General features: G+C 67.3%; 110 protein-coding genes and 1 pseudogene (1 of these 111 only partly in view). 33 read left to right on the forward strand and 78 right to left on the reverse strand.

Annotated features, from left to right (window positions below; translation table 11 throughout):
- The 9 genes from I7X18_RS22515 to I7X18_RS22550 all read right to left on the reverse strand — a co-directional run.
- Positions 1-586: the start of a permease gene (locus I7X18_RS22515; RefSeq protein WP_193046197.1), read on the reverse strand. The gene continues 983 nt to the left of window position 1, outside the view; the window shows 586 of its 1569 coding nt (coding positions 1-586); it begins with the start codon at positions 584-586; its stop codon lies off the left edge, out of view.
- Positions 587-720: 134 nt separating this feature from the next.
- Positions 721-1158, reverse strand: coding sequence for a RidA family protein (locus I7X18_RS29700; protein ID WP_232375305.1), 438 nt, complete (start codon positions 1156-1158; stop codon positions 721-723).
- A complete protein-coding gene (locus tag I7X18_RS29705; RefSeq protein WP_226863527.1) occupies positions 1148-2692 on the reverse strand; it encodes a gamma-glutamyltransferase family protein in 1545 nt (514 codons plus the stop codon). Before I7X18_RS29705 ends, I7X18_RS29700 begins: the two co-directional genes overlap by 11 nt.
- Before the next feature lie 41 nt (positions 2693-2733).
- Positions 2734-3090, reverse strand: coding sequence for a Rieske (2Fe-2S) protein (locus tag I7X18_RS22525; RefSeq protein ID WP_193046199.1), 357 nt, complete (start codon positions 3088-3090; stop codon positions 2734-2736).
- Between the two features lie 27 nt (positions 3091-3117).
- Entirely contained in the window at positions 3118-4557 is a 1440-nt protein-coding gene (locus I7X18_RS22530; RefSeq protein WP_193046200.1) for an aldehyde dehydrogenase family protein, read from the reverse strand.
- Entirely contained in the window at positions 4557-5786 is a 1230-nt protein-coding gene (locus tag I7X18_RS22535) for an NAD(P)/FAD-dependent oxidoreductase (protein WP_193046201.1), read from the reverse strand. Before I7X18_RS22535 ends, I7X18_RS22530 begins: the two co-directional genes overlap by 1 nt.
- Positions 5783-6136 carry a Rieske (2Fe-2S) protein gene (locus I7X18_RS22540; RefSeq protein ID WP_193046202.1) on the reverse strand — a complete coding sequence of 118 codons (354 nt, stop codon included), beginning with the start codon at positions 6134-6136 and terminating at the stop codon, positions 5783-5785. The genes I7X18_RS22535 and I7X18_RS22540 overlap by 4 nt, the downstream gene beginning before the upstream one ends.
- Before the next feature lie 64 nt (positions 6137-6200).
- On the reverse strand, positions 6201-6920 hold the full coding sequence (locus tag I7X18_RS22545; protein ID WP_193046203.1) for an iron-containing redox enzyme family protein: 720 nt from the start codon (positions 6918-6920) through the stop codon (positions 6201-6203).
- 234 nt (positions 6921-7154) lie between these two features.
- Positions 7155-7604 (reverse strand): GlcG/HbpS family heme-binding protein, encoded by a 450-nt coding sequence (locus I7X18_RS22550; protein ID WP_193046204.1) that lies wholly within the window; start codon positions 7602-7604, stop codon positions 7155-7157.
- A 215-nt stretch (positions 7605-7819) separates the two neighbouring features.
- On the opposite strand from I7X18_RS22550, the gene I7X18_RS22555 reads away from it, so the two are divergent.
- A complete protein-coding gene (locus I7X18_RS22555) occupies positions 7820-9505 on the forward strand; it encodes a PucR family transcriptional regulator (RefSeq protein ID WP_193046205.1) in 1686 nt (561 codons plus the stop codon).
- A 2-nt stretch (positions 9506-9507) separates the two neighbouring features.
- Here the strand turns inward: I7X18_RS22555 and I7X18_RS22560 are convergent, their stop codons facing one another.
- Positions 9508-10908: an MFS transporter gene (locus tag I7X18_RS22560; RefSeq protein ID WP_193046206.1), complete on the reverse strand. Its 1401-nt coding sequence runs from the start codon at positions 10906-10908 to the stop codon at positions 9508-9510.
- Between the two features lie 298 nt (positions 10909-11206).
- Between I7X18_RS22560 and I7X18_RS22565 the strand changes: the two genes are divergently transcribed.
- On the forward strand, positions 11207-12799 hold the full coding sequence (locus tag I7X18_RS22565) for a hypothetical protein (RefSeq protein WP_193046207.1): 1593 nt from the start codon (positions 11207-11209) through the stop codon (positions 12797-12799).
- 6 nt (positions 12800-12805) lie between these two features.
- A complete protein-coding gene (locus tag I7X18_RS22570; RefSeq protein ID WP_193046208.1) occupies positions 12806-13552 on the forward strand; it encodes a YoaK family protein in 747 nt (248 codons plus the stop codon).
- Here the strand turns inward: I7X18_RS22570 and I7X18_RS22575 are convergent.
- From I7X18_RS22575 to I7X18_RS22660, 18 genes are all read right to left on the reverse strand, one after another.
- Positions 13502-14377: a formylglycine-generating enzyme family protein gene (locus I7X18_RS22575; protein ID WP_193046209.1), complete on the reverse strand. Its 876-nt coding sequence runs from the start codon at positions 14375-14377 to the stop codon at positions 13502-13504. The genes I7X18_RS22570 and I7X18_RS22575 overlap by 51 nt on opposite strands.
- A 17-nt stretch (positions 14378-14394) precedes the next feature.
- Entirely contained in the window at positions 14395-16746 is a 2352-nt protein-coding gene (locus I7X18_RS22580; protein WP_193046210.1) for an arylsulfatase, read from the reverse strand.
- Positions 16747-16773: 27 nt separating this feature from the next.
- The gene (locus tag I7X18_RS22585) at positions 16774-18447 is read right to left on the reverse strand and encodes an ArnT family glycosyltransferase (protein WP_193046211.1); all 1674 of its coding nucleotides are present in this window, start codon (positions 18445-18447) and stop codon (positions 16774-16776) included.
- Positions 18444-19919, reverse strand: coding sequence for a glycosyltransferase (locus tag I7X18_RS22590; RefSeq protein ID WP_193046212.1), 1476 nt, complete (start codon positions 19917-19919; stop codon positions 18444-18446). The genes I7X18_RS22585 and I7X18_RS22590 overlap by 4 nt, the downstream gene beginning before the upstream one ends.
- Positions 19916-21439, reverse strand: a complete 1524-nt coding sequence (locus I7X18_RS22595; protein ID WP_193046213.1) for a hypothetical protein — start codon at positions 21437-21439, stop codon at positions 19916-19918. Before I7X18_RS22595 ends, I7X18_RS22590 begins: the two co-directional genes overlap by 4 nt.
- Before the next feature lies 1 nt (position 21440).
- Positions 21441-23345 (reverse strand): hypothetical protein, encoded by a 1905-nt coding sequence (locus I7X18_RS22600; protein ID WP_404822817.1) that lies wholly within the window; start codon positions 23343-23345, stop codon positions 21441-21443.
- A 135-nt stretch (positions 23346-23480) separates the two neighbouring features.
- On the reverse strand, positions 23481-23798 hold the full coding sequence (gene rpsQ, locus I7X18_RS22605) for a 30S ribosomal protein S17 (protein WP_193046215.1): 318 nt from the start codon (positions 23796-23798) through the stop codon (positions 23481-23483).
- Positions 23798-24031, reverse strand: coding sequence for a 50S ribosomal protein L29 (gene rpmC, locus I7X18_RS22610; RefSeq protein ID WP_193046216.1), 234 nt, complete (start codon positions 24029-24031; stop codon positions 23798-23800). Before rpmC ends, rpsQ begins: the two co-directional genes overlap by 1 nt.
- The gene (gene rplP, locus I7X18_RS22615; RefSeq protein WP_193046217.1) at positions 24031-24447 is read right to left on the reverse strand and encodes a 50S ribosomal protein L16; all 417 of its coding nucleotides are present in this window, start codon (positions 24445-24447) and stop codon (positions 24031-24033) included. Before rplP ends, rpmC begins: the two co-directional genes overlap by 1 nt.
- Before the next feature lie 2 nt (positions 24448-24449).
- Complete coding sequence (rpsC, locus tag I7X18_RS22620; RefSeq protein WP_193046218.1) at positions 24450-25313, reverse strand: 30S ribosomal protein S3; 864 nt, start codon at positions 25311-25313, stop codon at positions 24450-24452.
- Positions 25313-25807: a 50S ribosomal protein L22 gene (gene rplV, locus I7X18_RS22625; protein WP_193046219.1), complete on the reverse strand. Its 495-nt coding sequence runs from the start codon at positions 25805-25807 to the stop codon at positions 25313-25315. The genes rpsC and rplV overlap by 1 nt, the downstream gene beginning before the upstream one ends.
- Positions 25804-26085 carry a 30S ribosomal protein S19 gene (gene rpsS, locus I7X18_RS22630; protein ID WP_003892827.1) on the reverse strand — a complete coding sequence of 94 codons (282 nt, stop codon included), beginning with the start codon at positions 26083-26085 and terminating at the stop codon, positions 25804-25806. The genes rplV and rpsS overlap by 4 nt, the downstream gene beginning before the upstream one ends.
- A 21-nt stretch (positions 26086-26106) precedes the next feature.
- A complete protein-coding gene (gene rplB, locus I7X18_RS22635) occupies positions 26107-26943 on the reverse strand; it encodes a 50S ribosomal protein L2 (RefSeq protein ID WP_193046220.1) in 837 nt (278 codons plus the stop codon).
- 32 nt (positions 26944-26975) lie between these two features.
- Positions 26976-27278, reverse strand: a complete 303-nt coding sequence (rplW, locus tag I7X18_RS22640) for a 50S ribosomal protein L23 (protein WP_193046221.1) — start codon at positions 27276-27278, stop codon at positions 26976-26978.
- Positions 27278-27940 (reverse strand): 50S ribosomal protein L4, encoded by a 663-nt coding sequence (gene rplD, locus I7X18_RS22645; RefSeq protein WP_193046222.1) that lies wholly within the window; start codon positions 27938-27940, stop codon positions 27278-27280. Before rplD ends, rplW begins: the two co-directional genes overlap by 1 nt.
- The gene (gene rplC, locus I7X18_RS22650) at positions 27940-28593 is read right to left on the reverse strand and encodes a 50S ribosomal protein L3 (RefSeq protein ID WP_193046223.1); all 654 of its coding nucleotides are present in this window, start codon (positions 28591-28593) and stop codon (positions 27940-27942) included. Before rplC ends, rplD begins: the two co-directional genes overlap by 1 nt.
- Before the next feature lie 12 nt (positions 28594-28605).
- Positions 28606-28911 (reverse strand): 30S ribosomal protein S10, encoded by a 306-nt coding sequence (gene rpsJ, locus I7X18_RS22655; protein WP_003883485.1) that lies wholly within the window; start codon positions 28909-28911, stop codon positions 28606-28608.
- 338 nt (positions 28912-29249) lie between these two features.
- Entirely contained in the window at positions 29250-30824 is a 1575-nt protein-coding gene (locus I7X18_RS22660; protein ID WP_232375306.1) for a carboxylesterase/lipase family protein, read from the reverse strand.
- A gap of 114 nt (positions 30825-30938) precedes the next feature.
- Between I7X18_RS22660 and I7X18_RS22665 the strand changes: the two genes are divergently transcribed.
- Positions 30939-32189: a cytochrome P450 gene (locus I7X18_RS22665; protein ID WP_193046224.1), complete on the forward strand. Its 1251-nt coding sequence runs from the start codon at positions 30939-30941 to the stop codon at positions 32187-32189.
- Here the strand turns inward: I7X18_RS22665 and I7X18_RS22670 are convergent.
- Entirely contained in the window at positions 32155-32811 is a 657-nt protein-coding gene (locus I7X18_RS22670; RefSeq protein WP_193046225.1) for a TetR/AcrR family transcriptional regulator, read from the reverse strand. The genes I7X18_RS22665 and I7X18_RS22670 overlap by 35 nt on opposite strands.
- Positions 32812-32901: 90 nt before the next feature.
- On the opposite strand from I7X18_RS22670, the gene I7X18_RS22675 reads away from it, so the two are divergent.
- Together I7X18_RS22675 and I7X18_RS22680 are read left to right on the forward strand one after the other, a co-directional pair.
- Positions 32902-34509, forward strand: coding sequence for an MFS transporter (locus I7X18_RS22675; protein ID WP_193046226.1), 1608 nt, complete (start codon positions 32902-32904; stop codon positions 34507-34509).
- A gap of 37 nt (positions 34510-34546) precedes the next feature.
- On the forward strand, positions 34547-35209 hold the full coding sequence (locus tag I7X18_RS22680; RefSeq protein WP_193046227.1) for an aspartate/glutamate racemase family protein: 663 nt from the start codon (positions 34547-34549) through the stop codon (positions 35207-35209).
- Here the strand turns inward: I7X18_RS22680 and mftG are convergent.
- From mftG to mftA, 7 genes are all read right to left on the reverse strand, one after another.
- Positions 35196-36626 carry a mycofactocin dehydrogenase MftG gene (gene mftG / locus I7X18_RS22685; RefSeq protein ID WP_193046228.1) on the reverse strand — a complete coding sequence of 477 codons (1431 nt, stop codon included), beginning with the start codon at positions 36624-36626 and terminating at the stop codon, positions 35196-35198. The genes I7X18_RS22680 and mftG overlap by 14 nt on opposite strands.
- Positions 36627-36640: 14 nt before the next feature.
- Entirely contained in the window at positions 36641-38053 is a 1413-nt protein-coding gene (mftF, locus tag I7X18_RS22690; RefSeq protein ID WP_193046229.1) for a mycofactocin biosynthesis glycosyltransferase MftF, read from the reverse strand.
- Positions 38050-38781, reverse strand: a complete 732-nt coding sequence (gene mftE / locus I7X18_RS22695) for a mycofactocin biosynthesis peptidyl-dipeptidase MftE (RefSeq protein ID WP_193046230.1) — start codon at positions 38779-38781, stop codon at positions 38050-38052. The genes mftF and mftE overlap by 4 nt, the downstream gene beginning before the upstream one ends.
- Before the next feature lie 123 nt (positions 38782-38904).
- Positions 38905-40098 carry a pre-mycofactocin synthase MftD gene (mftD, locus tag I7X18_RS22700; RefSeq protein WP_193046231.1) on the reverse strand — a complete coding sequence of 398 codons (1194 nt, stop codon included), beginning with the start codon at positions 40096-40098 and terminating at the stop codon, positions 38905-38907.
- Between the two features lie 2 nt (positions 40099-40100).
- Positions 40101-41294 (reverse strand): mycofactocin radical SAM maturase, encoded by a 1194-nt coding sequence (gene mftC / locus I7X18_RS22705; protein ID WP_193046232.1) that lies wholly within the window; start codon positions 41292-41294, stop codon positions 40101-40103.
- A complete protein-coding gene (gene mftB, locus I7X18_RS22710) occupies positions 41291-41584 on the reverse strand; it encodes a mycofactocin biosynthesis chaperone MftB (RefSeq protein WP_193046233.1) in 294 nt (97 codons plus the stop codon). The genes mftC and mftB overlap by 4 nt, the downstream gene beginning before the upstream one ends.
- Before the next feature lie 2 nt (positions 41585-41586).
- Complete coding sequence (gene mftA, locus I7X18_RS22715) at positions 41587-41682, reverse strand: mycofactocin precursor MftA (RefSeq protein ID WP_193046234.1); 96 nt, start codon at positions 41680-41682, stop codon at positions 41587-41589.
- A 92-nt stretch (positions 41683-41774) separates the two neighbouring features.
- On the opposite strand from mftA, the gene mftR reads away from it, so the two are divergent.
- From mftR to I7X18_RS22730, 3 genes are all read left to right on the forward strand, one after another.
- Positions 41775-42374, forward strand: coding sequence for a mycofactocin system transcriptional regulator MftR (mftR, locus tag I7X18_RS22720; RefSeq protein WP_193046235.1), 600 nt, complete (start codon positions 41775-41777; stop codon positions 42372-42374).
- Positions 42375-42474: 100 nt separating this feature from the next.
- Entirely contained in the window at positions 42475-42993 is a 519-nt protein-coding gene (locus I7X18_RS22725) for an RNA polymerase sigma factor (protein WP_193046236.1), read from the forward strand.
- On the forward strand, positions 42990-44243 hold the full coding sequence (locus tag I7X18_RS22730; protein ID WP_193046237.1) for a VOC family protein: 1254 nt from the start codon (positions 42990-42992) through the stop codon (positions 44241-44243). Before I7X18_RS22725 ends, I7X18_RS22730 begins: the two co-directional genes overlap by 4 nt.
- A gap of 52 nt (positions 44244-44295) precedes the next feature.
- Here I7X18_RS22730 and I7X18_RS22735 read toward each other — a convergent pair whose 3' ends face one another.
- Both I7X18_RS22735 and I7X18_RS22740 read right to left on the reverse strand, forming a co-directional pair.
- Positions 44296-45471, reverse strand: a complete 1176-nt coding sequence (locus I7X18_RS22735) for an NAD(P)/FAD-dependent oxidoreductase (RefSeq protein WP_193046238.1) — start codon at positions 45469-45471, stop codon at positions 44296-44298.
- Between the two features lie 58 nt (positions 45472-45529).
- Positions 45530-45976, reverse strand: a complete 447-nt coding sequence (locus I7X18_RS22740; protein ID WP_193046239.1) for an Rv2324 family transcriptional regulator — start codon at positions 45974-45976, stop codon at positions 45530-45532.
- Positions 45977-46088: 112 nt separating this feature from the next.
- Between I7X18_RS22740 and ddaH the strand changes: the two genes are divergently transcribed.
- Together ddaH and rocD are read left to right on the forward strand one after the other, a co-directional pair.
- Positions 46089-46907, forward strand: a complete 819-nt coding sequence (gene ddaH, locus I7X18_RS22745; protein WP_193046240.1) for a dimethylargininase — start codon at positions 46089-46091, stop codon at positions 46905-46907.
- Positions 46904-48160 carry an ornithine--oxo-acid transaminase gene (gene rocD / locus I7X18_RS22750; protein WP_193046241.1) on the forward strand — a complete coding sequence of 419 codons (1257 nt, stop codon included), beginning with the start codon at positions 46904-46906 and terminating at the stop codon, positions 48158-48160. The genes ddaH and rocD overlap by 4 nt, the downstream gene beginning before the upstream one ends.
- Before the next feature lies 1 nt (position 48161).
- Here the strand turns inward: rocD and I7X18_RS22755 are convergent, their stop codons facing one another.
- Positions 48162-49016: a mycofactocin-coupled SDR family oxidoreductase gene (locus tag I7X18_RS22755; RefSeq protein ID WP_193046242.1), complete on the reverse strand. Its 855-nt coding sequence runs from the start codon at positions 49014-49016 to the stop codon at positions 48162-48164.
- Positions 49017-49140: 124 nt separating this feature from the next.
- Between I7X18_RS22755 and I7X18_RS22760 the strand changes: the two genes are divergently transcribed.
- Positions 49141-49974: a universal stress protein gene (locus I7X18_RS22760; RefSeq protein WP_193046243.1), complete on the forward strand. Its 834-nt coding sequence runs from the start codon at positions 49141-49143 to the stop codon at positions 49972-49974.
- Between the two features lie 63 nt (positions 49975-50037).
- On the opposite strand, the gene I7X18_RS22765 is transcribed toward I7X18_RS22760, so the two are convergent.
- From I7X18_RS22765 to I7X18_RS22800, 8 genes are all read right to left on the reverse strand, one after another.
- A complete protein-coding gene (locus tag I7X18_RS22765) occupies positions 50038-50907 on the reverse strand; it encodes a cutinase family protein (RefSeq protein ID WP_404822808.1) in 870 nt (289 codons plus the stop codon).
- A 114-nt stretch (positions 50908-51021) separates the two neighbouring features.
- Complete coding sequence (gene tuf / locus I7X18_RS22770; RefSeq protein ID WP_193046244.1) at positions 51022-52212, reverse strand: elongation factor Tu; 1191 nt, start codon at positions 52210-52212, stop codon at positions 51022-51024.
- A gap of 84 nt (positions 52213-52296) precedes the next feature.
- On the reverse strand, positions 52297-54402 hold the full coding sequence (gene fusA / locus I7X18_RS22775) for an elongation factor G (RefSeq protein ID WP_193046245.1): 2106 nt from the start codon (positions 54400-54402) through the stop codon (positions 52297-52299).
- A 106-nt stretch (positions 54403-54508) separates the two neighbouring features.
- Entirely contained in the window at positions 54509-54979 is a 471-nt protein-coding gene (gene rpsG / locus I7X18_RS22780; RefSeq protein WP_011558402.1) for a 30S ribosomal protein S7, read from the reverse strand.
- Positions 54979-55353 (reverse strand): 30S ribosomal protein S12, encoded by a 375-nt coding sequence (gene rpsL, locus I7X18_RS22785; protein ID WP_193046246.1) that lies wholly within the window; start codon positions 55351-55353, stop codon positions 54979-54981. The genes rpsG and rpsL overlap by 1 nt, the downstream gene beginning before the upstream one ends.
- 310 nt (positions 55354-55663) lie before the next feature.
- On the reverse strand, positions 55664-56302 hold the full coding sequence (locus I7X18_RS22790) for a TetR/AcrR family transcriptional regulator (RefSeq protein WP_193046247.1): 639 nt from the start codon (positions 56300-56302) through the stop codon (positions 55664-55666).
- 64 nt (positions 56303-56366) lie between these two features.
- The gene (locus I7X18_RS22795; RefSeq protein ID WP_193046248.1) at positions 56367-56888 is read right to left on the reverse strand and encodes a DUF3558 domain-containing protein; all 522 of its coding nucleotides are present in this window, start codon (positions 56886-56888) and stop codon (positions 56367-56369) included.
- Positions 56888-57433, reverse strand: coding sequence for a DUF3558 domain-containing protein (locus tag I7X18_RS22800; protein ID WP_193046249.1), 546 nt, complete (start codon positions 57431-57433; stop codon positions 56888-56890). Before I7X18_RS22800 ends, I7X18_RS22795 begins: the two co-directional genes overlap by 1 nt.
- Positions 57434-57577: 144 nt before the next feature.
- Here I7X18_RS22800 and I7X18_RS22805 point away from each other — a divergent pair, with 144 nt between their 5' ends.
- Positions 57578-57955 (forward strand): DUF3060 domain-containing protein, encoded by a 378-nt coding sequence (locus I7X18_RS22805; protein ID WP_193046250.1) that lies wholly within the window; start codon positions 57578-57580, stop codon positions 57953-57955.
- A 29-nt stretch (positions 57956-57984) separates the two neighbouring features.
- Complete coding sequence (locus tag I7X18_RS22810; RefSeq protein WP_193046457.1) at positions 57985-58398, forward strand: DUF3060 domain-containing protein; 414 nt, start codon at positions 57985-57987, stop codon at positions 58396-58398.
- A 21-nt stretch (positions 58399-58419) separates the two neighbouring features.
- Here I7X18_RS22810 and I7X18_RS22815 read toward each other — a convergent pair whose 3' ends face one another.
- From I7X18_RS22815 to I7X18_RS22835, 5 genes are all read right to left on the reverse strand, one after another.
- Positions 58420-59577: an iron-containing alcohol dehydrogenase gene (locus I7X18_RS22815; RefSeq protein ID WP_193046251.1), complete on the reverse strand. Its 1158-nt coding sequence runs from the start codon at positions 59575-59577 to the stop codon at positions 58420-58422.
- A gap of 73 nt (positions 59578-59650) precedes the next feature.
- On the reverse strand, positions 59651-60424 hold the full coding sequence (locus I7X18_RS22820) for a crotonase/enoyl-CoA hydratase family protein (protein WP_193046252.1): 774 nt from the start codon (positions 60422-60424) through the stop codon (positions 59651-59653).
- Positions 60421-61137, reverse strand: coding sequence for a PaaX family transcriptional regulator C-terminal domain-containing protein (locus I7X18_RS22825; protein ID WP_193046253.1), 717 nt, complete (start codon positions 61135-61137; stop codon positions 60421-60423). The genes I7X18_RS22820 and I7X18_RS22825 overlap by 4 nt, the downstream gene beginning before the upstream one ends.
- A gap of 2 nt (positions 61138-61139) precedes the next feature.
- Positions 61140-62078 carry a crotonase/enoyl-CoA hydratase family protein gene (locus I7X18_RS22830; RefSeq protein ID WP_193046254.1) on the reverse strand — a complete coding sequence of 313 codons (939 nt, stop codon included), beginning with the start codon at positions 62076-62078 and terminating at the stop codon, positions 61140-61142.
- Positions 62079-62172: 94 nt separating this feature from the next.
- On the reverse strand, positions 62173-63801 hold the full coding sequence (locus tag I7X18_RS22835; protein ID WP_193046255.1) for an acyl-CoA dehydrogenase family protein: 1629 nt from the start codon (positions 63799-63801) through the stop codon (positions 62173-62175).
- 90 nt (positions 63802-63891) lie between these two features.
- Here I7X18_RS22835 and I7X18_RS29710 point away from each other — a divergent pair.
- Positions 63892-64158: pseudogene (locus I7X18_RS29710) on the forward strand (cupin domain-containing protein); the annotation flags it as partial.
- Here I7X18_RS29710 and I7X18_RS22840 read toward each other — a convergent pair.
- From I7X18_RS22840 to glnT, 10 genes are all read right to left on the reverse strand, one after another.
- Positions 64096-65280, reverse strand: a complete 1185-nt coding sequence (locus tag I7X18_RS22840; RefSeq protein WP_193046256.1) for a phosphatase PAP2 family protein — start codon at positions 65278-65280, stop codon at positions 64096-64098. The pseudogene I7X18_RS29710 and the gene I7X18_RS22840 overlap by 63 nt on opposite strands.
- A gap of 94 nt (positions 65281-65374) precedes the next feature.
- A complete protein-coding gene (locus tag I7X18_RS22845) occupies positions 65375-66124 on the reverse strand; it encodes a deoxyribonuclease IV (protein ID WP_193046257.1) in 750 nt (249 codons plus the stop codon).
- A gap of 211 nt (positions 66125-66335) precedes the next feature.
- Positions 66336-67121, reverse strand: a complete 786-nt coding sequence (locus I7X18_RS22850) for an enoyl-CoA hydratase-related protein (RefSeq protein WP_193046258.1) — start codon at positions 67119-67121, stop codon at positions 66336-66338.
- 40 nt (positions 67122-67161) lie between these two features.
- Positions 67162-68196 carry an acyl-CoA dehydrogenase family protein gene (locus I7X18_RS22855; protein ID WP_193046259.1) on the reverse strand — a complete coding sequence of 345 codons (1035 nt, stop codon included), beginning with the start codon at positions 68194-68196 and terminating at the stop codon, positions 67162-67164.
- A complete protein-coding gene (locus tag I7X18_RS22860; protein WP_193046260.1) occupies positions 68193-69326 on the reverse strand; it encodes an acyl-CoA dehydrogenase family protein in 1134 nt (377 codons plus the stop codon). The genes I7X18_RS22855 and I7X18_RS22860 overlap by 4 nt, the downstream gene beginning before the upstream one ends.
- Positions 69327-69690: 364 nt before the next feature.
- Positions 69691-72024 carry an FdhF/YdeP family oxidoreductase gene (locus I7X18_RS22865; RefSeq protein WP_193046261.1) on the reverse strand — a complete coding sequence of 778 codons (2334 nt, stop codon included), beginning with the start codon at positions 72022-72024 and terminating at the stop codon, positions 69691-69693.
- A gap of 134 nt (positions 72025-72158) precedes the next feature.
- Positions 72159-72788 carry an MBL fold metallo-hydrolase gene (locus I7X18_RS22870; protein WP_193046262.1) on the reverse strand — a complete coding sequence of 210 codons (630 nt, stop codon included), beginning with the start codon at positions 72786-72788 and terminating at the stop codon, positions 72159-72161.
- Positions 72785-73867 carry an S-(hydroxymethyl)mycothiol dehydrogenase gene (locus tag I7X18_RS22875; RefSeq protein WP_193046263.1) on the reverse strand — a complete coding sequence of 361 codons (1083 nt, stop codon included), beginning with the start codon at positions 73865-73867 and terminating at the stop codon, positions 72785-72787. Before I7X18_RS22875 ends, I7X18_RS22870 begins: the two co-directional genes overlap by 4 nt.
- Positions 73868-73922: 55 nt before the next feature.
- Complete coding sequence (locus tag I7X18_RS22880) at positions 73923-75119, reverse strand: NAD(P)/FAD-dependent oxidoreductase (RefSeq protein ID WP_193046264.1); 1197 nt, start codon at positions 75117-75119, stop codon at positions 73923-73925.
- Positions 75120-75131: 12 nt separating this feature from the next.
- Positions 75132-76478, reverse strand: a complete 1347-nt coding sequence (gene glnT / locus I7X18_RS22885) for a type III glutamate--ammonia ligase (protein ID WP_193046265.1) — start codon at positions 76476-76478, stop codon at positions 75132-75134.
- A gap of 263 nt (positions 76479-76741) precedes the next feature.
- On the opposite strand from glnT, the gene I7X18_RS22890 reads away from it, so the two are divergent.
- A complete protein-coding gene (locus tag I7X18_RS22890) occupies positions 76742-77623 on the forward strand; it encodes a crotonase/enoyl-CoA hydratase family protein (protein ID WP_193046266.1) in 882 nt (293 codons plus the stop codon).
- A 146-nt stretch (positions 77624-77769) separates the two neighbouring features.
- On the opposite strand, the gene I7X18_RS22895 is transcribed toward I7X18_RS22890, so the two are convergent.
- The 8 genes from I7X18_RS22895 to I7X18_RS22930 form a co-directional block, all read right to left on the reverse strand.
- Entirely contained in the window at positions 77770-81717 is a 3948-nt protein-coding gene (locus tag I7X18_RS22895; RefSeq protein ID WP_193046267.1) for a DNA-directed RNA polymerase subunit beta', read from the reverse strand.
- Positions 81718-81780: 63 nt separating this feature from the next.
- Entirely contained in the window at positions 81781-85293 is a 3513-nt protein-coding gene (gene rpoB / locus I7X18_RS22900) for a DNA-directed RNA polymerase subunit beta (protein ID WP_193046268.1), read from the reverse strand.
- A gap of 718 nt (positions 85294-86011) precedes the next feature.
- A complete protein-coding gene (locus tag I7X18_RS22905; protein WP_193046269.1) occupies positions 86012-87097 on the reverse strand; it encodes an ABC transporter ATP-binding protein in 1086 nt (361 codons plus the stop codon).
- Positions 87098-87335: 238 nt separating this feature from the next.
- Positions 87336-87719 carry a 50S ribosomal protein L7/L12 gene (rplL, locus tag I7X18_RS22910; protein WP_193046270.1) on the reverse strand — a complete coding sequence of 128 codons (384 nt, stop codon included), beginning with the start codon at positions 87717-87719 and terminating at the stop codon, positions 87336-87338.
- A 59-nt stretch (positions 87720-87778) separates the two neighbouring features.
- Complete coding sequence (gene rplJ, locus I7X18_RS22915; protein ID WP_193046271.1) at positions 87779-88306, reverse strand: 50S ribosomal protein L10; 528 nt, start codon at positions 88304-88306, stop codon at positions 87779-87781.
- A 280-nt stretch (positions 88307-88586) separates the two neighbouring features.
- Positions 88587-88727 carry a hypothetical protein gene (locus I7X18_RS22920; RefSeq protein WP_193046272.1) on the reverse strand — a complete coding sequence of 47 codons (141 nt, stop codon included), beginning with the start codon at positions 88725-88727 and terminating at the stop codon, positions 88587-88589.
- Between the two features lie 22 nt (positions 88728-88749).
- Complete coding sequence (locus tag I7X18_RS22925) at positions 88750-89661, reverse strand: ROK family protein (protein WP_193046273.1); 912 nt, start codon at positions 89659-89661, stop codon at positions 88750-88752.
- Positions 89662-89673: 12 nt separating this feature from the next.
- A complete protein-coding gene (locus I7X18_RS22930) occupies positions 89674-90441 on the reverse strand; it encodes an endonuclease/exonuclease/phosphatase family protein (protein WP_193046274.1) in 768 nt (255 codons plus the stop codon).
- Positions 90442-90505: 64 nt separating this feature from the next.
- Here I7X18_RS22930 and I7X18_RS22935 point away from each other — a divergent pair, with 64 nt between their 5' ends.
- On the forward strand, positions 90506-91057 hold the full coding sequence (locus I7X18_RS22935) for a nucleotidyltransferase family protein (RefSeq protein ID WP_193046275.1): 552 nt from the start codon (positions 90506-90508) through the stop codon (positions 91055-91057).
- Here the strand turns inward: I7X18_RS22935 and I7X18_RS22940 are convergent.
- Together I7X18_RS22940 and I7X18_RS22945 are read right to left on the reverse strand one after the other, a co-directional pair.
- A complete protein-coding gene (locus I7X18_RS22940) occupies positions 91047-92000 on the reverse strand; it encodes a helix-turn-helix transcriptional regulator (protein ID WP_193046276.1) in 954 nt (317 codons plus the stop codon). The two genes, I7X18_RS22935 and I7X18_RS22940, sit on opposite strands and share 11 nt — an antisense overlap.
- Positions 92001-92018: 18 nt before the next feature.
- Complete coding sequence (locus tag I7X18_RS22945; RefSeq protein WP_193046277.1) at positions 92019-92510, reverse strand: DUF2243 domain-containing protein; 492 nt, start codon at positions 92508-92510, stop codon at positions 92019-92021.
- Between the two features lie 263 nt (positions 92511-92773).
- Here I7X18_RS22945 and I7X18_RS22950 point away from each other — a divergent pair, with 263 nt between their 5' ends.
- The 3 genes from I7X18_RS22950 to I7X18_RS22960 all read left to right on the forward strand — a co-directional run bounded on the left by I7X18_RS22950 (position 92774) and on the right by I7X18_RS22960 (position 94868).
- Positions 92774-93415: a cutinase family protein gene (locus I7X18_RS22950; protein WP_193046458.1), complete on the forward strand. Its 642-nt coding sequence runs from the start codon at positions 92774-92776 to the stop codon at positions 93413-93415.
- Between the two features lie 314 nt (positions 93416-93729).
- The gene (locus tag I7X18_RS22955; RefSeq protein ID WP_193046278.1) at positions 93730-94266 is read left to right on the forward strand and encodes a DinB family protein; all 537 of its coding nucleotides are present in this window, start codon (positions 93730-93732) and stop codon (positions 94264-94266) included.
- On the forward strand, positions 94266-94868 hold the full coding sequence (locus I7X18_RS22960) for a mycothiol transferase (RefSeq protein ID WP_193046279.1): 603 nt from the start codon (positions 94266-94268) through the stop codon (positions 94866-94868). The genes I7X18_RS22955 and I7X18_RS22960 overlap by 1 nt, the downstream gene beginning before the upstream one ends.
- A gap of 59 nt (positions 94869-94927) precedes the next feature.
- Here the strand turns inward: I7X18_RS22960 and I7X18_RS22965 are convergent, their stop codons facing one another.
- Positions 94928-95527 (reverse strand): TetR/AcrR family transcriptional regulator, encoded by a 600-nt coding sequence (locus I7X18_RS22965; RefSeq protein WP_193046280.1) that lies wholly within the window; start codon positions 95525-95527, stop codon positions 94928-94930.
- Positions 95528-95617: 90 nt separating this feature from the next.
- Here I7X18_RS22965 and I7X18_RS22970 point away from each other — a divergent pair, with 90 nt between their 5' ends.
- From I7X18_RS22970 to I7X18_RS22980, 3 genes are all read left to right on the forward strand, one after another.
- Entirely contained in the window at positions 95618-96610 is a 993-nt protein-coding gene (locus tag I7X18_RS22970) for an oxygenase MpaB family protein (protein ID WP_193046281.1), read from the forward strand.
- A gap of 68 nt (positions 96611-96678) precedes the next feature.
- Positions 96679-97161, forward strand: a complete 483-nt coding sequence (locus tag I7X18_RS22975; RefSeq protein ID WP_193046282.1) for a histidine kinase — start codon at positions 96679-96681, stop codon at positions 97159-97161.
- Between the two features lie 23 nt (positions 97162-97184).
- On the forward strand, positions 97185-97988 hold the full coding sequence (locus I7X18_RS22980; RefSeq protein ID WP_193046283.1) for a DUF4097 family beta strand repeat-containing protein: 804 nt from the start codon (positions 97185-97187) through the stop codon (positions 97986-97988).
- A 6-nt stretch (positions 97989-97994) separates the two neighbouring features.
- Here the strand turns inward: I7X18_RS22980 and I7X18_RS22985 are convergent, their stop codons facing one another.
- On the reverse strand, positions 97995-98219 hold the full coding sequence (locus I7X18_RS22985; protein WP_226863530.1) for a hypothetical protein: 225 nt from the start codon (positions 98217-98219) through the stop codon (positions 97995-97997).
- A 247-nt stretch (positions 98220-98466) separates the two neighbouring features.
- Between I7X18_RS22985 and I7X18_RS22990 the strand changes: the two genes are divergently transcribed.
- From I7X18_RS22990 to I7X18_RS23010, 5 genes are all read left to right on the forward strand, one after another.
- The gene (locus I7X18_RS22990; RefSeq protein ID WP_193046284.1) at positions 98467-99597 is read left to right on the forward strand and encodes an acyltransferase family protein; all 1131 of its coding nucleotides are present in this window, start codon (positions 98467-98469) and stop codon (positions 99595-99597) included.
- A gap of 52 nt (positions 99598-99649) precedes the next feature.
- Positions 99650-101008, forward strand: coding sequence for an ABC1 kinase family protein (locus tag I7X18_RS22995; RefSeq protein WP_193046285.1), 1359 nt, complete (start codon positions 99650-99652; stop codon positions 101006-101008).
- Between the two features lies 1 nt (position 101009).
- Positions 101010-101915, forward strand: coding sequence for an alpha/beta fold hydrolase (locus I7X18_RS23000; protein ID WP_193046286.1), 906 nt, complete (start codon positions 101010-101012; stop codon positions 101913-101915).
- 131 nt (positions 101916-102046) lie between these two features.
- The gene (locus I7X18_RS23005) at positions 102047-102916 is read left to right on the forward strand and encodes a cyclopropane mycolic acid synthase family methyltransferase (RefSeq protein ID WP_193046287.1); all 870 of its coding nucleotides are present in this window, start codon (positions 102047-102049) and stop codon (positions 102914-102916) included.
- 171 nt (positions 102917-103087) lie between these two features.
- Positions 103088-103987 (forward strand): cyclopropane mycolic acid synthase family methyltransferase, encoded by a 900-nt coding sequence (locus I7X18_RS23010; protein ID WP_193046288.1) that lies wholly within the window; start codon positions 103088-103090, stop codon positions 103985-103987.
- A gap of 63 nt (positions 103988-104050) precedes the next feature.
- Here the strand turns inward: I7X18_RS23010 and I7X18_RS23015 are convergent, their stop codons facing one another.
- Both I7X18_RS23015 and I7X18_RS23020 read right to left on the reverse strand, forming a co-directional pair.
- Positions 104051-104365 carry a PASTA domain-containing protein gene (locus I7X18_RS23015; RefSeq protein ID WP_193046289.1) on the reverse strand — a complete coding sequence of 105 codons (315 nt, stop codon included), beginning with the start codon at positions 104363-104365 and terminating at the stop codon, positions 104051-104053.
- Positions 104366-104470: 105 nt separating this feature from the next.
- Positions 104471-106069 carry a PE-PPE domain-containing protein gene (locus tag I7X18_RS23020; RefSeq protein ID WP_193046290.1) on the reverse strand — a complete coding sequence of 533 codons (1599 nt, stop codon included), beginning with the start codon at positions 106067-106069 and terminating at the stop codon, positions 104471-104473.
- A gap of 407 nt (positions 106070-106476) precedes the next feature.
- On the opposite strand from I7X18_RS23020, the gene I7X18_RS23025 reads away from it, so the two are divergent.
- From I7X18_RS23025 to I7X18_RS23045, 5 genes are all read left to right on the forward strand, one after another.
- Positions 106477-107790 carry a DUF1800 domain-containing protein gene (locus I7X18_RS23025; RefSeq protein ID WP_193046291.1) on the forward strand — a complete coding sequence of 438 codons (1314 nt, stop codon included), beginning with the start codon at positions 106477-106479 and terminating at the stop codon, positions 107788-107790.
- A 7-nt stretch (positions 107791-107797) separates the two neighbouring features.
- Positions 107798-109021 (forward strand): DUF1501 domain-containing protein, encoded by a 1224-nt coding sequence (locus I7X18_RS23030; protein ID WP_193046292.1) that lies wholly within the window; start codon positions 107798-107800, stop codon positions 109019-109021.
- 239 nt (positions 109022-109260) lie between these two features.
- Positions 109261-110631, forward strand: a complete 1371-nt coding sequence (locus I7X18_RS23035) for an O-antigen ligase family protein (protein ID WP_193046293.1) — start codon at positions 109261-109263, stop codon at positions 110629-110631.
- A gap of 113 nt (positions 110632-110744) precedes the next feature.
- Entirely contained in the window at positions 110745-111896 is a 1152-nt protein-coding gene (locus I7X18_RS23040) for a polysaccharide pyruvyl transferase family protein (protein WP_193046294.1), read from the forward strand.
- The gene (locus tag I7X18_RS23045) at positions 111893-112930 is read left to right on the forward strand and encodes a nitroreductase family protein (RefSeq protein WP_193046295.1); all 1038 of its coding nucleotides are present in this window, start codon (positions 111893-111895) and stop codon (positions 112928-112930) included. The genes I7X18_RS23040 and I7X18_RS23045 overlap by 4 nt, the downstream gene beginning before the upstream one ends.
- Positions 112931-112972: 42 nt before the next feature.
- Here I7X18_RS23045 and I7X18_RS23050 read toward each other — a convergent pair whose 3' ends face one another.
- Entirely contained in the window at positions 112973-114406 is a 1434-nt protein-coding gene (locus I7X18_RS23050) for a tyrosine-protein kinase domain-containing protein (protein ID WP_193046296.1), read from the reverse strand.
- 124 nt (positions 114407-114530) lie between these two features.
- Positions 114531-114794, reverse strand: coding sequence for a hypothetical protein (locus I7X18_RS23055; protein WP_193046297.1), 264 nt, complete (start codon positions 114792-114794; stop codon positions 114531-114533).
- Between the last annotated feature and the right edge of the window lie 110 nt (positions 114795-114904).

Consider the following 114904-nt stretch of genomic DNA (forward strand, 5'->3'; position numbering starts at 1 on the left):
CCCCCACCACCCAGCTCAAGATCAGAGCGCGGTTGGCGATGAGATCCGCAGGCACACCCGCCCCGCTCGCGGACAGACCCGGCGCCACGCCGATCACGTAGTCGGAGGCGAGCGCCATGCCCTGCCCCGCGATCGCGACCGCCATCGCGGCGGCCAGCGGTGACAGCCCGGCCCGCATCGCCGCAGGCAACAGGAACGGAGCGATCAGGGCGAGCGCAGGCGTCGGCCACAGCACCATCGACAACACATAGGTCACACCGAACAGCACGAAGTACGACACCACACTGTTGGTCATGAGCCGCGCAATCGGCGCGACCATCAACTGTTCGGCGCCAACGGTTTTCATCACCCCCACCATCGCCATCACGGCGGCCATGACGAGAAAGATGTTGAGGAATTCGGTGGTCGCGACCGCGGTCGCGCTGAACACGCTGCCGATTGCGTCGGCGATGTCACCGGTGTAGACGACGGTGGTGGCGAACGTCGCGATGATCGCGGGCACCACCACGCTCTTGCGCGCAACCATGAAGCCGATCAGTGAGACCACGCCCGCCAGATACACCCAGTGCGCCGCGGCGAGTTGCATGCTGCCTCCAAATGCGTAGGGGGATCCGTCCGTCTGGCACATCCGCGATGCCTGTTGTCCACATCACATCGGAGACGCTATGGAGTGCTGCGCACAAAGGCAAAGGACATAACGTCCCTGTCTGCGTGATCTTGTTAGGCACCGTGCACGGGGTCGGTGACGGCCGCGATCAGTGCCACCTCCACCGGTGCCCCGGACGGCAGAGTCGCCACCCCGATTGCGGCTCGCGCAGGTAGCGCCGACGGAGCGAGCGTGCGTGCTATCGCCGCGGATGCGCCGTCGGCGACAGCGGACAGGTCTGTGAAACCTGTTGCTGCGACGATGTATACGGTCATCTGCAGGCACCGCAATCCAGCACCGGACGGCACCACCGACCACGCGGCCGCAATCGCGTTGGCTGCGGCGAGGGCGGCCGCGGACCTCCCCTGCTCCAATGACAACTGCCCGCCCACGGCGCCGGTGAGAACCAGCCGACCGTCGCGACGCGGCGTCATCCCCGCGGTGTAGACCACGCCCGCGTGCAGCACTGCCGGAACGTAGTCGCCCTGCGGTGCGGGCGCCTCAGTCGACACCGATCGCCACCCCCTCCTGACGGGGATCGGCCGCCCCGGACAGCACACCGTCGTCGTCGCGCGAAATGACTTGTGCGCTGCCCTCGGCACCGAATTCGGGCTGCTCGACGACGGGGTGACCGAGTCCGCGAAGCGCCGCACGCACCTCGGCGGGTACGCCGGCCTCCATGCGCAGCTCGTCGGGCCTGCCGATGGCGTTCGCGTCCGAGCCGGGAAAGACCGTGAACCGCGGGGCGGATACGGCCTGAGCCGGGTCGAGCCCGTGGTCGACCAGATGCGAGATGAGCTGCATGTTCCACTGCACCTGCCCGTCGCCGCCCGGGGTGTTGCCGACGTGGCGGAGCCGACCCTGCTCGTCGGTGACGATCCAGGCATTGAGGGTGTGCAACGGTTTGCGGCGGGGCGCCACCTCGTTGGGATGCCCAGGGATCAGGTAGGCGCCGCGGCCGAGCCGGTTGTTGAGCACGACGCCGGTGCCAGGCACGGTCAGACTCGCCCCGAAGGTCAGGGCCAGCGAATGGATGAACCCGACGGCACGGCCCTCGTGGTCGACGGCGACGGTGGAGGTGGTGTCCCCGGCGCTGACCGGTGCCGCCGCTCGCGCCGGCGTACCGGCACGCTGAGCGGCGATGCGTTCCGGAGCGAGCAGCGCGAGAGCTGCGCCGTTGTCCGCGCCGCACAGCGCAAGGCGGTCCTCGAACGCGAGGCGCGCCGCATGGGCCAGCCGGTCGATCGCCTCGGCGGACATCCACTCCGTCGAGCGGAGAACGCCGTCGCACAGCGCCGCCTGTTGCAGCACCATCCATCCCGGCGTGGGCAGCGGCGTCTGGTGAATCGTGGCGCCCGCATAGTGGCCGGTGATCGACGGTTCCGGCGCCACCGCGGCTCCGGCCGCCCATTCGTCCCCGGAGAACGGCGCGCCTCCCGCCCGCAGCGTCTCTACCGCACGTTCGGCGAACTCTCCGGTGTAGAACGACGCCGGATCGGCGGCCACCGCCCGGATGGTGCGCGCCAGTTCGGGCTGTCTCACCAGCGTGCCGACCCGCGCCGGCGCCGCACCGCGGGTGTACACCGCGGCCAAACCGGCGTCAGATCGAATGGGAGCCAACGCTTCCCGTACGTCACGGGCGGTCTTCGCCGAACACAGCAGGCCTCGCTCGGCGGTGCGCGCGGCCGGCTCCCACAGCTCCGTCAGCGGTCGCGTCGCCCCGCCCGCGTGCAGAGCGGACAGCGCCGCAGGCGCGCCGGGGACGGTCACCGCGAGCGCGCCGTCCAGCGGGATCGCGGTGAGACCGCGGTCGCGGTAGAACTCGGACACCCCGCCGTCGGGTCCGAAACCCGATCCGCCGACGGTCCACACGCGGCCGTCGGGTTCGTAGACGATCGCGAACGCGTCGCCGCCGATGCCGCACTGTCCGGGCAGCGTCAACCAGGTGGCCGCCGCCATCGCCAGAGTGGCGTCGATCGCGTTGCCGCCTGCGGCGAGGACCTGGGCCCCGGCGAAGCTCGCGGCGGGATGACTGGAGCTGACCATGGCGCCCGCCGACAACGCGGGCGGCCGCGGCGGGGCGGACACTATGCGCCCCGGCGCGACCGGCGCCGTGGCCCCTCGGGAACGTCCTCGGCGCTCACGCCGACGAAGATCTCGCCGTCGCGCTCCTGCACCGGGTAGGTCTTGATGGGTTCGGTGGCAGGCGGGCAGATCGGCTCACCGGTCTCGAGGTCGAATGCGCTGCCGTGGCAGGAACATCCGATGCCGTCGTCGACGAGCTTGCCCGACGAGAGCAGGCAGTCCAGGTGGGTGCAGTAGTTCGACGTCGCGTAGGCCTTCCCGTTCAGGCGGGCGACCGCGAACTCGTGGTCGTCGGCGAAGAACCGCCGCACGATCCCCTCCGGCACCTGGCCGGAGCGGGCGACTCGTTTGAATTCCATTGCTGCTCCGTACGTCCGGCCGCGTCGTCAGAGCGCGGGGTTGAGGTAGACGGTCTTCTCGGCGGTGTAGAACTCCATCAGCGAAGCGCCGGCCTGTTCCTTGAAGGTCGCGGTGCTCGACGCCTTGTAACCGCCGAAGGGCGCATTCATCGCCATCCCGGTGGTGGGCTGGTTGATCTTGACCAGGCCGCTGCGCGAGCGGTGCGCGAACGTGGTGGCGGCGGCGAGGTCGGTGGTGACGATCGCGGCGGCGAGCCCGTACTCGGTGCCGTTGGCCAGCTCTATCGCGTCGTCGAGCGAGGTGGCCCGCTGGAACCCGATCAACGGCCCGAACACCTCCTCGCGCACGATGCGCATGCCCGGGTGCGTGTCGGTGAACACCGCAGGGCGGACGAAGAACCCGTCGCCCTCGACGCGGGTGCCGCCGCACCGCAGCGTGGCCCCCTCGTCGAGGCCGATCCGCACGTATTCGAGGAACTTGTCCAGTTGGCCGGCACTGGCCAGCGCACCCATGTCGACACCCGCTTCGGCGCCGGGACCGACCCGCAGCGCCTCGGCCCGGGTCACCACCCGGTCCAGCAACTCGTCGTGGACGGCGTCGAGCGCGATCACCCGGCTGGTGCCGGTGCACGCCTGGCCGCTGAGCCCGAACGCGCCCTTGACGATCAGCGCCGCGGCCCGGTCGAGGTCGGCGTCACCGGCGACGATCACCGGATTCTTGCCGCCCATCTCCAGCTGTACCCGCCGCTCCGGGCCGACCTGAGCGTGAATGCGCCGGCCGACCTCGGTGGAGCCGGTGAACGTGACGGCGGCGACCCGCGGGTCCGCGGTCACCGCCGCGCCCGCGATTCCGTCACCCTGGACGAGCGCGATCGCGTTCGGGGGCAATCCCCCGTCCAACAGCGCCTCGACCATCCGCTGCCCCATCAGCGGGGTCAGCTCCGACGGTTTGAACAGCACGGGATTGCCCGCCGCCAAGGCGGGCCCGATCTTGCGCGACGGGATGTTGAGCGGGAAATTCCAGGGGGTGATGGCGCCGACGATGCCGATCGGCTCACGCAGTGTGAAGACGAGGTTCGGTCCGGCGGAGGCGAGCGTCTCCCCCGCGATGCGGGTGGCGGCGCCCGCGTAGAACCGCAGGTTCATGGGCGTACGGCTCACCTCGGTGGCGGCCTCCGCGGCGGTCTTACCCTCCTCGCGCACGAGTTCGCCGATCAGCTCGGCCGATCGTGATTCGAGCTGTGCGGCAGCCGATTCCAGGATGGCCGCGCGCCGCTCCGGGGACACCGCGGCCCACTCCGGCGCGGCCTTGTCGAGTGCGTCGACGGCCGCGCGGACATCGGCGGGCCCGGATGCCGGGAAGGTGCCGATCAGATCGCCCGGATCCGCGGGGTTGCGGCGTTCGAATGTGGCGCCCGACGCCGCGGGCACCCAGACGCCGTCGATGAAGTTGGCTCCTTCGGCCATCAGTGCACCACCTCTTCAGTATCGGTGACGAGATCCCACAGGTCGGTGTCCTCGTCGGTGAGGATGTCCGGGTCGACGACGCGGCCCAGCAGTTCGCGGGTCACCATGACGTCCTCGCCGCGCTCGGCGGTGAACGCACCGCAGATCGCGTCGCCGTCGAGGTAGAACGCGGTGAAGTCCAGCGCATCGAGATCGCCGCGGATCACCAGGTGTCGCGATGCCGCGCCGAGGAATTGGAAGTTCCGCGCGTACTGGTCCGACCAGCACCAGTTCGCCTCGTCGAATACGGCGTCGCGGCCCAGCATGGCGTTCGCGACGGCGATGCCCTGCTTGTTGGCGTTGTCGAAGTGCTCGACGCGCACGTGCCGGCCGGCGCGCGGCGAGTAGCGGCGCGCGGCGTCGCCGGCGGCGTACACGTTGTCGACGCTTGTGCGCCCCTGGGCGTCGACGACGATGCCGCCGTCGACCGCCAGTCCGGAGGCGGCCGCGACGCCGTCGTTGGGCAGCAGGCCGATACCGACGACCGCGAGGTCACCCTCGACCACCGTTCCGCACGCCAGCTCCACGACCACGCCGGTGGCGGTGGTGCGCACGGCAGTCACCGCTGCGCCGGTGTGGATGCGGACGCCGTTCTCTCGGTGCAGGCGGGTGAACAGCTCACCAAGGCGCGCGCCGATCACCTGGGTGAGCGGCTGGGCCGCGGCTTCCACCACGGTTACCTCCACGCCCAGTGTGCGGGCGGTGGCGGCGATCTCGAGGCCGATGAAGCCGGCGCCGATCAGCGTCAGCCGCCGCCCCGGCCGCAGCGACTCCTGCAACCTCCGGGCGTCGTCGAGGCTGCGCAGGTAGTGCACCAGGTCGGGGCGCGGGCCCTCCGTCGCCATCCGGCGGGGCCGGCCGCCCGTGGCGAGCAGCACCGCATCCGCTGCGAATGTGCCCCCGTCAGCGAATTGCACAGTGCGCGTGGACGTGTCGATCTTCGCGACGTCGACGCCGGACTTGATGTCCACGTCGTTGCGGGTCAGCCAGTCAGCCGGGAGCAGTTGCAGCGAGTCGGCGGTGTCGACACCGGCGAGGAATTCCTTGGACAGCGGCGGACGCTGGTAGGGGGCGTACGGTTCGTCGCCGATCAGCACGATGCGCCCGTCGAATCCACGCCGGCGCAGCGTCCGGGCCGCCACGGCGGCGGTCTGCCCGGCGCCGACGGTCACGAACGTCCGGCGGGTCATGCCTTGGCCTCCGTGGCAGCAGGCACCGCCGACGAGGGCCCGTCGGCGGTGGTGACGTAGACGGTGTCGTCCTCCACGCGCACGGGATAGGTCGGCTGGCACATGTCCTGCGATTCCTCGTATCCGGTGTCCAGGTCGAATTGCCACTGGTGACCGGGGCAGATCACCTTGCCGTGCAACAGCGTGCCCTTGATGAGCGAACGCTGTTGGTGCACACATTCATCGGCCATCGCGTACACGCGCTCACCGGCCGAGAACAAGGCGATGGCCACCCCACCCGCCTCGACCCGCAGCTTGCGCCGCCGGGCCAGGTCCTTGGTCTTGGCCACCGCGGTCCACTCCGCGGTCATGACAAATCCTTTCGGTGCGCCGTCCGTACCGCGGGCGCACGGCCCGCGGTACGGCGCACGAGGTCTAGACGGAGGCGGTTGCCAGGTCCGGCGCGACGTAGAAGTCGTACAGGCCCTTGGTGTAGGAGAAGCGCATCTCGGCGCCCCACCGCACCAGCTGCAGGCAACGCTGCTGCAGCTGTGGCGTGTCCGCATGGTCGAGGACGATCTGATATCCGCGCTCGCCGTGAACCACGTCCGAGGTGATGTGCAGGTCGAAGAACTCGATCTCGTCCTCGGTGAACCCGTACACCTCGCGAAGCGGCACGATCTGCTTGGTGTAGATGCTGGGCACCTGCGACTCAAGGCCCACCACCAGCGCCGCCGTGGCGACCACGAAGTGTTCCCGCTGCGAGACGGCGTAGCACCAGGCCTGCAGCCCCCGGGTGATCGGGTTCATGTTGTCCGGGTTCTCGATGCGCTCCTTGGTGGTGCCGCACGCCTCGCCGAACTTGATGAGCAGATCGGTATGACGGATGTCGGCGAGCTCCTCCTCGTACATGTTCTGCAGGGTGAAGTCCTTGGCGCCCGTGAACTCGTCGGGGGTGTTCGAGTAGATGTTCGCCAGGTAATCGGCGAACGGGCCGACGTAGTGGTAGTGGTTCTCGGCCCACCGCGCGAAATGCTGCTTCTGCAGTTTGCCTTCGGCCCACGCCTTGGAGAACGACGCGTTCTTGGCCTCACGACCCTTGATGGCGTTCTCGAGTTCGGCGCGGAATTCGTCGCGCCCGAGCAGCTCGGTCATCGCTGTTGGTCCTTCCTGGGATGTCTTTGCCGGATGTGTGCACGCGTCGAAGGACGAAACCGGCTCGTACACTTGACTTTCCGCGACGAGTTCCGCAACACTGCGGGGATCTGCGGAGCGGTGTGCCCACCAGAGTCGGTGGGCACCAACCAAGTTAGCTACAACGCGGTGCGCAGGCCATGGACACAATCACCGGCGATCGGCGAGGCGTCCGGGCAACCTGCACACCACCGGTCATCGCGCGACCGACGCGGTGAGCGCCTCGAACTCGGCGAGAATCGCCGCGCCGACGGCCTTGTCCTGTTCACCGTTGCCGCCGCTGATGCCTATGCCGCCGACGATCTGGCCGTCGAAGACCAGCGGGAAACCGCCGACGAAGATAGCGAACTTGCCGGGCAGCATGTGACTGATCCCGAACGCCTCATTACCGGGCAGCGCCGGCCCGCCGGGCGGTTCGTTGAACAGGTGTGTGGCCCGTTCGTGTCCGGCCGCGGTGAACGCCTTGGCGATCGCGATGTCCACGCCGGTCAGTCGTGCACCGGGAAGTCGGTGCAGCGCAATGACATTCCCACCGTCATCGCAGATGCACAGCGTCTGCTTCACGCCGATCTCCTCGGCTTTGGCCCGGCCGGCCGCGAGCAGCGGCAGCGCGTCGTCCAGGTTGATCCGGTGTATCCGGTGCATATCGCCTCCACTTGTGTGCGTGTCCAACGGCTCGGGGGCTGTAACGGCAACCTCCGCGGGCCGTTGCCGGTATGTCTATCAACGCCGACGACACCGAGGAACGGTCACATTGACTCGATTCGCCGCGCGGGCGGGTCAAGTTGCACATAGTGTGGTGCCACCGAGTGCGGTAGAGAACGTTCATCGGAATTTCATTGAGTCCCAGGTTGTGCGAAATGACACCAACATCCAGCGAGGCCGATCGGTTGACGGTGCGCGGGCTGCTCGACGAGACACTGCTCGCCGGCGCCGAGGTGATCGCCGGCGCCGATCGGCTCGACGCGGCGCTCAACTGGGTGCTGCCGCTCGGTGAGGTGCTCTCCCGGCCCGACCCGTTGGCCGGGGTGGCGGTCTACCTGCGCCCCGAAGCGCTGATCGGCGCGGCAGCGGCCCTGTCGGTGCTCAGCGCGCGCGGCGCCGCCGCGCTCCTCATCGACGGTGCGGTCCCGCCCGATTTCGTCCTGGACGTGCTGCCCCGGGGGCTGGCCGTCGTCGAGCTCGGCATCCCCGTGGGTTTCGCGGCCCTCAACCGGTTGCTCGCCGAACGGACGCTGAGCCAGGAAGTGCACGTCATGCGGTATTCGACGCACGTGCACGCGTCCCTGGCCGGCCTGTTCCACCGCGGCGCGGGCCTGCAGATCCTCATCCGCGAGGTGAGCAACCTGGCGAGCAATCCGGCGCTCGCGCTCGACGCCCGCGGCAACGTCGTCGCCCAGCACGGCCTCGTGCCCGAGACGCTGGGGCCGCTGGCCGAAGCGGTGTGCCACGTCATCTCCGCCGACGTTCCCGCCGCCCAGCGGCGGACCGGGCACGACACCCGGGTGCAGCCGGTGACCGGACCGCAGCACAGCGCCTGGACCTGCGTCGCCAGCCCCATCCGGCTCGGCAAGACGTTCGAGGGCTGGGTCGTCGTGCTCATCGCCCACACCGGGGCCCACACCGGCCCGAACGCGCACGCCGTGGCCCGCTACGCGGTCGTCACCGAGCAGGCCACCGCCATCGTCGGCTCGGAGATGTTGCGCCAGCGCAGCGTCGACGAAGCCGAGGAACGCGCCCGCGGCGACTTCGTCCAGGCACTGGTGCACGGTAGTTTCGCCAGCGAACACGATATGCGTGCGCGCGCTGAGCATCACGACATCGAACTCGACTCCCGCTTCGGTGTTTTCGTCGCGCCGGGGCTGGTGCGGCCCGGTGCGGCGGACCACCCTGCCGCGAGCATGGTGCGGTTGGCGCGGTACGCGGCCAGCGTCGCCCCACACCCGTCGGTCCGGGCGTACGTCACCGTGATCGGCGACGTGCTCGTGGTGGTGCGCACGCTGCGCGCCGGACAAGGCGACGACATGGCCACCGAGATGGCCGACTACGCCAGGGCGATGTCACTGGAACTCGAACAGCGCCGCGGCGCGACCACGGTGGTGGCCTACGGCCGTCCGGCCCGCGGCGCGGCCGAGGTGCGCGAGAGCTACCGGGAGGCGCGCGTCGCTCTGGGCATCGCCCGCCGGCTGCGGCGCACCGGCGCGGTGTCGTACCGGGAGCTGCGCAGCTTCACCGTCCTCGCCGAGGTCGCCGACACCGACAACGGGCACCGTCTGGTGCGGGAAGTGCTGGGCCCGTTGGGTTCCGGTCCTGATCTGCGGGACACGTTGATCGCCTATCTCGCCGAGGGCGGCAATGTCAACGCGACCGCGCGCACGCTCAACGTGCACCGCAACACCATGCTGGCCAAGCTGGAGCGGATCTCGCGCATGCTCGGCATGGACATCAAGGTGCCGGAGAATCAGTTCACCGCCTGGCTGGCGGTACGCCTTGACCTGCTCGACGAGGTGCACGCCGCCCTCGACCGGGAGGCCAGTTTCCGCTGATGTCAGTGCGGGGCCGGAGCCTGCGGGTCGGGTCCCACGAACGACCCTGCGAGACCGAGGGCGAGTACCACCGTCGAGGCCGCGAACACGGCGGGGTAACCGGCGACCTCGAGGCCAACAGCCACCCAGGCGGCACCCATCGCCGACCCTCCGAACCGCAGCAGGTTGTACACGCCGAGGCCGGTGCCGCCCGCACCCGCAGGCGACCGGGTGGCGCCCGTCGCCGCCGGTGTCTGCACAAGCGCGATACCGATGCCGGTGACCGCCAGGCTCACGGCCAGGACGGCCGTCGCCGGGGACTCGCGGGCGACCAGCGCGGTCAACACGCCCTGGGCGACGAGCAGCACGATCAGGCCGGTGCGCAGCACCCGGCGGGGCCGCAGCCGATCCATCCACCGGCCGACGAGCGGGCCGAGCACCACCATGGCGGCCGGTACCGCGAACACCACCAACCCGGCCGCCGACGACGAGAAACCGTGCCCGGTCAGGTACAGCGGAACGGCAAGCAAGGTCGCGCCCAGGCAGAACATCTGGGCGAATCCGGCCAGGCTGCTGCGGGCGAACCGCGATTCGACGAGCAACCCGACGACCACGAACGGGTGGGCGACGCGTGCGCAGTGCCAGGCGAACCAGACCAGCGCCGTCAGACCGGTGGCGAAGCCGGCGAGCACCGCCCACAGCGGGACGCCGGGCTGCGGGATCACGGCCAGCGCGAGCACCAGTAGACCCGAGCCGACCGTGAGGGCGAACGCGCCCGCGACGTCGAACGGCATCCGCTGCCCAGGGTAGGCGGGGATGTGACGCATCGTGGCGGCGAAGCCGGCCAGCGCCACCGGGATCAGCGGAACGAAGACCCAGCGCCAGCCCCACATGTCGGCGACCACACCGCCCATGGTCGGCCCAATCGCCTGTCCGAGCCCGTTCACCGATGCCCACGCGCCCACCGCCCGGCCCCTCCGCCGTTCGGTGAACATCCAGCTGATCAAACCCATCACCGCGGGCGCGAACGCCGCCGCGGCCACCCCGCCGAGCGACCGCCACGCGATCAACAGCGGAAGCGAGGGCGCCGTGGCGGCGCCGACCGCGCACACCGCGGTGCCCAGCAGCGCTGCGCAGTAGATCCGCCGGCGCCCGAAACGGTCACCGATCCAACCGGCCAGCGGCATCGTGGCGGTGAACGTCAACAGGAATCCGACCACCACGAACACGCCGCTGCTCAGCGGAGCGTCGAAGTCGTCGAGAATCGCGGCGAGCGGCACGTTGACCACGTTGTTGCTCACGGTGCCGACCAGGGTCCCGGCCAGCAGTGCGGCCAGCGCGAGCGGGGTGCCGACGCCGTCGCCGTCCTCGTCGCCGGGCGGCGCCGTCGACGTGCGATTCAAATTGCTTGCAGGCGTGGCCATCACACCCACTGTCCCATGGCCGCCGCGCCTGGTGCAGCGTCCCGCCGGGTCATCGTGCACAGCGCCGGCCCCGGCGGTTGAGCGGTGTGCACACCGTGCGCCGCCCCCGCCTGGGTCGCCGCCCCGTCCGCGGTTACCGCGCGGAAACACCGGGACACGCGCCCGTCATCCGCCGAGCACATTGCACAGGAGAACGCGGTCGCGGCTGTGCACAGTTGGCGTTGACCGGGGCGACGAGCACGCGGACGATTCGAGGACCGACTGCACAGCCCCCAGGCAGTTTACGAAGGGTCCCCTCATGGACGTTCATCTCAGCGCGGCGCACTGGATATACCTCGCCGGAATCGTCGTCATCCTGATCACGATGGCGTTGCGCAAGAACATCGTGGTCCCCGCGGTCACCGCGACCCTGCTGACCGCGTGGGCGTTCTCTGGCAGCATCATCACCGGGCTGTCGTCGATCTTCAACGCCAGCCTGGTCGCCGCCAAGGAACTGTTCAACATCTTCCTCATCATCGCTCTGGTGACCGCGATGCTGGGGGCGCTGCGACAGATGGGCGCCGACCGGATGATGGTCGCGCCGTTCCGCAAGGTGATGCGCACGGGCACAAGCAGTTTCATCATGCTGGCCGTCGTCACCTATGTGATCTCGCTGTTCTTCTGGCCCACTCCGGCCGTTCCACTGGTGGGCGCGGTGCTCATCCCCGTCGCCATCCGGGCCGGGCTCAGCCCACTCTCGGTGGGCATGGTCATTGCAATCGCCGGACAGGGTATGGCGCTGTCGTCGGATTACATCATCAAGGTCGCCCCCGGCATCTCCGCGAAGGCCGCCGGCGTAGACCCGGACGCCGTCGCCGACAAGGCGCTCGTGCTGTCGCTCATCGTCGGCCTCACGGCGCTGACCATCACCTTCGTCACCCAGCGCCGCACCTGGCGCAAACCCTCGCCCGAGCTACTGATCGAATGGGAGAACGAGGCCGACCGGCTCGGCGCCGAGGACCGCGAGGACGCGCCGAAGCCCACACCGGCGCCCGGTCCCGAGTCTGCCGACCGCCCGGGCGACGGTGGAATCCGCGTCGCCGCCGCGGTCGGCGGTTCCCCGCTGGCCGATTCGCCGGCCGCCCTTGCCGTGGCCACCGTCGTCGCCTCCGAGGGCGCAAGTGACACCACTGCGCCCCCAAGGATGCTGTCCGCCAAAGCGTTCGCGATGCTGGTTCCGCTCGTCTACCTCGTCTTCATCGTCTACCTCCTGCTGGGCAAGTTCACCACCGCCGTCCCCCCACTCAAGGGCGGGGACGCCGCGGCGATCGTCGGCGGCCTGGCCGCACTGCTCCTGTTCGCCGCCTCGGCCACCAACGACAAGCGCAACTTCCTCGAGACGTCGTCGCGGCACGTGGTCGACGGCCTGGTGTTCGCCTTCAAGGCGATGGGCATCGTGTTGCCGATCGCGGGCTTCTTCTTCATCGGCAACGGCGATTTCTCCGCACAGATCCTCGGCCTCGGTGAAGACGCCAAAGGGCCGGCGTTCCTCTTCGACCTCATCACTGCCGCACAGTCACACCTGTCGCCCAACCCCTTCGTCACGTCGTTCGCCGTGTTGTTCGTCGGCCTCATCGCCGGACTGGAGGGCTCGGGCTTCAGTGGTCTGCCGCTGACCGGATCACTCTCCGGCGCACTGGGTCCCGCCGTCGGGATGGATCCGACAACGCTCGCCGCGATCGGCCAGATGGGTAACATCTGGTCCGGTGGCGGCACCCTGGTGGCGTGGTCGTCGCTGATCGCGGTGGCCGGCTTTGCCCGTGTCCCGGTGCTCACGTTGGCGCGCAAGTGCTTCCTGCCGGTGATGACCGGCCTGGTGCTGTGCACGCTGTTCGCGATCTTCGTCTTCTGACGCCGGATGTCGACACGCTCTGAGCCGAGGTTGCTGCTGGCCGCCACGATGGCGTTGACGTTCGTGACCGGGGTGGTGGACGCGGTCGGTTACCTCGGGCTGGACCGGGTGTTCACCGGCAACATGACCGGCAACATCGTGATCCTGGGCATGGGCGTCGCCGGGGCCGACGAACTGCCCGTACTGGGGCCGGCCGTCGCGCTCGCCGCGTTCACCGCGGGCGCGTTCGGCGCTGGTCTGGCGCTGCGGGTCTCGACGGCCGCCGGCAGACAGGATCGGATCACCCTGCTGCTGCTGCTGTCGGGAGCCGCCGTACTGATCGGCCTCACGGCCGCCGCAGCGGCAGCCGGTGACCACCCCGGCGCGCTGATCCAGGTGGTGATGGCTGCCGCCACCGCCGCCGTCATGGGCCAGCAGGCGATGGTGGCCCGGGCGCTCGCAGTGAAGGACATGACCACCGTGGTCGTCACGTCCACGCTGGCCAGCCTGGCCGGCGAGACATGGGCGGCAGCGGCCACCGGCCGGCTGGTCAACCGGCGGGCCGGGGCGATCCTGGTGATCTTCGCGGGCGCGGTGGCCGGCGCACTGCTGTTGAGGGTGCACCTCGCCGTGCCGTTCGCGCTTGCCGCGGTGCTCACGGTCGCCGTCGTGGCGGGAATTCGGCGGGCGCAGTCGCGCCAGGCGGAACCCACCACGCCGAAATCACCGGGCGACGCAGCGGAAGCCGATGTGGGTCGTCGCGCTGTCCTGTGACTGCGGCGACCGCGCGGCGGCCCGGTACCGGTGACAGTACTCGGGGGCGCACAGGTGGGAGCCGCCCTTGAGGGCCTGATTGACGGACGGGTCCGGGTCGGTGGGCCCGCAGCACGATTCGACGGCGCCGTCGGGCCGATGGTGCGCCGAGAACCGCGTGGTCGTCCACTCCCAGACGTTGCCGATCATGTCGACGAGTCCGAAGTCGTTGGGGGGGAACGCTCCTACCGGCGAGGTGCCGATCCAGCCGAGCGCCCCATCGTTGCGGTACGGGAATCGGCCCTGCCAGGTGTTGGCCATCAGGCGGCCGCCGGGACGCGGGTCGTCACCCCAGGGATAGGTGGTCGCTTCGCCGGCGCGGGCGGCGTACTCCCATTGCGCCTCGGTGGGCAGCGCCCGTCCGGCCCACGATGCGTAGGCCGCGGCGTCCGGATAGGCGACCTGGACCACCGGGTGGTCGGGTCGGTCCTGCCAGCTCGAGTCCGGGCCCAGCGGGTGGCGCCAGCACGCACCCGCCGACCATGCCCACCACTGCCGCCAGTCGCGCAGGTCGACGGGGCCGGTGGTCGGCCGGAACACCAGCGCTCCCGGCTCGAGATCGGTGGGCGGAACCCCCGGATACATCGCGGGGTCGAGTGCCTGTTCGGCGATCGTCACGTAACCGGAGGCGTCGACGAACTGCGCGAACTGCGTGTTGGTGACGGGGTGGCGTTCGATCGCGAACGGGGCCACGGTCACGGTGTGCACCGGGACCTCTTCGGGATAGAACTGCGTGGAGCCCATCCGGAAGGAGCCGCCGGGTAGCTCGACCAGCTCGGTGGACATGGTTCGAGCGTAGGCCGTCAGTCCCTCGCGAAGGCGCGGGCGAAGTCGCGTTCCAGATCGAGGTAGGGCTTGCCGGAGACGTCGCAGGAGATCTGGGCGATGGCGCCTCCGGTGAAGCCGAACGGTGACCGGTAGTCCCGGGACACCGGTGATCCGTTGTTGCGGCCGACGCTGAGCGTGGCGCCGGCCAGCCCGAATGTTCCGGGGTGGGTCATCATGCCCGAGTACGACGCGACCTCGTCGCCGTCGATGTAGAGCACCGCGTCCCCGACGGGCGTGTGGCTGCCCTCGACCGTGCCGGTCCGGGTGTAGGCGATGCCGAACGTGTGCTGTCCGAGGGCGATCGGCGCCGACGACGACAGCTTCTGTTCCGCCTCGCCGAGGAAGTTGTAGACGTAGTGCAGCAGGCCGTCCTGCACGAACATCACGTGACCGCCGTGTGCGCCACCGTGTTTGAACACCACCCCTTCGGCGCCTTCGGCCTCGACGGTCACCTCGGCCAGCACGACGAACGATCGCCCTTGGAGTTCCACCACGGCACCCATCCCGACATCCGCGGTGCCCGGGTAGTAGACGTAGGCGTCGCGGGCGCGGGCCAGGCTGGGCCGGAACCGCGAGATCGTGTCGAAGATGTTGAGATCGCCCAGCGGCAGCCCGTTGTACTTCGCGGCCTCGCTGAACCACAGCGCCTTGAGTTCCTCGAGCTTCCCGGGGTGTTCGCCGGCCAGGTCGTGCACCTGCGCGCGGTCGGCTTCGATGTGGAACAACTCCCACCGGTCGTCGTCGAAATGGGACCAGCCGGCCGGCGACGCCGCGTGCACGGTGTTGGCGAACCATCCTCTGTGCCAGATCCCGCGGGTGCCCAGCATCGAGTAGAACTGGGTGTCCTTGCCGGTGGGCGCGGTCGGATTGTCCAGTGTCACCTTGAAACTCACACCGTCGTGCGGTTTCTGCGGCACCCCGCGGACGGTGACGGGTGCGGTGATGCCGAGCAGGTCGTAGACCGTGGGGGTGATGTCGCAGACGTTGACGTAGTTGTCGCGGACCTCGCCGTGCGCACCGATTCCGTTGGGCCACGAGATGATCGCGGTGTCGGCGATACCGCCCTCATGCGAGGCGTAACGCTTGAAGAGTTTGTAGGGCGCGTTGAACGCCATCGCCCAACCGGTCGGATAGTGGTTGTAGGTGTGTGGGCCACCGAGATCGTCGATGGCCTTGAGCCCCTCTTCGGCGGTGTCGATGTATCCGTTGAAGAACTTCACCTCGTTCACCGAACCGTCGGGCCCGCCCTCGCCGCTGGCCCCGTTGTCGGAGATCACCACGATGACGGTGTTGTCGAGCTGACCCGTCTCCTCGAGATGATCGAGGATCCGGCCGATCTGCGCGTCGGTGTAGGACAGGAAGCCGGCGAAGACCTCCGCCATCCGACTGAAGAGACGTTTCTCGTTGCCCGACAACGAGTCCCACGGCCGGACGGTGTCCTGGGCGGGCCACGGCTCGCCGTTGGGTCCCGTCACGTCGGCGTAGGGGTTCATCGGCGAGAGCTCGGTGTCCGGCGGCACGATGCCGAGGCGCTTCTGATTCTCCAGCACGATGTCGCGGTACTGCTCGTAACCCATGTCGAAGCGGCCGGCATAGCGGTCGGCCCACTCCGTGAACACATGGTGCGGTGCGTGCCCGGCGCCGGGGCAGACGTAGGAGAACCACGGCTTGTCCGGTGCGATCACCTTGGAGTCGCGGATGAACTCGATCGTCTTGTCGGCCAGGTCCTTCGACAGGTGGTAGCCGTCCTCGGGGGTTCCCGGCGGGGCGACGGGGTGGTTGTCGTAGACGAGTTCGGGATACCACTGGTCGGTCTCGCCGCCCATGAATCCGTAGAACCGTTCGAACCCGCGCGACAGCGGCCAGTGCCGTTTGGTGGCAGCCAGATTCGACTCTTCGAGCGGGGTCAGATGCCACTTGCCGACGCAGTACGTGTTGTACCCGTTCTCCGCCAGCACCTCGGAGATCAGCGCGGTGTCGAACGGGATGCGGCCGTTGCAGTTCGGGAAACCGTCGGTGAACTCCTCGATGGTGGCCATCCCGACGGTCGTCGCGTTGCGTCCGGTGAGCAGCGAGGCGCGGGTCGGTGAGCACAGCGCCGTGGTGTGGAACTGCGACAGCCGCACACCGCGTTCGGCGATGCGGCTCATCGCCGGCATCTCCACCAGCCCGCCGAAGCAGTCCCACGTCGCGATGCCGGTGTCGTCCCAGACGAGGTAGAGAACGTTGGGGGCGCCCTCGGGTGCGGTCGGTGCGGCGTAGGGACCCCAGTCCGGCTCCGAATCGCGGATGTCCAACTCGATCCTGCCGTTGAATTCCGTCGCCATCGCCGGAGACTACACCGGTCACAGCGGTCATTTCTGCGGTAGCGGCTCGTTCACCCGGTAGAGCCGATAGGTCGGCTGGTTCTCCCCCTGGTTCGGTATCTCGAGTTCGAGGGTCGCGACGTCCGAGCCGGTTTCGTACAGGGTGGGATAGCGCAGGTTGAGCGCGTCGGCCACCCCACGCCCGGTATTGGGCACGGCGAGCAGATAGCGCACGCCCCGGCCCGACGGGTCGTTGAGGAGCCGCACAAAATCTGCATCCGAGGGCACCACAAAGGTTTTCGGTCTGTCGGATGCCACGATGACGGCGAACCCGTACATCGTGTCGGCGATGATGGAGCTTTCCGGCAGCTGTAAGCGGTCGAGGTATCTCGCGAGTTGGCGCTCGGTGGAGAAGGTGGCGGCGACGCGACGCTGGTCGGCCTTGGCCGGGCTCACGCTGTCCGGGTCGGGGTCCAGAACCGCCGCCAATGCGAACTCCTGCGGCGCGTACATCGGCAGGCTCATCCCCCAACCCGCCACCGGCACGCTGACGGCGAATGCCGCCGCGGCAAGGTAGCCACCGCGCAGCGACCGTGTCGTCGGCGTCTGCGCGGATTTCGGGGCGTAGCGGCCGCGCCGCTTGGGTACGGCGAACCCGCCGTCGGGTACGGCCACCAGTGCCATACAGGCGGCGAAGGGGATCGCCACGATGTAGAACCGCAGGAACGGGAACGTCTCACCCGTGGCGTAGGTCAGCGCCTGGAACGCCAGCGTCGCACCGAAGATCACGATCGGCGCCAGCAGCATTCCCCAGTTCGGCCGGCGCCAGCGCATGAACCCGGCCCACACCACCAGCGGTATCAGGGTGGGCGCCAGCAGTGTCATGGACGCCACCGAGAAGACCAGTCCGGCACCGAAGTCCGACGTCCCGCCGCCGGACTGCCTGAGGATCGCGGTGTTGCCGTACTGCGAGGTGAACTGGGTGAAGGCTTCACCGGTGATCAGCCAACTCGCAACCGCCCAGCCGACCAACGCCGCCAGTCCGGGTCCACTGACCAACAGGACGTCGAGCAGCGCCCGCCGGAACCGGGGTGGGATGCGAGCCCGCCGATAGGTGGTCACACCGACCAGTAACGCGGCCGCCGCAACACACGCCACCGCGTCATAGCGGGTGAGGTAGGCCAGGCCCATCGCGATCCCGCCGGCGGCGATCAGGTGGTGCACGTCGTCGTCGACCATCCACATCATCAGCCGGCGCACCGCCCAGGTGACGAAGAAGACGAAGGGCGCCTCACTCATTCCGTTCGAACCGTAGAAGACGATCATCGGGTTCAGGGCGAAGATGGCGGTGATGACGAGGACGTAGCGGCGCGACAGGCCGCGGTCGCTCCCCGTGGAGAGGATCTGCACCACCGCACCGGCCATGAACGCCGCCGACATGAGGCTTCCGGAGAAGGCGCGTTCGGCGAAGTCCGGCCACACGGGCGACAGCGCGATCATGGGAATCTGCGCCATCGCGGTCAACGGGGTGAAGATGAAACCGATCGCGGCCAGATGTGGGTCGCGGCTGAACAGAACGCTCTGCGCCGCGGAGGCGCGGGACAGCGCGTCACCGAGGATGAAGCCGTGCCGCACCTGAAGCCAGTAACCGACCGCCGCGTACACCGCGAAGGCCAGGACGAAGACGATGACCTTCAGCCGGCGATCGGAGACGGTTCTCATCGACCGGCGGGAGTCTCGGCGGGTGCGTCGACGACCAGGCCGTGAACCGTCTTCTCCCAGTACGACGGACTCCGGATCAGCTGGTAGAGGCCCTTGGCAGCGGCGACGCTCATCATCACCCAGAACGCCGGCACGGTGAGCGCGGGCACCAGCAGATCCGATCGGTCGTCCTCACGCAGCGCCACCAGGTTCATGTAGATCGTCGCGAGGTTCCCCAGCACCAGGCACAGCAGCGCCGGGAAGTAGACGTACGCCGGGAACATCGCGCTGACGGCCGCGGGATGGCCGAGGAACCAGAGCAGGGTGATCAGCCAGAAGAAGAGGTTGAGTACCGCGATGACCGGTGTGCCGCCCAGGATCAGGTTGAACCGGATGAACGCGCGCACGCCGAGCATGCGCATCAGTGCGCGGGGCCGGCGCATCTCCACCAGCCACGTCTGCAGATAGCCCTTGTACCAACGGGATCGCTGGCGAATCCAGTTGATCGAGTCGCTGTTGGCCTCTTCCAGAGTCGTGGACTCGACGACCGCGGTCTCATATCCGTTCGCCGCGATCCGCAGGCCGAGGTCGGCGTCCTCGGTGACGTTGTGCGGATCCCACGCACCGATCGTGTCCAGGACGCGGGTCAGCAGATGGTTGGACGTGCCGCCCAGGGGAATCGGTGTGCCCGTTCGCATCATGCCGGGCAGCAGGAAGCCGAACCACAGGCCGTACTCCGCGGTGAACCATCCCGTCAGCAGGTTCTGGTGCCCGTTGTAGAACGCGAGCCTGGCCTGGACGCACACGATGTCGTCGGGTGAGCTCCGGAACACCGAGACGACCCGCCGCAACTGCAGCGGGTCGGGCCGGTCCTCGGCGTCGTAGATGGTGACGATGTCACCGGTCGCGAAATGCAGACCGTAGTTGCACGCCTTGGGTTTCGTCCGCGGTTGCGCCGGAGGTATCAGCACCATCTCGATGAAATCCGCATCGGCGTACTGCCGTGCCGCGTCGATCGTCGCCTGGTCGTCGGCCTCGAGCAACAGCAGCACCTGAAGCTTGGACCGTGGGTATTCCATGGCGCCCATCGCCGCGATCAGATCCCCGACGACTTCCGGTTCGTGGTAGGCCGGGACCAGGATCGTGTAGGGCGGGAGTTCGGCGTCGGGGATCGCACGAGCCTCCTCGTCGGGGACGACGATGGCACTCGCGGCCAGGCCCTGCCGGAAGATCATCACGCGGTCGACCAGGGTGAAGACGTACGCCGCCGTACACAGTGCGACCGCCGCGACGATGGTCGTCGTCGGCCACAGCACTCCGCAGACCACCGACGTGAGCAGGACGCCCCACAGCGCCGGCCGTTGCCAACCCATCAGCGGCAGAGCGGCCGACCGCGACGGGTCCTGTCTGAGCAGCCCGTTGACGGCCTGGTCCAGGACCTGCGCCTCGTCGGCCGGAGCCAGGCGTTCGAGGCGGCTGCGCCCAGAGATCATCGGGGTACCCGTGTTTCGCGCCGCTCGACGGCCTGCAGCTGTGCCTCGACCAGGTCGCGACCGAACGTGGTCAGCAGGTCCGCATCCTCGTAGGAGGAGGTCTCGTCGACGGCTACCGAGTTGCCGCGGAAGAGCACGGCGAGCAGTTTGTAGAGGGTCTTCCAGATGGCGCCGTTGGGCGGCGGGAAGTGCGCGTCGGGTTCATGGTTGTCGACGGAGCTGACGAGTATCCGTTGCGCGAAATCCGCGTCCCGCCACTCGAACTCCAGCACATTCCAGGTCAGCAGCAGGTGGTCGTCGACCGCGGTGAGGAGTTCACCCGCCACGCCGTGTCCCAGGTCCACCGATCTGCGCGCACTGAGCCGCTCGGAGACATCGAAGAGCAGCCCGGGCGGATACACCTCCAGCGACAACGGCCAATCCGTGCTGACACAATCGACCACGACGGTGCGGGGCCGGCTGAACTTGTCCCAGTTGGGATTTCCGACGTCGGCGACCATCTTCTGCCGTACCAGCGTCGCGTTCCGCCCGTACAGGCGTTTGACGAAGTCGTACTCGGTGGTCTCGGTGACGTGCCAACCGTGCGGAGCCACCAAGGGTGCGCCGAACGCCAAACCGTCGAACTGCGGCAGGGCCGGGAGCCGGGAGCCGGGCGGCAGCGGCAGCACGGCCAGCACCAGCCCTACCGCGAGCACAACCGCACATCCCCACCAAACATCCTTGGCTGCAAGCGGTTCGGAGTGTTGAACCGGACCCCGGGACGGCCCACGTCGGGAGATCAGGACCATCAGCAGGCTCACCGCGGCGATCGAGGTCAATGAGGGGTTGAGCTGGTACACCAGCAGCGGCGCGTCGGGAAAGAACACCCACAGCACCACGAGGTACGCCACACCGAAACCCCATGCGCCGATCGCCGCCAGCATCGCGATGGTTCGGTCGAATCCGAATGCGATTGCGGCGGCGGCCCCGACGATCAACAGGGCGGTGATACCGGCGGCCACCTTTCCGCCGCCCAGCACGATCACCGTGAGGTGGTACGGCAGCGGCAGCGCCAGCAGCATCATCGCCCACACCCATCGGAACCGGGTGACCGCACGCAGACCGAAAAGCATGACGCCGGCACTGATCACGAACAGCAGCATCGCCGCCAGGTCGAGTCTCAGGAGCGAGAAGAAATCGGTGTACCGCGGCAGCAGGACGCCCTGCACCATCAGGGCCAGCGACAGACCCATCACCCCGACGATCACGTCGGTCTGCCTGTCGTGGATGGACCGCTCGCGGCGGCTGCGGTGCGCCACTCCCTGCGCCGCCATGATGCCGGCGAGTGGAATCACCCAGGTGTAGCCGTTGACTCCGGCACCGAACGTGCTGCCGATCAACACCTCGAGCGGTCCATGGAAAGCCAGGACGGTCACCGCAGCGATGAAGGCCCAGCGCAGTAGCCGTCCCAGCACCGGACGCCCGGCCAGCCACCGCTTCGGTGGCGTTTCTTCGGCGGGTGTTTGAACCGGTGCGACCACCTCAGCCGCCCTTCGCCCCGCGCGCGCGTCGAACGAGCAGCGATGCCGCACCGACGCCGGCGACCACGACGACGGCCGCCCCGACCCACAGGAGCCAGGTCGGTTCCCCGCCGGTATCCGACGGGGCCTGATCCACCGGGGCCGTCGGCACCACCGCCGGTGCACGGCCCGGCGCGGAGATCACGGCGTTGCCGTCCAGCCGCGACCAGCGCTGGGGATCGTCGTCCAGCCACCGAAGCAACTGGTCGAGTTGGCGCGGGGCACCGTTGGAGGTGGCGATCAACAGGGTGCGGTCATCATCGAACACAGTCTGCAAGGAGGCGAAGCCGACGGCCGGTTCGATGCGCAGGGTGACCGGCTCACCGGCGGCGTTGACGGCCTCGACGGTGAGCTCCTCGTCGGCGGAACTCACCGGCAGAGCGATATCGTCGCGGTCCCAGCCGTCGGCGGCTATCAGAACCGCGGCGTTACCGCCGTCGATCGCCTGCTGCAGGTCGACCACAGCGGTGTCGATCGGCAGTGCGCTGAGTCGTTGCAGCCCCGCCATGATGGACACCGCGCGTGCCGTGTCGGCGAATCGCTCTGCGCCCAGGCCGATTTCGACCCGCGGCATCATCGCCTGCGGCAATGACTGGAAGCCTGCGGGGACGGGTGGGTTGGCCGGACTGCTCTGCACCACGCTTTCCCCGTCGATGGTCAGGGTGATCGGCTGGAATTCGCCGCAGCGGCCGGTGTTGCCGGTGATGTCCACCGCGACCTCGAGGCTGGTGAATCGTTGCAGCAGACGGTCGGGGATGTCGACCCATCGATCGATGCGCCCATCGGCGTCGCTGGCCCACCGGTCGATCGTCTCGCCGCCCGTTCTGACCACGATCTGCGCCCCGATGTTCTCCGGCACCGGAGTGTAGGAGCCCATGAGGTGAACGCGGATACCACGCGCGGACCGCCCCAGTCGGGTTTGGTCGATGCCGACGATCACCTGCGGTGACAGCGACTCCGCGGTGGCACCGGGCTCGCCGAGCTCCCTCAGCGTCGTGGTGTCGCCCGGCAGTTGGGGACTGCCTCTCAACGCTCCCACCACGGCTTCGGAGCTCACTGCCACCCGCAGCAGGTCACTGGCGAGCAACCGGGTCTGGTTGATCAGTTCGGCGGCCGGACCGGAGATCGTCAGGACCGGCACTCCGGGGCCGCCCTGCAGGGACAGACCGCTGTCGGGGCCCTCCCGGATCACCACCTGGCGCTCGAGCGGCGCCGACTCGATGGCGGGCATGGATTCGTCATCGGCCAGCGCGGTGACGGCTATGCCGGTGTTCTGCGCCCGGTAGCGGGCCGCCACCGCCGTACCCACCCGCACCGCCGCATCGGATTCGGCCTGCGACGGGTTACGCGGGATGGCGATGGTCAACGTCCGCAGCACCGGTGGCAGGAAATCGGCCACGGCGGACGGCACCGACTCCGTGCCGGTGAAGCTGATCGATCCGTCGACGAGCTGCAGCGGATTCGTCGGGTCCAGGCAGTATCCCTCGAGAGGCAGCAGATAACTGTGGATCGTCACCGTCACGGCGTTGTCGTCGACATCGGCACCCGCCAGCGGAATCTGGACCGGTCCGCGCGGCACCAGGGGCAACTCCAGCTGGGCGATCGTGCGCTGGTCCTGAACGACGGTGATAGCCGCTGAACGCAGGAAGACCGGAAGCTCGAACGTCGCATTCAGGGTGGCCGGCGTGAGCCCGGGGGGCACCGGGAACGTCAGCGTCGTGGTGCCGGTCTGGCCGTAGAACTGGAGGGGGCCGCCGGAGCCGAGTTCAGCGAGGGTCAGGGTGGGCGCGCCGACCAGCGCGCCGTCGCCGGGAACCCCCTTCGCGACCGGCGGCACTCCCCAGAAAAGCAGCGCCAGCACGCTCATGACCGCGGCTAGCCGGCCCCCCGTTGTCTGCACAATTCAATGTTAGATGCATCACAATTTCGATCGGAGCCCGGAAACACCACTGCCCACCGCACGAGGCGGTGGGCAGTCGTGACGCCGAAGAGTGTGGCGGTGTTACTTGGCCTTTTCGAGGACCTCGACCAGCCGCCACCGCTTGGTGGCCGACAGCGGTCGGGTCTCCATCAGCGAGACGCGGTCGCCGACGCCGGCGTCGCCGTTCTCGTCATGGGCCTTGACCTTCGTGGTGGTCCGGATGATCTTGCCGTAGAGCGGGTGGCTCTTGCGGGATTCCAGCTCGACCACGATGGTCTTCTGCATCTTGTCGCTCACCACGTAGCCGATGGCGGTCTTGCGACGGCCGCGCGGCTTCTCGGTGCGCGGGGTGTGCTTCGGGCCAGCCGAAGTGCTCTTGTCAGTTGTGTTCTCTGCCATCACGATTCCTCACCGGCGGGTCCGGAGGCCAGACCCAGTTCACGTTCGCGCAGCACGGTGTACACGCGCGCAATCTCCTGTCGCACCGTGCGGAGCCGACGGTTGTTGGACAGCTGACCGGTGGCCATCTGGAAGCGCAGGTTGAACAGCTCTTCCTTCGACTCACGCACCCGCTCGATCAACTCGTCGTCGGTCAGCTCGCGCAGTTCACCAGGCGATACTCCCACTGCCATCAGAAGTTCTCCTCTCTGGTCACGATGCGCGCCTTGATCGGCAACTTGTGGATTGCGCGGGTCAGTGCGTCCCGCGCGATCTTCTCGTCGGGGTAGCTCAGCTCGAACAGCACACGGCCGGGCTTGACGTTGGCCACCCACCACTCCGGCGAACCCTTACCCGAACCCATGCGGGTCTCGGCGGGCTTCTTGGTCAGCGGACGGTCCGGGAAGATGTTGATCCACACCTTGCCGCCACGCTTGATGTGCCGGTTGATGGCGATACGAGCGGACTCGATCTGCCGGTTGGTGATGTAGGCGTGCTCGAGCGCCTGGATGCCGTAGTCACCGAAGCTCACCGACGTGCCACCGCTGGCAATGCCGCGCTGTCTGGGGTGATGCTGCTTGCGGTGCTTGACCTTACGAGGGATCAGCATGCTTAGCTCCCTGAATTCTCTGTGGTGGACTCGGCCGCCACGGCGTCGGCCGCTGCCGGCGCCTCCGCGTTGGCCGCGACACTGCCCGCAGGCGCGGTGCCGCTGGCGGCACGCCCGGCGTCAGTGCTGGTCGCCGTGGTACCCGACGCACCGCTGCGGCGCGGGCGGGTGCCCGACGGACGCTCACGGCGCGGGCGGTCGGCACCCGCGGGCGCGGCGGCGGTCAGCTCACGCTTGCCGCCGACGATGTCGCCCTTGTAGATCCAGACCTTCACGCCGATCCGGCCGAAGGTGGTCTTGGCCTCGTAGAGGCCGTAGTCGATGTCGGCGCGCAGCGTGTGCAGCGGCACCCGGCCTTCGCGGTAGAACTCCGAGCGGCTCATCTCGGCGCCACCGAGGCGGCCGGAGCATTGCACGCGGATGCCCTTGACGTTCGGCTGACGCATCGCCGACTGGATCGCCTTGCGCATCGCGCGACGGAACGCCACACGGTTGGACAGCTGCTCGGCAACACCCTGGGCGACGAGCTGAGCCACCGACTCCGGGCTCTTCACCTCGAGGATGTTGAGCTGGACCTGCTTCTTGGTCAGCTTCTCCAGGTCGGCGCGGATCCGGTCGGCCTCAGTGCCACGACGGCCGATCACGATGCCCGGACGTGCGGTGTGGATGTCGACGCGGACCCGGTCGCGGGTGCGTTCGATCTCCACGTCGGCGATACCGGCGCGCTCGAGACCGGTGGCCAGGAGCCTCCGGATCGCCACGTCTTCCTTGACGTAGTCCTTGTACTGCTTGTCTGCGTACCACCGGGACTTCCAGTCGGTCGTGATACCGAGGCGGAAGCCGTGGGGGTTGATCTTCTGGCCCACTACTGCGAGCCTCCCTTCGCCTCTTCCGAAGCTTCAGTGGTCGTGGCGGCTGCGGCGGTCTTGGCCTTGCTGCCCTGGGCGCGACGCGCGCGTGCACCGCCGGCAGGCTCGGCCGCACCACCGCGGCGACGCTCACGGGGGGGACGGCTCTCCACGATCACGGTGATGTGGCTGGTGCGCTTGCGGATCCGGAACGCACGCCCCTGGGCACGCGGACGGATGCGCTTGGCGGTCGGGCCCTCATCGGCGTGGATGGTCGCGACCACCAGCGTCGCCGGGTCGAGGCCATCGTTGTTCTGCGCGTTGGCCGCAGCACTGGCGATCACCTTGGCGACCGGCTCACTGGCCTGCTGAGGCGCCCACCGCAGGATGTCGAGGGCTTCCTCGACGCTCTTGCCGCGGACCAGATCGATGACGCGGCGGGCCTTGCTCGCCGAGATGCCGACGTAGCGGGCGACTGCCGTCGCTGACGGATATTCGATGGTCGTACTCATCGCCTCTTGCTCTTCCGGTCATCCTTGATGTGACCCTTGAAGGTGCGGGTGGGGGCGAACTCGCCCAGCTTGTGCCCGACCATCGCCTCGGTGACGAACACCGGCACGTGCTTGCGGCCGTCGTGAACCGCAAAGGTGTGCCCGATGAAGTCGGGGATGATGGTCGACCGACGCGACCAGGTCTTGATGACCTGCTTGGTGTTCTTCTCGTTCTGGACGTCCACCTTTTTGAGGAGATGGTCGTCGACGAACGGGCCTTTCTTCAGGCTGCGTGGCATCGCTAAAGTTCCTTCCCCGGCCTAGCGCTTGTTCTTGCCGGTGCGCCGGCGTCGGACGATGAGCTTGTCGCTCGGCTTGTTCTTGCGGGTACGACCCTCGGGCTTACCCCACGGGCTGACCGGGTGACGGCCACCGGAGGTCTTACCCTCACCACCGCCGTGCGGGTGGTCGACCGGGTTCATCACGACACCACGGACGGTCGGGCGCTTGCCCTTCCACCGCATACGGCCGGCCTTACCCCAGTTGATGTTCGCCTGCTCGGCGTTGCCGACCTCGCCGACGGTGGCGCGGCAGCGCACGTCGACGCGGCGGATCTCACCCGACGGCATACGCAGCGTCGCGTAGGCGCCTTCCTTGCCCAGCAGCTGGACGCTGACACCCGCCGAGCGGGCGAGCTTCGCGCCACCACCGGGCCGCAGCTCCACAGCGTGGATGACGGTGCCGGACGGGATGTTGCGCAGCGGCAGGTTGTTGCCCGGCTTGATGTCGGCGTTGGCGCCCGACTCCACGACCGCGCCCTGCTTGAGTCCCTGCGGCGCGATGATGTAGCGCTTCTCGCCGTCCAGGTAATGCAGCAGTGCGATGTTCGCGGTGCGGTTCGGGTCGTACTCGATGTGTGCGACCTTGGCGTCGACGCCGTCCTTGTCGTGGCGACGGAAGTCGATCACGCGGTAGGCGCGCTTGTGGCCACCGCCCTTGTGCCGGGTGGTGATCCGACCGTGTGCGTTACGTCCGCCCTTACCGTGCAGCGGGCGGACCAGCGATTTCTCCGGGGTCGAGCGAGTGATCTCGGCGAAATCGGAGACGCTGGCACCGCGGCGACCCGGGGTCGTCGGCTTGTACTTGCGAATTGCCATTTCTATTAAGTCTCTCTAGCTTCTCGCCCGGCTCAGGCCGGTGCTCCGAACAGATCGATCGGCTTACTGCCGGCGGCCAGGGTGACGATGGCGCGCTTGGTGCTCTTGCGCTGGCCGTACCCGGAGCGGGTGCGCTTGCGCTTGCCCTGCCGGTTGGCCGTGTTCACCGAATCGACCTTGACCTTGAAGATCTTCTCGACAGCGATCTTGATCTGGGTCTTGTTCGAGTCCGGGTGCACGACGAACGTGTAGACGTTGTCCTCGATCAGCCCGTAGGACTTCTCGGAGATGACCGGCGCCAGGATGATGTCGCGGGGATCCGTCACGGTTGCCATCAGGCCGTTACCTCCTGCTTGCTGTTCGCCGAGATGTAAGCGTTCAGCGCCTCGACGCTGAACACCACGTCGTCGGCCTTGAGCACGTCGTAGGTGTTGAGCTGATCCGGCGAGATGATGTGCACGCCGGGCAGGTTGCGCACGCTGCGGACGCTGGTGTCATCGGTGCGGCCGATGACGATCAGGACCTTGTTGTTCCCAGCCGTGCGCTCGGACAGAAGCGACGACAGGAACGCCTTGGCGCCCTTGGTCGACGGGGTCTGCCCCTCCACCAGTTCGGTGACCGCGTGAATGCGGCCGTTGCGCGCCCGGTCCGAGAGCGCCCCGCGCAGGGCGGCGGCGATCATCTTCTTCGGGGTGCGCTGGCTGTAGTCGCGCGGCTGCGGGCCGTGCACCACGCCACCGCCGGTGAACTGCGGCGCACGGGTCGAACCCTGACGCGCGCGGCCGGTGCCCTTCTGGCGGTACGGCTTCTTGCCGCCGCCGGAGACCTCACCGCGGGTCTTGGTCGAGTGCGTGCCCTGACGCTTGGCGGCCAACTGTGCGGTGACCACCTGGTGCATCAGCGCGATGTTGGCCTCGACGTCGAACAGCTCGGCGGGCAGCTCGACGGAACCGTCGGTGGTGCCTGCCGGCGTCTTGACCTCAATTGTGGTTGCCATTACTTCTCGCCTCGCTTGATTGCGCTGCGGACCATCACGAGTCCACCGTTGCGGCCGGGGATGGCGCCCTTGATCAACAGCACGCCGTTGGCGGCGTCGACCTTGTGCACCACGAGGTTCTGCGTCGTCACGCGGTCGCTGCCCATCCGGCCCGACATGCGGGTGCCCTTGAACACCCGGCCGGGGGTGGCGCAGCCACCGATGGAACCGGGACGGCGGTGCACTGCCTGCGCACCGTGGCTGGCGCCCTGACCCTTGAAGCCGTGGCGCTTCATGGTGCCGGCGAAGCCCTTGCCCTTGCTGGTCCCGGTGACGTCGACGAAGGCGCCCTCGGCGAAGACCTCAGCCGTGAGTTCCTGGCCGACCTCGTAGTCCGCGGTGGCCGACTCGTCCTCGAGCCGGAGCTCGGCGAGGTGGCGACGCGGGTTGATGCCTGCGGCGGCGAACTGACCGGTCACCGGCTTGGTGACCTTGCGGGGGCTGATCTCGCCATAGGCGATCTGCACCGCGCTGTAGCCGTCGCGCTCGGGGGTACGGATCCGGGTCACCACGTTGGGGCCGGCTTTGACGACCGTCACCGGCACGACCCTGTTGTTCTCGTCGAACACCTGCGTCATGCCCAGCTTGGTGCCCAGAATGCCTTTACGTGCCATTTCTAGGGTCTCCTACTGGATATTCACGTCGACGCTGGCCGGAAGGTCGATGCGCATGAGCGCGTCAACGGTCTTCGGCGTCGGGTCGAGGATGTCGATCAACCGCTTGTGAGTACGCATCTCGAAGTGCTCCCGCGAGTCCTTGTACTTGTGCGGTGAGCGGATGACGCAGTACACGTTCTTCTCGGTCGGCAGCGGCACGGGGCCCACCACGCTGGCACCGGTACGGGTGACCGTCTCCACGATCTTGCGCGCCGAGGCGTCGATCGCCTCGTGGTCGTAGGCCTTGAGCCTGATGCGGATCTTTTGTCCCGCCACGCTGTTCCTACCTCACTCCTGCTTATGGCCCGCGCTGGGCGAACCCAGCGCGGTTGGCTGTTGCCGCCGCTGTTTACCTGTCTGTGGTCCACCGGCCCCCGCGGTCGGGTGTGTCGCCCTACGCGCACTCGATTGCGGCGGAAATCCGACACACTCGAGAGGTGGGACCGATGCGCCCGTATGGGCGCCGGTCGGATGCCTTCGCGGGGCGGTCCGAACAGGCACCGACCCGGCTCAAGGCAACCCGAACAGTATGCCTGACGATCGTGCCCTATCCAAATCCCTGGACAACCCCCGCCGATCGGCGTGACGGGCCCTCGCGGTCCAGGTCACGACCCTCAGTTTCGCAGACCCGACCAGAACGCGCAGCCGTGCTCCTCGGCGAAGCCCGTCGTGACCCGGCTGCCGTCGGGTTGCAGCGACAGATAGGAGCCGTCGCCGAACTCCGGCCAGTCCGGGGCGTCCGAGGCCGACGGGACACCTGAGGTGACGAAGGCACTCCAGTAGTCGATCATCTGGTCGGACAGCGTCTGCTGCTCCGGCGACAGTGGCGGCGCCCCGCCGACGTCGAACAGGTAGCGCAGCTCGAGTGAGTGGCTGGCGCCGACCGGGAACGGCAGGGTCCGCAGCGGTTCGGGGGCCGGCGCCTGGCGGTCGTTGAACTCGTAGGCGTAGACCGGCGACCGGCCGGCGAGGTCCGCGGCGATCCGGTCGGCGATGCAGGCGAACTCGCCGTCGGTCACCGCCGCCGCATAGGCGAGCGCGACGCTGCCGTAGCGGTCGACCGGATAGCGCGCGCCGACCTGCGCGGCGTTCGCGCCGAAGGTGTCGGCCAGCAGGCCGGGGTACTCCTCGGGCAGGTAGCGGTCGCCGCGCTGCAGGTAGCTCAGCGCGACGAAGAGTGTGAACTCGTCGCGGTTGGTCCCGATGAGCACCGGCACCCGCGCCGCTTTCCCGTCGGCGAAGGCGCTCACGGGGTCGACCGGCAGCGCGGCGGTCCCGGTGACCGGCCCGGTCAGGTCGTTGGCGCCGATACCGACGAACCACACGGGTTTGCGCAATTTGTCGGCGGGCAGCGCGCGCAGGCACGCGGCGGCGGTGACCGGATCGGGGCAGCCGGCGTCCGCGGCGTAGTCGAGACTGCGCTGTTCGGCCACGGGCAGCGCGGCCTGCGTCTGGCAGGGACCGCTCTGGATGATCGCGGCGCGGAACAGGCCGACCGAGCCCGGGGCGACGAGGTGGTCGCACACCGACATCCCGCCGGCCGACTCGCCTGCGACGGTGACCTTCTGCGGGTCGCCGCCGAAGTCGGCGATGTTGTCACGCACCCAGCGCAGCGCGGCCTGCTGGTCGGCCAGCCCGTAGTTGCCGACGTCGCCGGGCGCCCCCAGGGCCGGATGCGCCAGGAAGCCGACCGTGCCGAGCCGGTAGTTGACGGTGACGACGACGATGTCACCGCGCGCGGCCAGCCAGCGGGCGTCGTACATACCGGCGTTGCCGCTGACGAACGCGCCGCCGTGGATCCAGACCATCACCGGCCGTTTCTCGCTCGACGCAGGTGGGGTCCAGACGTTGAGCGTCAGGCAGTCCTCGTCGGTCTGCCTGCCGAACTCCGGATCGCTGGCCGGGTCCTGCAGGCAGCGCGGGCCAGACCGGGTGGCCTGCCGCTCCCCGTTCCACTCCGGTGCGGGGGCGGGCGGGCGCCAGCGCAGCGGACCCACGGGCGGGGCCGCGTAGGGAATGCCGGCGAACAGTCGATGGTCGTCCGCGACCACTCCGCGCAGCGCACCGGAGACCGTGTGCACCACGGCCGGGTCGGCGGGTGTCGGGGTGGTCGCGCCCCCGTCCCCCCTGGTGCACGCGGCGAGCAGGACCACTGCGAGCGCCCAGCCGAGGGCGTGGACGTATCGCACACCGCGAGCCTAGTGATCGACGGCGTGAGGGAATGTCACGGTTTGTGGCACAACGTGGCGCGAGTCACATAAGATGCATTTTGACACCTGTCAAGTTGCTGCGAAGGAGTACCTATGAGCACGCCGACGATGGACGACGCCGCCAAGGTGCTGGCCGATCCGACGGCTTACGCCGACGACCAGCGACTGCACGCGGCGCTGACCCATCTGCGGGCCACCAACCCGGTGGCCTGGGTGGACAACCCGCCCTACCGGCCGTTCTGGGCGATCACCAAACACGCCGACATCATGGCGATCGAGCGGGCCAACGACCTGTTCCTGTCCGAACCCCGCCCGCTGCTTTCCACCGCACAGGCCGACGATCTGGCCAAGGCGCACCTCGAGGCCGGTATGGGCCTGCGCACGCTGATCCACATGGACGATCCGCACCACCGCAAGGTGCGTGCGATCGGCGCGGACTGGTTCCGGCCCAAGGCGATGCGTGACCTCAAGGTGCGCGTCGACGAACTCGCCGAGCGCTACGTGGACCGGATGCGCGACATCGGTCCGGAGTGCGACTTCGTCACCGAGATCGCGGTCAACTTCCCGCTGTACGTGATCATGTCGCTGCTCGGCCTGCCCGAAGAGGATTTCGGTCGCATGCACTCGCTGACCCAGGAGATGTTCGGTGGCGACGACGAGGAGTACAAACGCGGCACCACTCCCGAAGAGCAGATGGCGGTGCTACTCGACTTCTTCTCCTATTTCTCGCAGCTGACCGCATCCCGGCGGGCGAATCCGACCGACGACCTCGCATCGGCGATCGCGAACGGCGCGATCGACGGCGAACCAGTGTCCGAGGTCGACACGGCCTCGTACTACGTGATCGTCGCCAGCGCCGGCCACGACACCACCAAGGACGCGATCTCGGGCGGTCTGCTCGCACTCATCGAGAATCCCGGTGAACTGCAGCGCCTCCAGAACGATCCGGGCCTGATGGGGACCGCGGTGGAGGAGATGATCCGCTGGTCCACCCCCGTCAAGGAGTTCATGCGCACCGCCGCCGAGGACACCACGGTTCGCGGCGTGCCGATCGCGAAGGGCGAATCCGTCTATCTCGCTTACGTTTCGGCGAATCGGGACGACGAGATCTTCGACGAACCGTTCCGCTTCGACGTGGGACGCGACCCGAACAAGCACCTGTCCTTCGGCTACGGAGTGCACTTCTGTCTCGGCGCCGCACTCGCCCGGATGGAGATGAACAGCCTGTTCACCGAGCTCTTGCCGCGCCTGGACCACATCGAGCTGGCGGGCACGCCCGAGCTGTCGGCGACCACCTTCGTCGGCGGGCTCAAGCACCTGCCGATCCGGTATTCGTTGCGCTGAGACCGCCCTGGCGGACGTGCGTGGCGAGGAAGCCGTCCACGGCCGCTTCGGCGCACGCGTGGTAGTCGAAATCGGCCAGCGTGCTCAGCCGGCCCAGGATCAGCGGCCCGATGAGCAGGGCGATCGCCAGGAGGCGGTCCTTCTCGTCGAGGTGCAGGTCGCCGGCCGCCGGGCCGTCGAAGATCGCGTCGAACGGCGCCGAGTACGACTGCAGGATCCGCTCGCGCAGTGAGCCGACCGCTCCCCCGGTCTCGGCCTCGCGCACCTCGGCCCACGGGCCCAGGTCGGGTCCGGAGGCGAGCCACGTCATCGCGGCCAGCGTGGTCGGCACCTCCCGGATCGCATCCGCCCAGCCGACCACGACGGCGATCAGCTGTTCGCGCAGGCTGCCCTCGGCCGGTGGCATCGGCGCAGGCTGCAGCAGCCCCTGGAACGCCGCCGCCAGCAGATCGTTGGCACTGGCGAAGTGCCGGTACAGCGTCGCGCGGGCGACGTTCGCGCTGCGGGTGACCGCGTCGATCGTCACCGCGCTGGGGCCGCCGGACCGCAGCAGCGTGGTCGCCGCCTCGAGCAGACGCGCCCGCGAACGGGCCGGACGGGGGTCGCCGTTGACATCGGTCATCGTTTACATCATCTCCCAGCGGGTAACAAGACTATTCGTCTAGCTCCGAGACCGATAGTCTCGAAAAGACACCGAGCCCAGGAGAGCCGCATGGCCGATACTCTCGCCCGGCCCGAGCAACCCACCGATCCGAGCCTGGCCGCGTTGAGCAAGGGACGGCGCGTCTGGTTGCTCGTCGTGGCGTGTATGGGCGTCTCCCTCGTCATCTCATCGATGATCGGGCTGAACACCGCGCTCAGCGATATCGCGATCGCGACCTCCGCCACCCAGACGCAGCTGACGTGGGTGGTCGACGGGTACACCCTGGTGCTTGCCTGCCTTCTCCTGCCTGCCGGCGCCGTCGGCGACCGCTATGGCCGACGCGGCGCGCTGCTGATCGGCCTGGCCATCTTCTCGGTGGCCTCGGTCGCCCCGCTGATGTTCGACAGCCCTACGCAGATCATCCTGGCCCGTGCCGTCGCCGGCGCGGGCGCCGCCTTCGTGATGCCGGCAACGCTGTCGCTGTTGACGGCGGCCTATCCCAAGTCCGAACGCAACAAGGCAGTGGGAATCTGGGCGGCCGTCGCCGGCTCCGCCACCGTGATCGGGTTCCTCGGCTCGGGTCTGCTCCTGAACTTCTGGTCGTGGCAGTCGATCTTCTGGGCCTTCGCGATCGCCGGCGCAGCGATGATCGTGCTCACCTGTACGGTCCCGTCGTCACGCGAGACGGACGCGGCGCCCCTGGACTGGTGGGGCGCCGGCCTCATCGGCGCGGCGGTGGCGGTTTTCGTCTTCGGCGTCATCGAGGCGCCTGCCCGCGGATGGACCGATCCCGGAGTACTGATCTGTATAGCCGTCGGCGTGGTCCTCGCGGTGGTCTTCGGGTTCGTGGAGCTACGCCGCCGATTTCCGCTGCTGGATGTGCGATTGTTCGGCAGGCCCGACTTCGCCACCGGCGCAGTGGGTGTCACCCTCCTGTTCTTCGCCAACTTCGGCTTCTTCTTCGTGGTCATCCAGTACATCCAGCTGGTGATGGGTTACACGCCGCTGCGCACAGCCGTCGCCATCGCACCCCTTGCCGCACCGCTGCTCGTCTTCGGTGTGCTGACTCCCTGGTATCTGCCTCGAATGGGGTTGCGGCTCACGGTGTTCAGCGGTCTGCTCATCCTGTCGGCCGGTCTGTTGTTCATGCAACTGCTCGAAAACGGCTCCTCGTTCTGGGATCTGACCTGGCCGATGCTCGTCATGAGCACGGGTATCGGCTTGTGCACCGCCCCAACGACATCGGCCATCATGGGAGCGGTTCCCGACGACAAACAGGGTGTCGCCTCAGCTGTCAACGACGCCACCCGCGAAATCGGCGCCGCGCTCGGCATCGCGGTGGCGGGATCGATCTTCGCCGCTCAGTACGCCGATGCCCTGTCACCGGGCCTGAGCGCTTTCCCACCGGAGATTCGCGGTCCGGCGACGGACTCGCCGGCGGAGGCGCTGGAGATCTCCGAGAAGATGGGCCCCCAGGGCGCCCAGTTGGCCGATCTCGCCGAGTCCGCATTCCTGCAGGCGATGGATTCGTCGTTGTTCGCCATCGCCGCCGTCGTCGCGGTGGCGGCGGTGTTCGTCGCCATCTGGGCGCCGGGCCGCGACGGACAGCAGTTGCGCATCGTGCGTCGGCTCAGCGGGCGAGCACGCGCCCGCAACGTCGCCCGGCACCGGTCCTGATCCGGCGCCGGTGCGCCTCCGCCACTAACCTGGCTTCGTGCGCCTGCTCCTGGTCAACCCCAACACGACGGAGTCGATGACGGCCGCTATTGCCGCGGGCGCCGCAGCGGTGGCGCGCCCCACCACCGTCGTCGAGTCCGCCAACCCCGCCGACGGGCCGGCCAGCATCGAGAACGACGCCGACGAACTCCGTTGCGTCCCACACCTGCTCGATGTCCTACAGACGGCGGCGCAGCGCGAGCAGGACCGACCCGACGCCTACGTGATCGCCTGCTTCGGCGATCCCGGCCTCGACGAGGCACGAAGCCTGCTCGGCGCACCGGTCCTCGGCATCGCCCAGGCCGCCATGCACGCCGCCGCACTGCTCGCGGGCACCTTCTCGGTGGTTACGTCGATGTCGGCGACGGTGCCCCGTGGCTGGCAGCTCGCGAAGACCTACACCCCCGGTGCGTGCCTGGGCGTGTACGCCTGCGACATCCCCGTCCTCCGGATCGACTCCGACCCGGCCACGATCGAACCGATCGCCGAACTGTGTGCGCACGCGCTGCGGACCGACGGCAGCGGCTCGATCGTGCTCGGCTGTGCGGCGATGGCCCGCTTCGCCGAGCCGCTGTCGCGGCGGTTGGGCGTACCGGTGGTCGACGGCGTCGCCGCGGCCACGCGCCTCGCCGAGGCGCTCGAACCGCTCAGCCCGCGATGAACTCCGCGGCCCGGTGCCCGATCATCGCGATCGTCGCATGCGGGCCGCGACTGGTGAGGGCGGGCATCACCGAACCGTCCACCACCCACAGACCGTCGACGCCGCGGACCCGGCACTGTGCGTCGAGCACCGCCCGCGGATCGTCGTCGCTACCCATCGGTGCGGTACCGGCCAGATGCTGCGATGTCGACCATGACGGTTCACCCGTTGTCACTGTGCCACTGGCGATGTCGTAGGCCAGCTCGGCTCCCGCGGCGAGGTCGGCCACATCCGCGGGCTCGCTGTCGTAGCGATGGTCGATCACCGGAGGGACGAGCGGATCGGCCGACGCGACGGTGACCCGGCCCCTGGACCGGGGCCGCATCAGCGCGACGCCGATGTGCGGACTCTCAGCGGGGTCGTGGCCGGGTCCATGCACCATCGCGCCGAACCCTGCTGTGTACGGCCGGATTTCGAGCCCATCCTCGGTGGTGAGCACTGCCTCCAGCGGCGGCAGATCATGGGTGGGCGTCCAGCCCACCGGTATCACCCATTCGGGATGGTCGGAAGTCGACGCGCCGACGGGCAGGTCGGCCCACACCCGAATACCCAACTCCCGCAACGTCTTCACCGGCCCGATACCCGAGACCATCAGCAGTTGCGCGCTGCCGATCGCCCCTGCGGACAACACGATCCGATCCGCGGTCACGGTGAACCTCCCCGCGGGGCCCACGCACTCGGCCGCCACGGCACGGCCCTGAGCGATGCGCACACGCATGACCCTCGTATCGGGCAACAGGTCGACGTTGTCGCGCTCGAGCGCGGGCAGCAGGAACGCGCCGCCCGGTCCCACCCGGGTCCCGCTGTCGATGTTCAGCGGCACGGCACCCACCCCGGCGGCAGGCACATCCGCGTCGAATCCGCTGAGATCCTCGACCCACCGATGGCCCGCGCCACGGGCTGCGGCGACGAAAGACGCAGTGCACCCATCGAAGTCACTGACTCGCCGGACGTTGATGGGGCCGTCCGCACCGTGCAACGGCCCGCCGAAATCCAGGTCCGTCTCGATCGCCCGGAAGTGCGGGAGCACGTCGCGCCACGTCCACCCGGGGAGCTGCCACCCGTCGAAGTCGGCGGGCAGCCCGCGGCAGAAGTATCCGCCGTTGACCGCCCCCGAGCCGCCGACGACCGCACCGCGCGTGATCTGCATGCGGCGGGGCGGTGCGTCGGTGAGCGTTGTCAGATAGTGCCGGACCACCGAACTGGCGGTGCCGATCGGCAGCCTCAGCCCGTCGTTGATCTGCTGGGCCACCCGCGGGTCGGACGGGGCGGGCCCGGCCTCCACCACGGTCACTCGGCACCGCGGGTCAGCGGAAAGTCGTTCGGCCAGCACGGATCCGGCGCTGCCGGCACCGACGATCAGCACGTCACTGCGCACAGACAACTCGGCCTTTACGTTCGGATCTGCGGTTTGAGCGCACCGAGGTGTCGTTCGCGCACCACCCCGGTCCACAGCCCCAGCCCGTAGGCGATGTCGTCGAGCCGGCGCAACAGCACATAGGTCAGCAACCCGACCTGTCTGGTGTCGTCGTCGGTGTTGCCGCGACGTGCTGCCCAGTCCACGACACCGTCGACCACCGCGGCGATCAGCACCGCCTGCCGACAGCGGCGGGACAGCACCGCGGCCAACAGGGCGATCGGCCAGTAGTGCCGGCAGATCGCCGACGCCAGTTGCAGCGCCGCCGACCACAATCCGTGGGCGGCGATGGCGGCCACCTGTCTGGGTTGGGTTTCGACGCTGCGCAGGGCGCTGGCCACCCGTCGCGCCGTCAGGCCGGCGGCGATCACCGACGCCAGGTAGCCGACGCAGGTGCCCATCGCCATCAGCACCCAGACCACCAGCGTCCAGCCCGAGATCACCAGCGGGGCCGTCTTACCGGGATGGCGGACCGACAGCGGGGCCGCGGACTCACCGTAGAAGGCTTTGCGGGAGAACCACTGCCCGAGTTCGGTGCGGTGGTCGTGTGCCACGAGCGCGATCGGCTCGTAGCGCAACCGGGCGCCGGCCTCCACCAGCCGCCAGCACAGGTCGACGTCCTCGCCCGAGCGCATCGTCTCGTCGAAGCCGCCGATGTCGTCCAGCATGCGCCGGCGGCAGATGATCGCGGCGCTCGGCACATAGGACACCGGGCCGTAGGGCACCACCGGCGCCTCCCGCTGACCGAGGTCCAGCGACGAGCGCACGGCTTCGTAGCGGGCCACCGGGTTGTCGGCGGTGCGCAGCCCGACGATGCGGGGCGCCACCAGCGCCACCATTGGGTCGCAGAAGTGCCCCAGCAACGCCTCGAGCCATCCGCGGCGCGGGACGACGTCGGAGTCGAGGAAGGCGACGAAGTCGGTGGCGCTCGCGGCGGCACCGGTATTGCGGGCGGCCGCGGGCCCCCTGCTGACGTCGTGCCGGATCAGCTGCACATCGCAGTGCACACCGGCCAGGTCACGTCGCTCGACCGGCACCGCCGATCCGTCGTCCACGACGATGACCCGTAGGCCGCGTAACGACGCGACGAGGCGCTGCAGTCCAAACAGGTTGTCGCGCACCGGGATGACGATGGTCACGTCGCGATGCGAGGGTCCGCCCGCGGGCCGCGGATGAGCGACGGTGGCGTCGAGTAAGGTGCGGGCCAGCTGTGCGCTCTGGGCGTCGTGCACCTCGAGGCGGCCACCGCTGAGCATGGTCTGGGCGGCGGGCGCCAGCCGCAGCAGCCGGGTGGGTGAGCCGCCGAGGAGTGCAGCTCCTTCGCCGAGCACCTTGACGCGCCGGTCGACCTGTACGGCAAAGCCGTTCGGCAGGCGCGGCCCGGTCATCGCAGCATCCCGTTGCTGTCCGGCGCCCAGCGCGCGATCCGGTCGGCGCACTGCTGCACCATTTCACCGAACAACCGGGCGCCGTCGGTGCCGGTCGCGGTGGTGGGGTCTCCGAGCACGCCCACCTCGCTGACGGCCGCCACACCACCCTGACGGAGCTGTGGCATCAGCTCGCGCAGCGGGGCGGTGTTGCCGCGCTGCCAGTGGTCGATGTGTACGTCGCCCGGCGAGATGTAAAGCAGTACGGACGTTTCGGTGTGGCCCGCGTGCGCATCGGAGTCCTTCGCGACGCACGGACACCAGGCGACGTCGCGGTCCTCGTAGCGCAGCAGGGCGGTCGCGCCCGCGAGCGCCTCCGCGTTACCCCCGTGGCCGTTGACGAACACCACCCGCGACGCCCAGTTCGACGCGGATCGGCCGAATTCGACCAGCAGCAGGCGCAGGGCGGCGGTACCGATCGAGATCGTGCCGGGGAAACTCTCGTGCTCACCGCTGGCGCCGTAGCCGACGGCAGGCGCGAGCGACCACGACGGCGCCAGCGAGTGCGCGACTTCGCGGGCGACCGCGGTGGCGATGCGGGTGTCGGTGTCCAGCGGCAAGTGGGGTCCATGCTGTTCGGTGGAACCTACGGGAACGATCAACGCCGTCGATGTGTCGCGCAGCTGCCTCGACGTCGAGTTCCCAAGCTCGCTGGGAAAAGCCACCCGCCGATGGTAAGCCGAATTCACCTGGCGTGCGCCACTTGTTCGCGCATGGGCTTCGATTGATTTTCCGAAGCAGACCGGCTACCGCGCCGCCCGCCACCCCGCCAGCACCGTCCGTCCCCTGCGTCACAGCGGAGGGTCAGGCTCTTACGCGTCGTCGCCACCCGGAACACCCAGGGCGCGGGTGAACCCCGGCGGCACCAGGATGTCGCTCGGCCCCAGATCATGAATCGAGGCGCGCCCGAGCCCCATCAATGCCGAATCGATGCCACCGCGCAGGATGTCCAGGACGTTCTCCACACCGGCCTGGCCGTTGGCGGCGAGCCCCCACAGGTACGCCCGGCCGATCATCACCGCGCGGGCACCGAGGGCCAAGGCCTTGACCACGTCGCTGCCGCGGCGGATCCCGCCGTCGAGCAGGACCTCGATCTGGTCGCCCACCGCATCGGCGACCGCGGGCAGGCAACGGATGGCTGCCGGGGTCCCATCGAGATTGTTACCGCCGTGGTTGGACACCGAGATCGCTGAAACACCGGCGTCGACAGCACGTTTCGCGTCGTCGACGCGCACGATGCCCTTGAGCATGAACGGGCCGTCCCACCGCTCACGCAACCATGCGATGTCCTCCCAGGTGGGCGGCGGGGTGCCCATCCACTCTCCGTAGGCCTGAAAGAACGGCGGGCCGGGCTCGCCGCGGCGCGCCTGGTTGGGCACCCGCAGGTCAGGCGGGCTCAGCGTCTTCCCGAAATCCCACAGCCAACGCGGCTTCGTGAGCACCTCGGGCGACATCCTCAACATCGTCTTGAGGTTCATCTGTTCGGGAATCGCCGGGCTGCCCCAGTCCCGGCCATGGGAGAAGCTCCAGTCGGTCGTGGCGATCAGCCCTACCGCACCGGCTTCCTTGGCGCGAAGCGCCCGCTCCAGGATCGCCTCCCGTCCCCCCAGCCAGTAGATCTGGAAGAACAGCTTCGGGTTGGCGGCGATGACCTCTTCGATCGGCTTGCTCGCGAACGAGGACAACCCCATCGCGGTGCCGCGGGCGGCGGCCGCACGCGCGACCGCGACCTCGCCGTCGGGGTCGACGGCCTGCACACCGGTCGGCGAGATCATGACCGGCATCGAAATCTCTTGCCCCATGACCGTTGTCGACAGATCGCGCTTCGCGGCAGCGCCGACGACGTGCGGGGCGAAGCCGAGCTCGGAGAAGGACTCCACGTTGTCGGAGACCGTCACCCCCTTCTCGCTGGCGGAGATCAGCGAGGAGTACACCGACTTGGGTAGCCGTTTCTTCGCCCGTTGCTGGGCGATGGCGACGGTTTCGAACCAGGTATCGCGGGCCATGATCACACCGGGCTTTCGTCACACAGCCGAGCGGGCGGCTTGGTCAACAGTTTCAACGGGATCGGGCCCTGCTGCTTGGTCCCCCGCGAGTGGTCGCCGCTGGGCTTGGGCTTGACGCGGTCGACCGTCAGCGCCGGCGCACCGAACCCCTGCACGCACTCCGGGTCGGGCCCGTCGAGCGGGAGGCCGGTGAAGAACTTCGCGGCCATGCATCCGCCGCGGCAGGCGTCGTAGTGCCCGCAGCCACTGCAGGCCCCCGCCGACTGCGGTTCACGCAGTTCGCGGAACAGTTCGGAGTTCTGCCAGACGTTCTGAAACCCAGCCCCAGAACCTGTGTCCGACAGAATGTTTCCGGCCAGGAACTTGTCGTGGATGGCGAACGGGCAGGCATAGACGTCACCCACCGGGTCGATGAGGCAAACCACCCGGCCCGCACCGCACAGGTTGAGCCCGGCCAGCGCGCCCGGTTCCCCCAGCCCGGAGAGGTGGAAGAACGAGTCGCCGGTCAGCACCCGCTCACCCTTGGCGACCAGCCAGTTGTACAGCTGCACCTGCTGCTCGGCAGTGGGGTGCAGGTCGTCCCACACGTCGGCGCCGCGGCCCGACGGGCGCAGCCGGGTGATCCGCAGCGTCGCGCCGTAGCGGCTCGCCAGCGCGGCGAAGTCGTCGAGCTGCCCGACGTTGTGACGGGTGACGACGACCGAGATCTTGGCGTCCTTGAAGCCCGCGGCGGCCAGGTTCTCCAGGGCGCGCTCGGCCATCGCGAACGAGCCGGGGCCGCGGACCGCGTCGTTGATCTCGGCGGTCGCACCGTCCAGCGAGATCTGCACGTCGACGTAGTCACTGGCCGCGAGTTTGGCGGCGACCTCCGGCGTGATGCGCACACCGTTGGTGGAGAACTTCACTCCGACGTGGTGTGCGGTCGCGTAGTCGACCAGCTCCCAGAAGTCCGGTCGCACAGTGGGTTCCCCGCCGCCGATGTTGACGTAGAACACCTGCATGCGCTCGAGCTCGTCGATGATGTCCTTGCACTGCTGCGTGGAGAGCTCGCGCGGATCGCGTTTGCCCGACGAGGACAGGCAGTGCACGCACGCCAGGTTGCAGGCGTAGGTCAGCTCCCACGTCAGGCAGATCGGCGCATCGAGGCCACGCTCGAACTGCTCGACCAGGCGCGGGACCGGCGCAACGGAAGTCATGGTGCGGGTTTCTCCTCGCAGACGAGCATCTTGGATTGGACGAGCACGCCGAGGGCGTGCAGGTACGGCGCCTGTTGCGCATCGTCGATACCGGCTGCGCGGCAGGCGGAGCGGGCGTCGCGATGCTCGGCGAGCGAGTTCACCACGTCGACGATCGTGCGGTTCTTCAGGAACGACAGCTTGCGGGTCCCGAAGTGGTAGAGCAGCGCCCCGAACGGTTCAGGCCGCACCGCCACCTGGCTGTGCAGCCTCCACCGCAGATCGGGGTCGAACGCGACAGGCGCCGTCACGGTCAGTAGACCCCGCACATCCCGTCGATCGAGACCTCTTCGACGAGCGTCTCGGTGACGAGTTCGGTGTCTGCTTCGGTGTGCTGATCGGGCTCCATGAGCACTGCCTTTCGTCGCGTAGGGTCCACTGGAGTGTGACCTAGGTCGCCTACGATATGGCATCGAGTGCCAGAACGGAAGGGTGAGTTCCATGCGGCAGGATTCCGCGGCTCGCGTGGGTCGGCGCCGCTCCACCACCCAGGACCACATCACCGACGTCGCGCTCGAATTGTTCGCCGCCCGCGGGTTCGACGAGGTCAGCGTCGACGATGTCGCCGCCGCCGCCGGTATCGCCCGGCGCACGGTGTTCCGCTACTACTCCTCGAAGAGCGCGATTCCGTGGGGCGACTTCGACGCGCATCTCGACCACATGCGCCACCTGTTCGACGGTGTGGACCCCGACGTTCCGATCGACGATGCGCTACGGGCCGCCCTGCTGGCGTTCAACGAATTCGACGCCGCGGAGACCGCCCGCCATCGACAACGGATGCGGGTCATTCTGCAAACCGATGCGCTGCAGGCGTATTCGATGACGATGTACGCCGGGTGGCGGGCTGTCGTCGCCGGGTTCGTGGCCCGTCGGATGGGTGTCAAGGGGCAGGATCTGGTGCCGCAGACCGTGGCGTGGACGATGCTCGGCGTGGCGCTGTCGGCCTACGAGCAGTGGCTGGCCGACGAGGCGGTGTCGCTCACGCAGGCGCTCGGCGACGCTTTCGACACGGTGCGCAACGGCCTGCACGCCCTCCATTAGCGATTTCGGCGTGGTGGGTCGCGCTCACCGCGACTGCGCACACCGAAATCGCTTCGCCGAAGGGCGTCGGAGTTCGGGTCCGAACGGCGACGATTGAGGTGTGAGCGGCGAATCGGACGGTGACGACGCTCCGCGGACCCTGCTGGCGCTCTACGACGACGCCCTGCCGACGGTGTACGGCTACTTCGTCAGGCGCTGTCCGGACCGTGGAACCGCCGAGGACCTGACGTCGGAGACCTTCCTGGCGGCGATGGATGCCGCCCGGCGGGGCGCCGCCTCGTCGATCAGCCTGCCGTGGCTGATCGGGGTGGCGCGGCACAAGTTGGCAGACCACTACCGCCGCCGCCATGACCGGCACACCGTGCCGGTCTCCGAGGTGCCCGAACCCAGCGACCCGGTCGACGACTGGGACGCCGAACTCGACCGGATCGTCGCCGAGAGTGTGCTGGCGCGGCTGCCCGAACAGCACCGGACGGTGCTGTCGCTGCGCTATCTGGACGGCCGTTCGGTCCCCGAATGCGCCGAGCTGATCGGCCGGACGGTGCACGCCACCGAGGCGCTGCTGGTGCGGGCCCGTCGCGCATTCCGCTCGCAGTACCCGGAAGGAGGCACGCCGTGAACGACAACGCGGACCCGCTGTGGGTCCTGCACGGCGACGAGCTTCCGGTTCACCCCGACCCGGCGTTCGCGGCGCGGTTGCGCGCGCGGCTGGAGTCGGCGCTGAGATTGCCCAACCGAACCGAAGGAGTCGACATGACTGACACCGATGTGGCGCCGGCTGCGCTCCCGCGCCCGGCCGCACTGCCCTACCTGGCCGTCGCCGATGCCCGCGCGGCCGTCGACTGGTACGTCGAGGCGTTCGGCGCGACGCTGGTCGGCGAGCCGATCGTGATGGACGACGGACGCATCGGCCACGCCGAACTCGCGCTGGCGGGCGGTCTGCTCTACCTGGCCGACGAGTTCCCGGAGATCGGGTTGAGAGCGCCTGTGCCAGAACACGTCTCGGTCAGCCTGATGCTGCAGGTCGACGATACCGACGCGGCGTTGCGGCGGGCCCGCGAGTCCGGCGCCCGCGTGCAGCGCGAACCCTACGACGCCCACGGGTCGCGCACCGCGGCGATCGTCGACCCGTTCGGGCACCGGTGGATGCTGTCCGGACCGCTCACCGGCGGGTTCACGCCGATTCGGCACGGCGACGTCGGCTACGTGTCCCTGTGGACCGCCGATACCGAGCGCGCGGCGACGTTCTACGGCCATGTCCTGGGCTGGACCTACGATCCGGCCACTCGGCAGGTCACCAACACCGCGCTGCCCACCGGCATCTTCCCCGGAGACGGACAGGCCACGCTGTTCTGCTGCTACGCCGTCGACGACCTCGACGAGGCGCGGCAGTCCATCACCGCCTCGGGCGGAACACTCGGTGCCACAGTCGAACACGACTTCGGGACGACGCTGGACGCCACCGATCCGCTGGGCAACGCCTTCGCGGTGTTCACCCCGTCACGTCCGACGCCCCGGCCCGCGCTCAACGGCAGCGGCCCCGGCGAACTGTCCTACATCACCTACGAGGTGGCCGACTCCGCAGTGTTCCGGGACTTCTACCACCGGGTGCTGTCCTGGACGTTCGAGACCGGCCGGGTCGAGGACGGTTGGCAGGTCGAGGGCGCCCATCCGATGGCGGGTATGGCCGGGAGCAGCGCGCGGTCGGTGACCGTGCCGATGTGGACCGTCGCCGACATCGACGACGCGGTGCGCCTGGTCCGGGAGGCCGGCGGTTCGGTGCTGCAGTCGCCGTCCCGTCAGCCCTACGGCCTGATGGCCGAATGCGTCGACGACCAGGGCGCCCGCTTCTACCTGGGCCAGTTCTGAGCGATTTCGGCGCGCTCCCGTGCGCTCAGCGTATGTTGGCGCGCCCGAATCGCTACCCGAGCACGTCGCTGATCGGTGCGCCGTTGGCGATCTTGCTGCGGGTCTTCATCACCTTGCCGGGCATCCCGCCTCCGACCACACCGGCGACCACGCCGTCGCGCTCGTAGTACGCCAGGAATTTGCGGCCGTCGTCCTCGACGATGTGCACGGTGTCGTCGGCCTCGGGCTCTCCCAGGCACTGGATCTTGACGTCGTACTGGTCACTCCAGAAGTACGGCACCGAGACCACACCGGGGATGTCCTGTCCGAGCATCGCGGGCACCAGCACCCGCGCCTGGTCGGCGACATTGCTCCAGTGCTCCACGCGCACTTGGTTTCCGACGGTGTCTAGCCACGACGCGACGTCGCCGATCGCCCACACGTGCGGTGCGCTGGACCGCCCTTCGGCATCACACAGCACGCCGTTGTCGAGCACGATGCCGCTGCCGTCGAGCCAGTCGGTGGCCGGGCGGGAGCCGATGCCGACCACCACGATGTCGGCGTCGACCTCGGTGCCGTCGGACAACACGACGGCCTGCACCCTGCCCTCTCCGCGGACCTCGCTCACCCCGACCCCGCACCGCACGTCGACGCCTTCGGCGCGGTGCAGGCGGGCCACCAGCTCACCGATCTGCGTGCCGAGCACCGACGCCAGCGGCGCGGGTTGGGGTTCTACGAGCACCACGTCGACACCGAGTTTGCGCAGGCTCGCGGCGACCTCGCAGCCGATGAACCCGGCACCGATCACCACGGCGCGCCGCGCCGAAGCGGCCTCCTCGCGCAGCTTGAGGCTCTCGCCGAACGATCGCAGGACGTGGACGCCGGGCAGATCGGGAATGGACGGAATCCGCTTGGGCACCAACCCGGTCGCGATCACCAGCTCGTCGTAACCGATCACGCGGCCGTCGGTCAGGGTGAGCGTCCGCGCCGCGGTGTCCAGGGTGGCCGCACCCGCGCCGAGCAGCACGGTGATGTCGTTCTCCTGGTAGAACTCCGCCGGCTTGAGCGTCACGTCGTCGGTTTCGCTGCGCAGCACTTCCTTCGACAGCGGAGGCCGGTCGTAGGGCAGATGGTCCTCGTCGCTGACGATCGTGACGGGGCCGGGGTAATTGGAACGCCGCAGTTGTTCGGCCGTGCGGGCCGCCGCGAGGCCGCCGCCGACGATGACGATGCCACCTGAAGTGCTCACGAGGTGGTTCTACACGATGGGGTGCCCGATCGGTACGCCACCCTGTGATTCCGGTTACTCACGGATGCGCGCGCTCGATGAGGTTGGACAGCACCACGATGCTCTCACTGCGCTCGATGTCCGCGCTGGAACGGATACGTTCCAACGCTTCCTCGAGGTGGCGCATATCGCGGGCGAGCACGTGCAGGATCGCGTCGGCGGTGCCGGTCACCGTCGCGGCGCTGACCACCTCCGGGATGTCGATCCAGGCCGCGCGGAGGCGTTCCGGCGCAATCGTGCCGTGGCAGAACACCTGTACGTACGCCTCGGTGTTCCAGCCGACGGCGTTGCGGTCCACCGCGGTGGTGAAGCCGCGGATCACGCCGTCGTCGAGCATGCGGTCCACCCGCCGCTTGACGGCGGGGGCCGACAGGTTCACCCGTTGCCCGATCTCGGCAAAGGTGGCGCGCGCATGCTCGGCCAGTTCGGCGAGGATGCGTTCGTCGGTGTCGTCCAACCGGTCCATGATCCTCCTGCGCAAGATATCGCCGCTCAGCCCGCACCAGCACAACAGATCGAGCGTGAACACGCAATGTTCGTCGATTGATTGCCCCAGACCGCACCCATATCGTCGATTCATGCCGTTTCCGGTCACCCGCACTCCGCGCATCCGCCACTACGTCATGACACCGCCGACATTCTTCGCCGTCGAGTACGCGATCAACCCGTGGATGGATCCCACGACGACGGTCGACACCCACCGCGCACTCGACCAGTGGGAGGCCCTGCGCCGCACCTACAAGGAACTCGGCCACACGGTGGAGCTGGTCGAACCGGTCGCCGGCCTGCCCGACATGGTCTACGCCGCCAACGGCGGAGTGCTGGTCGCCGGACACGCCGTGGTCGCCCGGTTCGCCTATCCGCAGCGCGCCGCCGAATCGGATGCCTACGCGGAGTGGATGAGCCGGCACGGGTACACCCCGGTGCGCACCGACCACGTCAACGAAGGCCAGGGCGACGTCCTCGTAGTCGGACGGCTCCTGTTGGCGGGCTACGGTTTTCGTACCGATGTCCGCGCGCACGCGGAGATCGCGGCCGCCCTCGACCTACCCGTGGTCAGCCTCCGGCTGGTCGATCCACGCTTCTATCACCTCGACACCGCGCTGGCGGTCCTCGACGACAGGACGGTGGCCTTCTACCCACCGGCATTCGACGCGCCGTCGTGTGACCGACTGCGCACGTTGTTTCCCGATGCCATCGAAGTCGCCGATGCCGATGCGCACGCCTTCGGACTGAATGCGGTGTCCGATGGACGCCGCGTCGTATTACCGGCTGCGGCAACGGGTTTCGCCACTCAGCTGCGCGCGGCAGGATTCGATCCCGTCGGTGTCGAGCTGTCCGAACTGCTCAAGGGCGGCGGCTCCGTCAAATGCTGCACGTTGGAGGTGCACTCATGACGCTCACTGACCACACGACCGCTACCGACCACGCGACCGCCACCGAGGCGGTGATCGCCGCCGAGGACCGCCATGTCGCGCACAACTACGCCCCGCTGCCCGTGGTGGCCGCGACGGCGGAAGGCGCGTGGATCACCGACGTGGAGGGCCGGCGGTATCTGGACTGCCTGGCCGCGTACTCGGCGGTGAACTTCGGCCACCGCCACCCGCAGATCGTCGCGGCCGCGCATGCCCAACTCGACGCCGTCACCCTGGTCAGCCGCGCCTTCCACTCCGACCGCCTGGCACCGTTCTGCCAGGCCCTGGCCGGGTTGTGCGGCAAAGACATGGTGCTGCCGATGAACAGCGGTGCCGAAGCCGTCGAGAGCGGTATCAAGATCGCCCGCAAATGGGGCACCGACGTCAAGGGAGTGCCCGCCGGGAGCGGCAACATCGTGGTGGCTCACAACAACTTCCATGGCCGCACCACCACGATCATCAGCTTCTCCGACGACGACACCGCCCGGCGCGGGTTCGGTCCGTACACACCCGGATTCCGCGCCGTGCCGTTCGGACCCGACGACCCTCAGGCCGACGCACTGGCCGCCGCCGTCGACGACCACACGGTCGCGGTACTCCTGGAACCGATCCAGGGCGAGGCCGGAATCATCGTTCCCCCCGACGACTACCTACCCCGCGTGCGCCGCATCTGCACCGAACGCGGCGTGCTGCTGATCGCCGACGAGATCCAGTCGGGTCTGGCGCGCACCGGTCGCACCTTCGCCTGCGACCACTGGGGCGTCGTGCCCGACCTGTACCTGCTCGGTAAGGCCCTCGGCGGCGGAGTGCTTCCGCTGTCTGCGGTGGTGGGCGACCGTGACGTGCTCGGCGTGCTGCATCCCGGCGAGCACGGCTCCACCTTCGGCGGCAACCCGCTGGCCGCGGCGGTGGGGACGTCGGTGATCGAACTGTTGCGCACCGGCGAATTCCAGCGCAGGGCATTTGAACTCGGCCGGCACCTGCACACGCGACTCGAACAACTGATCGGCAACGGTGTGGTCGCGGTGCGCGGTAAGGGACTGTGGGCGGGGGTCGATGTGGCCCCGGCGCTGGGTACCGGTAAGCAGATCAGTCACGCCCTGGCGCGGCGCGGAGTGCTGGTCAAGGACACCCACGGCTCGACACTGCGGTTCGCTCCGCCGCTGGTGATCACCGCCGACGAAATCGATTGGGCGGTCGATCAATTCGCCGCGGTGCTGACTGAACGGCAGTAGCTCAGTACTTCATCACACCGCGGTCGACGGCGATCTGGCTGCCGGACAGGGTGGCCGATCCGTCACCGGCCAGCCAGGCCACCACGTCGGAAACCTCTTCGGGCGTCATGAAATCCGCCAGGCTCAGCTTGCCTTCGCGGTCCACCGACTTCAGCGGCATCGGTGCGAAGCTGTGCAGATAATTCGGGTGCTTGGCGAAGACCTCCATCATCGCCTCGCGCTCCACCATCGGCGTGTCGATGGAGTACGGATGAATGGAGTTGACGCGGATTCCGTACTCCCCCGCCTCGAGCGCCAGCCCGTTGGTCAGCGCGGTCAAACCGTGTTTGGACGCCGCGTAGTGGCCGTTGCCCGGGGTGGCCTTGAGCCCCGCCGAGGAGCTGACGATGATGATCGACCCGCCGTTGCCTGCCTCGATCATCGCGGGCACCGCGGCGCGGATGGTCTTCCAGGTGCCGTTGAGGTTGACGTCGATGACGGCGTTCCACTGCTCCTCGGACATCTCCCACAGTCGCCCCCAGCTCAGCACGCCGGCGTTGGCCACCAGGATGTCGAGCCGGCCGAACTGTTCGACACCGTCGGCGACGACCTGCTGCAGTGCGGCGAGGTCGCGGACGTCGACCTCGCGGGCGAGCACCTTGCGGCCGGTGGCTTCGACGGCGCGGACCGTTTCGGCGAGGTCTTCCGCGGTCGCCGCAGGGTAGGTAATCGTGTCGTGCACCGGAGCGCAGATGTCGGTCGCGATGATGTCGGCGCCGTCACCGGCGAGACGCACGGCATGGGCGCGGCCCTGGCCGCGGGCGGCTCCGGTGATCAACGCGACGCGACCGGCCAGCGGACCCTCAACTGCGGCCACCGGGGCTCCTTTCGATCGGACTTGCCGACAGGCTAACAGCCGAACTGGAACGTGTTCTAAGGACGCCGCGTGACCGCTGCCCCTCCGGCGCATACGATCGGTCGCAATCAAGGGAGGTTCTTTCATGCCGATCGGCGTGCTCATCGGATTCGACGGTTCACCGGCGGCGACGGCCGCGATCGAGGTGGGCGGTCGGCTGCTCCCGCAGGCGCACGCCTGGGTCGCGCAGCTGTGGACCCCCCCGTTCGCCAGTGAGGGGTTGCGCAAACGTCTGCGCGCGAGTGTCGGCAGCGCGAGCGAGCTGGTTGAGCGCACGGAGTCGGAGGGCGAATACGAGGCCCAGCGCATCGCGGCCACCGGTACCACACTGGCCCGCGCCGCCGGCCTCGACGCCGAACCGTTGGTGAAGCGGTCGTGGGGCGGCGAAGGTCTGGTGCTCGCCCAACTGGCCGAACAGGTTTCGGCCGATCTGCTGCTCGTCGGATCGCGGGGACTCGGCGGCGCCCAGGCGTTCATGGGCAGCGTGTCGGACACGGCGGTGCACTACGCGTCACGCCCGACGCTGGTGGCGCCCGCCCCCATGCTGGCCGACGAGTACGACGCGCTGGCCGGCGGTCCCGTGATCGTCGGCTGGGACGGTTCGGCGGGGGGCAGGACCGCGCTGGCCGCCGCCCAACGCCTGTTTCCCGGCCGGGAGATCGTCGCAGCGGTCATCGGCGACGGTGTCGCCGAAACCCCGCCCGACGGTGTGGTCACCGAACACGTCGACGCCCCGCCGGGCGCCAAGGAGCACACGGTCGCCGACGCGCTGATCGCCCTGGCCGCACACCGCAGAGCCGCCGCGGTGGCGGTGGGTTCGCGGGGTCAGTCCGCGATGCGACAGGTGCTGCTCGGCAGCGTGGCCCGCGCGACGCTGCGTTCGGCGCACCGTCCCGTGCTGGTGGTGCCGGGTCCGTGACGGCGGCGCGTCGCTGATGTGCCGGCGCTTGGCGGCGTACTCGGCGTCAGGCCGTGATGGACTTCAGCCGGCGGCGACGGCGATCGTATCGGCCGACGGCGCCGGGCCGAGCAACTGGTAGAGCGGCGAGGTCCAGGCGTATCCACCGCTGGACGCCCGGGCGTAGCTGGTGTGCACGGCCACGCCGGTCGCCGTCACCTCTTCGGCATCCGGGTCGTAATCGCAGACCGCGTCGCCGAGTTCGCACACACTGATGGTGCGGGCGCCGACGAAGGGCGGCAGCGGGGCCGGAGCGTGCGCGAGAATCGGCCAGTCCTGGGCGACGCCCTTTCCGGCGCCGGGCACCGCGGTGACCGAACCCAGGTTGAGCGTCGGGTCGGTCGGCAGCCGGTCGCCGTCGGCGATCAGCAGCGCGCCCGCCAGGTTGGGGCTGGTGCCGAGGGTGTGCAGATTGCGGTGGATGACCATCGCGCCCTGCGAGTAGCCGGCGAGCACCACCTTGCTGGCCGGGCACCGCTGTACGAACGTGGCGTACTGGTTCGCCAACGCCGCGGTTCCGGCGTCGACGCTGCTGATGAATCCCGCCCAGTCGAGGATGCCGCCGTCCGCGGGGACTTCGGTCGCGGGGTAGACGACGGGCTCGGCGGTCATGGTCCGGCCGTCGCGGGCGAGCAACTGCTGGAGGTCTGCGCGGGAGCGGGCGACCACGCGGCCCATCCCGTCGTTCATCGAGACCTCGGCGCCCCGCTCACCGGACCCGGCGGCGCCGATCCAGTGGACGTCGGGGCACTGCGGCTGAGCCTGCGCGGTGCCGGCCAGACCGATCAGGGTGACCCCACCGACAGCGACAGCACCGGCAAATGCGCGAAGACGACGAAACACGAACCCAACCCTTCTGCGGACCACTGCGAAGATCATCGGGGCGGCGGCCATCCGCGTTACAGCGACTTCGGCGTGGTGGGTAGCGCCCAGCGCGACCACACACGCCGAAATCACAAAACGGCGCCCACCCCGGAAGGGTGAGCGCCGCTTCGCGACGTACAGGTCTTACTTGATGATCTTGGTGACCCGGCCGGCGCCGACGGTGCGGCCACCCTCGCGGATCGCGAACCGCAGACCGTCATCCATGGCGACGGGCTGGATCAGCTTGACGGAGATGTCGGTGTTGTCACCGGGCATCACCATCTCGGTGCCCTCGGGCAGGGTCACGACGCCGGTCACGTCCGTGGTCCGGAAGTAGAACTGCGGACGGTAGTTGTTGAAGAACGGCGTGTGGCGGCCACCCTCGTCCTTGGACAGGATGTAGACCTGGCCCTCGAACTCGGTGTGCGGGGTGGTCGTGCCGGGCTTGACCACGACCTGGCCGCGCTCGACGTCCTCACGCTTGATGCCGCGCAGCAGCAGACCGACGTTGTCACCGGCCTGGCCCTGATCGAGCAGCTTGCGGAACATCTCGACACCGGTGACCGTGGTCTTGGTGGTGCCGGGGCGGATGCCGACGATCTCGACTTCCTCGTTCACGTTGACCACGCCGCGCTCCACACGACCGGTGACCACGGTGCCGCGGCCGGTGATCGTGAAGACGTCCTCGACGGGCATCAGGAACGGACGGTCGGTGTCGCGGACCGGGTCCGGGATCGACTCGTCGACCGCGTCCATGAGCTCCTCGACGGACTTGACCCACTTCTCGTCACCCTCGAGCGCCTTGAGCGCCGAGACGCGCACGACCGGGGCGTCCTCGTCGAAGTCCTGGGCGGCCAGCAGTTCGCGGACCTCCATCTCGACGAGCTCGATGAGCTCCTCGTCGTCGACCGCGTCCGACTTGTTCAGCGCGACCAGGATGTAGGGCACGCCGACCTGGCGGGCCAGCAGCACGTGCTCGCGGGTCTGCGGCATCGGGCCGTCGGTCGCGGCGACCACCAGGATCGCACCGTCCATCTGGGCGGCACCGGTGATCATGTTCTTGATGTAGTCCGCGTGGCCGGGGGCGTCGACGTGCGCGTAGTGACGCTTCTCGGTCTGGTACTCCACGTGGGAGATGTTGATCGTGATGCCGCGCTGGCGCTCTTCAGGCGCATTGTCGATCTGGTCGAATGCGCGCGACTCGTTCAAATCGGGGTACTTGTCGTGCAGAACCTTGGTGATTGCTGCGGTCAGCGTGGTCTTGCCGTGGTCAACGTGACCGATGGTCCCGATGTTGACGTGCGGCTTCGTCCGCTCGAACTTCGCCTTCGCCACTGTGTGTCCTCCTGGACTTGTTGGTGCTTTTTACAGCAGGTTTGGTTTCTTCAGTTGTGGTCTCGAGAAGACCGGCAGGTCAGGTTACTGACCTGTCGCCTTCGCAATGATCTCCTTCGACACGTTCGCCGGAACCTCGGCGTACGAGTCGAACACCATGGAGTAGTTCGCCCGGCCCTGGGTCTTCGACCGGAGGTCGCCGACGTAACCGAACATCTCCGACAGCGGCACCTGCGCCTTGACGACGCGTGCGCCCGCCCGCTCTTCCATGGCCTGGATCTGACCACGGCGGGAGTTCAGGTCGCCGATGACGTCACCCATGTAGTCCTCGGGTGTGGTCACCTCGACCGCCATGATGGGTTCGAGGATCACCGGCTGGGCCGCCTGAGCGGCCTTCTTCAGGACCTGCGAACCCGCGACCTTGAACGCCATCTCCGAGGAGTCGACCTCGTGGTAGGCACCGTCGAGCAGGGTCACTTTGATGTTCACCAGCGGGTAGCCGGCCAGCACGCCGTACTGCATGGCGTCCTGCGCGCCGGCATCCACCGACGGGATGTACTCGCGCGGGATGCGGCCACCGGTGACCTTGTTCTCGAACTCGTAGGTCGCGCCGTCCTCGCCGTGGAAGGGCTCGAGGCTGATGAGGACCTTCGCGAACTGGCCGGAGCCACCCGTCTGCTTCTTGTGGGTGAACTCGACCTTCTCCACCGGGCGGCGGATGGTCTCGCGGTAGGCGACCTGCGGCTTACCGACGTTGGCCTCGACCTTGAACTCGCGACGCATCCGGTCGACCAGGATGTCGAGGTGGAGTTCGCCCATACCGCCGATGACGGTCTGGCCGGTCTCGTCGTCCTGATGCACCTTGAACGTGGGGTCTTCTTCGGCCAGCTTCTGGATCGCCGTGCCGAGCTTCTCCTGGTCGCTCTTGGTCTTGGGTTCGATGGCCACCTCGATCACCGGATCGGGGAAGGTCATCGACTCGAGCACGATCTGCTGGTTCGGATCGCTCAGGGTGTCACCGGTGGTGGTGTCCTTGAGCCCGATCACGGCGTAGATGTGGCCGGCCGAGGCCCGCTCCACCGGGTTCTCCTTGTTGGAGTGCATCTGGAACAGCTTGCCCAGCCGCTCCTTCTTGCCCTTGGTGGCGTTGATGACCTGGCTGCCGGACTCGACGGCGCCCGAGTAGACGCGGACGTAGGTCAGCTTGCCGAAGAACGGGTGCGTGGCGACCTTGAACGCCAGCGCCGAGAACGGCTCGTCGACCGACGGGTTGCGCGTGATCAGCTCGTCTTCCTTACCGGGCACGTGGCCTTCGGCAGGCGGGACGTCGAGCGGCGTCGGCAGGTAGTCGATGACCGCGTCGAGCATGGGCTGCACGCCCTTGTTCTTGAACGCGCTGCCGCACAGCACCAGGTACGCCGACGAGCTGATCGTCAGCTTGCGCAGCGCACCCTTGATCTCGTCGATCGTCAGCTCTTCGCCGCCGAGGTACTTCTCGAACAGTGCCTCGTCGGTCTCCGCGACGGCCTCGAGCAGCTTGGTGCGGTACTCGTCGGCCCGCTCCTGCAGGTCGGCCGGGATGTCGACGACGTCGTACTTCTCGCCGAGCTTGGCTTCGGCGCTCCACACCTTGGCCTTCATCTCGACCAGGTCGACGACGCCGGTGAAGTCACCCTCAGCGCCGATGGGCAGCTGGATCGGGATGACGTTGGCGCCGAGCCGCTCCTCCATGGTGCGCACCGAGAAGTAGAAGTCCGCGCCGAGCTTGTCCATCTTGTTGACGAAGCAGATGCGCGGGACGTTGTACTTGTCGGCCTGCCGCCAGACCTGCTCGGACTGCGGCTCGACACCCTCTTTGCCGTCGAACACGGCGACGGCACCGTCGAGCACGCGCAGGCTGCGCTCCACCTCGACGGTGAAGTCGACGTGCCCGGGGGTGTCGATCAGGTTGATCTGGTTGTCGTTCCAGAAGCACGTCGTGGCCGCGGAGGTGATGGTGATCCCCCGCTCCTGCTCCTGCTCCATCCAGTCCATGGTGGCCGCGCCATCGTGAACCTCACCGATCTTGTAGCTGATACCGGTGTAGTAGAGGATGCGCTCGGTCGTCGTCGTCTTACCGGCGTCGATGTGCGCCATGATGCCGATGTTGCGGACCTTGTTCAGGTCGGTCAGCACGTCCTTCTGTGCCACAGAAGTCTTCCCACTCTCGCTTGCTCGCTTGCTCGATTGCTGTTGTCAGCCGTTGCCGCACACGCCGTCCGCTGCGTTGATTACTACGCTGCCGCCGGCGCGGTGATCACCAGCGGTAGTGCGCGAAGGCGCGGTTGGCCTCGGCCATCTTGTGGGTGTCCTCACGTCGTTTGACGGCGGCACCCAGGCCATTGCTGGCGTCGAGGATCTCGTTGGCCAGACGCTCGACCATGGTCTTCTCCCGACGCGCCTTCGAGAAGCTCACCAGCCACCGCAGTGCCAGCGTCACGGAACGATCGGGACGAACCTCGACCGGCACCTGATAGGTGGCGCCACCGACGCGGCGGCTGCGCACCTCGAGGGCGGGCTTGACGTTGTCGAGAGCGCGCTTCAGGGTGACCACCGGGTCGGTGCCCGTCTTGTCACGGGCCTGTTCGAGCGCACCATAAACAATGCGTTCGGCCAGCGATTTCTTCCCGTCCAGCAACACTTTGTTGACCAGCTGGGTGACCAACTGCGACCCGTAGACCGGATCGTTGACCAGCGGACGCTTGGGTGCGGGGCCCTTGCGCGGCATCAGCTCTTCTCCTTCTTGGCGCCGTAGCGGCTGCGCGCTTGCTTGCGGTTCTTGACGCCCTGGGTGTCGAGCGAACCGCGGATGATCTTGTACCGCACACCGGGGAGGTCCTTCACACGACCACCGCGCACCAGCACCATCGAGTGCTCCTGCAGGTTGTGGCCCTCACCGGGGATGTAGGCGGTGACCTCGACCTGGCTGGTCAGCTTCACGCGCGCAACCTTGCGAAGCGCCGAGTTCGGCTTCTTCGGGGTGGTCGTGTACACGCGGGTGCATACGCCGCGACGCTGCGGGCTGCCCTTGAGCGCCGCGGTCTTCACCTTGGTGATCTTGTCGCGGCGACCCTTGCGGACCAGCTGGTTGATGGTTGGCATGTACCGGCTTTCTGTGTTGCTTCCTGGTGCTGCTTCGTCTGGGTTACTGCTTTGTCTGTACTGCTCAAGTCTCTGTACTGCTGTTTCGCCCGGTCCGCCTACCCCGCGTCCGGGCGTGTCGCACGCGCACACCTCGGAGCGATTCCGCTGCGTGGTAGACATGCGAAGAGGCCCGGCATGTGGGCATGCTGTCTGGTTCTCACCCCGTCGCATGCGCCTCGACGGCCAGGCACGATCCCCCACAATACCAGGGTGGCCCCGTCGCTCCAAAAGTCGTTCAGGACGCGACCCGCAGCGCGCTGACCGGCGCTTACCGCAGGTCAGCGACCACGCCGCCGGAGCGGCGTTCCATACCGGAGGCCAACCGCAGCACCATGTCGGTGAACACCGCGTCGGTGTCGATGCCGTTCATCACCCCAGTCATCTCCAGCAGCACGAACCCGTGCATGGCCGACCAGAACTCCAGCGCGGCGTAGAACGCGTCGTCGCCGTCGAGGCCGTAGGACGCCAGGACCTCGATGACCGGGGTGGCCGCGGCGCGGGTGGCGTCGGTGAACTCCGGGTCGTCGCCGCCCAGGGGCATCCGGGTGAACGCCGAGTAGCGGCCCGGATGGTGGTGGGCGTAGCTGCGGTAGGCGCCGGCCATCGCCATCACCGCGTCGTCACGGGTGCGGCCCTGGCCGACGGTGTCGAGCATGTCGATGATGTCGCCGACCACCCGCATCCGCACGGTGCGCCGCAGGTCGTCGAGGCTGTGCACATGGTTGTACAGCGACGGCCCCTTGGTGCCGAGTTGGTTGGCCAGCGCGTTGATGGTCAGCGAATCCCAGCCCTCGCGGTCGAGGAAGGTCAGCGCGGCGTTGACGATCGAGTCCCGGCTCAGCCGGGTCGTCTTGGCGGCAGGACGCGTCCGACCGCCCGCCGGCCGCGGGCCCGGTGGAGCCGGCATCCTGACACCCTTCGTCGTCACCGGCCTGAGGGCGGCCGGTGCAGACCTCTCACCCTACGGCGGGTCAGTTCACCCGTTGCTGGCTGAGTTGCGCGAGCCGGTCGGTGATCGAACACAGATCGGGCAGCATTGCTGAATTCATCGTCTGGATCGACCAGGTGATCACGTCACCGCCCTTGGCCACATAGATGCTGCATGCGTTGGTGTCGGAGGCCTTGAAGCCCTTGTTGCCGTCGACGGCGAGCTCGGTGATGGTCCGGCCGGCCTGCTGTTCGAGTTCGCGTTCGACATCCATGTCGCTGCCGCGGTACCACCAGGTGGAGATGCCCATCCCCGCGCCGAAGGTGCCCAGCATGGTGTCCTCCTGCCAGAAGCAGCCGGCGTCGCTGTCGACCACTTTCTTGAACACCGACGTCTGCGTGGCCTTGGTGATGTCGGCGTCGGTCACGCCGTTGCAGTCGTCGCTGCGGAAAGCACCGGTGGACGGGGCGGTCTCCGGGGCGGGCGGCTCCGGTTCGGCGGCGCCGCCGCAGCCGGCCAGCAGCAGCGCCGTCACCGCCACCGCACTTCCGATGAGCCGTTTCATCACAGATCCGAGGAGAGGGTGGCCGACAACAACTTCTCCGCATCCACGCAGGGGTCACCGGACTGCTGACCGCGGTACTGCACCCACCAGCTGAGCACTCCGGTTCCGGCGGCCGCGGTAGCCGCACACGCCACCCCGGTGGCCGACCGTCGCGCCAGGAAGGCCGGGTGCCGCTCGACGACGGTTTCGCTCATCGTCGCTCCTCGCGAGGTGGCCAACGTGCGTTCGCGGTCGAGGCTGCCGGTGTCGAACCACGAGAAGGTGACGTCGACCATGACCGGACCGCGTGCGAGCACGTACTGGCACACCGCACCGCTGTACGGGCGCACCACCTCGTCGGCGCCGAGGGTCTCCGAGACGGTCGAATCCTCGAGCAGACCGCAGCGGTTGTCGACGTACCCGTAGTCGCGGTGGGGATCCGGGATGTCCGCGGGCCGCGCGGGCTGTGCCGTACCGGAGACGGTCTGCGCGCAACCGGCCGCGGCCACCACCACGGTGACCGCCACGGTGGCCATTCCCGCCACCACGCTGACACGCCGACGCATCGCTGAGAGGGTACCCACCCGCGACGGGTTCAGCGACCGGTGCGCACAGCATCCTCGGGCCGAACCCACAGAAGGCCGCCGCAGGCGCGTCCGGGCCACGTACGCTTGCCTTCCATCAGGTCGGCGTGACGAAGGGATACGACGGTGCGATCGATCGCTGCAACCCGTTGCGCGGCGGCAGGAGCCGCCGTGTTGTTCGTCGTGGCGGCCGTGGGCGCACCGAGCGCGCACGCCGTCAACGGCGACACCCACGTCACCGGTACGGGGCTTCAGAAGACCGTCGACTGCCGTGATTCCGTCCTGCACGTGAACGGCAACGGCAATCAGGTGTGGGCGGTGGGCAGCTGCTGGGCGGTGACGATGCAGGGTTCCGGGAACATCGTGATCGCCGACAACGTGGTCAACGACATCACCGTCTACGGCTGGGACCAGACCGTGATGTACAAAACCGGAAACCCGTTCGTCTGGGACCGCGGCCGTGAGCTGGGGATGACGAACCGGGTCAACCGGGTACCGGCCTGACTGTTCGTATGACCGAGAAGCGAGAAGCGATGCCCACCCATCCCGTTGTCCGCACCGCGTTCGCGACGCTGGCCGTCGCCGCCGCGTTCGGCCTGGCCGCCTGTGGCTCGGAGAGCAACGACACCAACACCCCGACCGCGACGGCCGGCTCCTCGGGCGCGCAGGTCGAGATCGGCAACACGATCAACTACGGGTCGGTCGGCACCACCGCCGACGTCGACTGCGCGGACGGTAAGGCACTCAACGTCGGCGGTTCCAACAACAAGCTGACGGTGACCGGGACGTGCGCCAACGTCAACATCGGCGGCACCGACAACAGCATCACGTTCGAGCGGGTCGACAAGGAGATCACGGTCGTCGGGCTGAACAACACGATCACCTACTCCGCCGGCGACCCCAAGATCGACGACCTCGGCAACAACAACACGATCACCAAGGGCTGACCCAGGCCGCGAGCAGCACGACTAGAAGATCTCGCGGTACAGGGCGACGATCTGGTCGTGCGTCGGGATCCGCGGGTTGTTGGCCGGCGACCCGGATGCCAATGCCTGGTCGGCCATCGTGTCCAACCGTTCCTCCCACTGCGCCTGGTCGATCCCGTAGGAATGCGGCGTCGGCACCTCCACGTCGGCGCACAGCCGCGTCAGCTCGACCACCAGCGCGTCGGCCGCCTCGCGACCGGCGGTGGACTCGTCGACCAGCCCCATCGCCTTGGCACAGTCGGCGTACCTGTCGACCGCCGAGTCGATGGAGAACCTGGTGACCGCCGGCAGCAGCATGGCGTTCGACAGACCGTGGGCGATGTGGAAGTGCCCGCCGATCGGCCGGCTCATACCGTGCACCAGGGCCACGCTGGAGTTCGAGAACGCCATTCCCGCTTGGGTGGACGCCAGCATCATCGCTTCGCGGGCTTCCCGGTCGGCGCCGTCGGCGTACGCGCGGCGCAGGTGACGCGAGATCGCCTTCATGGCCGCCAATGCCAGCGCATCGGAGAATGGGCTGGCGCGCCGGCTCACATACGCCTCGATGGCGTGGGTGAGCGCGTCGACGCCCGTATCGGCGGTGAGCCGGGGAGGCATGGTCAGCGTCAGCTCGAAGTCGACCACGATCGCCAGCGGTAGGAACGACAATCCGGGGCACAACATCTTCTCGTCGGTCTCGTCATCGGTGATGACCGTGAATTGCGTTGCGTCCGAGCCGCTTCCGGCAGTGGTGGGAACGGCGACAATCGGTAGCGCGGAGCCTGAGTAGCTGCCGGGTGCCTTGTACTCTGCGATGGACCCGCCGTTGGCCGACAGGACCGCCAACGCCTTGGCGGTGTCCATCGGGCTGCCGCCGCCGAAGCCGACGACTCCGTCGGCGTCGTGCCGCCGTACGAGTTCGAGGCCGTCGATCAGGGAGGCCGCGGTCGGATCGGGCACGGTACCGGAGAAGACGGCGGTATCGGCCCCGCCGGCCTGCAGGATTTTGACGAGCCGTTCGGCCTGCCCCGTCTCGTCGAGGTACCGGTCGGTGACCAGCACCGGTCTGCGGATACCGAGTTGAGCGACCACCGATCCGAGCTCGTCGATCGCCCCGGCGCCGATCCTGGCCAGGCGTGGAAGTGCGATGTCGGCGACCATTGGTTCGTCCTCACGTGTCCGGCGATAAGGCTCGATGCCTCGAGAACCAGCGTCGCGCTGATCGGCGCACCAGTCAACGGCCGATGGCGCTCGACCCGTGCCGGCCCGCGCCCGCGGCGAATCGGCCCGCACCTTCGAGCGCCTCGTGTTTGACCCGCGAGATGCTCGCGAACTCGCTGTCGATCGCCTCGGCTTCCGGCAGGCCCCACTGGCCCAGCGCCGAGAGCCGGTCGGCCCGCATGCACTGCTGCGGGAAGCGGGCGAGGTCCGCGGCCAGCTCCTCCGCACGTTGGCGCGCCTGCCCTTTGGGCACCACCCGGTTCGCCAGGCCGATGGCGTATGCCTCGGTGGCGTCGACGGCGCGGCCGGTGAGGATCAGGTCCATCGCCCGGCTCTGCCCGATCAACCGCGGCAGCCGCACGGTGCCGCCGTCGATCAGCGGAACCCCCCAGCGCCGGCAGAACACCCCGAGCACGGCGTCCTCCTCGACCACGCGAAGATCGCACCACAGCGCCAGCTCGAGCCCCCCGGCCACGGCGTAGCCGCTGATCGCGGCGATCACCGGTTTGGACAGCACCATCCGGGTCGGGCCCATCGGCCCCGGTCCGCTGCGGTGCACCGCGTTGGCGTCGGGGGTGCCGAAGGCTTTGAGATCAGCTCCCGCACAGAAGTTTTCGTGGTCACCCCAGAGAACGGCGACGGACGCCGAGTCGTCGCGGTCGAACTCGTCGAAGGCCTGGTACAGCGCCTCGGCCGTCGGCCGGTTCACCGCGTTGCGGGCCTCGGGCCGGTCGATGATCACGGTGGTCACCGCCCCGCTGCGCTCCACGCGGACCGGTTCTGTCATGTCGCCTCCATGAGTCGGGTGTCGCGCCGCTCGACGAGTTCGGCGGCGAAAGCGGTGTAGGCCGTGCGGAGTTCGTCGCCGGGCCAGCCGTCGGGCAGCAGTTCGTCGGGCAGCACGGGGTCGGTGAGCAGATGCCGGACGATGGCCGCAGCGGTCACGAAGCGGGTCGGGATGTCGCGGGCCGCGGCGATGTCGTCGAGGAGTCGACGGCCACTGCCGGCCCAGCCCGACAGGTCCCAGAGGCGGGCGGCCAGGCCTGCGGCGTCGTCGTCGCGGGCGTGCAGTACCCGCACCCGGTCGGTGACGTCACCGGGCAGTGCGGTGTCGAGGTTGTCCGGCCGCAGCCACACGCCTTCGCGGAGCTCTCCGAATCGGTTGTCCTGCAGGGTGTTCCGCAATGCGGCGCGGGTGCGGGCGTCGGTGCCGACGCTGGTGACCACCAGGGTGGTCCAGGTGCCGTTCCACGGGTGGGCGCGCGGGTTGATGGCGTCGTCCTGGCGGCGCTGCCTGGCCAGCAGCCGGTCCGACAGCCGGTAGCCGTCCGCGGAGCGCACCAGGTCGCCCGCGCTGACCATGCGCGTGAGCGCCACCCGCACGGTTGGTTCGCGGATGTCGAAATCGGAGGTGAGCGTGATCAATTCGCCGGCGGTGGCCCAGGCCGGATGCGCCCCGAGTAGTACCGAGAGCACCACCGAACGCGCCGTCAACCGCACGGCTACACCCCGGACGCTCGTCGGCCGTGGTCGCCGAACGGTTCGTCGCGCTGCCGGACGGCCTCGCGGAAGCCGTGCTCTCGCGACTGCGCGACGAACGCGTGGCCCTCCGGTGTGTGCCGAGCGATACCGTCGAACACCGTGCTGACCATCCGGCTGGTGGCCACGCCCTGCTGAAGGAGAGCCGAATTCATCGCGAGCTTGACCATGATCAGCTGGTTGACCGGTACGGCGGCGATGCGCTCGACGAGGCGTTCGGTGCGCTCGTCGAGGTCTTCGGGTTCGGGCGCATCGACGGCCAGCCCCCATTCGGCGGCCTGCGTGCCGGTGAGGCAATCCCCGGTCAGCAGAAGGCGTTTGGCGCGCTGGTCACCGAGGCGGTGGGCCCACATCCCGGCGGCGGGCACACCCCAGACGCGGGTGGGCGGGTAGCCGATCTTGGCGTCCGCGGCGGCGATCACCTGGTCGGCGTGCAGCGCGATGTCGGTGCCGCCGGCCACGCAGTAGCCGTGGATCTTCACCACCGTCGGCTTGTCGCAGTGCAGCAGGCTGGAGAAGCCGCGCACGAATCGGCTCATCATCTGGTAGTCGATCATCGGATCCCACGGCTGATCCGGCAGGTGGTTGACGGCCTGGGTCTTTCCCGCCAGCACGGTGTCGCGGTACGGGCTGCCGCCCCCGGGCGACGACGATCCCTCGGCGTAAGCGGAGAGGTCGAAGCCGGCGCAGAACCCTTCACCACGGCCGGACACCAGGATCACGTGGACGCTCGGGTCGAGGTCGGCCCGTTCGACCAGTGCGGACAATTCGAGCGGGGTGTCGGCGACGATCGCGTTGCCCTTCTCGGGCCGGTTGAAAGTGATGCGGGCCACCCGGCCGGTGACCTCGTAGGTCATGGTCTTGAGGTTGTCGAAGTCGACGGGCCTGATCGCGTGAGTCACGCCGTCACCCTATTGCGCCGAAACAGCATTCCCGGCTGCGAAGCGCGCGTCTTGACAGCCGGGAATGCTGTTTCGCGGGAAGCGGCCGAGGAAGTCACCCCTTCACCAGCGCGCGCTCGAGGATCGGCGCGAGGTCGAGGCCGACGGGCAGCGTGCCGAACGCCCCGCCCCACTGACCGCCCAGGCGGGTGGCCAGAAACGCCTCGGCCACAGCGGGGTGTCCGTGACGTACGAGCAGCGCGCCCTGCAGGGCCAGGCAGATGTCCTCGGCCACCTTGCGGGCGCGGTATTGCACGGTCTCGAGGTCGCCGAGGGCAGGCTTCAAAGCCTCGACGTGCGCGTCGAGCCGGGCGTCCTGCCCGGCCGCCTGCGCGAGCTCGTCGAACAGCACCTCGACACTCTCCGGCCGAGTTACCATGGCGCGCAACGTGTCCAGTGCGCTGACGTTGCCCGAACCCTCCCAGATGCCCATCAGCGGAGCCTCGCGGTAGAGCCGCGGCATCCCGGACTCCTCGACGTAGCCGTTGCCGCCCAGGCATTCCATCGCCTCGGCCGCGTGCGGGGTGGCGCGTTTGCACACCCAGTACTTCGCGGCGGCCAGCCCGATGCGACGCAGCAGGGCTTCGCGGCCGTCGCCGCGCACGGCGCGGTCGGTGGCACCGGCCATCCGCATCGCGACCATGGTGGCGGCCTCGGCCTCGACGGCCAGGTCGGCGAGCACGTTGCGCATCAGGGGTTGGTCGATCAGGTACTCGCCGAACGCCTTGCGGTGCTGCGCGTGGTGGATCGCGCGGGTGAGGCCACTGCGCATGCTGGTCGCACTGCCCAGCGTGCAGTCCAGCCGGGTGAGGTTGACCATCTCGATGATGGTCGGCACGCCGCGGCCCTCTTCGCCGACCAGCCAGGCGGTGGCGCCGTCGTATTCGACCTCACTGGAGGCGTTGGCGTGGTTGCCGAGCTTGTCTTTGAGCCGTTGCAGGAACATGCGATTGCGGGTGCCATCAGGCAGGACACGGGGCAGAAAGAAGCACGACAACCCGTTGGGGGCCTGCGCGAGCACGAGGAACACGTCGCACATCGGCGCCGATGTGAACCACTTGTGGCCGGTCAGCGAGTAGGTGCCGTCGCCGTTGGGGGTGGCCTGGGTGGTGCCGGCGCGCACGTCGGAGCCGCCCTGCTTCTCGGTCATCGACATACCCGCGGTGATGCCGGCCTTCGTGCTCGGCACCTCGAGATCGGGGTCGTACACCCGGCTGGCCAGCAGGGGTTCGTAGACGGCGGCCAGTTCGGCGTTGAAGCGCAGTGCCGGCACGACGGCGTAGGTCATCGAGATCGGGCAGACGTGGCCGGGCTCCGGTGTCCACACCGACATCTTGGCCGCGCGCACGACGTGCGCCCCGGTGCGGTCGTCGGCCCACGGCGCGGCGTGCAGGCCGTGGCCGACCGCGGTGCGCATCAGCTCGTGGTAGGCGGGGTCGTACTCGACCTCGTCGACGCGGTGGCCGACGCGGTCGTGGGTGTGCAGGACGGGCCGGTTGCGGTCGGCCAGTTCACCCCACCGCTGCGCCTCCACGCTTCCCGACACAGCGCCCAGCTCGAAGACCTCGTCGATCCCCCACCCCCCGCCTTCGCGGGCCAGCGCCTCGGTGAGCACCGGCGAGGCCGCCGGATTGTGGTCCTCGAGCGGCGGGACCTGGTTGGTGACGACGTGCGTGTCTGGCATACCCGCAGTGTTACACCTACGACGACAACTGCACAAGAGCTGTAATGCCCCTTCCGCGAGCGCCCCGCCGAGCGCGCCCATACTGTGGCGATGCGACCGAACACCGTGGCCCACGCCGCCGCCCTCGACCTCGAGCACGAACCCGTGCCGGCCGATCAGATCATCGCCGGCGCACCGACCACGGCGCTGCGAACGCTCACCGAGATCCGCGGTGTCGAGGTCGGCGTGTGGGAGATGAGCACCGGCGGTATGCGCGACGTCGAGGCCGACGAGGTTTTCGTCGTGCTGAGCGGGTCAGCGCGGGTCGAGTTCGCCGACGGCAGCCCCGCGCTGGACGTGGGCCGCGGCGATGTCGTCCACCTCGCCGCGGGAACCGAGACGGTGTGGACCGTCACCGAAACCCTGCGCAAGGTCTACCTCACCGCCGGCTGACGCCCGGGCCCGTCGCCGTGCCTCGTAGCGGTTCAGCGCGAAGACCGCGGCCGCGGCGAGCGCCCAACCCAGCAGGATGTCGACGACGTAGTGCTCGGCGGTGTACACCAGCGTGAAGGCCATCACCAGCGGGTAGGCGACCAGCACCGGCCGCCAGCCGCGGTGCACCCGGTGCCACAGGAACGCGGCGATGGCCGCCGACATCCCGGCGTGCAGCGACGGGATGGCCGCCACCAGGTTGACACTCGCCTGCCCCTGGTCGATCAGCGCACTGGCGGAGTGCAGGTTCAACTTGCCCCACCCGCGCCCGACGATGCGCTCCACCCACTGGTTCGCACCGTCCTCGCTGAACTGCATCGAGCCCAGCACGCCGCCGTCGGGCACCCCGCGGGCGGACCGGAACATGCACCGTGGCCCGGACGGACCGTCGTGGACGTCGCCGGCGGTGCAGCGCGCCGCGGCCCACGGCGGCGCGGCGGGGAACAGCGCGTAGACGATCAGGGCCGCGACGTTGAGGCCGACGAACAGCCGCACGAACGCCTTCCACTCCTCGCGGTTGCGCAGCCACAGCACGCCGGCGATCACGTAGGGCAGGACGAAGAACGACATGTAGACGGTGCTGATGCCGATCTCCCACCACGGCGGCGACGACTGCTTGAGCCGCTCCTGCAGCCATACGGTCGGCATGGTGCCGAAGAACAGCCACCGGTCGGCGTCGGCCTGCCAGTGCCACAGCGTGGGCCGGCCGATCAGCGTGGCCGCCCCCCGGCTCAGGTCGTAGGCCAGCAGCAGCAGCGCGAACGGCAACCAGTCGCGGATCACGAACAGCATCCGCCGGCCCCGCCCGATGCTGGCGGCCACCAGCCCGGTGGCGATGTAGAGCAGCAGCAGTTCACGGTTGAACGCGAACCCGTCGGTGGCCGTGCGGTATATGACGACGAGCGCCCATATGGCGATCGCCGTCCACCGCGCGATCCGCAGCCAACGCTCCCGCGACGTGACGTCAGGTGGCGTCAGCGCAATCGACGATTGGTCAATTGCGGACACATCGGCCTTTCGAAGTCGGTTCTGGCCCGACTCAGCCTAGTTAACCGCTTCGCCACCCGCCGTTCGACGGGCATTCGCGATCGAAGTGTGACCCTCAGAGGTGCTCGCGCAGGAAGGCGATGTCGTCCTTGCGGCCGTCGTCCGACGTCTCGCAGATGACCGGCGCGTCGGCGGCCTGCACCACCGCGACGAGCAGTTGCGGGTCGATCTGGCCGTTGCCGAAGTTGGCGTGCCGGTCCGCCCCCGAACCGGCTGCGTCACGCGAGTCGTTGCAGTGCACGAGATCGATCCGGCCGGTGATGCGCTTGATCCGGGAGACGGCGTCGATCAGCGCTTCGCCGGCCGCCCACGCATGGCAGGTGTCGAGACAGAAACCGATCCCGTAGTCACCGATGTGGTCCCACAGCCGCCCGATGGTGTCGAAGTAGCGCGCCATGGCGTGCTCACCGCCGGCGGTGTTCTCCAGGTACACCGGGACCTTGGTCTCGAGCCGATCGAGCGCCTTGACCCACCGCTCGAAGCCGGCCTCCATGTCTTTGTCGTCGGCGTGCCCGCCGTGGACGATCACGGCGGTGGCGCCCACCTCGGCGGCCGCGTCGCAGGTGTCCTGGAGGATCTTGCGCGACGGGATGCGCACCCGGTTGTTCGCCGAGACAACGTTGATCAGGTAGGGGGCGTGCACGTAGAGCGGGAGGCTCGACGCCTTCAGCGCGTCGGCGTCTTCGCGGGGCTTGGGCTTCTTCCAGCTCTGCGGGTCGCCGAGGAAGAACTGCACCACGTCGGCGCCGTCATCCTGCGCGGCGGCCAGGGGATCGTCGTTGCGGACATGCGAACCGATGAGCACGCCGCCAGTCTAGTGAGGTGCACCGACACACCCGGTCGGGCGTGGAGAGGGCCCTGGACGATCTGTCCCCGTCACCGCGACCATTCCGACTGAGAGGACCGTAACGCCCGTTCCGGCGCCCAGCGGCCGGAAAGAGGAGTAATGGCAAGAGCGCGCGGCAAGCGAGCGGGGACGGTGATCCAACGCGAAGCTTGACCTGCCGCGCCGGGCATCACCGTCCGGTCGTGGGGGCGCCCGGCTTCTGCTCCCAGGCCTTGCTGCCCTTGCGGCCCAGCGACCACATCTGCACGCCACGCTCGACCTCGACCGCAGCGGCCCAGGACAGCCCGGAATCCAGTTCGATCGTCGCCGATTGTTTGATCCGACGCGCCAATTCGGGATCCGCGGCCGGCAGGCGGCACAGGCCGAGCGCGGTGTCGAGCAGCTCCTCGGCGGGCACGGCAGCCCAGGCGAAGCCACGCGCCACGGCGTCCTCGCCCGAGAGCGCTGCGCCGAAGATCGACATGGCAACGGCTTGCTGATATCCCATCGAGCGTCCGAGCATCCGTATGTGGCCGCCGCCCGGGTGGATCTTGCGGGCGAGGAATCCGCTGTCCAGCACGACATCCGGCGTCACCAGCATGATGTCGGTCGCCATCGCCAGGTTGAGGCCTGCGCCGACCGCACCACCTTTGACGAGCGAGATCGTCGGCACCGGCAGCGTTCCCACGCGAACGAAGGAGCCGTAGACGGCAGAGGTCCGCGCCACCGCTTCCGGCGAAGCGGGCGCCTCCGAGCTCGCCGCGAGGTCCCTGGTGTCCGCGCCACTGCAGAAGTAGTTGCCGGCCGAGTCCACGATCACCGCGCCGATCGACAAATCGGTCTCGACCCGCTGGCAGAACTCACCGATCTGTTCGGTCATCGACAGCGTGAGCGCGTTCTTGCGGGTCGGGTTGTTCAGTGTCAGCCGGGCAATTCCGTTGTCGACGCTGACATCTACGCGGGCCTCGTCACTCATGGGCGGGAACTCCTTCTCGATCTGTGCCGACGAGCGTCGGCTATTGCTGTCCTGTCACCAGTTGCCACAGGTCCTGCCCGCTCGCGAGCTCACCGAGACGCTGATGCCAGTACCGTTCGTTTCCATACTCTTCACGCCACGCCCACAGCCGGGTCGTCAGGGCACCCAGCACATGCTCCTGGGTGAACCCGATGGCGCCGTGGGCCTGATGGGCGGCGGCGGTGACCGGGCGCGACAGGATGGCGGTCTCGGCCTTCGCCGCGGCCACCAACATCTCCGCGGAGTCCGCACCGTCGAGCATCGCCATCGTGGCCGCGGTGGCCGCCGTCTGCATCGCCGTGGCATCGGCCGCCATTTTCGCGACGGAATGCTGAACAACCTGGAACTTCATCAGTGGCCGCCCGAACTGCACGCGCTCGGAGACGTACTGCGCCGTCTGATCCACGATGGACGCGGCGGCGCCTGCCGACGACACGGCGCGGGCGAGGGCGCCACGCAGCTCCCACGCCGCCACCTCGGACTCCGTCACGTCAGCGGACGCGACCGGTGTCACCTGCTGCAACGTCACCAGATCACGCGGCTCGCCGGCGAGGTTCTCGCCCGGGGCAACGCTGACTCCGTTGGCGCCCAACGAGATCAGGTGCAGGCTCGGCTGGGCTCCCGTGGCGAGCAGCACCAGGGATTCGCAATCGCGCGCGAACGCCACGCGTTCGACCTGCCCGCTGAGCGCGCCGGCGTCGATGGTCACCGCGCTTCGCGCCGCCGTGAACGGACCACTCGGCAGATCGAGCCCCGCCTGCCCGAGGGCGGGGGCGGCGATGAACGCCGCCTCGGCGAAGGGGATGCGCACTGTGGTGAGTTCGGCCAGAACGGTCGCGGCGTCGAGGAGATCACCGCCGGATCCACCGATGGCCTCCGGAGCGCAAAGCCCAATGAAGCCAAGCTTTTCCAGCTCGTCCCAGAGTCCGCGATCCAGCGACGGGTTCGGATGGGCATCAATGGCGAGGTGCGTCGCGGACACGCCCCGAGCGGTGTCGCGAAGGTCGTCGAGATGTTCGTGCGCATCCACGGTCATGCCAGTCCCTTTGCGACGATCGAGCGGAGAACTTCATTGGTGCCACCACGGAGGGTGAAGGCCGGGGTGTGCCGGACGCCGTCGACGAGCAGGGTGTCGAACGGCATCGTTCCGCTGCCGGGCTCGATCATCGCCATGCGGCGGATCGTCTCGACGAGATCACCTTCGAAGGTCGTGCCGAGGTCCTTGACCAGGGCCGCCTCGATGGCGGGCTGCTTGCCTGCGGTGAGCTGACGCGCCACCCCGAGCGACATCTGCCGCAGCACGATCAACCGCGACAGGAGCCGGCCCAGTTCCAGCTGCGCCGGGGCGTCGTCGGCGTCGACCTCGCGGCCCCACGCCGCCAGCAGCGGGAATGGGCTGAGCAGGCGTTCGGGGCCGGAGCGCTCGTTGGCGAGTTCGCCGGTCACCTGACGCCACCCCGCGCCGCGGGTGCCCAGCAGCGCATCGGCCTCGAAGACGGCATCGTCGAAGACGACCTCGTTGAAGTGGTGCTCACCGTCGATCGTGATGATCGGGTTGACCGCCACGCCGGGGTTGGGCAGGTCCACCACGAACTGGGACAGGCCCTGTTGGCGTTCGCCCTCGTCGGTGCGGGCGAGCACGATCATGTTGGTGGCGATGTGCGCCGACGTCGTCCACAGTTTGGTGCCGCTGATGCGCCAGCGGTCACCGTCGGGGGTTGCGCGGGTGCGGACGGATGCCAGATCGGAACCGGAGTCGGGCTCGCTCATGCCGATGGCGAAGAAGCGTTCGGCGCGCGCGATACCGGGGAGGTATTTCTGCTTCTGTTCCTCGGTGCCGTGGCGCAGGATCGACGGCGCCATCTGGCGATCGGCGATCCAGTGCGCGGCGACCGGTGCGCCATGGGCGAGCACTTCCTCGGTGACCACGAAACGCTCGAGCGCAGTGCGGCCGTGTCCGCCGTACTCCTTGGGGATCGTCATGCCGATCCAGCCGTGCTCGGCGAGCCGGCGGCTGAAGTCGGTGTCGATGCTGGACTGCCACGCATCGGCTTTGGGGACGAAGTCACCGTTGCGGATGGACTCGCGCAGGAAAGTCCGGACCTCGGCACGCAGCTCTCGCAGCTCAGCCGTCTCCACGGATGCGGGCACCAAAGTCGTTCGCATGGAAATTCCTCTCTGCCACGGTGATCGCAGGCGGCGAGCCGAGCTCCCGGGCGAGGTCTCCCGTCGACGTTCGGGACTCGTCGGTCCGGAGCCGGGGCCCACCGTTTTCACCTACGTATCGCCCGGTATGCACTCAACACAGCTCTAGCACTGCCTGCGTCAAGACTCCGAGCGCGGGCGGAACATCGGGCAAAGATAGGCGCTATCCCCCTGCGAAACAATGCCCGTGTCCCATACAACGGCACCGGTCCCCCGGTGAGCACGGCGGCGCTGCGCCCCTCGACTGTGCGGTTTCATACGCGACACTCCGGTCATGGCGTACGAGACCGCACACTCGGCGCACCTAGCGGTTCGACAGGCCCCGTCAGGAGCGGCGTTCGAGACGGATGACGACGGCCTTGGACACCGGAGTGTTGGACCGGTCGGCGACCGAGTCGAGTGGCACGAGCGGATTGGTTTCTGGGTAATACGCGGCGGCGTTGCCGACAGGCGTCTGGTACTCCACTACGACGAAGTCCTCGGCGCGGCGTTCCTGCAGCCTTCCCTCGGAGTCGGTGAACTCCGACACCAGGTCAACGCGGTCACCCGCGGTCAACCCGAATCGGGCGATGTCGGCCCGATTGCAGAACACCACCCGCCTGCCCCCCTTCACACCGCGGTAACGGTCGTCGAGGCCGTAGATCGTGGTGTTGTACTGGTCGTGGCTGCGCAGGGTCTGCAGGATGAGCCGCCCCTGCGGCACCGACACCCACTGCAGCGGACTCACGGTGAAGTTGGCTTTGCCTGTGCTGGTGCGGAATTCACGCCGATCCCGCGGAGGATGCGGCAGCTGGAACCCGTCGGGCCGGCGGACTCTGGCGTTGTAGTCGGCACAACCCGGCACGACCGCGGCGATGGCGTCCCGAATGGTGTCGTAGTCGGAGGTGAACGACGCCCAGGGCACCTGGTGATCCGGACCGAACAACGCGCGCGCCAGCCCACACACGATCGCGACCTCGCTACGCACCTCAACAGACGGTGGACGCAGGCTGCCCCGGGAGAGGTGCACCATCGACATGGAATCCTCGACGGACACGACCTGCTTACGCCCGTTCTGGACGTCGCGGTCGGTGCGGCCCAGCGACGGCAGGATCAGCGCTGTGCGTCCGTGCACGACGTGGCTACGATTCAATTTGGTCGAAACCTGCACTGTCAAAGCGCAATTGCGCAGCGCCGCCTCGGTCACCGCGGTGTCGGGGCTGGCGGCCACGAAGTTCCCACCCATTCCCACGAAGGCCTTGACACGCCCGTCCCGCATCGCACGGATGGCGTCCACGGTGTCGAAGCCGTGTTCCCGAGGACTGACGATTCCGAAGCGGGCGTCCAGCGCGGCCAGGAAGGACTCGGGCATCTTCTCCCAGATGCCCATCGTGCGGTCCCCCTGCACGTTGGAGTGGCCCCGCACGGGGCACAGACCGGCTCCGGGCTTCCCGACCATGCCGCGCATCAACAGCACGTTGACGACCTCGGAGATCGTGGCCACCGCATGCCGGTGCTGGGTCAGACCCATCGCCCAGCACGCGATGGTGCGCTGGGAGCTCACCATCATGTCAGCCACGCGCTGCAGCTGCGCGGCGTCGATGCCGGTGGCCTCGTACACCGCCTCCAGGTCCACTGCGCGGGCATGGGCCTCGTACTCCGCGAAATTCGCGCAGTGGGCGGCGATGAAATCCCGGTCTACGACCGTGCCCGGTGCGCGGTCGTCAGCCTCGAGCAACAGACGGCCGAGCCCCGCGAACAACGCCATGTCACCGCCGAGACGGATCTGCACGAACTCGTCGGCGATCGAAACCCCGTGACCGACAACGCCGTGGACCTTCTTCGGATCCTTGAACCGGAGAAGCCCAGCCTCCGGCAGCGGGTTGACGGCGATGATCTTGGCGCCGTTCTCCTTGGCCTTCTCCAGAACCGACAGCATCCGTGGATGGTTCGTCCCGGGATTCTGGCCGGCGACGATGATCAGGTCGGCCTGGGTGAGATCGTCGACGGTGACCGAACCCTTGCCGATTCCGATCGTGTCCACCAGCGCCGTGCCCGACGACTCGTGGCACATGTTGGAGCAGTCCGGCAGATTGTTGGTGCCGAAGCTGCGCACCAGCAACTGGTAGAGGAACGCCGCCTCGTTGCTGGTACGCCCGGAGGTGTAGAACGCCGCCTCGTGCGGGCTGCCGAGCGAGCGCAGGTGGGTGGCGATCAGATCGAAGGCGTCGTCCCAGTCGATGGGCTGGTAGTGCTGTTCCCCGGGGCGCAGCACCATCGGATGCGTGAGCCGGCCCTGCTGACTCAGCCAGTACTCCGAACGGCCGCCGAGGTCGGCGACCGAGTGGCGCGCGAAGAACTCCGGCGTGACGACGCGCTTGGTCGCCTCCTCGGCGACCGCCTTCGCGCCGTTCTCACAGAACTCGGCCGGCTTGCGGCCGCCGTGCTCTTCGGGCCATGCGCAGCCCGGACAGTCGAAACCCTTGCGCTGGTTCAGTCGGAGTAGCGATGCGGCCGTGCGCATCGGGCCCATCGAGGCGATGTCACGCTGCAGAGCCACCCCCACCGCTTTCAGACCGGCGGCCTCGTGCTTGCGCTCGCTGATAACGACGGCACCCTCGTCGTACTCGGCGTCGACGTCGCGGGAGCTGTTTCGGCTCCAGGGCAGGGAGATGCGCATTCTTGTCCTTCGATCGATGCCGGCCGTCCCCAAAAGCGGAAGCGGGCCCCGTGCATCCTAGTGCACGGCCATCGACACGCCGCCCGCTGCACCGGGTACCGAAAAAAGCACGGCCCCGGCGCATTTCGCGGGTGTCAGTGGCCGCGGGTGACCCAGTCGTCGTAGTGGACGATTTCGTCGCCGATGGTGGTGGTGTCGCCGTGGCCGGTGTAGACGGTGGTGTCGGCGGGCAGGGTGCCCAGGCGGCCGGAGATGGAGTCCAAGATGGTGGGGAAGTCGGAGTAGGAGCGCCCGGTGGCGCCGGGTCCGCCGTGGAACAGGGTGTCTCCGGAGAACACCGCACCCAACTCGGGGGCGTACCAGCACACCGAGCCCGGGGAGTGTCCTGGGGTGTGCAGGGCGCGTAGTTCGATGCCGCCGGCGCGCAGGATGGCGCCGTCCTCGACGGTGCGGAATTCTTTGTCGGGGTGGGTCATCTGCCACAACATGTCATCGCCCGGGTGCAGCAGCACCGGGGCGTCGAGGGCGGCGCCGAGTTCGGGAGCCACGGTGATGTGGTCGTTGTGGCCGTGGGTGCAGATCACCGCGGCGACGTGGCGGCCCCCGACGGCCATCACGATCGGGGCGGCGTCGTGGGCGGCGTCGAACACGATCACCTCGTCGTCGTCGCCGACGATCCAGATGTTGTTGTCGACCTCCCAGGAGCCGCCGTCGAGGGCGAACACCCCGTGGGTGACGACCCGCTCGATATTGCTGCCGGTCACAGGATCACCACCGAGCGCAGGACCTCACCGGCGTGCATCTTGTGGAAAGCGTCCTCGATCCCGTCCAGGCCGATGCGTTCGGAGACGAACCGCTCCAACGGCAGCCGGCCCTGCCGGTAGAGGCTGATCAGGGTGGGGAAGTCGCGTTCGGGCAGACAATCGCCATACCACGACGATTTGAGGGAGCCGCCGCGGGAGAAGAAATCCACCAACGGCATCTGCAACTGCATGTCGGGGGTGGGGACACCGACCAGCACGACGGTGCCGGCCAGATCGCGCGCGTAGAACGCCTGGGTCCAGGTTTCCGGACGCCCGACCGCGTCGATGACCACATCGGCGCCGAACCCGCCGGTCAGGTCCTGGATGGTTTCCACCACGTCGAGATCGCGCGCGTTGATGGTGTGGGTGGCGCCGAAGTCGCGCGCCCACTGCAGTTTCCGGTTATCGGTGTCCACGGCGATGATCGTCTTGGCCCCCACCAGCGCCGCGCCGGCGATCGCGGCGTCACCGACCCCACCACACCCGATCACCGCCACGGTGTCATCCCGCGTGACCGCACCGGTGTTGATCGCCGCCCCGATACCGGCCATCACCCCACACCCCAACAGCCCCGCCACCGCCGGATCGGCCTCGGCATCGACCTTGGTGCACTGCCCTTCATGGACCAGGGTTTTGTCGGCGAACGCCCCGATCCCCAACGCCGGGGTCAGTTCGGTGCCGTCGGTCAACGTCATCGTCTGGGTGGCGTTGTGGGTGTCGAAACACAGATGCGGCCGGCCCCGTTTACACGCCCGGCACTGCCCACACACCGCCCGCCAGTTCAGGACCACGAAATCCCCCGGCGCCACATTCGTCACCCCGGCACCCACCGACTCCACCGTGCCCGCAGCCTCATGACCCAACAGGAACGGATACTCGTCATTGATCCCACCCTCGCGGTAGGTCAGATCCGTATGACACACCCCACACGCAATGACATCGACCACCACCTCACCCGGCCCCGGATCCGGAATCACCACATCCACCACTTCCACCGGCTGACCCTTCGACCGGGAAATCACGCCCTTGACGGTTTGCATGTGACTGATGTGCCTTTCTTCGACGGAAATGAACTGAAGTGATATGCGATGCGCGTCAGCGCATCTCGCCGGCTCCGACATACGGGAACGGCGTCTTGAGTGGATCGTTCTCCGCGAAGCGCGAAAGGCGGAAATCGCTTTCCGGGATTCGCGGATCAGAGCTCTTGCCGTCGACAAGGAGGTCGGCGACCAGGCGACCGACCGACGGCGCGATCTTGAATCCGTGGCCGGAGAAGCCCGCCGCGACGACGAGACCGTCGATGGGTGTCCGTGAAATGACCGGATTCCAGTCGGGTGTCACGTCATAGCACCCGGCGTAACTGCTCACGATCCGCGCGTCGTGGAACAAGGGGAAACGGGTGCCGACCTTGTCCACGGTGAGCTCGATGAAGGCGTCATCGGCGCGGTTGAGGTAATAGTCGGGGTCAGCCGTCTCGAGCTGCTGGAAATCACTGTTCCCGAAGAGGATTTCGCCGCGCACGTCGGGGCGGACGTACTGCAGCGACACCAGGTCGGAGAAGACCGGCACTGCCCCGAGATCCATACCAGGGTCGATCATCACGATCTGTTCCCGATGAACCTCGATGGGGATGTCGATGCCGTATCGCGCCATGAACGGCCGCGTCCAGACACCGGTCGCCACGAGGACCTGCTGCGCGGCGATCGTCGCACCGTCGGCGAGTTGCACCCCAGTCACGCGATCGCCGTCGGCCGACGTCAAAAGGCCCGTCACAGGGGCACTCTGGCGCACCCGGATGCCGCCTCGACGTGCGGACGCCGCGAAAGCCTGCGCGGTCAGGTACGCATCGCCGTAACCGCCGCGCGCCTCCCAGGCGAACGCCGCGAACGGCTCCAGATCGGCAGTGGGCCAGAGTTCGGCGACCTCGTCCGCGCCGATCTCCTCGGTCTGCACGCCGACCGCTCGCTGCGCCGCGAGGCTGGCGCGCATGCTCCCGACATTGGGGGCACCGACACCGACCACGTAACCGGTCTGCCGGAAGCCGATGTCGGTACCGAAAACGTCCTCGGCCTGTTCGAAGACCTCGACGGACGAGGCCGCCATCGCAGCCAGCGAACTCACGCCGTAATGGCACCGGACGACGCCGGAGGATTTCCCGGTCATCCCCGATCCGATCGTGTCCTTGTCCAGGACAACGACATCGGTGACACCACGCTCGGCCAGTGCCCAAGCGGCGGCGGCGCCTTCGAGGCCACCGCCGATGATCACGATTTCCGCTGTCTCCGCGTTCATCTCGGACTCCTCTCAGAAGGCCGTCAGATAGTGGTCCAGCTCCCACGCCGAGATCTCGGCGTGGCACGCGAAGTACTCATCGCGTTTGAGCTGGGCGAAGTACTCCGAGACCTTCTGCTGCTCCGGCCCCGCGTCCTTGAGCATCGCGGCGTTCAGAACCGCGGCGATCACCGGATCGCCGTCCAGGGCGTCGATGGCATCCACCAGGGTTCGCGGCAGCGCCGCAATATGGCTCGGGCAGGTTCCCAGCTCGCCAGGGTCCAGGCTCCGCAGTACGCCATCGAGGCCGGCGCCCAGGGCTGCCGCGGCGGCCAGATACGGATTGGCTGACCCGTCGCCGCCCCGGAGTTCGATGCGCTGATCGTCCGGTACGCGGATGTAGTGGGTGCGGTCGTTGCCTCCATAGGTCGGCAGGCGCGGCGCCCAGGACGCGCCAGAACTCGTCGCCACCGCTCCGGTGCGCTTGTAGGAGTTGACCGTCGGCGCGAGCACCGCCTGCAGGGCGCATGCGTGTTCGAGGATGCCGGCGAGGAAACTGTAGGCGGTCGGTGACAGCCCGAGACCGCGGGGGTCCGCGGCCTCGCCGGCAGGAAACACCGGAGCGCCGCCGGAAGTCAGCGACATGTGCAGGTGCAGACCGGATCCCGTGCGGTCGGCGAACGGCTTCGGCATGAACGTCGCGATCATGTCTCGTTCGGCGGCCAGCATCGAGATCAGATAGCGCAGGGTGACCACCCGGTCCGCCGTCGTCAGCGCATCGGAGTACTCGAAGTTCTGCTCGAACTGGCCGTTGCCGTCTTCGTGGTCGTTGGCGTAGTTACCCCAACCGAGGCGATTCATGGCCGAGGACACCGCCGTCAGGTGCTCGTACATCCGCGTCAGACCGCGGGCGTCGTAGCACGGCTGCGCGGCCCGATCCTCCGCGTCCGCAGTGCGCAGCGCGCCGTCGGCGTCCTTCTTGAGCAGGAAGTACTCCACTTCGGCACCCACCCACACCTCGAAGCCGGCGTCCGCCGACCGGGCGAGCATCGCTTTGAGGATGTTGCGCGGGGCGAACGGCCACGGCTTGCCCAGCACATACGGGTCGCAGTGCACGACCGCCAAACCGTCCTTGATGAAGGGGACAGGCGTGAAGGACGCGACGTCGGGCATCGCGACCAGGTCGGGGTCCTTCGGCTCCTGCCCCATCGCACCGACGGCGTAGCCCGCGAACCCCGCCCCCTCGTTCATCAACTGTGTGATGGACTCGACCGGCACCAGTTTGGCGCAGGGCTTCCCCCGCAGGTCGACGAACAGGGCCAACACGAATTTCGTCCCGGCGGCGTGGCAAAGCTCCGCTAGGTCCTGGGTGTCTGTCATGGGCGGCTCCGTCGGGGCGGTGGTTTTGTTTACTATCACGAAACTACGGCCACTTATGGTAGACCGTCTCACGTTTCGTGAATGTTTCGTCAAGATGTCCCAATGTGACGTCTCGGCGGAAACGCCTGTGGGTCAACGCGACCCACCAAACGCAGCGGGGTGTAGCTCTAGGTCGGCACTGTTACCGTCCCAGATGATCGCCGCCGAACAGCGCGTCGGCCCATTTCGCGCCACCGCCGGCTCACGACATCCCTGGAGGCCTGATGGACCTGACCACCCTGCAACACGATGTCGACGACAACGTGCTCGTCGTGACGCTCAACCGTCCGGACCAGCTGAACGCGTTCACCGTCGCCATGGCCGAGGAGCTGGAATGGACCTTCCAACACGTCAACGACCGAGACGACATCCGCGCGGTGATCGTGACCGGCGCCGGTCGCGCCTTCTGTGCCGGTATGGATCTCGCAGCGACCGGCAACGCGTTCGGTCTCGACGAGACCCAACAGCCCACGCTCGCCGACATGGACGACCTGTCCGACCCGGCGTTGAGCCGGGTCCGTGACACCGGTGGGCGGGTCACGTTGGCCATCCACGCCTGCCGCAAGCCGGTGATCGCCGCCATCAACGGCCCCGCGGTCGGTATCGGCGCGACCATGACGCTGGCGATGGATGCGCGCCTCATCGCCGACCGCGGCCGGCTCGGCTTCGTATTCGGCAAGCTCGGCATCACCCCGGAGGCGGCCTCGACGTGGTTCCTGCCCAGGATCGTCGGTCTGGATGCCGCGTTGGACCTCGTGTACTCCGCAGACATCCTCGACGCCGAAGCCGCCCACCGCATCGGCCTCGTCCGCTCCGTGCACAGCGCCGACGAGTTGCTGGCCGCCGCCCGCTCACTGGCCGATCGCTGGACGAAGGGCCGCTCCCCCGTCGCCGTCGCGCTGGCACGCCAGATGATGTACCGCAACGTGACGCTGGATCATCCGGTCGACGCTCACCGGGTGGACTCGCTGGCGATGTTCTACACGAGCATCGGCGACGGGGCCGAGGGAGTTGCGGCGTTCCGGGAGAAGCGGAATCCGGACTTCACCGCGCGCGCCTCGGCCGATATGCCGCCGTTCTACGACGAGTGGATCAGCGGGCCTTGACCTCCCGCCGAGTGTGCGAATCGATACGCCCGCCACGGCGGTTCGGGTATGAAACCGCACACTCGCCGCCCGGCATGTGACCGGAAGACACCCAGCGCACGAAAAAGCCCCCGGGACGCCAAGTCCCGGGGGCTTTCTCGTACTGACTAGCGGTAGTCGCTGTACCCGTAGTCGTCCAGCGGCACCGCAGGACCGGATGCCTGGCCGAAGTCGGGGCTGTAGTACTGATCCTCGTAGGAGGGGATCGTGTACGCCGCGGCCCGCGCCTCTTCGGTCGGCTGCACCTGGATGTTGCGGTAGCGGTTGATACCGGTACCTGCCGGGATCAGCTTGCCGATGATCACGTTCTCCTTCAGACCCAGCAGCTTGTCGCTGCGGCAGTTGATCGCCGCATCGGTCAGCACGCGCGTGGTCTCCTGGAACGACGCCGCCGACAGCCACGAATCGGTGGCCAGCGATGCCTTCGTGATACCCATCAGCACCGGACGTCCGGCCGCGGGCTCCATGCCCTCGGCCACCACCCGGCGGTTCGCCGACTCGAACTCGCTGCGCTCGGTCAACGAACCGGGCAGGAACTCCGTCGCACCGGAATCGATGATCGTGACGCGACGCAGCATCTGCCGGACGATGACCTCGATGTGCTTGTCGTGGATCGACACACCCTGCGCCCGGTAGACCTCCTGGACCTCATGGACCAGGTGGATCTGCACCTCACGCGGACCCTGCACACGCAGCACCTCGTGCGGATCGGCCGAACCCTCCATGAGCTGGTCGCCGACCTCGACGTGGTCGTTGTGCGACAGAACGCCCTCGGAGCCGTCCTCGTGCTTGATCACGCGCAGTCGCTGACGCTTGGAGAGCTTGTCGTAGACCACTTCCTCGCCACCGTCGTCGGGGACGATGGTGATCTTGTAGAAGCGCTCACCCTCCTCGAGCTGCACGCGGCCGGACACGTCGGCGATCGGTGCCTTGTTACGCGGCACACGAGCCTCGAACAGCTCCTGCACGCGGGGCAGACCACCGGTGATGTCCTCACCCACGCCACCCTGGTGGAAGGTGCGCATGGTCAGCTGCGTGCCGGGCTCGCCGATGGACTGCGCGGCCACGATGCCGACGGCCTCACCGATGTCGACCAGCTTGCCGGTCGCCATCGAGCGGCCGTAGCACATGGCACACACGCCGGTGGCCGACGCACAGGTCAGCACCGAACGCACCTTGACGTGGTCGATACCGGCCGCCAACAGCGCGTCGATGGCCGGGTCGCCCAGGTCGTGACCGCGCTGGATGACGACGTTGCCGTCGGCATCGACCGCGTCGGTGGCCAGGGTCCGCGCGAACGCGGAGGTCTCGACGTGCGGATCGCGGATCAGCGTGCCGTCCGCACCCCGCTCGGCCAGCGTGACGTTGATGCCACGCTCGGTCTCGCAGTCGTGCTCGCGGACGATGACGTCCTGGCTGACGTCGACCAGACGACGGGTCAGGTAACCCGAGTCCGCCGTACGAAGAGCGGTGTCCGCCAGGCCCTTACGGGCGCCGTGGGTGTTGATGAAGTACTCCAGCACCGTCAGGCCCTCGCGGAACGAGGACTTGATCGGACGCGGGATGAACTCACCCTTCGGGTTGGTCACCAGACCCTTCATGCCGGCCAGCGTTCTGGTCTGCGTGAAGTTACCCGTGGCGCCCGACTTCACGATCGTGATGATCGGGTTGTCCGACGGGTAGTGCTCCTCCAAGGCCTTACCGACCTCTTCGGTGGCGTCCTGCCAGATCTTGACCAGAGAGTCGTTGCGCTCCTTGTGGTTCAGGGCGCCACGCTGGTACTTGCGCTCGATCCCGTCGGCTTCCTTCTCGTACCGGTCGAGGATCTCCTGCTTCTGCGGCGGCACCAGCACGTCGGCCATCGACACGGTGACACCCGAACGGGTGGCCCAGTAGAAGCCGGCGTCCTTGAGCTTGTCGACGGTCTGCGCCACGACGATCATCGGGAAGCGCTCGGCCAGATCGTTGATGATCCGGGCCTGCACCTTCTTGTGCATCTGCTCGTTGATGAACGGATACGAGATCGGCAGCAGCTCGTTGAACAGCACGCGACCCAGCGTGGTCTCGGCCGTCCAGGCGAGGCCTGGCCTCCACCCGTTCTCGAACAGCTCGGCTTCCAGAGCGACCGGCGGCCGCTGCTGGGTCAGGCGCACCTTGATCTTCGCGCGGACCGACAGCGCGCCGCGGTCCATCGCCATGATGGCCTCGGACGGCGAGCTGTACACGCCGTGCTCCGCCTCGTCCTTGGTGGCGGGTCGGTGCTCGCCCTGGTCACCCTCGATCAGGGTGGTCAGGAAGTACAGCCCGGTCACCATGTCCAGACGCGGCATGGCCAGCGGCTTACCCGACGCGGGCGACAGGATGTTGTTCGAGGACAGCATCAGGATGCGGGCCTCGGCCTGCGCCTCCGCGCTCAGCGGAAGGTGCACGGCCATCTGGTCGCCGTCGAAGTCGGCGTTGAACGCCTCGCAGACCAGCGGGTGCAGCTGGATGGCCTTACCCTCCACCAGCTGCGGCTCGAAGGCCTGGATGCCCAGGCGGTGCAGCGTTGGTGCCCGGTTCAGCAGCACAGGGTGCTCGGAGATGACCTCTTCGAGGACGTCCCACACCTGGGGGCGCTGACGCTCCACCATGCGCTTGGCGCTCTTGATGTTCTGCGCGTGGTTCAGGTCGACCAGACGCTTCATCACGAACGGCTTGAACAGCTCGAGCGCCATCAGCTTCGGCAGACCGCACTGATGCAGCTTGAGCTGCGGGCCGACCACGATGACCGAACGGCCCGAGTAGTCGACGCGCTTGCCGAGCAGGTTCTGACGGAACCGGCCCTGCTTGCCCTTGAGCAGATCGGACAGCGACTTGAGCGGACGGTTGCCGGGCCCGGTGACGGGCCGGCCGCGACGGCCGTTGTCGAACAGCGCGTCCACCGACTCCTGGAGCATGCGCTTCTCGTTGTTGACGATGATCTCGGGCGCGCCGAGGTCGATCAGTCGCTTCAACCGGTTGTTGCGGTTGATCACGCGGCGGTACAGATCGTTCAGGTCGGAGGTCGCGAAGCGGCCGCCGTCGAGCTGAACCATCGGACGCAGCTCCGGCGGGATCACCGGAACGGCGTCGAGCACCATGCCCATCGGCGAGTTCCGATTCGTCTGGAACGCCGCGACGACCTTGAGTCGCTTGAGCGCACGCAGCTTCTTCTGACCCTTGCCGCTGCGGATCGTCTCGCGCAGGTTCTCGGCCTCGGCGTCGATGTCGAAGGTCTCGATGAGCTTCTTGATCGACTCCGCGCCCATGGCGCCGTTGAAGTACTCGCCGTAGCGGTCGACGAGCTCGCGGTAGAGCACCTCGTCGACGATGAGCTGCTTGGGAGCCAGCTTGGTGAAGGTGGTCCAGATCTCGTCGAGCCGGTCCAGCTCACGCTGGGCCCGGTCGCGGAGCTGACGCATCTCCCGCTCGCCGCCGTCGCGCACCTTGCGGCGCACATCGCTCTTGGCGCCTTCGGCCTCGAGCTCGGCCAGGTCGGCTTCGAGCTTCTGGGCCCGGGCCTCCAGGTCGGCGTCGCGCTGATCCTCGACGGCCTTCTTCTCGACGACCATCTCGGCCTCGAGCGTGGAGAGCTCGTTGTGGCGCATCTCGTCGTTCACGGCGGTGATGACGTAAGCCGCGAAGTAGATGATCTTCTCGAGATCCTTCGGGGCCAGGTCGAGCAGGTAACCCAAGCGCGACGGGACACCCTTGAAGTACCAGATGTGCGTGACGGGTGCGGCCAGCTCGATGTGGCCCATCCGCTCACGACGCACCTTGGCACGGGTCACCTCGACGCCGCAGCGCTCACAGATGATGCCCTTGAAGCGGACGCGCTTGTACTTGCCGCAGTAGCACTCCCAGTCGCGAGTCGGTCCGAAGATCTTCTCGCAGAACAGGCCATCCTTCTCCGGCTTGAGCGTGCGGTAGTTGATGGTCTCCGGCTTCTTGACCTCGCCGTAGGACCACTGACGAATATCGTCGGCGGTGGCGAGCCCGATCCGGAGCTCATCGAAGAAGTTGACGTCTAGCACGTAACTTCCTTTCCCCTTGCGGGATTAGTAACTAATAACAACGACGCTTGGCGAACAAGCGCTCTATGCAAGGTCCTCGACGGACGCGGATTCGTTGCGCGACAGGTTGATTCCGAGGTTGGCAGCAGCGCGCTCCAAGTCCTCGTCGTCGCCGTCGCGCATCTCGATCGCCGCACCGTCGCTGGACAGCACCTCGACGTTCAGGCACAGCGACTGCAACTCCTTGAGCAGCACCTTGAACGACTCGGGGATGCCCGGCTCGGGGATGTTCTCGCCCTTGACGATGGCCTCGTACACCTTGACGCGCCCGACCGTGTCGTCGGACTTGATCGTCAACAGCTCCTGCAGCGTGTAGGCGGCGCCGTAGGCCTGCATGGCCCAGCACTCCATCTCGCCGAACCGCTGACCACCGAACTGCGCCTTACCGCCCAGCGGCTGCTGGGTGATCATCGAGTACGGGCCGGTGGAGCGGGCGTGGATCTTGTCGTCCACCAGGTGGTGCAACTTCAGGATGTACATGTAGCCGACCGTCACCGGGTACGGGAACGGTTCGCCACTGCGGCCGTCGAACAGCTGCGACTTGCCCTGCGCGTTGACCATGACGTCGCCGTCGCGGTTGGGCAGCGTGGAACCCAGCAGACCCTCCAGCTCGCCCTCGCGGGCACCGTCGAACACCGGGGTGGCGACGATGCTGTCCGGCTCGGACGTCAGCAGGTTCTCCGGCAGGTTCGCGGCCCACTCGGGAGTGCCCTCGGCGACGTTGATGTTCCAACCCGCCTTGGCCACCCAGCCCAGGTGCGTCTCAAGGATCTGGCCGATGTTCATCCGTCGCGGCACACCGTGCGTGTTCAGGATGATGTCGACCGGCGTGCCGTCCGGCATGAACGGCATGTCCTCGATCGGCAGGATCTTGCCGATGACGCCCTTGTTGCCGTGGCGTCCGGCGAGCTTGTCGCCGTCGGAGATCTTGCGTTTCTGGGCCACGTAGACGCGGACCAGCTCGTTGACGCCGGCGGGCAGCTCGTCGTCATCCTCGCGAGAGAACACGCGGATGCCGATGACCTTGCCGGACTCACCGTGGGGCACCTTGAGCGACGTGTCGCGGACCTCGCGCGCCTTCTCACCGAAGATCGCGCGGAGCAGCCGCTCCTCCGGGGTCAGCTCGGTTTCACCCTTCGGGGTGACCTTGCCGACCAGGATGTCGCCGTCGCGGACCTCGGCGCCGATGCGGACGATGCCGCGCTCGTCGAGATCAGCCAGCACCTCGTCGGAGACGTTCGGGATGTCCCGGGTGATCTCCTCGGCGCCCAGCTTGGTGTCGCGGGCATCGATCTCGTGCTCTTCGATGTGAATCGAGGTGAGCACGTCCTCCTCAACCAGACGGTTGGAGAGGATGATCGCGTCCTCGTAGTTGTGGCCCTCCCACGGCATGATCGCCACGAGCAGGTTCTTGCCCAGGGCCATCTCACCGTTCTGGGTGCAGGGGCCGTCGGCGATGACCTGACCCGCCTCGACACGCTGTCCGGCGTCGACGATCGGACGCTGGTTGGCGCAGGTGCCGTGGTTGGAGCGGGCGAACTTGCGCATCCGGTAGGTGTGCCGGGTGCCGTCGTCGGCCATCACGGTGATGTAGTCGGCCGAGACCTCTTCGACCACGCCCGCCTTGTCGGTGACGACGACGTCGCCGGCGTCGATCGCGGCGCGCAGCTCCATCCCGGTGCCGACCAGCGGGGCCTCACTACGCACCAGCGGAACGGCCTGGCGCTGCATGTTGGCACCCATGAGGGCACGGTTGGCGTCGTCGTGCTCGAGGAACGGGATCATCGCCGTCGCGACCGACACCATCTGGCGCGGCGAGACGTCCATGTAATCCACGTCGTTCGGGACCACGTTCTCGACCTCGCCACCCTTACGGCGGACCATCACCCGTTCTTCGGTGAAGCGGCCGTCGTCGTCGATCGGCGAGTTGGCCTGCGCCACGACGTGGCGGTCCTCCTCGTCGGCGGTGAGGTAGTCGATCTGGTCGGTGACGATGCCGTCGGTCACCTTGCGGTACGGCGTCTCGATGAAGCCGAACGGGTTGACCCGCGCGTACACCGACAGCGAACCGATCAGGCCGATGTTCGGGCCCTCAGGGGTCTCGATCGGGCACATGCGGCCGTAGTGGCTGGAGTGCACGTCGCGGACCTCGAGGCCGGCGCGCTCACGGGACAGACCGCCGGGGCCCAGCGCCGAGAGACGACGCTTGTGGGTCAGACCCGACAGCGGGTTGTTCTGGTCCATGAACTGCGACAGCTGGCTGGTGCCGAAGAACTCCTTGATCGCCGCCACGACGGGACGGATGTTGATCAGGGTCTGCGGCGTGATCGCCTCGACGTCCTGGGTGGTCATCCGCTCACGCACGACACGTTCCATACGCGAGAGGCCGACGCGGATCTGGTTCTGGATCAGCTCGCCCACGGTGCGCAGACGACGGTTGCCGAAGTGGTCGATGTCGTCGACCTCGACGGGGACCTCGGTACCACCGGGCACCGTCATCATCGTGTCGCCCTGGTGCAGACGCACCAGGTACTCGATGGTGGCGACGACGTCCTCTTCGGTCAGCGTCGAGCTGGTGATCGGCTGGCCGACGTTGAGGCCCAGCTTCTTGTTCACCTTGTAGCGACCCACGCGAGCCAGGTCGTAGCGCTTCTCCTTGAAGAACAGGTTCTCCAGCAGGGTCTGCGCCGACTCCTTGGTCGGCGGCTCGCCCGGGCGCAGCTTCCGGTAGATGTCGAGCAGCGCCTCGTCGGTGCCTGCGGTGTTGTCCTTCTCCAGCGTGCTCATCATGATCTCGCTGAAGCCGAACCGCTCGGTGATCTGCTCGTTGCTCCAGCCGAGGGCCTTGAGCAGCACGGTGACCGGCTGGCGGCGCTTGCGGTCGATGCGGACGCCGACGGTGTCGCGCTTGTCGACGTCGAACTCCAGCCACGCACCGCGGCCGGGGATCACCTTGACGCTGTGCAGCGTCTTCTCGGTGGACTTGTCGATGTTCTCGTCGAAGTACACACCCGGCGAGCGGACCAGCTGGCTCACCACGACACGCTCGGTGCCGTTGATGATGAAGGTGCCCTTCTCGGTCATCATCGGGAAGTCACCCATGAAGACCGTCTGGCTCTTGATCTCACCGGTGTTGTTGTTGATGAACTCGGCCGTGACGAACAGCGGGGCCGCGTACGTCATGTCCTTGTCTTTGCACTCGTCGACGGGCGCCTTGACTTCGTCGAAGCGCGGGTCGGAGAAGGACAGCGACATCGAGCCGGAGAAGTCCTCGATCGGCGAGAGCTCGGTGAGCACCTCTTCGAGGCCGCCGGTCGGGTTCACGTCACCGCGTGCGGTCGCCCGCTCGCGCCAGCTGTTGGCGCCGATCAGCCAGTCGAAAGACTCCGTCTGCACGTCGAGAAGCCCCGGAACCTCAAGCGGTTCACGGAGCTTGGCGAACGAAATGCGATTTGGTGCTCCGGGAACGGAGTTATTGGTGATAACTTTTGCTGACTTGCTCTGGCTCGAGACTGCCAAGATGCATCCTTCCAGCACCTCAAGCGACTGTGGGGGCCGGAATCCACCGGACCTTGCGCCGCGTATCTGCTTCGGTTCGGCTGGCTTGACAGCCTGTCCGGACTCCCGAAGTACGGCACACGCCTAGATCACTGAGCAGAGTTCGGGCTCAGGCTAGGACTACGGTGTCGGGTGCAGGTGAGGTGGGCAGGATGCAGCCAGCGCAACGTCCAACAGTACCGCACGTCCGCCTATTCCTCAATCAGCACCCTCAATTGCCCACAACTGCCGTATGACACGACCTGTCAGGCGCTGGCTGGCGTCCTCAATCCGTGCATACATGCTGCCCAACAGATTGGCCCGTCAACCGCCTTCCGTCAAGAGATAACGCGGTGTTTGGTGTGGACTTCTCCGCCAAGATCAGTCGATCCCCAGGCTCGGGTTGCCGCTGAACTGATTCAGGAGGGCGGTCCCGTGGAGGTCTCGACCGTGATCACCTTGCCTTCGTAGCCCGACGGGCTCCGGCGTGGGATCGGTGCGGAACCCGTCGGTGATCCGAGAGGCTGGGCGGCCGCGCCGGACTTCGGCTCCCCGACCCGGTGCAGCAAACGCGGGCGCGGAACCTTTGGGCGCGGAAACCTTTGGGCGCAGCAGCCTCCCGCCGGACCACAATGCGAAATGCCCACCTAAGAGCGACAGTGTCGCTGACAGGCGGGCATTTCACCTACGCACCCGGAGACGGGTGGTACTGCTGTGGTCAGGCTTCGCGGGCCACCGGGATCGACGCGGTCGGGGCGTCGTCCTCGTGGCGGTGGTGACGGGTCGTCGACTCGTCCGGGTAGTCCTGCGCCTGACCACCACCGCTCGTGGCGTCGAGGTCCTCTTTGATCGCCTGCTGCGCCTTGGGCGGCAGCGTGTGCAGGATGTCCCGCACGCGGGACTGCCGACGCCCGACCGCACGACGCTCCGGCATACCCGGCGTCGCCTGGATCTGCGGCGGCACACCCTCGATCTCCTCGACACCCCCGTCGTGGTGACCGGCGTCGACCATGGCCTGCTCTTCGGCCATCGTCGACTCGTCCTTCTCCTCCGACATACCGATCGGCCCGAGGCGGCGGCCGTTGAGGAACTGACGGACCACCGGCTCGTCACTGGTCAGCAGCACCTCACGCGGCCCGAACATGACCAGGTGCTTGCGGAACAGCATGCCCATGTTGTCGGGCACCGTACGGGCGATGTTGATGTTGTGCGTGACGATGAGGATCGTGCAGTCGATCTGGGCGTTGATGTCGATCAGCAGCTGCGACAGGTAGGCGGTACGCACCGGGTCCAGACCGGAGTCGGGCTCGTCGCAGAGGATGATCTGCGGGTCGAGCACCAGGGAGCGGGCCAGGCCGGCACGCTTGCGCATACCGCCGGAGATCTCGCCGGGGAACTTGCCCTCGTCGCCGCCGAGGCCGACGAGTTCGAGCTTCTCCATGACGATCTTGCGGATCTCGCTTTCCTTCTTCTTGGTGTGCTCACGCAAGGGGAAAGCGGTGTTGTCGTAGAGGCTCATCGAGCCGAACAGCGCACCGTCCTGGAACATGACGCCGAACAGGGTGCGGATCTCGTAGAGCTCTTTGGCCGAGCACTCGATGATGTTGGTGCCGTCGACGATGATCTTGCCCCGCTCGGGACGAAGCAGCCCGATCAGCGACTTCAGGAACACCGATTTACCGGTACCGGACGGGCCGAGGAGAACGCTGACCTCACCGGGCGGCACCTCCATGGTGACGTCTTCCCAGATTCGCTGGGGCCCGAAGGACTTGGTCAGCCCCTCAACTTGAATGCCAATGCCCACGCGCGATCCTTCCAAGAGTGTTCGAGCCACGTCTCCCTGGCCTGTGGCTTGAGTCACTGTAGCGCACACGGCATGGGCCTATGGCGACTGTGGCGAACCACTCCCCAAGCCGTATCCGCTGTCCAACAGACGCGCGCGTCCGTCTCGGTTTGAATGGAGACCCCGGGACCGGTGACCCCTGCTACGACGAAACCGCCCGGGATCGAATGATCCCGGGCGGTTTGCGTAAAGGCGCGAACTACTTGACGGTGACCGTCGCGCCGGCGGCCTCGAGCTTGGCCTTGGCGTCGTCGGCAGCATCCTTGGGAGCCTTCTCCAGGATCGCCTTGGGAGCGCTGTCGACCAGATCCTTGGCCTCCTTGAGGCCCAGGCCCGAGACGATCTCGCGGACGACCTTGATGACGCCGATCTTCTTCTCGCCGGCACCTTCGAGGACGACGTCGAACTCGGTCTGCTCTTCAGCAGCCTCGGCCGGTGCGGCGGCGCCGGCAGCGGCGACCGCGACCGGAGCAGCGGCGGTGACCTCGAAGGTCTCCTCGAACTGCTTGACGAACTCCGAGAGCTCCAGCAGCGTCATTTCCTTGAAAGCGTCGAGCAACTCATCAGTGGACAGCTTGGCCATGATTGGTCCTTCCTAAATTTGTTTCGGTTCGTGGGGTGATGCGGTTTGAGCGGCTGCTGCTAAGCAGCTTCCTCAGCGGCCTTCTTCTCCTGCAGCGCCGCGGCCAGGCGGGCGACCTGCGATGCGGGAGCGTTGAACAGCCCGGCGGCCTTGGCCAGGTTGCCCTTCATCGCGCCGGCCATCTTGGCCAGCAGCACCTCGCGCGACTCGAGGTCGGCGATGCGGTTGACCTCATCGAGGCTGAGCGCACGGCCTTCCATGTAGCCGCCCTTGATGACCAGCGCCTTGTGGTCCTTGGCGAAGTTCTTGATCGCCTTGGCGGCGTCGACCGGTTCGCCCTTGACGAACGCGATCGCCGTCGGGCCGGTGAACAGGTCGTCGAGGCCGTCGATGCCGGCTTCGGAAGCGGCACGTTTGACCAGAGTGTTCTTTGCGACGGTGTAGGTGGCGGACTCCCCGAGCGAGCGGCGCAGCGCGGCGAGGTTGGCCACCGTGAGCCCGCGGTACTCGGTGACGACGGTGGCCGTCGCCTCCTTGAACTGCTCGGCAATGTCGGCAACCGCCGTGGCCTTGTCAGCCTTGGCCATGCATGCCTCCTTGTGGTGGGTATCGGATGCACCACCGAAGCGAAGGCCGGCCGGAAAAGACGAACGCCCCGACGCAGACAGGTCGGGGCGCGAAGAGTTCAGTGCCTCGTCCTCCTGCGTGGGCCGTCCGGTGATCTGATGAGCCGCTTGCGCGAAGAACAACAGATCCGTCCGGACCTTCAACCGATTCCTCGGTGACCGACGGTCTTCGGTGGAACCTGGCAAGGATAGCGGAGGAGGTCGAGATCAGCCAAAACGCTCACCGTCTCCCGCGGGAGGTCTACGCGGGTGTGAGCCGTTCCGGGGACTCCGCGGGCGTCAGTCGCTCCGGGGTCTCCGCGGGGACGAGGCGTTCAGGAGTCCTGTCGGGTGTACCGGGGTTGGGCGTCTCGGCCGGCTGGGGGTCATTGGGGGTGGTCATGACGGTCGCGTACCCGATCCGCTCATGCGGCAACCGCGAGCGCCGCCGCGCCGACGAGTCCGGCATCGCCGCCGAGTTGGGCGGGCAGCACCCGCAGGCCGCGCAGGAAGTCGAGACCGGCGTAGTCGGCCAGCGCCGCCCGCAGCGGGTCGAACAGCAGCGCCCCGGAGCGGGCCACTCCCCCGCCGATCACGACGAGATCGAGGTCGCACACCGCGCCGACGGACGCGATCATCGCGGCGACCGCCCGCGCGCCCCGCTCGTAGGCCTGTTGCGCGACGGCGTCACCGGCGACCGCCGCGTCGGCCAGTTCCAAAGCGTCGGCCTCCGGCGGAGCGGCCCACCCCTGCGAGCGCGCCCACTGCGCCATCCGCGGGCCCGCCGCGACGGTCTCCACGCAGCCGTGCCCGCCGCACGAACACAGCGCCCCGCCCGGGTCGACGACGACGTGGCCGACGTGGCCCGCGTTGCCGGTGCGGCCGTCGTAGGGAGCGCCGTCGAGCACCAGCCCGCCCCCGACACCGGTCGACACCACCATGCCGAGCAGGAACTGCGCGTCCCGCGCGGCGCCGCGCCACCGCTCCCCCATCGCCATGCACAGCCCGTCGCCGCCCAGGCGTACCGGCACACCGGTCACCGCCGCCACCCGGTCGACGATCGGAAAACGTTGCCACGCAGTGAGATTGATGGGGCTGACGGTTCCCGAAGGCAGGTCGATGGGCCCGGCCGACGCGATACCCACCCGCCGCACAGTGCCACCGCCTGCCGCCAAAGCCCCCTCAACCAGGCGTTCGGTGACCGCCCACACCGCCTCGGCGTCGGTTCTCGGGGTGGGCCGCGTCGCCTGGTGGACGAGGGTGCCGTCGGCGTCGACGAGAGCGGCGGCGATCTTCGTGCCGCCGACGTCGAGCGCGAGCGTCAGGTCGTTCCTCACTGCTCAAGGATGTCAGTCGCGGGAGATGTCGACGACGAGCGCGCGGTGATCCGACAGCGGCAGGCTCACCGCCTCGCAGTGTTCGACGCGCAGCCGCGGATCGTCGGTCAGCACGTGGTCGAGTTGGCGGTCGGGGGCGTCGGCGGGGAAGGTCAGCGCCTCGCCGAGCGGACGCATCCCCGACCACCGGGCGGGCGTCGGCGGGCTCATGTTGAGGTCGCCGACCAGCATCCGCGGGCCGCTGAAGCCGCGCAGGTCCCGCACCAGGTGCCGCATCTGGACGCGGTTCCAGCCGGGCACGAACGACAGGTGGGTGTTGGCGACGGTCAGTGGCCCCAGCGGGGTGTCGAACGTGCCGATCATCGCGGCGCGGGGTTCCTCGTTGACGATCTGCACGCGGTTGGGGCCGGGCAGGTACATCGGGAACCGCATCGGGATCCGCGGCAGGCGCACCACCTGCCACGTCTCAGCCGGGAAGCGGGACAGCAGGGCGATTCCGTAGGCCGCGGTCCCGGGCTGTTCGCGACCCGTCGCGGCCATCCACGTGGCGCCGGGTGTGCCCGCGATCGCGGCGACGAAGCGGTGGCTGACCGCCCGCATGGCCTCGGCCGCGACGGCGGTGAGGTCGGCTTTGCCGGAGCGTTCCTGGTCGAGGTCGACCTCCTGCAACGCGACGATGTCCGCGTCGAGTTCGCGGACGGCCTCGGCCAACCGATCGAGGTTGACGTCGCCGTCGTGCACGCTCCGCCCGTGCAGAATGTTGAATGTCGCTACGCGCATGGGGTACTTGGTACCCGCCACAGGGTCTGACCGACACCCGACCGACACCTCTGAAAGTAGGCCGATGTCTGCCCGAAACGACGCGCTGCGTGATGCGTTGCGCCGCTCAGCCTCCGCGCTGCGCGCGCACGGACCCGATTTCGCGTTGGCGGGCAGCTATGCGCTGTGGGCGTACGGCGGTCCCGAACCGGTGCACGATGTGGACTTCGTCGTCGCCGAGGAGGACACCGAAGCGGCGGCGCTGACGCTGGAGAAGGCCGGGTTCCGCATCGAGCGCACGCCGGAGGACTGGCTGTTCAAGGCGTGTGTGGGCGACGACTTCGTCATCGACGTGCTGCACGCGCTCAACGGCATACCGGTGACGGCGCAGGATGTGGCCGCCGCCGAGGAACTCGACGTGCTGGCGATCCGGATGCGGGTGCTGCCGCCGACCCACGTCGTCACCGAGAAGCTCAACTCGTTCAACGAGCACAACTGCGACTATTCGGCGCTGCTGCCGGCCGTGCGCGCCGTGCGGGAAAGGGTGGACTGGGACAAGGTGCGCGCCGGCACCTCGGATAATCCGTTCGCCGAGGCGTTCCTGGTGCTCACCGACCGGCTCGGCATCACGGCCTGACGGCGCGGCGCACCCGTTCGGCCACGGTGACGGCGGCGGCGACCACCTCCGGCGGTTCGAGCACCTCGAACTCCGCACCGGCGACGGCGAAGTAGAGCACCATGCGTTCGGGGTCGTCGGCGCCCGCGGTGACGATGCATGCGTGGGGGCCGTCGGGTTCGATCTGCGCCGAGGCGGGCGGGAAGTGCGGGGCGATCACGTCGGCCGGCACCTCGTAGCGCACCCGCGCGACGTAGCGGTAGGGCGAAGTGCTGATGGAATGACGCACGTAGTCGGCCGCGTCGGGCGCCTCGCGCGGGATGAAGGTGGTGCCCGCCGCGGTGACGTCAGCCATCCGGTCCAGCCGCAGGCTGCGCCAGTCCTGCTTGTCGCGGTCGTAGCCGAGCAGATACCAGCGCCGTCCGGTGGTCACCAGCTGGTAGGGCTCGAGGCGGCGCCGGGTGGCGTTGCCGGCCCGGTCGACGTACCCGGCGGTGACGTTTTCGTGGTCGCGGCACGCGCGCGCCAACGTCATCAGCACATCGGGGGCGACGACTTCGGCGGTGCTCGACGTGAGCGTGACGGTGGCGTCGTGCACGGCGGACACCTGTGAGCGCAGCCGGGCGGGCATCACCTGGTCGAGCTTGCTGAGTGCGCGCAGCGCCGACTCCCCTACTCCGGCAACCGATCCGCCGGCGGCCAGCCGCAGACAGACCGCCATCGCGACGGCCTCGTCGGGGTCGAGCAGCAGCGGAGGCAGCGCCGCCCCGGCACCCAGTTGGTAGCCGCCGCCGTGGCCCTTGCTGGCCGCGACCGGGTAGCCGAGGTCGCGCAACCGGTCGATGTCGCGGCGCACGCTGCGGGTGGTGACGCCCAGCCGCTCGGCAAGCTCCTCACCACTCCACACCCGACGCGCCTGCAGCAACCCCAGCAAGTGCAGCACCCGGCCGGTCGTTTCGGACACGCACCCAGCCTGCCAGAGTCACCGGACAGGTTCTGTCCTCTGAAGTAGCGATCGCAGGCCGCGCCGGTAGAGCAGCCACCCGCCGGCCATCAGCAGCGCCCCGAAGATCAGGAAGCCGATATCCCACGACAACGGTCCACCCAGGTCGTCGCGCACGTGGTGCACACCGAGCAGTTGGTGGTCGATGACGCCTTCGACGACGTTGAACACGCCCCAGCCGAAGAGCAGCAGCCCGAGGTGGAACGACCAGTTCGGCGCGAGCCGGCCCTGCCGCCACGACACCACCAACAACGTGGTTCCGGCCATCACCAACAGCCAGGTGGCGACGTGGAAGAACCCGTCGGCGACGGTGTTGAGCTCCAGGCCGGCAACGGTGTCGGTCGGTTCGGTGCCGCTGATCATGTGGTGCCACTGCAGGATCTCGTGCAGCACGATGCCGTCGACGAATCCGCCGAGACCCAGGCCGAGGAGGAACCCGGGGAGCGGACTGGGTGCGCGCGTGTCAGCCATGCCGGTGCGGTACCCGGACCGCGGTCGATCAATCCGACTCGGAATGCGATCGGCAAAAGTGACGTTGGCCTGAAAAGGTTGCCGCATCAACGACGATGCGGCAATACGGGCTGCTCGTTCACAGCAGCGAGCTACGCGTCGGGCCAATACAAGGCGAACCAGACCGAGCATTGGTTCAATGACATGCGGAGAGATAGGGGTTAGACGTGGGTCTCATCAAGGTTCTGGCGTTGCCCGGCACGGTGGCTCTGGCGCTGCTGACGATGTCGACGGGTCTGGTGTCATCCGCTTCGGCCGCACCGTGCTCCGATATCGAGGTGGTCTTCGCTCGCGGTACCCATGAAGCGCCGGGTGTGGGTCCGACAGGCGAAGCGTTCATCGACGCGCTGCGCCCGCAGATCGGATCTCAATCACTGTCGGTGTATCCGGTGCAATATCCCGCCACCGACCAGTGGGCCACCGGTGTCGACGGTATCCGCGACGCCAGCGCTCGGATCCTCTCGACCGCCGAGACCTGTCCCGATACGAAAGTTGTGCTCGGCGGCTATTCGCAGGGCGCAGCGGTGGCAGGCTTCGTCACGTCGGCGGACGTCCCCACCGGTGTCGATCCCGCGACGGTCCCCAAACCTCTTGAACCCGAAGTCGCCGACCACGTCGCCGCAGTCGTGCTTTTCGGCTTGCCGAATGTCCGCGCGATGAACTTCCTCGGCGAGCCACCGGTGGTGATCGGCCCGCTCTACGAGTCGAAAACACGCCAGCTGTGCGCCTTCGATGATCCGGTCTGTTCTGACGGGCTCAACTTCGCCGCGCACAACCCCAATACGTATAACGGCGATCTGACCAACCAAGGGGCGGCTTTCGCCGCTGGTCACCTCAATGCCACGCCGCAGTTGATGGCCGGCTGACGCCGTCGAACGCGGGACGACAATCCTTGTCCGACAGAATGATCGCACGGCTTCCCAGCGCGTCCGCTGAGGACACCTCGTTGACGGCACGCATCACCGCCTGGTGAACGGCGTGTATGCCGAGTGCTGGCAAGCGATCCCGCGGCACGGGGCCGCGGCGTCGGTCGCGATCTCGTGCGGTTCGCGGAGCAATCGGCGGGCCGACGGCCGGCGGTACATGCAACTCGAGCTTGTGACCTCGACGGGCGCACGCCTCAGCTCGCCGATCAGTTCTTAGGACAGAAGCTGTCCTAAGCGGGTGCGATGCTCATTGCATGACCACGCCAGCCGACGTCACCACGCAGTTGGTCGACCAAGTCGACTTCCACTGGGCGCAACAGTTGCGGCCGCGCCTGGACAGCTTGTCCGACGACGAGTACTTCTGGCAGCCGGTGCCGGGCTGCTGGACGGTGCACCGCGACGGCGGGATCGACTTCAGCTATCCACCGCCGCAACCGGACCCGTTCACAACGATCGCGTGGCGGATGGCCCACGTGATCGTCGGAGTGTTCGCGATGCGGAGCCATTCACACTTCGGTGGCCCGCCCGCTGACTACGAGTCGTGGCGTTACGCCACCGACGCGGCGACGGCGCTGCGTCAGCTCGACGAGGAGTACGCCCGCTGGATCACCGGGGTGCGCTCGCTCGACGATGACGGGCTGGCGCGGCCGTGCGGCCCGGCCGAAGGTCCGTACGCCGAGTACCCGATGAGCGCGCTGGTGCTGCACATCAACCGTGAGGTGATCCACCACGGCGCCGAAATCGCTTGTATCCGAGATCTTTACGTCCACACCAACAAGGAGAACCACTGATGCCCGGAATGCCCCCACCCGCTGCCGACGAACGCCAGAGCCTGATCGAATTCCTCGCGTTCAACCAGAACGCGTTCTTCGCGGTCGCTCACGGGTTGACCGACGAGCAGGCCCGCTCGACACCGTCGGTGAGCACGCTGTCGATCGGCGGCCTGATCAAACACGCGGCCGGTGTCCAGCAGGGCTGGGCGCAGCGGGTGGCCAGCGCACCGGAGTTCCCGCCGCCGGACCCACGGCCGGTCGAGGAGCAGATGCGCGATTACCAGGACCAGTACGTGATGCGCTCGGACGAGTTGCTCGACGAGTTGCTGGACGCCCTGCGCGCGCAGAACGCCGAGACGCTGCGGGCGTTCCGGGAGGCGGACCTGACCACGCCGGTGCCGGTGCCGCACGAGGTGCCGTGGTTCCCCAAGGACGTCGACCACTGGTCGGTGCGGTGGGTGGCGCTGCACCTGGTCGAGGAGTTGACGCGCCATGCCGGGCACGCCGACATCATCCGCGAATCGATCGACCGGGCGACGATGTACGAGTTGATGGCCGCGCACGAGGAGTGGCCGGAGACCGACTTCATCCGGCGCTGGCGGCCGACGCAGCCCGCGTAAGCGCCGAGCGCACGGTTGGTGACGGCCCTACTCGGCCGATGCGTACAACAACCGTGCGCTCAGCGGTCGAGCACCAACCGCAGCGCATGGTCGACGACCGCGTCGAGGTCTGACCCCAGCGTGCCGGCCAGCCACTGCTGCGCCAGCTCGGCCATCGCGCCGGTGTACATCGCGGCGCCCACCTGCGCGGCCACCGGATCGGAATCCGGATGCAGTCGCCACCCTTCGACCAGCACCGCCTCGCGCAGCAGGTCCTGGGTGGCGGCGCGGCGGGCGGCCAGCACCGGGTTGGCCTGCGCGTCTGTGAACAGCACCCGCCCGCGCCGCGGATCGGCCGAGCTGAACCCCAGCACCGCCGCGATCCCCGCACGGGTACGCGCCCGCAACGACTCCCCCGCCGCGGCCATCGCGGCGGCCACCTCGGCGGCCAGTTGTGCGCTCACCTCGTCGTACACCGCGCCCAGGAGTTCGTCGGTGCCGGCGAAACTCTCGTAGAAGTAGCGGGTGTTGAGCTCGCATTCGCGGCACACCGAGCGCACCGCCACCGCCGCCTCGCCACCGGAACCGAACAGCCGCAGCGCCGCGTCGATCAGCAGCGCGCGGCGTTCGGCGCGCCGGTCGGTCAACGGCACGCCGGCCCAGCGGGTGGGTGTCGGCATCCGCTCAGCGTACGTCTTCGCGGCCAGATCTGGTCACAGATGTAGCCAAAGCGGTACGGTGGACGCATCCGTCGCCAAGGAGGCACCGCCGTGGACATGCCGCACGAGATCCTCACCCAGTGGGTACGCGGACGCATCGACTACGGCGGCATGCGGCGCAATTACTTCCGCGGCATCGAGTTCGCTGCGCCTGTCGGCGACCCGGGCTGGTTCGGCCCGAAAAGCGCTGTGTGGCACGTGCATTCGCATATGGAGGCGCTGATCTTCGGCCTGCAGTGCGCGGCGTACATGGAGCGCCTCGACCCGAGCATCTTCTGGATGGGCATGCACCACTCCCGCCTGGTCGCACGCGACGAAACAGGCACCGCCACCGGGCGCCTCGACCCCGCCGGCGCGATGGCCCGCCTCGGCCATTCGGTCGCGTTCTTCATCGGCACGGCCTACGGGTCCACCGAATCCGCGGAGAGACTCGCCACCACCGTGCGCTCCATGCACCACACCATCAAGGGTGTCCGCCCCGACGGATTGCGCTACGACGCCGACGATCCGGACTGGCTGCGCTGGAACTACGCCACCGTCGTCTGGGGCATCGCCACCGCGCACGAGATGTATCACCCGAACCCGTTGCGCGGCAAGGACATTGACCGCTACTACGGCGAGTTCGTCCGCATCGGGCATGCGCTGGGTGCCACCGACCTGCCCACCACCAAGGCCGAGACCGCCGACCTCTTGCGCTCCTACCTACCCCGGTTGGCCGTCACGCACGGCACCGCGATGGCGACCGGCCCGAACGTCGGACTGCCGCACAACCTCGTCGACTGGGCCATCCGCGACACCATGCCGAAGTGGGGCAAGCAGCTGATCCAGCACAGCGATCCGAACATCGTCGAGCGCACCGCCCGGCGCGCCGCGGTGTGGGGCATCATCAACGGCCTGCACACCGCGGCCGGTCCGGCGCCGGAGTTCCAGCAGGCCCGCGCGCGGGTCAAGGGCGGCACTACTAGTCCGCATACCGTGCCGACATACGTGCCCGGCTCAGATCCAGAGCGCAGCCGCGAGGAGATCGAGCACAGCTTCGCCTGAGCGGCGACAGCGGCGGCGACATCAGGATGACACTTGATATGACGTCATAGTGGTGTCACTATGGTGTCATGGATTTGCAGCCGTACGTCGACAACGTGCGCCATGAGCTCGGTGTCGCCGCGGCCGCCGGTGGCGCCGACGCCGAGGCGCTGGCCGAGCGGCTGACCGCCCCCTTGGACTCGGCGCTGCGGCTGGCACTGCTCGAAGCGCTGTCGGAGGCCGCGGAGCATCTCACGCGACAGCTGGCCCCCGGGTCGGTGGAGGTACGGCTGCGTGGCCGGGATCCGGAGTTCTTCGTGGCGGCGGCGCCCGATCCGGAACCGGAACCGGAACTACCGCTGCCGCCGGACGGTGACGACGGCGGCACCTGGCGTGTGACGCTGCGGCTGCCGGAATCCATGAAGCCCGCAGTCGAATCGTCCGCGCGGCGGGCGGGGGTGTCGGTCAACGCGTGGCTGGTCCGCGCGGTCTCCAATGCAGTCGGCGAGGCGGCACCCACCCGGCGGCCGAAATCGCACACCGACAAGTCGTTCAACGGCTGGGTCCGCTGAACCTCACCGAATGGGAGCCACACATGCCGGAATTCCACACCCCCGGGCCCATCACCGCTGTCATCGAGATTGCCGCCGGTTCGGTGCACCTCGCTGCGGGCGACCGCAGTGACACCGTGGTGGAGATCCGCCCTCGCGATCCTTCCCGCAGCTCCGACATCCGGGCGGCCGAACATGCCCGCGTCGATTTTCGACACGGGAAGCTGACCGTATCCGCCGGACCGAAGTTCGTGGCACTCGGACGAGGTGGTGCCGTCTCGATCGACGTTGCGCTGCCGGCACATTCGCGGGTGCAAGTCTCGTCGGCCTCCGCCGCCATCTCCAGCGACGGCGTCCTCGGCGACTGCCGGTTCTCCTCGGCCGGCGGCGACGCACACTTTGACGTGGTCGAGGGAAACCTCAAGGCGGACACCGCCTCCGGAGACATCGCCGCGCGGAACGTGGCGGGCAACGTCGCGATCTCGACGGCGTCAGGGGATGCGACCATCGGTCGGCTTGAGGGTGATCTCACGTTCCAGGCCGCCAGTGGCGCGCTGGCCATCGAGCGTCTGCGCGGCGCGGCGCGGGCGCACACGGCATCGGGAGGCGTGTCAGTCGCCGTGGCCGTCAGCGGCGACGTCACCGTGATGACCAGCAGCGGTGACGTAGGGCTGGGTATACCGGAGGGCACCGCGGCCAAACTGGATGTGCACACCCGCTCCGGCACCCTCTCCAACACCCTGGACCCGTCGAGCGGTCCGGCCGACGGCGACGAAACGCTGGTCGTCCACGCACGCACCGGTTCCGGCCACATCTCCGTACGCCGCGCGGTCGGCATCACGAACTGAGCGGACCTACTCGCACTCGTTGGGCCGCGCGACCTCGAGTTCCGGCGGCGCCTCCGCGGAAATCTGGCCACCGGCCGAGGGCGACTGCGCGCACACCACCCAGTTCGTCAGGTTGATCTGCTCGTAGGGAGTCCCGTCGGCGGCGGAGGTCTGGGGCACCACAGCGCCCTCGGTGGTCGACACGATGGCGTCGTGGGCCTCCTGCAGGATCGCCCCTTCGACGTCGGGCATGGGCCACGCCGGTTGCGCCGCCGCTGGGCCGGCCAGCCCGACCGTGCCTGCGACGAGCAGAGCCGCCCCCGCGAACCGTCCCGTACGTCAGGCGCTGCGATGAACTTCCACGGTTTCGCGCGTGAACAGTTACTGCACCGGTTAAGCAGACAACATAACTGCACTCATTGAGCAATGATCTTGTACGTGCTCACCATCGCCGCACGAATGGCGGGCACACTTTGCGGACATTGTCGATGGGGGTCTCGTGGCAACAATTGTGGATCGGTATCGGGAGACGTCGCGCCGACGGCGGCGCCGCGCTGAGCGGTCGAATCAGCGCCTCGACGTCCAGGGCCTTCGGATGGTCGCGGTACTCGCCGTGTCCGCCCACCACCTGTGGGACTGGCCGCGCGGCGGATTCGTCGGCATCGACGTCTTCTTCGTCCTCACCGGTTTCCTGCTGACCACCGGCCTACTCGCGGCGGGCACCCTCAAGGACTTCTACGTGAACCGGGCCCGCCGCGTCCTGCCCGCCGCGGCCGTCGTCGCGCTGGCCACCTACGCGGCGAGCGTTCTGATCCCCACCCCGGCCCTGTTCGGCGACCCGGATTCACCGCTGGCGCACTTCTGGCCCTTGGCGGTCGGCGCGGTGATCGTCGTCGTGTGGCCGCTGCTGCTGGCGACCACCGGCTATCGGGCCCACTGGGCCGCCGTCGCAGCGGCCGTCCTCACGCTGGCGGGCTTCGCGGCAGCATTCATGCAAAGTAGCGAGTTCACCTGGGTGGCGGCGTTCGGCGTCGGCGCGCTAGTGGCGCCGGCGGTCACGCTACTCGGCGATCTCCCGCCCGCGCTCAAAACGCTGCTGTCTTGGTCGGGAGTGCTGCTGATCGCCGCGAGCCTGTTCCTCATCGGCGACGGGTCCGCCGGCGACACCGCGACGTGGGCGCTGCTGCCGGTCGCCGGTACCGCGCTGGTTCTCGCGGCCGGCGTCGGCGGCGAACCGCGATTCCAGCCGCTGCTTCGCAACCGGGTCAGTACCTACGTGGGCGACCTGTCGTATTCGCTGTACCTGGTGCACTGGCCGGTGATCGTCGTCGTCGCGGCGCTGATGGACCGCACCCCCTACTTCTCTCTCTGCGTGCTCGCGTTCGCGTTCGGTCTGGCCGTCGCATGCCACCACTTCGTCGAAAACCCTTTGCGCCACGGCAGTTTCGAGGCCCTGCGCACCGCGATCAAGGATATGGAGCGCGGCCTGTTCCACATCGAGCGGCGGACGAAGGTCGCGGCGGTCGGCGCGCTGGTGCTGCTGGCGGTCGGGTTGTGTGCGTTCGCGGCCCGACCGGACGCCTACGAACAAGCGCCGCAACCCGCGATCGTCACCAACCAGGGACTGTGACCCGGGGCACACCCTTTTTCCCCTGACCGCGCCTTTTGAGACACTGGCTGCTATGAGTGTCACGCGAAAGACCCAGCACCGAGAGGTTGCCAGGCTGGACCGGGTGCCGTTGCCGGTCGAGGCCGCCCGCGTCGGCGTGACCGGTTGGCAGCTCACCCGCACCGGCGCCCGCGTCGTCACGAACCTGCGCGGACGCGGCAACCTCTCGCAGAAGATCCTCAAACAGGTTCCGCAGACCTTCGCCGATCTCGGACCCACCTACGTCAAGTTCGGGCAGATCATCGCGTCGAGTCCGGGCGCGTTCGGCGAAGGGCTGTCCAAGGAGTTCCGCAGCCTGCTCGACCGGGTGCCGCCTGCCGACCCCGAGCAGGTGGCCAAGCTGCTGCGCGAGGAACTCGGCGACGATCCGAAGAGCCTCTACAAGAGCTTCGACGACAAGCCGTTCGCGTCCGCGTCCATCGCGCAGGTGCACTACGCGACCCTGCACACCGGCGAAGAGGTCGTCGTCAAGATCCAGCGCCCGGGCATCCGCCGCCGGGTGGCCGCGGACCTGCAGATCCTCAAGCGCGGCGCCCGCCTCGTCGAGTTCGCGAAACTCGGTCAGCGCCTGAGCGCCCAGGACGTCGTCGCCGATTTCGCCGACAACCTCGCCGAGGAACTCGACTTCCGGCTCGAGGCGCAGTCCATGGACGCGTGGGTGGCGCATATGCACGCCTCACCGCTGGGCAAGAACATCCGGGTGCCGCAGGTGTACTGGGATCTGACCAGCGAGCGGGTGCTGACCATGGAACGGGTGTCGGGCATCCGCATCGACGACGCCGCCGCGGTCCGCAAGGCCGGGTTCGACGGCACCGAACTGGTCAAGGCGCTGCTGTTCAGCCTGTTCGAAGGCGGTCTGCGGCACGGCCTGTTCCACGGTGACCTGCACGCCGGCAACCTCTACATCGACGGTGACGGCAAGATCGTGTTCTTCGACTTCGGCATCATGGGCCGCATCGATCCGCGCACCCGCTGGCTGCTGCGGGAACTGGTGTACGCGCTGTTGGTGAAGAAGGACCACGCCGCCGCGGGCAAGATCGTGGTGATGATGGGCGCGGTCGGCACGGTGAAGCCCGAAGCGCAGGCCGCCAAGGATCTGGAGAAGTTCGCCACGCCGCTGACCATGACGTCGCTGGGCGATCTGAGTTACGCCGAAATCGGCAAGCAGCTCGGAGCGCTGGCCGACGCCTACGACGTGAAGCTGCCGCGTGAGCTGGTGCTCATCGGGAAGCAGTTCCTTTACGTCGAGCGTTATATGAAGTTGTTGGCGCCGAAGTGGCAGATGATGAGCGACCCGCAGCTGACCGGGTACTTCGCCAACTTCATGGTGGACATCAGCCGCGAGCACAAAGAAGAAGGGCTGGAGGTCTGACTTGCAGGTCCGCGAAGGTAAGGCGTCCAACAAAGACGTCCAGATCCATTACGAGGACATGGGCAACGTCGGCGATCCGGCGGTCCTGCTCATCATGGGCCTGGGCGCGCAGCTGCTGTTCTGGCGTGAGGAGTTCTGCCGCAAACTGGTCGACCAGGGTCTGCGGGTGATCCGCTACGACAACCGCGACGTCGGGCTGTCCAGCCATTTCGACGGTCAGCGCACCAAGGGTTCGCAGGTCGGCAACATGGTCCGCTCGGTGCTGGGCGTCAAGAGCCCGTCGGTGTACACGCTCGAGGACATGGCCGACGACGCGGCCGCGCTGCTCGACCACCTCGACATCGACGAAGCGCACATCGTGGGCGGGTCGATGGGCGGGATGATCGCGCAGATCTTCGCGGCGCGGCATGCCGAGCGCACGAAGACGCTCGCGGTGTTCTTCTCGTCGAACAATCAGCCGTTCCTGCCGCCGCCCGGCCCGCGCCAATTGCTGGCCGTGATCACGGGCCCGTCGCCGAACTCACCGAGGGACGTGATCATCGAGAACTCGATCCGGGTCAGCAAGATCATCGGCAGCCCGGGCTACCCGTCGACCGACGAGAAGCTGCGCGCCGACGCGATCGCGTTCTACGACCGGGCGTTCTACCCGCAGGGCATCGCGCGGCAGTTCAACGCGATCACCGGGAGCGGCAGCCTGCTGCACTACAACAAGCAGACCACCGCGCCGACCGTCGTCATCCACGGTAAGGCCGACAAGTTGATGCGGCCCACCGGCGGAAAGGCGATCGCCAAGGCAATCCCGAACGCGCGGCTGGTGATGTTCGACGGCATGGGCCACGAACTCCCGCAGGCGTTGTGGGACGACGTCGTCGGCGAACTCAAGACCACGTTCGCAGAACGGCCCTGACCAGCGACAAAATTTCGTAATTGGGCTGGTGGCATCACATCGGATAGCATCCCCACTCGAGTGCAGGTGGGCCCCATACGGCTGTCAAAGGGTGACGTCGACGGGCCCTGCCCGCCAGGAAAGGCAACATCATGGCCCCATCGGGCAAATTGAAGCCACATTTCGAAGACGTCCAGGCGCATTACGACCTGTCTGACGATTTCTTCCGGCTGTTCCTCGACCCGTCGCAGACCTACAGCTGTGCGTACTTCGAGCGTGACGATATGACGCTCGAGGAGGCTCAGCTCGCCAAGGTCGATCTGGCGCTGGGCAAGCTGGGCCTGCAGCCCGGCATGACGCTGCTCGACATCGGCTGCGGCTGGGGCGCGACGATGATGCGGGCGGTCGAGAAGTACGACGTCAACGTCATCGGCCTGACGCTGAGCAAAAACCAGCACGCGCATGTCGAGAACGTGTTCGCCGCCTCGGACAGCCCACGCAGCAAGCAGGTCATGCTGAAGGGCTGGGAGGATTTCGATCAGCCCGTCGACCGGATCGTGTCGATCGGCGCGTTCGAGCACTTCGGCCGTGACCGCTGGGATGACTTCTTCCCGATGGCCTACCGGGTGCTGCCGGATGACGGTGTGATGCTGCTGCACACGATCACGGCGCTGACGATTCCGCAGATGATCGAGCGCGGCATTCCGCTGACGTTCTCGGTGGCGCGGTTCATCAAGTTCATCCTCACCGAGATCTTCCCCGGCGGTTACCTGCCGACGATCGAGTTGGTGGGCGAGCATGCGGACAAAGCGGGCTTCACGCTGACGCGTGAGCAGTCGTTGCAGCCGCACTACGCCAAGACGCTGGACCATTGGGCGGCGGCGCTGGAAGCGCACAAGGACGAGGCCATCGCCGTGCAGTCCGAAGAGGTGTACGACCGCTACATGCACTACCTGACCGGTTGCGCGGATGCCTTCCGGAAGGGCTACACCGACGTGAACCAGTTCACCCTGGTGAAGTAGCCGGTCGTACAGCTAAGACCCGAAGTGTCGCGGGCGTCAACCGTCCTGCGACCGGGGTGACCGACACGTGCCATGGTGGCCTGAAGGGCACCTGTGGGCGGGTAGGGTGCGGGCAACCAAACATTCGGTAACGACGAATTGACCTGTCGCGAGGAAGGCCAACAGCGGACTATGTCTGACAACTCAACGAGTACCGAGGAGCTGCGGCCGCACTTCGAGGACATCCAGGCGCACTACGACCTCTCCGACGATTTCTTCGGCGTGTTCCAGGATCCGACCCGCAAGTACAGCTGCGCGTTCTTCACCGGCCCGGACGTCTCCCTGTCGGAGGCGCAGCTGGCCAACATCGATCAGCATCTGGACCGGCTGGATCTCAAGCCCGGGATGACGCTGCTCGAGGTGGGCTGCGGCTGGGGTATGACGATGAAGCGGGCGATGGAGCGCTACGACGTCAACGTCGTCGGGCTCACGCTGAGCAAGAACCAGCAGGCCTACTGCAACCAGCTGCTGTCGCAGGCGGACAGCGACCGCAAGTTCGATGTGCGGCTCGAGGGCTGGGAGCAGTTCCACTCCCCCGTCGACCGGATCGTGTCGATCGAGGCGTTCGAGCACTTCGGCTTCGAGCGGTATGACGACTTCTTCACGACGTGCTTCGAGATCATGCCCGACGACGGCCGGATGACGCTTCAGAGCAGCGTCGCCTACCACCCGTACGAGCTGGCCGAGCGGGGCAAGAAGATCACGTTCCAGATGGCCCGGTTCATCAAGTTCATGATCACCGAGATCTTCCCCGGTGGCCGCCTGCCGTCCACCCAGATGATGGTGGATCACGGCGTGAAGGCCGGTTTCGCGGTGCCGGAGACCCTGTCGCTGCGCAACCACTACATCAAGACCCTCGGCATCTGGGCGAGCCGGCTGGAGCAGCACAAGGAAGAGGCCATCGCGGCCACCGACGAGGAGAACTACAACCGCTACATGAAGTACCTCAACGGCTGCCAGTACTACTTCATCGACGAGAGCATCGACGTCAGCCTGGTGACCTACCTGAAGCCGGGCGCCACCGCCGCCTGATCCTTACTTACGAAGTCGCCCCGCCACTTTCGAGTGGCGGGGCGACTTTCGTTGGTGAAGCGGTCAGCAGTTGTTGGGCCGGTTGACGCCGACAGCGGGCTGCGACTTCGCCCTGATGGTTCCGCCTGCGCGCGGTGACTGCGAACAGACGGTCCAGTTGGAGAGGTTGATGACCTCACCGGGTCCGGACAGGTTCACCGGCGAAAGTTTGACGCCGCTGCCTTCAGTAGCCGCGGTGAAGGCCTTCTCCGCTGCCGCGAGGTTCATCCCGCGGACATCCGGCATCGTCCACGTTGTCGGTTGCGCCATGGCGGTAGGAGCGCTGAGCCCCACCGACATCACGAATGCGGCCGCGCTGACGGCAATGCGAATTTTCATTAGATCCCCTCCCAAGTTCTCACCCGCCACCGTAGCTGACGGCCATCGGCTAGTGGTTGGCTTCGGTGCGCGTGTCGAGCAACGGCGCGGCATATCGGAAGGGGCTCAGGCAGCGGCCTTTTCGTCATGCGAGTTCGCGTCGTCGGTCTTCGTGTCGTCCGCGGTGTCGGCGTCCTCGTCTGTGACGGGGTCAGCGGTGCCTTGCTCCAGGGCGCCGTCGGGATCTTCCACGGCTTCGTCCTCAGCGGGACCTTCGGTCTCCTCCAGCTCCGCGGCGTCCTCTTCGGCGAGGTTCGCACCGTTGTCGGTGATGACGTCTTCGTCGAGTTCCTCTTCCTTGCCGTCATCATCGTTGGCAATGCCGTCATCGCCGGCCGCGACGTGCGGGGTCTCTTGAGGCTCGGTGACGGGAAGCGGGTTGACGGTGGCGCCGTCTCCGGTCGCCACCGGCAAGATCTCGTCCGCCTGCGTCTCGCCTTCGGCCGAATCGTTCGCGAGGCGGGAGAACGACCTCAACGCCGACGGCTCGTCCGATTCGGTTTCGTCTTCTGTTGCGGGTACTGGGACGGCGATCATGCTCCCGCCGCGGACGGCGTCTTCGATTCCTTGAACGACGGCTTCGACGAAGTCGACCGAGAATTGGATCGGATTGAACGTGAAGGGGTCGAACGGCAGGATCGACAGGTTGCGCGCGACGCCGGGGTCGGCATTGCGGTCGTAGCCGAGGTTGATGAGCAGCTTGGTCACCGGCTGCAGCAGCCGGACAACGGGTTCGATGAACGCCGATGTGCCGGTGGCGTTTCCGATATCCACGAACGGCTGGAAGATCGGCAACGTGCCGCGCTGCGGGATCAGCACGAAGGTGGCGTCGCCATGAACGCGCTTCGGCGCGGCGGCGATCGCGGCGGCCAAGCTCACGTCGTCGTACCCGTAGGGCAACCCGTCAGTGGGCGCGTTGCTCGTGGGGTCGAGGTAATAGCCGTGCACGTAGGCGAACCCGAAGAGCGCGTTGGCGACGGCCAGCGGGTTGCCCCAGTACTGCGGGGCGTCGCCGACGGGGTCGTACTCGAAGGAGTAGTTGGTGCTCTTGACTCCGATGTCGGTCGGGAGCTGGGGCCCGAAGGACACGTTGAGGATCGGGATGTAGCGCAGGAAGCTGAATCGCGACCACAGGCCCTGTGGGTTGTTGATGTTGCCGATGGTGACGACGGTGACGCGATCCCTGTCCTCGACGGGGATGTCGTACATGGCGCGGGAGACGACGGCGCCGCCCTGGGAGTAGCCGAAGACGATGATCTGCTCGTTGTCGGGGGTGGCGGGGTCGTCGAGGATGTCGTCGAGTTGGGCGTTGACGTTGATGACGCCCTCCCCCACCGACTCGTCCCAGGTGTCGCAGGTCAGGCCGGGGCACCAGCCGGGCAGTGGGATGGGCCAGAAGCTGGCGGGATAGTCCACGCCGAGCAGATCGCAGCCGTCAGTCGAGGTGCAGTCGACGCCTGATGGATTGATGAAGCGGTCGGCGGCGTTCTCCTTGTAACCCTGAACTGCGTTGGGCGGGTTGATGTTGTGGGTCCCGGTGCCGGGGACGATGAGCGCAATGGCGCCGAAGGCGAGCGCCGCGGCGAAGGTGGACGCGATCCAGAGACCGACGGTGGCGACGAGCGCGGTGATGACGACGATCGTTGCGCTGGCATACTTACGCATGGGTCAAAGGTTCACATATGGTCGTGTGCTGGCGAGGCCGATTTGACCGACTTCGCCAATCGCGATGATCACCTCGGCGCGCGGATCGACTTCGTCGTGGTGGATGCGAGCGCGTGCGAGCGTCCCAGCGAAGGCGGGTGCGGCGAGCCGATGGCGTCACCGTCGTTGTAACCGTTTGGTTCCACACATGTCTCACCTAATTCGCACGGCTGGCCTGACGCCCACTTGCTCCAGGTGCGACCAAACACTATAAGAGCCGAATTGCCCTCGGGGAGTTCACGATTGTCTACTTGCAACCAAGACACCCGACGTCACCGATACTCGACCTCCCGGCCTCTTGGAATCAACAGGTGCAACATCTGTCCCGTAGAATCGAGCCGGCGGCAGGTGTGGGGGGAGGTTCGCCGGTGTCTACGCAATCGGTGGAATGGATGGCCGCCGCGCGCCTATTGAGGCGAAGCGGCTTCGGTACTACCGGTGCGGCTGTGGACACTTTGGTCGCCGAGGGAACCGACTCATATCTCGAGTCGGCACTGAGCGGGGCGGAAGACTCCGGAGCAACGTCTACACCAGTTCCGGATCTCGAGATCAGCGCCGCGAAGCCTGGCAAGGACGCGACGACTGCAGTCCGGCAGAGCTACAACAAGAGGATCGTTGAGCGGCGCACGGAGCTCATGGGTTGGTGGGTCCGGCGCATGGTTTCCGTCGAACAGCCACTCACCGAGAAGCTGACCCTCCTCTGGCACAACCACTTCGCCACATCGCTCGACAAAGTCCGATATCCCGCGTTCATGGCCATTCAGAACGAGACCATCCGCTCGCTGTGCCTCGGAGATTTCCGCTCATTTGCGTTCGCCATGTTGACAGACGCCGCCATGGTGCGGTGGTTGGACGGACAGACAAATCAGGTGGGCTCACCCAACGAGAATCTGGCCCGAGAATTCCTCGAACTCTTCGCTCTTGGTCATGGCAACGGGTATTCGGAAAAGGACGTGCGCGAGGGGGCTCGCGCACTGACCGGTTGGACTATCGACGACGCCGGGACCACCACCCTCGTCACCAAACGCCAGGACACCGCGCCGAAGACGGTCCTCAAGACCACGGGAAACCTAGATGCGGACGCGTTCTGCAACGTCGTGTTGGCTCATCCGAATTCTCCTCGATTCGTGTGTGGCAGGTTATGGCAGCAACTCGCCTCGGATTCCCCACCCACAGGTGCGACGTTGAAGCGCCTGCTCAGTGCCTACGGTGAAGAGTTCGATCTGGGCACCCTCACCAGGGCGATACTGACCGACCCCGAGTTCTTCGATCGAGAGACCACCCTGATCATCGGCCCGGTGGAGTGGTACATCGGCCTCCATCGAGCCATGCATGTGCCGATCGACAGCGCGAAGAAGGCCAAACGCGTGAACGCGACGCTGAAATCGCTCGGACAATTGCCTTTCTACCCCCCGAGCGTCGGCGGATGGCCCGGCGGGCAGAGCTGGTTGTCGGCTGCAGCCGCCGGGATCAGATTGCGCGCGGCCGCAGCGCTGGTACGGGAGGGCGATATCAGCGCTGTAGAAGACGCGCCAGCAAGCGATCGACTGGACGCGGCGGGATACCTGCTGGGAATCGGCGCGTGGTCGAACACCACCGCTGAAGCGCTGCAGCCTCTGAGGAAGAACGCCTACGCGTTGGTCGCTGCTGCCGCCAACACCCCTGAGTACCTGGTGTCGTGAGAGGCCAATGGTGAACCTCAACCGCCGTAGGTTTCTAGCGAGTTGCACCGGGATCGGCGCCGCCGGGCTGTTGTCCGCAACCACGACTTTCACGTGGGACGAGCTGATGCAGGCTGCCAACGCCTCTCCGCTCGCCGAGGGAAGCGGAATCCTGGTACTCGTCACGTTGTACGGCGGCAACGACGGCATCAACACACTCGTTCCACTGGGCGATGACGCCTACCATGACGCCCGTCCCGAGCTTGCATACGCGCCGGAGGAACTCCTCGCGCTTGACGACGAGTTCGGTCTGAACCCGGAGATGCGCGGGATGGCCGAGATGTTTGACGACAAGTCCCTTGCGATCATTCGAGGGGTCGGTTATCCCGAACCCGATCGAAGTCACTTCCGATCAATGGACATCTGGCAAAGTGGGTCCACCGACAATGGAGTGACCAGCGGTTGGATCGGCCGTTGGCTCGACACAGGCAACGGTGCCGACCCGCTGCGTGCACTCAACATCGGCTCGGTGTTACCCATGCTCGCGGTCGGAGAAACAACGATCGCCGCAGCCTTTTCAACTCAGATCATCCCACCGAAGAGTTCGGCCGGCTTCATCAAGTCGATGGCCCGTAAAGACCCGGACGACAACCGGGCGATGGCGCTGGTCCGGAATTCATACCGCGCGGTTCCCACAGTCGCCGACGCCCTGGCACCACTCTTCGCCGACACCGACGACGACGCACCGGTCAGCGAAACGGGCGAAGGCAGCAATGGACTCGACGTTCAACTGAATGCCGTGGCGCAGTGCATATCCGCAGGATTGCCCACGCGCGTGTACAGCGTGTCCATCGGCGGCTTCGATACTCACTCCGAGCAACGTGACGATCACCGCCGTTTGATCGGCGTCGTGGATCGCGCCGTCAGCCGGTTCATGAAGAAGATGCAGAACGATCAGTACGGCAAGCATGTTGTGCTGATGGCTTACTCGGAGTTCGGCCGACGAGTCGAGGCGAATGCATCCGACGGCACAGACCACGGCACAGCGGGGCCGGTCTTCGTCGCGGGCCAAGGAATTCGCGGAGGATTCTACGGCGACGAACCGAGCCTCACGGATCTCAACGATGGAAACCTGAAGGTGACAACGGATTTCCGGGATATCTACAGCGAACTGATCTCGGTGACCCTCAAGTCCGACCCCGAGCCGGTGCTCGGCGCGGGCCGGAAGAAACTCGGCTTCTTCAGGGCCTGAAAGCCATTGAGAGAGCTATTCGACGGCACCGAGCAGCCGGCGGCCGGGAGATCTTCCGTCGCCGTCTATACGACCCCCGATTGCACTGCTCAGCGCAGGTTGACGCGACAACACAGCTATCCTCTATATACAAGGATCGCTCACGATCTACCGTGACCGGACGCCGCGTTGTCGGGCCCCGGTCGAAGCGGTACGTAGGCAGTCCGGGGGACAACAGGGGATCGGGGACAACGGGATCTATGCGATCTATCAACACCAAGAGCTTGTACACCGAGGGCTTCGGCGTTGACGGCCGGGAGCGTCGGACATCATCCAATCTCTTCGCATTGACGCTTGCTTTCGTCTTGGCGTCGGTGGCTTTCGACCTCAATTTGGGCTTCGCATCCATTTTCGGCGATATCGCGACTGCGGCGTTGTTGGGAACCTTTTTTGCAATGGTCCTGCGCTCCTTGGGCGGAAACGACGGATCGGGTTTCCGCGCGAACCTATTAAGCCAGGATTGGGCATATCTGGGCTGGCTTGCACTGATGAGCGCATCGATGCTGTGGAGCGTTTCCGCGAGCGCGAGTTTCAAGACGATCGCGCCGCTGGCCCTTGTCTGGGTCGCCACGCTTTTCCTTTGCAGGCTTCCCCGCGCGTACGCCGTTCGGGCGGTCCTAATCATCGCGGCCGCGGCAGCAATATTGTCTCTGATTGCGATTCCGCTCTTGGGCGAGTTCGCCTATCAACCGGCCAGCTCCACCGGCGCGCCAGAGTTGCGGGGCATTTTCCGGCATCAACTGCGGCTGGGAGCATTTATGGCTCTGGCGTTAGGGCTCATTGTCATCGCCCGGTTGAACGGCGACATCGCGCGAATACGCACGAAGTCCAGCGTCCTCAACGTCGGATTGGTGTTACTTCTGGTGACGTTGCTGTACTTGTCAAGGGCCCGAGGTTATGCCGGGGAAGCAGCTATTGCACTCGTGCTGACGATATTGCTCTCGCGGCGTGGCCTCAAGAAGTGGGTGGTTCTCGTCATAGGGTCACTCTCGGCCCTAGTGGTCGTGGACCGCTTCAATGCGGTCTGGCAGGATCTGCAGGACTCTGGATTCGACACCGACCTGACCGGTCGCGCACAAGTCTGGCAGAGGACGCTCAACGGCGTCACCGACGAGACGCGCTTACTCGGCCATGGCTTCGGGACGCTGAAGTTGTCCGAGTTCGATTATCTTTTCCCCTCGACATATCGCGCCGGCCACGCACATAGTTCGTACATACAGGCATACTTCGAGACCGGGTTGGTCGGCCTCGTGGTGCTCTTCGCTCTCATCGTTGTCCAATTGGTTGTCGCATGGCGCTACTCCGTAAGATGTAACACCTATTCCTACAGCCTTTTTCTGGTGCTGTATACCGCCACAGGCAGCCTTACCGGCCTCAACTACGCGGGCACACTATCGGCGCTTTTCTGTATCATGATGCTTTTCTTGGCTATCGAGAGTCGCATATCGCCATCGACGACAAATGCGCAAGAACGAACGGGCATCGGCTTATCTGGTCCCGAGCGATTGACCTCTCGACATAATTCTTCGCGCAGGCCTAGCGGGGCTACGACGGTTCGCCTCACTCGATGATGCAAGGTCGGGAGAACGCCGGTAGCGTCGAAGTGCAATGCTGCACTGCGGTGACCGACGTGGACTGGCGCTCGCACTGAACGCGTGCCATATCAGCCAGTAAGGGGAAGACGGTGAAAACTGTCGGGATAATGTCGATGCAGCGCATCCACAATTACGGGTCGACGCTGCAGGCATACAGCCTCCGACGCCTGATCGAGGAGACTGCCCCGGACGCGCGCGTATCGTTTCAGGACTACCGCCCGGGCCCAGTTCTCGTGGAAGACTCTGCCGCGCCAACGTCGAAGTCCGGCCGAATTCTCGCGAAACTGCGTGAGTACAACGCAGTTGACGCACCACTTGGCGACCGGCTTCGGTTCTTCGATCACAAGCGGGCGTACGGGACCCGGTACTTCGAGGCAGTCGGCATACCGTCGACGCCGAATCACGACCTCCATGTTGACTGCCAAGTCATCGGAAGTGACGAGGTGTTCAACTGCGTGCAAGCCAACAGCAACGTCGGATATTCGCGTGACCTGTTCGGCCACGGGTCACCCGCAAGGCGTCTCATCTCGTACGCCGCATCCTTCGGGAACACGACGCTAGCCAAGATCCGCGCCGCTGGCATCGAAGGCGAGCTGGCACGAGATCTCGAGCGCTTCGATGCGCTTTCAGTCCGCGACGGGAACTCCCGCTCGATCGTTCGCGAGCTGACCGGCCGCGAGCCTCTCCTGCACGTCGATCCTGCGCTAGCCCACGATCTCCTGGCCGACCTGCGCGTGCCGAAGAGTCGGCTACACGCCGATCCATACCTCATCGTGTACGGCTACTCAGGCCGGCTGACACCACATGAGAACGCGTCGCTGCGCGACTACGCCCGTCGGATCGGAGCGCGGGTCCTGACATTCGGCGGAGTACAGGAGTGCGGCGACGCCTTTGTCGAGTGCAGCCCGTTCGAACTACTCGCCTACTTCCGTGACGCGGTTGGAATCGTGACAGACACGTTCCACGGCACCATTTTCTCGATCATCAATCATCGCCCGTTCGCCACCATCGTCCGCCCGAGCACCGCAGGAGGGTATGGCAACGAGGAGAAGCTCAAGTTCCTTCTGGAAACGTTCGGGTTGTCGTCACGCCGGCTCAACGGTCCGGAGGCGATCGACCAATTACTGTCCACCCCTCTGGACGATGGCGCGATCGACGCGACTCTCGCTTCGGAGCGTGCCAGCGCTCGAAATTACCTCGCCGCGAACGTCCTTTTTCCGACCGCCCAGGAGATGCCGTGAAAAGGAATACGACCAGGTCGAAGCAACAGGTCAAGAAGGTTCTTCAAAAGATCCGGCTGCGGTATCTCGCGCACAAGGATGTCGCTCGCTTCTCAAGGACCGCCTCGTTCTCCATCTTCGACACCGATTACGAACAAGTGGTCTCGCGCATCATGTACAACGTCCACGCGATAGAGAAGGGTCTTGCTCGTACGGCTGACTTCCGCCCCGGGTTCGGCCGTAAAGCCTTGTCCGATCTGAACGACACCTTGGTCGTCTACCGCACCGCGGGTCATGATCTCGACGGTTTCGCATACGGACAAGGTGTCTCGATACTTCAGCGGTACCGCGAGTTGCACGCCAAGTTCGATCACGACGTGAGCTTCCTCGAAGAGATCGTCGATCCGGTGTTCCTAGATGCCGTCGCGGACAGAGGAGTCGCGGGAACCAAGATTCTCCGACGTGCCGAAAAGCAAGACAATGATCAGAAGAACTTCTACCAGTTGGCGGCCGGCCGCAGCAGTGTCCGCCAATTCTCCGGCCGGCCGATCGATACTTCGAAGGTGATGGCCGCGCTGCGCGCCGCCGAGAAGACACCCTCAGTGTGTAACCGCCAGGGTTGGCGCGTCTACTGGGTGGAGGACAAGGACCTCGCGGCACGAGTCCTCGAGCACCAGAGAGGGTTTGGGCAACGACTGATGCCCGAGGTGCTACTGACGATCACGGTGTCGAACAGCACGTTCCTCAGCCCGGTTGAGCGTAATGAGGCCTTCGTTGACGGTGGACTCTTCTCGATGTCCGTAATGTACGGCCTTGAACATGAAGGGCTCGCCGCGGTGCCGCTCAACGCAATGATGTACTACAAGGATCAAGCTGCGGTGCGCGAGTTGCTGTCCATCGACGACTCGGAGATGATCACCATGTTCATCGCGATCGGAGACTTCCCGGAGGAAACGGTTGTGCCGATTTCCGATCGGAAGCCTGCAGCCTCATTCGTCCGTCGACGCGGCGAAGGGTCGTCTGCAGCGCAGCCAGCAGTGATCGCCGGGCAGTGAAACGAGCACGGCTGTCGGGGATTACCCGTCTCAGCTCATCACCTACGCCGTAGACGACTTCTTCGCGCTGTGCCGCTGGCGAAGCGTGACTCCGGATTCTGCTTTGGATGAAGATGCCGCGCTGTCTTCGCCGTAGTAGCTGTAGCTGTAGCTGTAAGCCGAGCCGCCTCGAGTCGGCGTCATGGTGAATACCGCACCGAGAACTGAAGCTCCGACGTCCGTAAGACTGCCGACCGCGTGGGTCAGCTGGTCACGCCTAGTCTGTCCGAACCGCGCCATGATCAGCACACCGTCGGCCCCTGCTGCCAGAATCGCAGCATCGGTGACCGCTAGCAACGGGGTGCTGTCCACGATGACGTAGTCGAAGCGAGTGCGCAGTTCTTTGAGCACCTTCTTCGCCGCCAACGAACCCAGCAGCTCGCTCGGATTCGGAGGGATTGCCCCCGACGTGAGGACACTCAGACCAGGGAAACGGCTCTCTTGCAGGGCGTCGTCTAGGGAGGCTCCGCCGCTGAGTACCGTGCTGAACCCGACGGGACCCACCATGTCGAGGTACTTGTGCAGTGTGGGGCGCCGCATATCGCCGTCGACGACCACCACACTGTGCTCAGCTTCCGCCAAGGCCAATGCGATATTGATTGCCGTGGTCGACTTCCCCTCGCTGGGAACAGAACTCGTCACAACGATCACACGCGGAGGATTGTCCACCGCTAGGAATTGCAGATTCGTCCGCAACTTGCGGAACGCCTCGGCGATGGACGAATTGTCGCTCTCAAACGGAATTGCCGGTTGCTTGCGCCGCTCTTTGTCGAGTGGGATGGTCCCTACGATCCCGGCACCTGTGATCTCTTCAACGGTCTTTCTGTCCTTGACCGTGTTGTCCAGAAGATCGCGCAGAAGTGCGAGTCCAATTCCGACGACTACGCCCAGCGCCAATCCGATTGCGAGGATCCGCTTCGTCTGCGGGACCACCGGTGCGTCAGAAATTGATGCACGCTGTTCCACCACCACCCGGGCGTCTGGCCGAGCACCGGCTTCGGGCGTCTCCAATTCCCGTACGAGCGTGACGAACTCGTCCGACATCGTATTCGCGATGTCGCGGGCCCGGACGGGCGAAGAATCCAGCACCGAGACATTTATCAGCACCGTGTCCGCTTTTGCGCTCGCTTTGACCTTCTGCCGCAGCGCTTCCGAGCTCATATCGAGGCCGAGCTTGTCAATTGTGCGCTGCGCCAGCGTTTCGCCTTTGATCAGCTCGCTGTAGGAAATCACCCGCTCCTGAGAGAAGCGGTTGCCCTGGTAGGTCTCGGCAAGTGTGGATCCGGCGGACGTCGACACGAAAAGTCTCGTGGACGCCTGATACAGCGGGGTGGTCAGCAAGATCGTCGCTACCGCGCCCAGGAGAAAGACCACAATCGTCGCACAGACGGTGATCCACCTAGATCGCAGCGACTTAACGATGTCCTGCAGGTTCAACGCAACCCCTTAATAAAAGAACCATGCGGCTTCGATGTCCACGCAACGAACATCGGAAGCCTCAAAATCAAACTGCCTGGCGCCACGCCGCGACCTGCATAGGTGTACAGCCAACTTGGTGAACTCACGACACGATAGTGCCGGGAGGGGCTTGGACTGGGAGCTGGCGGACGAGCCCCATGGAACCGGCCGCATATTCCGGCAGCGACTGAGTGGATTCCGTATTGATCAACCGCATGTTCACGGCCGACATACTTGTGTCGCCACTACATCCCTCGGCGACGTACTCGATCTTCCGGTCGAGGCGGCAATCGAGTTTGTCGCCGGCCAAGTTTTTGATCACAACTTCGGTGTGAGGGGCCGCGCGATCAGAGATCGTGTGGGCCAATCGGGATTCCCCCAGAAATTTCCGCTCATCGAGGGAAGAGCTCCAGACCGCTATTTGCCTCTCACTCACTGCCTTCCCCAACGCATCGAGCAGCTGGTCGCAAGTGCAGA

The sequence above is a fragment of the Mycolicibacterium baixiangningiae genome, assembly GCF_016313185.1.
Lineage (GTDB): Bacteria > Actinomycetota > Actinomycetes > Mycobacteriales > Mycobacteriaceae > Mycobacterium > Mycobacterium baixiangningiae.

Bases quoted from the DNA above. Each gene is read 5' to 3' on its own strand.
- I7X18_RS29705 (WP_226863527.1), bottom strand. From the start codon at position 2,692: ATGGTCAGCTCCAGTCATCCCGCCGCGAGCTTCGCCGGGGCCCAGGTC.
- I7X18_RS22525 (WP_193046199.1), bottom strand. From the start codon at position 3,090: ATGGAATTCAAACGAGTCGCCCGCTCCGGCCAGGTGCCGGAGGGGATC.
- I7X18_RS22530 (WP_193046200.1), bottom strand. From the start codon at position 4,557: ATGGCCGAAGGAGCCAACTTCATCGACGGCGTCTGGGTGCCCGCGGCG.
- I7X18_RS22535 (WP_193046201.1), bottom strand. From the start codon at position 5,786: ATGACCCGCCGGACGTTCGTGACCGTCGGCGCCGGGCAGACCGCCGCC.
- I7X18_RS22540 (WP_193046202.1), bottom strand. From the start codon at position 6,136: ATGACCGCGGAGTGGACCGCGGTGGCCAAGACCAAGGACCTGGCCCGG.
- I7X18_RS22545 (WP_193046203.1), bottom strand. From the start codon at position 6,920: ATGACCGAGCTGCTCGGGCGCGACGAATTCCGCGCCGAACTCGAGAAC.
- I7X18_RS22550 (WP_193046204.1), bottom strand. From the start codon at position 7,604: ATGCACCGGATACACCGGATCAACCTGGACGACGCGCTGCCGCTGCTC.
- I7X18_RS22555 (WP_193046205.1), top strand. From the start codon at position 7,820: ATGACACCAACATCCAGCGAGGCCGATCGGTTGACGGTGCGCGGGCTG.
- I7X18_RS22560 (WP_193046206.1), bottom strand. From the start codon at position 10,908: ATGGCCACGCCTGCAAGCAATTTGAATCGCACGTCGACGGCGCCGCCC.
- I7X18_RS22565 (WP_193046207.1), top strand. From the start codon at position 11,207: ATGGACGTTCATCTCAGCGCGGCGCACTGGATATACCTCGCCGGAATC.
- I7X18_RS22570 (WP_193046208.1), top strand. From the start codon at position 12,806: ATGTCGACACGCTCTGAGCCGAGGTTGCTGCTGGCCGCCACGATGGCG.
- I7X18_RS22575 (WP_193046209.1), bottom strand. From the start codon at position 14,377: ATGTCCACCGAGCTGGTCGAGCTACCCGGCGGCTCCTTCCGGATGGGC.
- I7X18_RS22580 (WP_193046210.1), bottom strand. From the start codon at position 16,746: ATGGCGACGGAATTCAACGGCAGGATCGAGTTGGACATCCGCGATTCG.
- I7X18_RS22585 (WP_193046211.1), bottom strand. From the start codon at position 18,447: ATGAGAACCGTCTCCGATCGCCGGCTGAAGGTCATCGTCTTCGTCCTG.
- I7X18_RS22590 (WP_193046212.1), bottom strand. From the start codon at position 19,919: ATGATCTCTGGGCGCAGCCGCCTCGAACGCCTGGCTCCGGCCGACGAG.
- I7X18_RS22600 (WP_404822817.1), bottom strand. From the start codon at position 23,345: ATGAGCGTGCTGGCGCTGCTTTTCTGGGGAGTGCCGCCGGTCGCGAAG.
- rpsQ (WP_193046215.1), bottom strand. From the start codon at position 23,798: ATGGCAGAGAACACAACTGACAAGAGCACTTCGGCTGGCCCGAAGCAC.
- rpmC (WP_193046216.1), bottom strand. From the start codon at position 24,031: ATGGCAGTGGGAGTATCGCCTGGTGAACTGCGCGAGCTGACCGACGAC.
- rplP (WP_193046217.1), bottom strand. From the start codon at position 24,447: ATGCTGATCCCTCGTAAGGTCAAGCACCGCAAGCAGCATCACCCCAGA.
- rplV (WP_193046219.1), bottom strand. From the start codon at position 25,807: ATGAGTACGACCATCGAATATCCGTCAGCGACGGCAGTCGCCCGCTAC.
- rpsS (WP_003892827.1), bottom strand. From the start codon at position 26,085: ATGCCACGCAGCCTGAAGAAAGGCCCGTTCGTCGACGACCATCTCCTC.
- rplB (WP_193046220.1), bottom strand. From the start codon at position 26,943: ATGGCAATTCGCAAGTACAAGCCGACGACCCCGGGTCGCCGCGGTGCC.
- rplW (WP_193046221.1), bottom strand. From the start codon at position 27,278: ATGGCAACCGTGACGGATCCCCGCGACATCATCCTGGCGCCGGTCATC.
- rplD (WP_193046222.1), bottom strand. From the start codon at position 27,940: ATGGCAACCACAATTGAGGTCAAGACGCCGGCAGGCACCACCGACGGT.
- rplC (WP_193046223.1), bottom strand. From the start codon at position 28,593: ATGGCACGTAAAGGCATTCTGGGCACCAAGCTGGGCATGACGCAGGTG.
- I7X18_RS22665 (WP_193046224.1), top strand. From the start codon at position 30,939: ATGAGCACGCCGACGATGGACGACGCCGCCAAGGTGCTGGCCGATCCG.
- I7X18_RS22670 (WP_193046225.1), bottom strand. From the start codon at position 32,811: ATGACCGATGTCAACGGCGACCCCCGTCCGGCCCGTTCGCGGGCGCGT.
- I7X18_RS22675 (WP_193046226.1), top strand. From the start codon at position 32,902: ATGGCCGATACTCTCGCCCGGCCCGAGCAACCCACCGATCCGAGCCTG.
- mftF (WP_193046229.1), bottom strand. From the start codon at position 38,053: ATGACCGGGCCGCGCCTGCCGAACGGCTTTGCCGTACAGGTCGACCGG.
- mftD (WP_193046231.1), bottom strand. From the start codon at position 40,098: ATGGCCCGCGATACCTGGTTCGAAACCGTCGCCATCGCCCAGCAACGG.
- mftC (WP_193046232.1), bottom strand. From the start codon at position 41,294: ATGACTTCCGTTGCGCCGGTCCCGCGCCTGGTCGAGCAGTTCGAGCGT.
- mftA (WP_193046234.1), bottom strand. From the start codon at position 41,682: ATGGAGCCCGATCAGCACACCGAAGCAGACACCGAACTCGTCACCGAG.
- mftR (WP_193046235.1), top strand. From the start codon at position 41,775: ATGCGGCAGGATTCCGCGGCTCGCGTGGGTCGGCGCCGCTCCACCACC.
- I7X18_RS22740 (WP_193046239.1), bottom strand. From the start codon at position 45,976: ATGGACCGGTTGGACGACACCGACGAACGCATCCTCGCCGAACTGGCC.
- ddaH (WP_193046240.1), top strand. From the start codon at position 46,089: ATGCCGTTTCCGGTCACCCGCACTCCGCGCATCCGCCACTACGTCATG.
- rocD (WP_193046241.1), top strand. From the start codon at position 46,904: ATGACGCTCACTGACCACACGACCGCTACCGACCACGCGACCGCCACC.
- I7X18_RS22760 (WP_193046243.1), top strand. From the start codon at position 49,141: ATGCCGATCGGCGTGCTCATCGGATTCGACGGTTCACCGGCGGCGACG.
- I7X18_RS22765 (WP_404822808.1), bottom strand. From the start codon at position 50,907: ATGGCCGCCGCCCCGATGATCTTCGCAGTGGTCCGCAGAAGGGTTGGG.
- rpsG (WP_011558402.1), bottom strand. From the start codon at position 54,979: ATGCCGCGCAAGGGCCCCGCACCCAAGCGTCCGCTGGTCAACGATCCG.
- rpsL (WP_193046246.1), bottom strand. From the start codon at position 55,353: ATGCCAACCATCAACCAGCTGGTCCGCAAGGGTCGCCGCGACAAGATC.
- I7X18_RS22790 (WP_193046247.1), bottom strand. From the start codon at position 56,302: ATGCCGGCTCCACCGGGCCCGCGGCCGGCGGGCGGTCGGACGCGTCCT.
- I7X18_RS22795 (WP_193046248.1), bottom strand. From the start codon at position 56,888: ATGAAACGGCTCATCGGAAGTGCGGTGGCGGTGACGGCGCTGCTGCTG.
- I7X18_RS22800 (WP_193046249.1), bottom strand. From the start codon at position 57,433: ATGCGTCGGCGTGTCAGCGTGGTGGCGGGAATGGCCACCGTGGCGGTC.
- I7X18_RS22810 (WP_193046457.1), top strand. From the start codon at position 57,985: ATGCCCACCCATCCCGTTGTCCGCACCGCGTTCGCGACGCTGGCCGTC.
- I7X18_RS22815 (WP_193046251.1), bottom strand. From the start codon at position 59,577: ATGGTCGCCGACATCGCACTTCCACGCCTGGCCAGGATCGGCGCCGGG.
- I7X18_RS22820 (WP_193046252.1), bottom strand. From the start codon at position 60,424: ATGACAGAACCGGTCCGCGTGGAGCGCAGCGGGGCGGTGACCACCGTG.
- I7X18_RS22835 (WP_193046255.1), bottom strand. From the start codon at position 63,801: ATGCCAGACACGCACGTCGTCACCAACCAGGTCCCGCCGCTCGAGGAC.
- I7X18_RS22850 (WP_193046258.1), bottom strand. From the start codon at position 67,121: ATGAGTGACGAGGCCCGCGTAGATGTCAGCGTCGACAACGGAATTGCC.
- I7X18_RS22855 (WP_193046259.1), bottom strand. From the start codon at position 68,196: ATGACCGTGGATGCGCACGAACATCTCGACGACCTTCGCGACACCGCT.
- I7X18_RS22860 (WP_193046260.1), bottom strand. From the start codon at position 69,326: ATGCGAACGACTTTGGTGCCCGCATCCGTGGAGACGGCTGAGCTGCGA.
- I7X18_RS22865 (WP_193046261.1), bottom strand. From the start codon at position 72,024: ATGCGCATCTCCCTGCCCTGGAGCCGAAACAGCTCCCGCGACGTCGAC.
- I7X18_RS22875 (WP_193046263.1), bottom strand. From the start codon at position 73,867: ATGCAAACCGTCAAGGGCGTGATTTCCCGGTCGAAGGGTCAGCCGGTG.
- I7X18_RS22880 (WP_193046264.1), bottom strand. From the start codon at position 75,119: ATGAACGCGGAGACAGCGGAAATCGTGATCATCGGCGGTGGCCTCGAA.
- glnT (WP_193046265.1), bottom strand. From the start codon at position 76,478: ATGACAGACACCCAGGACCTAGCGGAGCTTTGCCACGCCGCCGGGACG.
- I7X18_RS22890 (WP_193046266.1), top strand. From the start codon at position 76,742: ATGGACCTGACCACCCTGCAACACGATGTCGACGACAACGTGCTCGTC.
- rplL (WP_193046270.1), bottom strand. From the start codon at position 87,719: ATGGCCAAGCTGTCCACTGATGAGTTGCTCGACGCTTTCAAGGAAATG.
- rplJ (WP_193046271.1), bottom strand. From the start codon at position 88,306: ATGGCCAAGGCTGACAAGGCCACGGCGGTTGCCGACATTGCCGAGCAG.
- I7X18_RS22920 (WP_193046272.1), bottom strand. From the start codon at position 88,727: ATGACCACCCCCAATGACCCCCAGCCGGCCGAGACGCCCAACCCCGGT.
- I7X18_RS22930 (WP_193046274.1), bottom strand. From the start codon at position 90,441: ATGCGCGTAGCGACATTCAACATTCTGCACGGGCGGAGCGTGCACGAC.
- I7X18_RS22935 (WP_193046275.1), top strand. From the start codon at position 90,506: ATGTCTGCCCGAAACGACGCGCTGCGTGATGCGTTGCGCCGCTCAGCC.
- I7X18_RS22945 (WP_193046277.1), bottom strand. From the start codon at position 92,510: ATGGCTGACACGCGCGCACCCAGTCCGCTCCCCGGGTTCCTCCTCGGC.
- I7X18_RS22950 (WP_193046458.1), top strand. From the start codon at position 92,774: ATGTCGACGGGTCTGGTGTCATCCGCTTCGGCCGCACCGTGCTCCGAT.
- I7X18_RS22955 (WP_193046278.1), top strand. From the start codon at position 93,730: ATGACCACGCCAGCCGACGTCACCACGCAGTTGGTCGACCAAGTCGAC.
- I7X18_RS22960 (WP_193046279.1), top strand. From the start codon at position 94,266: ATGCCCGGAATGCCCCCACCCGCTGCCGACGAACGCCAGAGCCTGATC.
- I7X18_RS22965 (WP_193046280.1), bottom strand. From the start codon at position 95,527: ATGCCGACACCCACCCGCTGGGCCGGCGTGCCGTTGACCGACCGGCGC.
- I7X18_RS22975 (WP_193046282.1), top strand. From the start codon at position 96,679: ATGGATTTGCAGCCGTACGTCGACAACGTGCGCCATGAGCTCGGTGTC.
- I7X18_RS22980 (WP_193046283.1), top strand. From the start codon at position 97,185: ATGCCGGAATTCCACACCCCCGGGCCCATCACCGCTGTCATCGAGATT.
- I7X18_RS22985 (WP_226863530.1), bottom strand. From the start codon at position 98,219: ATGCCCGACGTCGAAGGGGCGATCCTGCAGGAGGCCCACGACGCCATC.
- I7X18_RS22995 (WP_193046285.1), top strand. From the start codon at position 99,650: ATGAGTGTCACGCGAAAGACCCAGCACCGAGAGGTTGCCAGGCTGGAC.
- I7X18_RS23005 (WP_193046287.1), top strand. From the start codon at position 102,047: ATGGCCCCATCGGGCAAATTGAAGCCACATTTCGAAGACGTCCAGGCG.
- I7X18_RS23010 (WP_193046288.1), top strand. From the start codon at position 103,088: ATGTCTGACAACTCAACGAGTACCGAGGAGCTGCGGCCGCACTTCGAG.
- I7X18_RS23015 (WP_193046289.1), bottom strand. From the start codon at position 104,365: ATGAAAATTCGCATTGCCGTCAGCGCGGCCGCATTCGTGATGTCGGTG.
- I7X18_RS23020 (WP_193046290.1), bottom strand. From the start codon at position 106,069: ATGCGTAAGTATGCCAGCGCAACGATCGTCGTCATCACCGCGCTCGTC.
- I7X18_RS23030 (WP_193046292.1), top strand. From the start codon at position 107,798: ATGGTGAACCTCAACCGCCGTAGGTTTCTAGCGAGTTGCACCGGGATC.
- I7X18_RS23035 (WP_193046293.1), top strand. From the start codon at position 109,261: ATGCGATCTATCAACACCAAGAGCTTGTACACCGAGGGCTTCGGCGTT.